We start from the raw sequence: 112,016 nt of genomic DNA on the forward strand, positions 1-112,016 counted from the left end.
GCCGTCAGAGGGATCGGCATTGGCTTCGTCGACGGTGAGCTATTGCTGCTCAAATCCTGATGCGTTTGTAGCAACCGCTAACCACCAGTTATCACCGCTCCGCGGTTTCCAGACCACGCTTACTATCGAAACGCACAAACTCCATCTGGAGCAGGGCTAAACTGCGCTCAGCAGCACGTTGAGCCTTCAGACTGGTCACCGCTGTGCGATGCAGAAGCTCGGAGCGTTCAGCCTTGGGAAGTGCGCCGACTACCTCAATCGACTTGTCATCAACGCGACGGGACTCACTACGCTGATCTGCGGCAGCGCGCGGTCGTCGCCACCGGTACCGTATGCGGTCCCAACGTCTAAATTGCTGCCGCTGCTCAAGATAACGGAACGATACTGGATAGAGCCTGACCCAGCACCCGTTTCTGTCAATTGCGGCGCAGCAGACCGTCGCGCCGTACTGCTGGCTGACTCGCGGCGCAGCCTTGACGATTACGAAAGCCTCATCCTCAACATGCTCCAGCGCGCCGCTCGGCCCCATCGCTATGTGCTCCCCTCCGGCCAGCGTCCGGCTGGACGCCGATGTGCTTGACCTGGAAAGAACCTAATCGCTGCAGATCATCGCACAAGAGCTGGCGGTGGCAGTGCCGATGGTCCCGCTCGTAGCAAAGCAGGACACAGCATTCGGTCTCCAGTACCTTGCGCAGCGCTGCGAGTTCGTCGCGTGCAGCGCTCGTTTCCATGTGAGCTTTGAAGATTTGCCTGAACTCATCGTGCCTGCCCGCCCGAGCAGCTTCCCGCCCCGCCTTCGGATCACCAAGGGGCTTGCGATGCTCATAGGCGATACCATGCGCTTCTAGCGCAGTTCGCAGGACGTTTTTCGAGAACCCCGGCCGTCGCGATTGGGGAAGCTCCCGGACGTCGACAACCCGCCGAACTCCCGCGACCTGTAGCGTGGCGATAAAATCCGAGAGCGTGGCGCTCTCGTATCCGATGGTGAAGACAGTCTGCATAGGAGGCGTTGTATGGACCAATCGAGTCGGAAATGTGAAATGCGTCCTTCAAGTGGCAAGCTGCGCCTGGACCTGCGGCGAGCCGGGATATTCACCGCTCGTATGGTAACGCGATAGTCGTCCAGTACGGGGTTCAGGTCAACAAAGGCTCGCAACACGCCGTGTTGATCTTCGCCGATGCTCTGAGGCTGCTCGCCGCCTAGGTCATTGAGCCCGCGAACTCATCGGCCGCAGCGGCACCTACTGCCTCCCGCGCCCCGTTTTCGGACGAAGGCCCGGCCGTCACGCGACGGATCGACGGGCTTCACCTGCTCCATCCGTTTGTCGACAGCCGGACGCTGCGCGATCTGCTCCGGCAGGGGGCGTCGCGCAGGCGCAACTCAAAGATAGGCCATGATCATGCTGCCGGCCCAGCGGCAAAGAAACACCGCCATAGCAAACGCCGCGGCGTAGGAGAACAGCCATGACGTTTCCGCTTCGAGGAGCAGCGTCTCGTCTGGCCGGAGCAGCCCCGCATCGCGTCGCCGCATCTGGCGCCAGGTCAGGAGCATCGCCAGCATGCCGAGCGCGACCATCGGCAGATAGCCGAACAGCAGCACGCCGAGGCTCCCCGCCGAGGACCGGCCGGCGCTGTGCGCGGTCACGAACCGCAGGATCGCCAGCTGATTCTGATAGGGCGCGAAGGCGTAGAGCAGGGTCAGGATGCCGACGGCATACAGCACCGCGTGACGCAGCCGCAGCATCCAGGGCCAGTCGATGCGGGGCAGCGGACCGTTCGGCTCCAATCCGAAGGCCGGGCCGGACTCTCCCGACGGCACCGTGCCGGCGGCGCGCCTGCGATCGACGTGCAGGAACCGGCGATACAGTCCGCGGTGCATTGCGATCAGGCCGATGGTGCCGATGAAGCAGGTCAGGACGAGGTTGAGCGCGACCGCGCCGGCATCCCGATCGGTCGACCCGCGCAGGAAGGCCACGCCGATCCATGCGGCAAACAGGATGATCCATGACGCCAGCCCGATCCCGCCAAGGACCAGCCATCGCCGCCAGTTGCGCGCACGCCTCGACGGGACCGGGCGATCGAAGCGGCCGGCGGGAGCGGATGGCGGGATGCTGCTGTTCATCGAGGCCGAGCATGGCGCAACACATGCCCGTTCGCGAAGCGCTTTCGGTCCGGCCGAGGCAGAGGGTCCGCACATCGCGTATCGGCGGACCGCGACACCCGGGTCGACACAGGGCGCGAGCGGTGCATGATGGCGTTCGACGGTCCTGTCCTGATCGCTGTCGGAGTTCGCACCATGATGGCCCTCACCCTTCTCGCCGCGGCCCTGCCCGCTCCCCTTGCGCCGCCCGCGCCCCCGCCCGCCCCCGGCATCTGCTGGGTCCGCGATGTCGTTGCGATCGAGGGCGGGGTGCGGATCTATTTCTCGCGCAAGGGCGGGCCGGGGTTCGTCTCTACGGCGACCGGGTTCTTCCGGCCGGGCGATGCGCCGGTCGATCCGGCGCGGCCGGACGAGGCGGGGGTGGATGCAAAGCTGGGGGACCGGCTGGGGCCGCAGAACTCGCCGGAGGACGGATGTTCGCTGGAAGTGGTGACGCGCGACGGGAAGATCGGGGTCGAGGCGAAGGCGTATTTGCATCCGATCGAGTTGCCGTCGGAGGAGCGGGTTGAGTTTATCGTGGCTCGGTGAGGGGTTGGGTTGGGAGTGGGGTTTTCGCGTGCGTTGAGGTCGGGCTGGAGCCGCGGCCGACCCACCCCTAGCCCATCAACGGGTGAACAGCGCCCCGCGCTGTTCAGGTCATGCCGGGGGGCATGACCGACCCGGTGATCTTTTTAAGGGAGGGGAATCTGTTGCGGCTGGGGGATGGCGCGGTCTGGCTTTTGGGCCCTCGCCTGGGGATACCCCCTCTCCACCGCTTTGCGGTCCCCTTCTCCCTCCGGGAGAGGATCTTTGGGGTTGGTTGGGGTGGTTGTTTCATTGGGGGGATTTGGGGGACAGGCCCTCCCCTGGCCCCTCCCGCACAGCGGGAGGGGGATGGTTGCGCTTGGGTCGGGCGGATGCTCCTTGCCGTGGGGTGGCGCATGTCCTTCACGGGAACAGTCGCTGGGGACGGGGGTTGGCGCTGTTCTACAGGGAGCGCGATCATGTTGAGCGATGGGACTGCCACGGTGCTGGCGCGGCTGGGGTTTGCGTGTCGCGGGCTCGTCTATGTGCTGGTCGGGTGGCTGGCGGTGCAGACCGCTTTCTCCGGCGGCGATGCGGCGGACAATCAGGGGGCGCTGGCGAGCCTGGGCGGCGGGCCGGCGGCGTCGGTGGTGCTGGGGATCGTGGCGGCGGGGCTGATCGGCTATGCGCTGTGGCGCGCGACCGAGGCGGTAGCGGGCGCGCGGGTCGGCATGGATGCGAAGGACACGCTGAAGCGCGTGGGCCACGGGGTCAGCGCGGTGACGCACCTGCTGCTGGCGTCGAGCGCGATCGGGCTGGCGCTGCATCCCGGGCGCGGCGGCACGACGTCGCCTGGGGACGAGTCGGCGCGCGACTGGACCGCGTGGCTGCTGGAACAGCCGTTCGGGCCGTGGCTGGTGGGCGCGGTGGCGCTGTGCCTGCTGGTCGGATCGGGGTTGCAGGCGAAGAAGGCGTGGACCGGTTCGTTCGCCGAGGACCTGGGCGGCGACGTGCCGGCGCCCGACTTTGCCCGGACGATCGGGCGGATCGGCTATGGCGCGCGGGCGATGGTGTTCGCGGTGATGAGCCTGTTCTTCTTCATGGCGGCGTGGCGAGCGCGGGCGGCGGAGGCCGGCGGCGTGTCCGACGCGCTGGGCGCGATGCGCGACCAGCCGGGCGGGGTCGTGATCCTGGTGGCGATCGGGATCGGGCTGGCGCTGTTCGGCGTGTTCGGATTCGTCGAGGCGCGGTATCGGCGGATCCGGGTGACGCTGCCGGCGGTAGCGCGCGCCTGACCGCTCGCCCTGCCCGCTAGCGCTTGCCCGAGGCGAGGCGCCAGACGGCCTGGACGCGGTCGTTGAGCCCGGTCATCGCATTGCCGCCGATCAGGCGCAGGCGCGGTTCGGGCATGTCGCTGAGCTCCATCCCCTGGGCCTGGAGCAGCCAGAGGCGGCGGAACTCGCCATCCTCGCGCGCGAGCAGCGCCTGGGGGGCGCCATCCTCGACGATGCGGCCGCGTTCGACCACCAGCACCCGATCGAAGTCGGCGATGGTCGAGAGGCGGTGGGCGACCGCGAGCACGGTGCGGCCGACCATCAGCCGCTCGAGCCCCGCCTGGACCGCGAGTTCGGATTCGGTGTCGAGCGCCGAGGTCGCCTCGTCGAGCAGGACGATGCGGGCATCCTTGAGGAAGGCGCGGGCGATGCCGATGCGCTGGCGCTGGCCGCCCGACAGCGAGGTGCCGCGTTCGCCGACGATGCTGTCATAGCCCTCGGGAAGCTCGGCGATGAAGTCGGCGCAGCCCGCCGCCTCGGCCGCGCGGCGGACCTCTTCGTCGGTGGCGTCGGGGCGGGCGAAGCGGATATTCTCCATGACGCTGCGGTGGAACAGCAGCACCTCCTGCGGCACCATCGCGATCGCCTGTTTCAGGCTTTCCTGGGTGACGGCGTCGGTCGGCTGGCCGTCGATCAGGATGCGGCCGGAATCGGGATCGTAGAAGCGCTGGACCAGCTGGAGGATCGAGGACTTGCCCGCGCCCGAGGGGCCGACGATGCCGACCTTCTGGCCGGCCGGCACCTCGAAGCCGAGGCCGTGGAGGATCGGGCGGGCGGGGTCGTAGCCGAAGACGACCGAGTCGAAGCGCACGGTGCCGGCGCCGGGGACGAAGGCGGGGGCGTCGGGCGCGTCGGTGAGCGTGTGGGGGACGCCGACGATCTCGAGCGTCTCGTCGAGATAGCTGAACTGCTGGCTGGTATCGATCAGGGCCATGGCGAGGTCGCGCGCGCCGTGGAGCATGCGGAAGGTGAGCGTGACGATGATGACGACGTCGCCGGTGGTGACCGCGCCCGCCGACCAGCGGCCGATTGCCCAGACGAGCGTGCCGGCGACCATCACCGCCATGGCGATGTCATAGAGGCCGCGGACTCGCTCGACGAAGAACCAGCCCTTGCGCTGGGCGGTGGCCTCTTCCTTGAGGATGCCGCGCAGGCGGTCGAGCTCGCGCTGGCGGGCGGCAAAGGCCTTGAGCACCCAGATGTTGCCGATCAGATCGACCAGCTCGCCGCCGACCACGCCCGCCTTCTGCGCGAAGGCGCGGTGGTGGACATGGCCGCGCAGGCCGTGGCGCACCAGGATGGCGGTGACGATGACGAAGATCGCGGCGAGGACGCCGGCCATGCGCTGGTCGATGGCGATGAAGATGACGAGCGCGCCGACGAAGGTGACGAGCGGCGGGGTGACCTCCATCAGCAGCCGGTGGACCAGCGCGCCGAAATTGCCGGCGAGCGAGCCGATGCGGTGGCCGAGCGAGCCGGCGCGCTGCTGCTGGAAGAAGGGCATCTGGTGGCCGGTCAGATAGTCGAACATGTCGAGCCGGATCTGGATGCCCGAGGTCACCGTCATGTGGCCGAGGAGGAAGGCGCCGCAGCGCTGGAGCAGGCTTTCGGCGACGACCAGGGAGATGAACAGGGCGAGCGCGACATAGACAGCGTTGACGGCGCCGGCCGCGCCGCCGCCCTGGGTCATCGCGTCGACCAGCAGCTTCATCGCGTACTGGACGCCGATCGCGCTGGCGCTGGCGGTGATGACGATCGCGCCGAGCAGCAGGAAGCCCAGCGGCCGCGCGGCGACATAATGGATCAGAAACCGGACCGGGCTTTCCAGAAAACGCACTCTACCTGCTCCAACACCGAACGGCATCGTGCTGCGATGCAGCAGAACCGAACCGATGAAAGCGCAAATGGATGCATCGTTTCGCAGGCGGGTTGAAACGAGCGGGAGTCGGGCGGGTCCGGCGGCGCGACGGCGGCGCGACGGCGGCAGCGCAGAAAATAATCGGCGGGCCGTGTCCGGTCCCGCCGCGGGCTCCCGTTTCCAGATCGACAGCGGGGATGGCGGCCGGAAAGGGGTCAGCAGTTCATCATCGGGCCGGGCGCATCGCGTCGCCGGTAAGCCGACCAGTTCCCGAAAGTCGAAGAATCGAACTCAGAGGAGAACTCGTCATGTCCGTCACTCGCACCACCCGAACCGCGCTGCGCGGCTTCGCAACCGTATCGCTGGGCACGCTCGCGCTGATGCTCGCCGCCGGCCAGGCGCAGGCGCAGAATGTCCAGTGCCCCGACGCCGCCAACACGCCCGTGGGCACGCTCGCCCCCGGATCGGACGACAATGTCGTGTGCGGCGACGCGACCGTGAACGGCGATTCCAACGTCGCGATCGGCGAGGCGTCGACCGTCGGCGGCCCGAACAACACCGCGGTGTTCGGATCGGTCGCGATCGGATATTCGGCGGATGCGACGGCGGGCACGTCGGTGGCGATCGGCGCGGTGACCGAGGCGACGGGCAGCAGCTCGACCGCGATCGGATTCGGCGCACGCGCGGTCGGCACGGAAAGCCTCTCGCTCGGCCTGGTCGCCCAGGCCATGGGCAACCAGTCGATCGCGATCGGGCAGACCAGCATCGCCAGCGGCGAGGCGTCGATCGCGATGGGCCGCGCGGCAAGCGCGCAGGGCAGTTCCTCGATCGTGATGGGCGACGGCGCCAGCTCGCTGGTGGCCGACAGCATCATCCTGGGGCGCGATGCCACGGGGCTGGACTACGGCTCGATCGCGATGGGCTATCTCGCCACCGCGGGCGACCAGTCGATCGCGCTGGGCTTCGGTGCGGACGCGACCGGGCGCAACGGGTCGGCATTCGGCCTGCTGGCGGCGGCGACCGGCGACTATACCACGGCAATGGGTTCGGGCGCGCAGGCGACCGGGCTTGCCGCGACCGCGGTGGGCTATGGCACGACCAGCAGCGGCGACGGCGCGGTGGCGCTGGGCGGCGCGATCAGCGGGGTGCCGACGCTGACCAGCGCGAGCGGGCAGAACAGCGTGGCGGTGGGGTCGGCCAGCGTCTCGGCCGGCACCGGTTCGATCGCGGTGGGCGCGAACGCCAGCACGGTCGATGTCGACTCGGTCGCGGTGGGCTATAACGCCGCGGCGACCGGCTTCAACGCGACGACGATCGGATCGGGATCGCGCGCCAGCCAGTCGGGAACGGCGGTCGGCCAGAATGCGATCGCCAATGCGTTCGGCAGCGTCTCGCTGGGCGTCGCGGCGACCAGTGGCAGCCAGTATGACGTGTCGCTGGGCTTCCTGGCGTCCGCATCGGGCGGGCGCGCGATCGCGCTGGGCAACAATTCGGTCGCCAGCGGCCTCCAGTCGGTCGCGATCGGCGGACAGGGCGGCGGCGGCGGCGCGACCGTCGCGACGGGCGCGCGCGCCTTTGCCGGCGGGTCGGGCGCAGGAGCGCAGGCCGATGACAGCGTGGCGCTGGGCGCCGGTGCGCAGGTCAACGCCGGGGCGACCAATGCAGTGGCGCTGGGCGCCAATTCGGTGGCGGATCGCGCGAACAGCGTGTCGGTCGGCGCGGCGGGTGCCGAGCGCCAGCTGACCAATGTCGCGGCGGGCACGCAGGCGACCGATGCGGTCAACGTCGCCCAGCTGAACGCGGTGGCGGCGACGGCCAATACCGCGCTGGCCAATGCCGCGACGGCGCAGACCACCGCCGACAATGCGCTGGCGGCGGCGACCGCGGGCGGCGCGACGGCCAACCAGGCGCTGGTCGCGGCCAATGCGGCGCAGGGCACCGCGAACACCGCGATCGCCAACGCAGCGACGGCGCAGACCGCCGCCAATGCCGCACAGGGAACCGCCAACACCGCACTGGCGAACGCAGCCACCGCGCAGACGACCGCCAACACGGCCCAGGCAAGCGCCGACGCCGCCCAGGCGACCGCCGACGCCGCCGCGGCCAATGGCGCCTATTTCCGCAGCAACATGACCGGGCCGGGCCCGCAGGCGACCGGGGCCAACTCGATCGCGGTGGGCAGCAACTCGGTTGCGGGGGGCGAATCCTCGGTCGCGATCGGCAACGGCGCGCGCGCGGTGAGCGGCCAGGCGGTCTCGATCGGCGCGGGCAACGTCGCCACCGGCAACGGCGCGGTGGCGATCGGCGATCCCAATGTCGCGACCGGTGCCGGGGCGGTGGCGATGGGCCGCAACAACAGCGCGGTCGGACAGGGCGCGGTGGCGCTGGGCAACCAGAGCACCGCCAACGGCGCATCCGCGGTGGCGCTGGGCGACGGCGCCAATGCCGGCGCGGCGGGCAGCGTCGCGATCGGCCAGGGTGCGGTGGCGACGCGGGTCAACCAGGTCGCGCTGGGATCGGGCGCCTCGACCTATACCATGGCGGGGATCAACTCGTCCGCCAGCCGGGCGGCGCAGCAGGGGGCGCTCAGCCTGGTCACCAGCGATGCCGCGGGCAACCTGGCCACCGCCACGATCGACGTGACCGAGCTGGCGACGTTGGGCTCGCGGATGAGCGCGGCGGAGTCGCGGATCGACCTGGGCGCACGCCGCGCAAATGGCGGCATCGCCGCGGCGATGGCGCTGGGCGGCACCACCATCCCCGGCGACATGAACGTCGCGATCTCGTTCAACCTGGCGACCTATCGCGGCGAGCAGGGCTTTTCGGGCGCGGCCGTCGCCCGGGTGAGCGAGCATGTCTGGGTCAGCGGCGGCTTTGCCGGATCGACCGTCAAGGGATCGACCGGCGGCCGGGTCGGCATGACCTTCGGCTGGTAACGCCCCCTTCCCCGGCTGCGCGCGGGCCTATTGCGCGCGGCCGGGACTTTTCGAGGGATCGCCGGGCGGAAGCGGTGCGAGCGTGAAGCTGTCGATATCGAGCCGCCCCCCGTCCGCGCCGGGATTGTAGCAGGACAAGGCAAGCTGGACCCCCTGGAAGGTGCCGGTGCGCCAGTCGAACATCAGCGGGAAGTCGTCGCCCACTTCGGTCCAGCGCCTGCCGTCGAGGCTGTAGGCGACGCGGCCGAGGCTGGTGGTGAAGTCGGTGTCGGTGCGCAGCCATAGTCGGGTGCCGCGGATCGGCAGCGCGGCTTGGCGCACGGTGACCTTCGGGCCTTCGACGGTCGAGTCGGTCACCCGCATGGTCAGCGCGCGGGCGCCGCCGGGCTGGCCCAGGACCGAGAGCTGGGCACTGATCTTGCCGAAGGTGCCGAAGCCGCAGACGTCGCCGGGGCGGATGCCCGCCAGGTCGAGGCGGACGACCGCGCGCGAGGCGGGCCCCTGGGCCTTTTGCGTCAGGGTATTGCGGGCAAGCCAGATAGTCTCGGCGCGGGTGGCGTGGAGGCGGAGCCAGCCGGGACGCTCCCTGAGCGACCAGCGGCTGTCGTCGGGATTGTGGTTCCAGCGCCATTGCAGGCCGAGCCTGGTCGAGGCGAAGTCGTCCGAACTGGCGGGCTCGGCAAAGGGGTGGCCGGAAATCGGCTTGGCCGCGCGATCGGGGACGCGGCCGGGGGCGTCGGGGGTGCCCCAGATCGGCCAGTCGTCGACCCAGTGGACCGGGCTGATATTGGTCATCCGCCCGATCGCGCCGGCATCGACCATGACGAAGCCGAACCAGCGGCCGTCGGCCAGGTCGACCAGCGCGCCCTGGTGCCCGCCGGTGCGGTCGCGGGTGCTGATCGAGGGGCGCGTCTCCCACGGGCCGGTCAGGCTGCGCGCGCGCGAGATCGTCATCGACAGCCGGCGCGGCACCGCGTTGAAGAGATAATAATAGCCGCCGCGCTTCAGCAGGTGCGACCCCTCGGCCCCCTCGACATAATGGATCGTGCGGGCGGACTTCACCGCAGTGTAGTCGTCGGTGAGCGTCAGCAGCGTGATCGTGCCGTTCGACCCTTCGGCAGTCGCGATATAGCCGGTGCCGTCGTCGTCGAAGAACAGCCCCGGGTCGAACGCCTCGCGGTCGAGCACGGTGTAGGTCCAGGGGCCGGTGATCGCGGGCGCTCGGTACAGGCGGGTCTTCTGTCCCACCGGGGTGATCGCCAGGAAGAACTGGCCGCGATGGTGGCGCAGGCTGGCGGCGTAGAAGCCGTGGCGATAGTCGCCGCCGCCGGTCAGGTCGTAGCGCGGATCGCCGTCGAGTCGCGGCTGGACATGGGTGAGCAGCCGCCAGTTCACCAGGTCGCGCGAGTGGAGGATGACGATGCCCGGCGCGTTCACGAAGGTGGTCGAGACGAAATAGAAATCGTCGCCGACGCGGATGATGTCGGGATCGGGATAGTCGGCGAACAGCACCGGATTGCGATAGGTGCCGTCGCCTTGGTCCGATCGCCAGACCTGGGCCGCGGCGGGCGCCGCGAGGGTTGCGGCGAGCGCGAGCGCCCCGATTCTCGACGCGGATCCCGCCCTGCCCTGCCCCATGACATCACTCCCCTGGCGTTTACGTTAGCGCTATCAAAGCAGGTCCGGACGCATTGCGCCAGCGGGTCGGGCGCCGGCGATCAGGGCGTGTTCATCGGCCGATTCCTACGTGATCCACACAGCTTGCTTTATTCGGATCACCGCAAGTTCCTCTCGTATCGTAGGCGGAATCACCCCTTTCGCCGCGATCGTTCATCTGCGCGAAAGCTTGGGCTGAACACCCAAGGCACGCTTTATGGTGAGGTGCAGCGACGGTTGGACATCCTGGTGATGATGGAGGGGCTTCTCGCCGGCCGGATACGGCGGCTCCGCGACGTCGACCGGACGGCTTGCTGCGATCCCATGAGGACTGGTGTTTATGCGTAAGGAGCAACGCAATGCGTTTCACATCCAATAGCCCGAAGACCCTGTTGATGCTTGCCATGCTGACCGCCCCGGTGGCGGCGATGGCACAGGCGCAGGAGATGCCCCAAGACCAGGCGGCCCCCGCCGCGGCCGAGGCCGATCCCTCGATCATCGTCAACGGCACGCCGCCGGCCGACCTGACCGGCATGCCCTCCGGCCCCGAGGTGGAGGGCATGATTTCCGCGCGCAAGGACGGCAAGCTGCAGGTGACGACCGCCGACGGCACCCGCACCGCGGTGTTCCTGAGCGAGGCGACCCGGATCAAGTCGAAGGGCGGCTTTCTGGGCCTGAGCAGCAACAAGCTGGCGTCGAACCAGCTGCTCAACGGCCTGCCGGTGAGCATCAAGACGGTGCAATGGGCCGACGGCCTGGTGGCCAGCCAGATCGAGCTGAAGAACAAGGACCTGCGCACCGCGTCGATGATCCGCACCGGCACCGAGCAGGGCTTCTCCGAGCAGACCGCGGCGACCGAGGCGCTGCGCGGGCGCGTGGCGAATATCGACCAGTATAACGTCAAGGGCACGACCAACGTGAACTTCGACGTGGGCAAGGCGGTGCTGTCGCCGCAGGCCAAGTCCGACCTGTGCGCCGCCGCGCATCAGGCCGAGGGCATCGACAACGCGCTGCTGCTGGTCGTCGGTTATACCGACTCCACCGGCGGCGAGGACCTGAACCAGGCGCTGAGCGAGAAGCGCGCGGCGAAGGTGGTCAACTATATGCAGCAGCAGTGCGGGTGGAAGCCGTACCGCATGCTGACTCCGACGGGCATGGCCGAAGCCGACCCGGCCGCGGACAACAGCACCCCCGAGGGCAAGGCCCAGAACCGCCGCGTCGCGGTGAACATCATGGTCAGCAAGGCCGTGGACGGGATGTAAGAGACGCCAGGGGGCGGGTGATGGCCCGCCCCCTGGGTTTTTGGGGTTGAGTCTAAAGTCGGCCGAACTCGCACTCAGCTAGTCTAAGTGTAGCTTACTCCATACCACGCTTCGCGCTCCATTTTCCCATTGGGCCGCAAGCCCAAAGGGCCGAACGCGGATGTCGTGACTGAGCGTTTTTTTCTCCTGCTCAACCCGAGCAGCCGGCGCCTTGATCGCGACAAAGACGAGGCGCGCCTATGGTTGAGAAGAGGCCTCAATCTTTACCTGCCAAAACTGATCACGTCATTAATTGCGCATGACGGACGTCACGCTGACATCCATCGCTCTTGATCAATGCAGTGCGGCCGTCACGATTAGCGGCCTATTTATTTCGCGCGATATTTGTCCGTTCGACGGTTCGCCGCCGCCCTTTTCGTATCGCGCGGGTCTGATATATAGCAATGTCGAAAAGGGGGGCCGGGTCTGCGGCGCCAGTGAACGGTGGACCCGGAGTAGTGCATGCACGGTAATCAGCCAACCGTAGCCAGCTTGTTCGCCGGATGCGGCGGATTCGACATAGGCTTCAAGTCAGAAGGCTTCCGCCCCGTCGCGGCCTTCGACATCGATCCGGTCGCCGTTGACACGTTCAACGCTAATATCGTCGATGTCGCAAGGATCTGCGACCTCTCAAATACTACACCACAAATTTCGGCGGACGTTCTTCTCGCCGGATCGCCCTGTCAGGGATTTTCGACCGCAGGCAAGCGCGCGCTGGAGGATCCGCGCAACGATCTCCTAATTCGTGCGGGTGAAATCGCTTTGGCAGTTCGACCCAAGGTCTTCGTGCTGGAGAATGTGCCAGCGGCGATTTCGGGCCGGCATGGCAGCCGCTGGGAACAGGTCGAGGCAATGCTCCGCGCCGGTGGATATATGGTAGAGAGGATCGTCGCCGAAGGGCCAGGTAGCGGCGTTCCCCAGTTGCGCAAACGCTTGTTTCTGTTGGCGTGGCGGGGGGATGTTCCCGTACGGTGCGATCTGGCACCGCGGGCGAGCCCTCCGCTCATGGAGACACTCGCCGGGATTGGCGACGCCTCGGGCCATGATCCGCTACCGTTCAGACCATGCTCCCGAGAGGCGCATATTGCGGCGCGGATAGGACCGGGTCAGAAGTTGTGCAATGTCCGCATTAGCCCGGCGGCAGTTCACACTTGGGATATTCCAGAGGTTTTCGGCCCTACGACGGAAAGCGAGAAAATCGTACTCACGGCGATCGTGCGGTTGCGGCGGCGCGACCGGCGACGTGATTTTGGCGATGCCGACCCAGTCGAGATCGATCGCGTCTGTTCACATCTGGGACGCTGCTGCCATGCTGAGGTGGAGCGACTCATCTCGCTCAACTATCTCCGTCGGGTCGACGACTACATCGACCTAAAACATACCTATAATGGCAAATTTCGACGTCTGCCGCTCGATGGTCCTTCGCCTACCGTCGACACCCATTTCGGCGACCCAGCGCTCTTCCTGCATCCGCGCGAACATCGAGGACTGACCCCCCGCGAGGCAGCCCGGATACAGGGATTCCATGACAAGTTCGACTTTGGTGACGTCAAGGCGCGCGCGTTCCGCTTGATCGGCAACGCCGTACCTCCCCCGATGGCGGGTCGGCTCGCCCATTTCGTGCGCGACGTGCTCCTGCCGGTGGCAGCATGAGCGACCGACTCCGGACGCTCCTCATCCGTTGGGGGCTACGTGATTGGGCCGAGGGCGAAGAGGCCCTGCTGGACCTGGATACCGTGCAATATCTCGGTCGTCGGGTGTGGGACGATTATGAGCCCGCGCAATTCGACCGCTTCGAGAACCGGCTAGACCGCTGGTTGCACAATGTTGACGACGAGCGCGACCAGCTTACCCTATTTCGACTGCTCGAAAGACTGTTCTTCGTTGGCAGGCCCGAATTTGAATCGCTATGCCGGGCGGCCTTTCATGGTCCCGTAACGCGTTGGCTAGTAGAACAATGCAATATTGATATAGCGGACGCAGCAGCGGGTCATCAGATCGAGACAGCGGTTGAACAAACATGGTTCTGTCCTGCGACCGATAGCATGCGAATTAATGCCTTTTTGAAGGTCAATGGACTCACTGGAAAGTCTCATCGGCCCGAATGGCGGTCCTTGCGCAAATTCGGCGACGTCGAAAAGATAAAGACCTACCTCGAAGCCGAAAATGTGCGGCGTCTCGTTCTGCTTGAGGATTTCGTAGGAAGCGGCACCCAGATCGGGAGCGTCGTGCGCTTCGCTGCTAACAATTTTTTTGATCTTCCGGTCCTCGCCTGCCCCCTCGTCGTCTGCCCTAAGGGCGACGAGGTCTGCAATGGGATTGCGAACGACCATGCCATGGTTAGTTATGAACCGGCGCTTAGGATCGCCGCCGATGCTCTCTTCGCAGCCGATCCAGTCGCCAATGAGGCGCCGCTTCATCAAAAGGTGCGCGACCTGACGCTCCGCGTAAAAGCCCGTCTTGGCCCGACCGAACCCGATGCAGCGTCACAACGCCACCACGGCTTCAAGGGAACAGGCGCTGTCGTGGCGCTCTATTCCAACTGTCCAAACAACTCGCTGCCAATCCTCTGGGATGCCACCGACGATTGGAAACCGCTATTCCCTCGGCTGAAGCGCGCATAACGATGCAGATCAATCCCTTTTTCGAAGTCTACGTCGGCGACCGCCTGACGAGCGGCGAGTTCGTCGGAATTTTTAGCCCTTTTCTGGTGGAACATGCACAAGCGCTGTTCCTGCCCGGAAATGTCGTAGTGAAGGGCATACAGGGCAGCGGCAAGAGCATGCTCCTGACTTTACTAAAAGCCGATGTGCGTTGCGAATATGCACGCGCAATGGCCCAATTCCCCGTTCAGGGCGTCACAGGCGACTTCATAGGCGCCGGGATCAATCTTGCGCACTGCAACGCCATGGATTTTGGCTACCGGCGGCTCACCGATGATCCAGAGGAGAATGCGCTCCTTTTCGCGGATTTCGTCAATCACCAAATCCTGCTCGATCTATTTGAGTCGCTCCGCAAGCTTGCCAATCCAGATCGCGCGATAAAGCACTATCCGGCCGTGTTGCTCGACCGCGAGCGCACGGAGGACTTCACTCAGAACATCCGAGACCATCCCGTTTTCCAAGGCTCTCTCGCCGGCTGCCAGACGATCGAGGAAGTCGAGACGAGCATGCGGCGCCGGATCAACACTTTTGTTCGCTATCTACACCGGAACGATCGCCACTTGGATGAGGGCATCCGCGGTACTAAAACCGACATGGGAACGCCTATCTCTACCGTCGTTGCCGAGCTCAAACGGTCCGGTATCATTACGGATAAGGTGCCTGTTTTCATCCATGTCGATCAATACGAAGAACTAGCTAACATCTCTGCCCCCGACGAACGGACGCCCGATTATCGCGCGGTCATAAATCGTGCCTTGGCCCGGCGTGATCCAGCCGTATCATACCGGATCGGCACACGCGGCCACGCTTGGAGGGACCATGGGCGTATTCTCGGATCGACCGCGCAGCTTGAGGAGGAACGGGACTATAAGTTTGTCGATCTCGACTTACTGCTCAAGCGCCCGGAGAATCCGAAGACCTATATTTTCCCACGATTCGTCGCCGATGTCTTTGCGCGGAGGCTGCGGCATGTCGGGTTGGCGTCGGACGACATGCAGGGCGACAAGCTCCTGGGCAGCATCTTTGGGGACGGTATCGCGCCGCAGGAAAAGGCCCGTCGGTATGGTGGGACAAATCCGGCGCGCGCGGTAAAAGTCGATCCGGACTGGCCCGAACCCTTTTCAACCGCGCTCAGGGATATGGTCGATCGTGATCCACTAGACGCGCGTCTGTTGGAGGCAAGGGCGCTGCAACGAACCGACCGGACAGCGTCACGGGCAACCCGCCTACTGCCCGGCGAACTGACAATAGCCATCCGCGCCGACGTTGAGCGCGAATGGTGGCGCAAGGAGCGAGTAGAACTAGCGCTAGTGCAGATCGCAGGACGTTGCCAGGAACGCCCAATCTGGTCCGGAAAATCGGAGGTAATAGAGCTGAGCGGTGGTAATATCCTTACTTTCCTCAACATCTGCCAGAATATTTGGGACACCAAAAACCAGCTGGGTCGCCGAAGCCGCGACACGGGGCTAACCCGTATCGATGACGATCTGCAGGCCATTGGTATATTGAAAGCGAGCGAGTACTGGCTACGCAAGATCCTGCGCGAAACCGGGAGGAGCGGCGATAGAAGCCGTTTCGTCCAGTTACTAGGGACGTTTCTCGCCCGAAGGCTTCATTCCGACCGGCGAATGAGCAATCCCGGTCACAATGGCTTTTCGTTGCCGGACGACGAACTCGCCGCTCCGGCATTCGCCTTCGTCCAAGATCTTCTGTGGGAGATGGTGGATTATGGCAGCTTGATAGCTTCGAGTCACACTACCAAAGAGAAGGACCGGGTACCGCGAACAAAATTCTATTTGAACCCCGTACTCTGTCCGCATTTCCGCATCCACTATAAGCGGCTGAAGGAGCCGATCTACGTCCATGTCGCCGAAGTAGCTGGCTGGATGGCCGAGGCGAAACTGCCAGTGCCCGAGGGCGTTCGGCGCAGCCGGCCGAATAGCGACCCCGCCCCGCTGCCGCTGTTTGAGGATTAACGATGCAGCCTTTTCGACCTTGGGGGCAGATCGACTGGTTACTCCGCCGCGTCGAGGGGAAAGCTTGGTCAATGATCGGCTGTTGCGGGACAGAAAAGCGAAGCATCAGCCTAGCCAGACACTTAGGACGCGCTTCCCTCGAGCATGTCACCATGATCGAAATTCACGATCCCCAGCCGCTCGATCTCGGAGCGGTCGTAGAGCGTTTGGCTGAGCACCGGGCGGCGCTCGTCGCCGCCGGCTATACCCCGGGAGAGATCGTGCCGGCACCGCTCGTGGCCGACCTAGACATGATTACGGGAATTGTGACCGATCTAGTCGAGGCGGGTAGCACCAGCCTCCTCATTGATCTGACGTCCTTACCGAAGCATTGGTTTTTCCCGCTCATCCGCGCGGCGCTCGCCGAGGCCGCGATTGAGGACGTCATCGCTTGCTACACAGCAGGAGTCGGATATGCCACCACCTTGTCAGAGAATATCTCCCCTCTCCGCGTCCTACCAAGCTTTGCGGGCGATGCCGCGCGAGACCGTCACGGATCGCTGATCATCGGTATTGGCTTTGAACCCACCGGGCTCGATACCTTGCTCGATGATCAGCAATCAGATGCTATCCGTCTAATATTTCCGTTCCCTCCCGGCCCACCCGGACATCAAAGGAACTGGATGTTTGTGAAACATATCGAAGAGCTAACGTCAAAAAATCAGATCGACCCCCCGGACAGAGTCCACATACACATGTATGATTGCCCTCAAATATTCGACGCGTTGTGCGAGATGACTGAAGACGGTGCGATCAGTTCGGCGATCGCCCCTTATGGTCCGAAGACGATGTCGCTTGCCATGTGCTTGTTTGCGCTGGCGACCGAAGCAGCGAAACGGCCGGCGGTACCTGTCTATTATGCCCAGCCTTTGCGGTACGCCCTGAATTATACAAAGGACGCCGCTATGCGTGGAGACGCGCCCGACGCAATCGGCTATTGTCTGCGCCTTGGCGGTCGAGACCTCTATCGCATTGCATGACTCTTTTTAGTTCCTTATATGTTCCAATTCCTGAGACCCGCATTCTTGCCAATCCATGATGGGGAAAGCAGTTGCGGCAGGATGTGAAGGATTAATAATGACCAGCGGAACGCCAGATGCCGAGATCATGGTGGCGCGCGCGCAGATGAGTGAAACCCGGCGTCCTACTGTCGCCGCACTCGAGGCAATTCTCCAGATAGAGCACCGGGTGCTCGATCACGGCTTCGTCAGAGTCATTGATTACATGGGTGATGATGGCGCTATCGTGCAGGCCGCGAGGGTGTCCTATGGGCGCGGCACCAAGAAGGTTAGCGAGGATCGTGCGCTGATTCGCTATTTGATGCGTCATTGGCACTCAACCCCTTTCGAGATGTGCGAAATCAAGCTGCATGTGAAGTTGCCTATCTTTGTTGCGCGACAATGGGTCCGGCATCGTACGGCAAACATCAACGAGTACTCGGCGCGCTACTCGATCCTTGATAGAGAGTTTTATACCCCGTCGAGGGAGCATCTGGCAGCGCAGACGACAATCAACCGTCAAGGACGGGGTGCAGTGCTGGAAGAAGAGCAGGCCGCGCGTGTCCTCCACTTGCTTCGGGAAGATGCCGAGCGCTCCTACGCCACCTATCGCCAGCTGCTTAATGACCCCGACGATCCGGACCATGATGCCGACCGAACAGGGCTGGCGCGTGAACTAGCGCGGATTGGCCTCGGCCTGTCCACCTACACACAGTGGTATTGGAAGACAGACCTTCATAATCTATTCGGATTTTTACGTCTCCGCGCAGACCCACATGCACAGTTCGAAATTCGCATTTACGCCGAGCTCATACGAGATATCGTTCGGCAGTGGGTACCGGTCAGTTGCGAAGCGTTTGAGGATTATCGCATGAATGCAGTTTCTCTGTCCGCCGCCGAGGCGGATGTTGTTCGGAAGGTTCTAGCGGGTACGACATTGTCACGCCCGCAGAATATTTCAACGCGCGAATGGTCGGAGTTTGCTACGCGATTTGGCATAATAGGAGCCTAAACAGCAGTAACTGAGGACTGTCCTTGGGCGACAGTGGTCCACTCTTATACGTCCGCTCGAACGCAGCGCCTCCTTTAATTAAAGACGCAGGGAGCGGGCATGGGCTCGCCCCCCTAGTTTGTGTGGTTTTTTGGATCCGCGCTCTCATCAGCAGTTCGCTCGGGCGTGGTCGCTGCTATCTGACCGCCATGCGCCCCCAGTCAGCCATTGCAGCGGGCTCCCCGATCATCAGAAAGCGGGCCAGCTTCACCCATGGGCTCGAATAACTGGATCTGGGCATCAGGCTCATTCTCAACCGTCCAACCAATCCGCAGCGATCTCCCCCCGATGCCCCTCCGGCGCCAGCGCGGCGCGCAGCGCTTCGAGCAGGGGCGGCAGCGCCTGGGTGAAGGCGTAGGGCGGATTGACGATGAACAGGCCCGCGCCGTTGTAGATGCCGGGCTGATCGGCGTCATACAGCCAATGCTCGACCGACAGGAATTTCAGGATGGCGAGCCTGCGCAGCTGGCCCTTCCACCGCTCATGCGTGGCGCGGTCCTTCAGCGGGTACCAGATCACCGTCACGCCATGCGCCCATTTGCGGTGCGCCGCGGCGAGCGTGGTCGTGATGCGGGCGCGTTCGTCGGTCTGTTCGTAGGGCGGGTCGACCACCACCACGCCGCGTGCCGTACGGGTCGGGAGCAGCGCCAGCCAGAGCTCGTACGCGTCGCGCTCGTGCACGGCGGCGGGCGTGCCGCGCATCGCGCGGCGCAGGGCGGCGGCGTCCTCGGGATGCTTTTCGTTCAGAATCAGCGCGTCCTGCGGACGCAGCATCTGCGCCAGGATCTGGGGCGAACCGGGGTAGAGGTGCGGTTCCGCCCCGGCATTCACCGCGCGTACGGCGGCGCGATAGTCGTCCAGCAAGGGGTTCGCGTCGGCAAAGGCGCGCAGCACGCCGTGTGCGGCTTCGCCGGTGCGCTGGGCCTGGTCGCCGGCAAGGTCGTAGATCCCGCAGCCGGCATGGGTGTCGATGAGGGTCAGCGCGCCCTCCTTGTGCTGCAGGGCCCGGACAAGGGCGATCAGCAGGCTGTGCTTCACGACATCGGCGCTGTTGCCGGCATGGAAGGAATGGCGGTAGTTCATCGGGATCCAGAAAGCGGGCGGAAGGGGTCAGAGCCCCTCTGAGCGAAGCCTCAAATCAGCTTTCGCGGTCGGCGGCAACCGGCAGCAGCCATGGCCGTGATCCGCGATCCAGCCAGAGTGCGTCATCGGCCATGGGTGCCGCCGGTCCCCTCCCCCGGGCCGGAGCGCTCCTCGAACCGGCCCGGCGCGATCCCGGCGACGGACCAGTCGCCGATCGACCAGCGGACCAGCCTGAGGGTGGGCAAGCCGACCGCCGCCGTCATCCGGCGCACCTGCCGGTTGCGCCCTTCGCGGATGGTGAGTTTCAGCCAGCTGTCGGGGATGAGCTTGCGCTGGCGGATGGGCGGATCGCGCGGCCACAGGTCCGGCGCGTCGATCCGCTCGACTTCGGCCGGCAGGGTCATGCCATCGTTGAGCCGGACGCCCTGGCGCAGGCGCTCCAGTTCGGGCGCCTGCGGATCGCCTTCGACCTGGACGAGATAGGTCTTGGGCATCTTGAAGCGCGGATCGGCAATGCGCGCCTGCAGCCGCCCGTCGTCGCACAGCAGCAGCAGGCCCTCGCTGTCGCGATCGAGCCGGCCGGCCGGATAGACGCCCTTCACCGCGATGAAGTCCGACAGGGTCGAGCGAGTCGTCGGCGATCCGCGATCGGTGAATTGCGACAGGACGCCGAAGGGTTTGTTGAACAGGAGCAGCCGGGCCATGCCCGGGTCATATCGTTCGGCTGCGGCTGTGTCTCCAGCCGCCGACGAGACCCTGCCCCCTCAGATCCGCCGGATGATCGCCCGGTTCAGCGTCGCATCGGCCAGCGAGTAATAGAGCCAGATCGCATCGTCCACGATCACCACCGATGCGGCGAAGGCGATGTCGGCGGCGCTGCGGTCCGGGGCCGGTGGCGGGGTGATGAGCGGTTCGATGCAGCGGTCGACGACCCGGCCATAGTCCGCGTCGAACGCCACCCAGCCGATCCGCCAGCGCGCGTCGCGGGTCGCGCCGTTGTAGAACATGACGGGGAAGTTCTTGTCGGTGGTCAGCAGCGGGCCGGTCGACAGGTGCCAGCTGTCCCAGCCGTCGGGGCGCGGGGCGAAGGGCGGCGGCTGGCGATCCCAGGGCCCTGCCACGCTCTTGCCGATGGCGAGGCCGACCCGCGAGGCTTCGGCATGGGCATATTCGTAGAACAGGCGCCACTCCCCGGCCCTGGTGCGATCGACCGTCGCCTCCTTGATGTTGCCCTCGCTGTCGGAGTTCAGCATCGCCACGCCGCGCTTCACCAGCGCGTCGAGCGACGGGCCGGTCGCGTAGAGAAGTTCGGCATGGGCGCGGGTGGCGTCGACGCCGGTGTAATAGACGACCAGGCTGCCGTCGGGCAGGACGACCGGGGTCGGGTCCTCGCACCCGCCGATATCGTCCGGGCCCGGCCCGGGCCCGAGCACCGGCCCGCCCTCGACCGCGAAGCTTAAGCCGTCATCGGACAGGGCGTGCCAGATCGAGCCGGTGTCGCCGGCGGCGCCGTGGTCATAGTCGGCATGCGGAACGGCGCGCACCAGCATCGCCAGCTTTCCGTCGGGGCGTCGCCAGACATAGGGGCTCATCAGGTCGCGCCGGGCGAAGGCTGCCGGGCCGGTGACCGTAACGGCGTCGATCTGCTCGACGTCGAAGTCGATCATCGGGGTCGCGGCACTCATGCGCCCAGCGCCACGGCAAGCGACAGCGCGCCGTCGATGGTGACGGTCGTGCCAGTGATATAGTCGGCGGCGGGCGACAGGAGGAACAGGACCAGCGCCGCGACCTCGTCGGGCCGGCCGGCGCGGCCCCAGGGGATCGCCGCCTGCTTGGCCTTCAGCTCCTCGGGATGGTCGAGCGCGGACTGGTTCATCGGGGTGAGGATCATGCCCGGCGCGACGCCGTTCACCGCGATGCCCCTGGGCGCGAGTTCGAGCGCGAGCGTCGCGGTCAGCTGCGCCAGTCCGCCCTTCGCCGCGTCATAGTCGACGCCGCCCGCGCGCGGCGCGCGTTCGTGGATCGACGAGATGTTGACGATCCGCCCCCCGGCGCTCGCCGCCTCCAGCGCGCGCACCATGCGGCGGCAGGTCAGGAAGGGGCCGTAGAGATCCGAGCGGATCACGCGATCGAACTGAGCCAGCGCCATGTCGGCGATCATCACCCCGCTCATGTTGAGCCCGGCGGAATTGACCAGCAGGTCGACGGTGCCGAACGCCGCCTCGGCCGCGGCGAACAGTCGCTCGACCGCGGCCTCGTCACCGACATCGGCCTGGATCGCGATCGCCCGGTCCGGGCCGCCGATGGCGGCGCACAGCGCGGTCGCGGCGGCTTCGTCCCGGAAATAGGTGATGGCGACGCGCGCGCCGGCATCGCCCAGCGCCCTGGCGCAGGCGGCCCCGATGCCGGATTCGCCGCCGGTGACGATCGCCACATGGTTGTCGAACATGCCTGCTCCTTTCCTGCGCGACATCCCGTCACCATGGTGCTGGTCGCCATGGCAGGTCTGCCACCTCCTGCGCCAAACCTCCCGTTACAAATGAGTCACGCGGGCGTGGGCGTGGCTGGCCGAGCGCAGCACGGCATCTTGCCTCGCGCGCATCGGCGGCCTAAGGCGCTCGCATTCGCAAGGACCGGGTGAAATTCCGGGTGGCTATTCCGGCCGCCGATCCGCCGGACAACAACATGCACCGATCCTCATGCGCCCGCGCGGCGCCTCGTGCCCTGTTGTGGAAATCCAATGACATTCGATCTTTCCGCCTATCGCCGTCAGTGGTTCACTGACGCTGCCGCCGCCCGCCGGGACGTTCTTGCGGGCATCGTCGTCGCGCTGGCGCTGATTCCCGAGGCGATCGGGTTTTCGATCATCGCCGGCGTGGATCCGCGCGTCGGCCTGTATGCCTCGGTCGCGATCGCGATGACGATCGCGCTGATCGGGGGGCGGCCGGGGATGATCTCGGCCGCGACCGCGGCGGTGGCGGTGCTGGTCGGGCCGCTGGTGCGCGATCACGGGGTCGAGTATCTGTTCGCGGCGACGATCCTGATGGGGCTGATCCAGTTCGTCGCGGGCCTCGCGCGGCTGGACCTGGTGATGCAGTTCGTCTCGCGGTCGGTGATCACCGGATTCGTCAACGCGCTGGCGATCCTGATCTTCCTGGCGCAGCTGCCGCAGCTGGTCGGCCAGGGGTGGGAGACCTACGCGATGGTCGCCGGGGGGCTGGCGATCCTCTATGGCTTTCCGCGGCTGACGCGCGCCGTCCCCTCGCCTCTGGTCGCGATCCTGGTGCTGAGCGCGATCAGCATCGCGCTGGGGCTGTCGGTCAATACGGTCGGCGACATGGGTCGCTTGCCCGAAGGGCTGCCGAGCCTGGCGCTGCCGCAGGTGCCGCTGACGATCGAGACGCTGCGGTTCATCCTGCCCTATGCGCTGACGATGGCAGCCGTGGGCCTGCTGGAGTCGCTGCTGACCGCGCAGATCGTCGACGACATGACCGACAGCGACAGCGACAAGCGGCGCGAATGCGCGGGCCAGGGCGGCGCGAACATCGTCGCGGCGCTGTTCGGCGGAATGGGCGGATGCGCGATGATCGGCCAGTCGGTGATCAACGTGACGTCGGGCGGGCGCAGCCGGCTGTCGACCTTCGTCGCGGGCGCGTTCCTGCTGTTCCTGCTGGCGGTATTGGGGCCGTGGGTCGGGCAGGTACCGATGCCGGCGCTGGTGGCGGTGATGATCATGGTGTCGATCGGGACGTTCAGCTGGAACTCGATCCCGAACCTGCGCCGCCATCCGCCGACATCGTCGGTGGTGATGGTGACGACGGTGGTGGTCGTGGTGGCGACGCGCGACCTGTCGCTGGGCGTGCTGGCGGGGGTGCTGCTGTCGGGCATCTTCTTCGCCGGCAAGGTGCAGCGGATGTTCGCGGTCGAGCGCGAGGCCGCGGAGGACGGGGCGAGCGCGACCTATGTCGTGTCAGGCGAGATCTTCTTCGCATCGGTCGACCGGTTCACCCGGGCCTTCCAGGCCGAGGACAGCGCGCAGCAGGTGCGGATCGACGTGAGCACCGCGCATTTCTGGGACATCTCCGCCGTGGCGGCGCTCGACAGGATCGTCGCCCGGCTGCGCCGCGAGGGCCGCGTGGTCGAGGTGGTGGGCTATAACCGCGCCAGCGCCGATATCGTCGACCGCTTTGCGCGGCACGACAAGACGGGGGTCGAGTTGGGCGCGGTGCCGCACTGACTCGCGGCGGGCGGGCGGCCCCTGCCCGGCTCCCTATTTCCCCCGAGCCACGCACTTCCCGCCATCGGGACCCACCGCGCCGGTGCAGAAGCGTTCGGCGATCTTCGGCTCGGCGATCTCGTTCAGGCGGTTGCGGCCGTCGGCGCCGCGCTCGAGATCGAAGCCGTCATAGAGTCTGCCCGAGGCGGTGAAGGTACGGAAGCGGAGCGTGCCGCCGTCGACATCGACGACCTGGTAGAGTTCGGTCGCCTCGGCGGTGCGATCGGGCTGGGCGCGGGCGCGGTCGTTGAGGCCGTACATCTTCGATCCGGTGACCGAGACGAGATAGACCGGGCCCTGGACGGCGCCGTCGGCCCGTGCCTTTGCGCTGACCGCGCGGCCGCCTTCCGAGGTCAGGCGGCTGTAGCAATGGTCGTGGCCCTGAAGCACGAGATCGACCTTGCGCGCATCGAAGATCGGCTTCCAGACCGACTTGATTTCGGCCGTATCGCGAGGGCGGGCGCAGGTGAAGACGGGCTGGTGGAACAGGACGACGTTCCATTTCGCCTTGCTGGAGGCGAGCGTCGCGTCGAGCCACCTGGTCTGGGCATCCATCGCGCCGAGATCGATCGCCGCGGTGCCGTCGAGGACGATGAAGCGGACGCCCTGATAGTCGACGAAATAGGTGGTCGCCTTGACCGGATCGGTGCCGTTGGCGGGCAGCGCGAACTGGAGCGGCCAATAGGGGCCGAGCTTGCGGCTTTCCGCGCCGGTCGGCAGCGTCACGTCGACATATTCATGGTTGCCGGTGGCCGGCAGTTGCGGAACGATCGACCAGTTATAGCCGCCCGCCTGGTTCCATTCGCCCCATTCGTCGTCATGGTCGAGATCGTCGCGCTGCGCCGCGAGATCGCCGGCGTGCAGCACCAGCTCGATATTGCCGTTGGCGTGGAAGGCCTGGCGGATCACGCGGCTGGCATAGGTGAGGATGCCGTTCTGGATGTCGCCGAGATAGAGGAAGCGGAACGGGCGTGCTTCTGCCGCGGCGGTGCGGAACTGGAGCCATTCGGTCCAGCCGGCGCTGCCCTTCAGCCGATAGGCATAGACGGTGTCGGGAGCGAGGCCGGTGAAGCGGACCTGGTGATAGCGGGCGGCGCCGTTGGCGCTGTCGATCGTCCGGCTGGATCCGGTGCGACCCTGAGCCTTTTCGTCGAGCGTCGGGCCGTCGACGGCGACCGCGATCTGCGCCTCGCTGGCGGCCTGGGCCATGTCGGTGCGATAGGCCACGGCCATCTCGCGCGTGGGGTCGGCGCCGGGGGTCAGGACGATGCGGTCGGGCAGGTTGCGCGGCGCATAGGGCTGCCCCGCCGAGCGCGGGATCGGACCCGCCGCCTCCTGTGCGCCGGCTGGCAGCGTGCCCAATTGGGCGGCTGCGGCCAAGGCCAGGGCGAGCGAGAGGCGGCGGGTCCGATTCTTCATCGACATGCTTTCACGTGAGGCGGGATCAGAAGCTGGCGCTGACGCCGAACTTCGCGGTCCAGCTGTACTTTTCATACTGGAGCAAGCGCTTGCGGCCCTCGAAGTTCTGATAGGCGAAATAGGGCGCGTCGGTGACGTTCACCCAGTCGGCGAACAGGCGGACGCCCTTGGCCACCCGGTACTTGGCCGACAGGTCGAGCTGGAAATGCTGATCGACATAGCGGTCCTGGTCGGCCGAGCCGCCCAGCTCGTCGAGATACTTGTCGCGGTAGGTGCCGGCCGCGCGGAACGAGACGCGGCCCTTTTCATAGCCGAGCACGACGTTGAAGGTGTTGCGCGAGGTCGAGGGCAGCGAGATGCGGCGCGGATCGGTCAGGTCGTCGCCCGCGAACACCGTGCCGGTGGCATCGGTGAGCGTGTAGTTGGCGTTGAGCAGCAGCCCGTCCAGCGGCGCCGGCAGGAAGGTGAAGCGCTGGGCATAGGACAGTTCGAGCCCCTTGACCTTGGCGGTCTCGCCGTTGCGGAAGGTGGTCGCCTGGATATAGTCGATGCCGAGGATCTCGCCCGCGCCAGTCTCGGTCACGTTGACGATGAAGCCGTCGATCGACTTCCAGAACAGACCGGCGGTCAGTGCCGAGCCGTTGGCGAAATACCATTCGGCCGAGGCGTCGGCGTTCCAGGCGCGATAGGGCCGCAGGTTCGGGTTGCCGAATTCGGCCTCCGCATCCTCGTTGACCAGCACGCGCGGGGCGAGGTTCGACAGCTTGGGGCGGACCAGGTTCTTGTAGCCCGCCAGGCGCAGCACGACGTTGCGCACCGGTTCGTAGCGGAAGGTGAGGCTGGGCAGCCAGTCGGTATAGCTGCGGGTCGCGCGGTTGGGGATGACGTCCAGCGTGTCCTCGTTCACCGAGAAGGCGCGGATGTCGTTATAGGTCCGCTCCATGCGAACGCCGCCGACGACGCGCAGCGTGTCGGTGTCGTAGCGGCCGAGGAGATAGCCGGCCAGCACGTCCTCGGTGATCGCATAGTCGGACGACGCCGAGTTGATCGTCGTGTCGTCCTCGTTGAGGGTGAAGCCGTTCTTGTTGCTGTTGTAGAAGTCGGTCGGGGCGGTGTGGCTGGGCACCGGGCCAAGATCCGCGATGCGATAGGTCTGGGCACCCAGCACATTGGCGAGGGTGTAGCCGCCGGTGCCGGTATAGCCGTCATAGACCAGGGCATCGAGGTCGTAGGACTTGTCGCGCCAGCGCGACTTGATGCCGCCCTGGACGGTGAAGGTGCCGTTGGCGAGCGCGAATTCGCGGGCGAGGTCGGCGCGGACCGCCCATTCCTCGTCCTTCGAGTCCGACAGGTCGGTATATTCGAGCTCGTTGAAGCCATAGCTGGCCGGGTTGTTGACCAGCGCGGTGTTGCCGGTGAGGCTGAAGAGCGGGCGGCGGATGTCCGAATAGTCGAAGTTGACGCCGACCTGGTTCGCGCCCGAGCCGTTGAAGCGCGCCTGGAAGCGCGTCGGATCGACCGAGCCGTCCTCCTTCTCGCTCGCGCGCGAATAGGAGGCCGAATAGGTGAGCTTCCACGGGCCGGTCTCGGTCTCGCCGCCGACGACGAGCGAACCGATCCGCTGCCGCTCGAACCGGTCCTTCATGCGGCGGCGGATCTCGATCCGCGCGCCGTCGGTGCCGGCAGGCGGGTTCAGGCCGCGATTGTTGCTGAGGAAATTGGCCGAGGTCGCGGTGCCCGAGACCGGGTTGATGCGCGATTCGTTCATCACGAAGGTGAGGTCGGCGCGATATTCCTGGTCGGAGAAGATGCTGTACAGGCCGCGCGCATAGAGCTTGGTCGTGTCGCTGGGCCGCCAGTCGAGGTTGAGCGAGGCGCCGAGGCGCTCACGCTCGACGTCATAGTCGCGATACTGGAGCTGGCGGGCAAAGACGATGTCGCCGGCCTTGTCCCAGTCGCTGGCCTCGATATTGTCGGTCTCGAACTTGCGCTTGTAGTAGCTGATGCCGCCGGCGATGCCGAAATTGTCGCCGAGCTTGGTCGAGAAATCGAACGACGCCTTGGGCGTCAGCGCGTCGGCATAATCGTTATAGCTGCCCTCGACCTTGACCGAGAACAGGTCCTTCTTGCGATCGAACGCGCTGACCGTGTTGATCTCGATCGAGGCGCCGATCGTGTCGCCGTCCATGTCCGGGGTCAGCGACTTCTTGACCTCGATCGATTCGATCAGTTCGGCCGGGACCACGTCGAGCGCGACCGAGCGGACGTCGCTCTCCGGCGCGGGCAGGCGGGCGCCGTTGATCGAGGCCGAGTTGAGTTCGGGATCGAGGCCGCGGACCGAGACGAAGCGGCCCTCGCCCTGGTCGTTGAGGATGTTCACGCCGGGCAGGCGGCGCATCGATTCGGCGACATTCTGGTCGGGGAACTGGCCGATCGAGTCGCGGGTCAGGACGCTCTCGACGCCGTCGGCGGCGCGCTGGCGCGACAGGCTGCTCGACAGGCTGGCCGCCTGGCCGACGACGATGATCTGGTTGTCGCCGCCCAGCACCAGATCGATGCGGACATTGCCGCTGTCGGAAACGGTGATCGTGCTGGTGGTCGGCTCCGTACCGACATAGCGCGCGACAACCGTGTAGGTGCCAGCGGGAACGTCGCCGAAGCGGAAGCCGCCGTCGCGCCCGGCCTCGACCACGCGGCCCAGTTCGACGATCCGGACCTCGGCACCCTGGAGCGTGCGGGTGCCCGAGCCGTCGGTCACCGTGCCGACGACGTCGCTGGCAAGGGCAAGTGCGGGCGTGAACAACAGGGCGGCACCGGCGAGCAGCCCGGCCTGGAACCGGCGAGAGTTCAGCATTGAAGAGTTCCCTTTTCGCTAATCTGGCGCGCAACCCGGATGGCTGCGCTCTGGTCGGGGATCTCTTCGGACAGCCGCCATCGCCCGCGAGTTGCGGCTGAATGGCATGGTCTCGATGTCCCCTTCCGGGCGGCGCATGTGCTGCGTCGCCTCGCTGGTCGGCCGGTTGGCCGCATCGCGTGACGCCCGTGTTACGATTGTGCGTCCAAGCCGTGAAAGCCGGATGGTATTTTTCTGACATGCATCTAAGCATCTGATTCAACGACACAAAATCAGCCACACTGCCGCAGAAAATTGTCGCCCCGTTGCGGACGGCGGGGGGAAGCGGTCTCCCTGGCGCGCTTTTCCTTGGGGAGCAGGCCGGTCGGGTCTAGTGGGCATCCTCCACAGAGGAGCTGCCGTCATGACCGATCCCGAGCCGCCGGGCATCCGCTTTCGCTGGGACAAGTCGGACGCGACGGCCCGCGCGGCGGCCGCGTTCGCGGGGCGGGTGATCGGGTCGGATGCGCGCTATATCAGCCATGGCGAAATCCAGACCGGGCTCAGTCCGGATGGACGGCATTGGGCGGACGGTCTTGCCGGCCTGTACGCCGAGGACTTCGCAACCCTGGGCGAAGCGCGCGACCTCCTGGTCGCCGAAACGGATGCGGGCGACCTCGTCGGGATGGTCATCCTCGCCTGGGAAGCGAGCAGCCGGCGGCAATTCGCGGTGCTGGAGGACATGGCGGTCGAGCCGTCGCTGCGATCGTTTCGCATCGGCGAGCGACTGCTCGGCGAGGTCGAAGCGCGGGTTCGGGCGCGCGGGATCGAATGGCTGTTCCTGGAAAGCGGGGTCGGGAACGAAGGTGCGCACCGGTTTTTCGACCGTCACGGCTTCGGGACGATCTCGCATGTGTTCGCCAAGCGACTTAACGACTGAACATCCCTCTGGTCGCGGCGGCGCGGTCCGGTTAGCGTGACCGTCTTTCCGGGGGGAGAAAGACGACATGCCGATCGGAGAAGCGCAGGCGTTTGTCTGCGACTCGTCACTCACGCTGTGGTGTACCGTCAGGTGGATCATGACCGATCGCGGGGCGGCGGCATCGCTGATCGGCGCTTGCGTGACCGCGGCCGGCCTGGTCTTCGCCGGGTCGCAAATCTATTTCTCGCGACGCCAGCACGAGGACGAGCGGCAGTGGAAGCGCTCGGAATTCGTCCGCACCTTGTTGTCGGAGATGGTGAGCAATCCGAACATCGCGCTGATCTCCCGCATTCTCGACTGGCGCGAGGGACCGGCGCCGATCCCGCCGTCGTTCCAGTCGCTGTTCGACGCGCGGCGTGCCGCGACACCCGCGCCCGCCTGGGACGCGCCGCGGATCGGCCACGACTATTTCGAGATCAACTGGGACCGGTTCGTCCGATCGCTGAAGGTTGATCGCGACGCCGAATGGCGCGAGCCCGACATGTACGCCTATCGCACCTGCTTCGATTCCTTCTGCACCTTCATCCAGGGCGTGGCCGAGGATGTCCGGACGCTGGGCGTGGCAGCCTCGGAATATGCCGATCTCAGCTTCTACTGTTATCGGATCATCTTTCCCCTGAATGCGGCGCGCGACCGGGACTATGATGCCGATGAGCGGCTTCGGGACTATATCGAGGCCTATTACAACGCCAAGACGTACAATGTGCTGCTGAAGCAGGCGCAGGTCTATGCGCTGTCGCATCCGGGGCTGGATTGCCCATCCGACAAGTTCCCCGATCGCATCGTCGATTATCCTACCGAAAAGTCGCTGCGCGGGCGGCAGCGGCGGTCCATCCGCGACAACATGATGCGGGCGTTGAGGCGCTTCCGCGCCTAGCGGCAACGCGTCTCGGCGACCCCCGCTCCAGCCTCAGAACAGGATCGCGCCGCCCAGGGCGATGCGGATGTCCGGGGTGGTGCGGGTGAGGCCGGCGGCGGCGAGCAGGTCGAGCTGGGTGCGCTTGGTCGGCTGCCACGCGATCGACTGGGCCGCGAGAACATGGGTTTCGCCGCCCGCAGGATCGTCGTCGCGCTCGAGCGAGACTTCGCTGACCCATGTGACCTGGTCGGACAGCGCATAGCCCAGGCCGATGATGCCGCTATAGTTGAGGTGGCGGCCGCGACCGTCCTCGTCGGCGAGCGCGGCGACCTGGCCGGTCAAGGCGAGGTTGACCGATTTCGAGAGGTCGTAGGTGACCGGGATCACCGCCCCCGCCTCCCAGTCGCCGTCACCGATCGGCTGGGGCTCGAGGGGCAGGATCACGAAAGGTTCGATGCCGAAGGAAAGGCCGTCGCCGCCCGGATTGCGCAGATTCTGGCGCACCGCCAGGCGGACGTCGCCGACCCCGCTGACGCGGCTGATTCCGCCGGCGCCCTTGCGCCGGTCGCGGTCGGTGCCGAAGGCGGTCCAGCCGAGCGACAGCTCGGTCCGGGGGCCGACGCCGATGCGGGCGAGCAGGTCGGCGACCAGGATCTGGTCGTCGCGATCGGTGCGGTTGTCGTCGCGCTGCCAGTCGAAGGCAGATGCCTCGACCTGCACATGGCCGGGCTCCGTGGTGCAGGCCGAGGCGCCGAGGCTGGGCCGGTTGGGACAGAAGCGCGGATCATCGCCACCCTGGGCGAGCGCGGGCGATGCCGCGGCAAGGCCTGCCGCCAGGGCAAGGCCGGTCAGAACTGCGCGTGTGATCATGTCCGTTCCCTGTTCGCCGGCGCATCCTGGCACAGCTTCATGCCATAGGCCGAGAGTTTCTCGGGTCCCGGGGCCGGTCGAGGCACGCCGCACCTAGAAGCGGGCGGCCAGGCCGAGGGTGAGCGAGTCCGCGCCCTTGCCCGCCAGCCCGTGGCCATAGACCAGCTCCAGATCGACATGCCCGTGCAGCACCATGGGCCGGATGCCGAACTGGGCAGCGGGGCCGCTGGTTCCCGTGTCGAACAGCTCGGCATGCGCGGAGAGCCGTTCGGGGAGGATCGCGGCCTCGGCGCGGACGCCCCAAAGCGCGGCGGCGGGCGCCGCGGCGCCGCGCTCATGGCCGACGCCGGCGTTGCAATGGACCAATATCCGATCGCCGATCGGCAGGGTCAGCGCGCCATAGACCGTTCCGCCCGCCGGCCGTCCCGATCGTGCATCGAGCGAAAGGCCGGCGGCGAGCGCGAAGCTTGGCCGGCCGGCATCGCCGTGGCGAAGCGCAAGCTTGGCCTGGGCGGAGAGCCGGTCGTCCCCGACGCCGCGCCCGCGCACCCCTGCCCAGCCGAGCGACCATTCGACATCGGGCAGCCCCGGCAGCGTGACTGCCGGGATGACGGTGGCGAGGGTCGCGCCGCGGCTGCGCGTCGTCCATGCCTCGACCTGGGCATGGCCCGCCGGGGTGATACCGGCATCGTCCACGGCATAGGGTCCGCTGGCATGGGCGACCGGGGGCAGCATCAGCGCGGCGGCCGCGGCGAGCATCGCCGGCCCGACCCGGCGGATCACAACAGGGTGCCCGACAGGATGACCAGCGCGATCGAGAAATAGACCACCAGTCCCGTCACATCGACCAGGGTCGCGACGAACGGCGCCGAGGCGCTTGCGGGATCGAACCCCAGCCGCTGGAGCGCGAAGGGCAGCATCGATCCGGCGAGCGAGCCGAAGGTGACGATGCCGACCAGCCCGACCGCGACGGTCGCCGCGACCAGCTGCCAATGGACGCCGTAATCGTAGAAGCCGGCGACCTGCCACAGGGCGATGCGCCCCGCCCCGACCAGGCCGAGGATCGCGCCGAGCGTCAGCCCGGTCGGCAGTTCGCGCAGCGCGACGCGCCACCAGTCGCGCAGCTTGAGCTGGCCCATGGCGAGCGCGCGGATGATCAGCGAGGTCGCCTGGCTGCCGCTGTTGCCGCCCGAGCTCATGATCAGCGGGATGAACAGGGTGAGGACGACCGCACGCTCCAGCTCGGTCTCGAAATGCTGCATCGCGCTGGCGGTGAGCATCTCCGACAGGAACAGGACGCTGAGCCAACCGGCGCGCTTGCGGATCATCGCGAGGAAGCCGGTGTCGAGATAGGGGCGGTCGAGCGCCTCGACCCCGCCGAACTTCTGCGCATCCTCGGTATGCGCGGCGACGAGCGCGTCGAGCACATCGTCGACGGTGACGATGCCGAGCGGATGGCCGCCGGCATCGACGACCGGCAGCGCCAGCAGATCGTGGCGGCGGATCAGCTCGGCGACCGCCTCCCGGTCGGTCTCGGGCGCGACGGTCACCGGCGGATGTTCGGCGACCGCGTCGATCGCGGCGGAGTCAGGGTCGGCGGCGATCAGGCGGCGCAGCGAGACGGTCGCGACGAGGCAGCCGGCACGATCGAGCAGCAGCACCGAATAGACCGTCTCGCGCGTTCGCTCGACCTGGCGGATATGGGCGATCACCTCGCCGACGCGCATGCCGCCGGGCACCGCGACATATTCGGTGGTCATCATCCCGCCCGCGCTGTCGGCCGGCCAGGCCAGCAGCGCCTCGATCGCCGATCGCGTGACCGGATCGAGCGCGCGGAGCAGCCCGGCGCCGTCGGGCGTCGCCGCGATGACGTCGGCGGCGCGATCGGCCGCCATCGCCGTGACGAGCTGCGCCGCCCGGTCGAGCGGCAGGCAGGCCAGCACCTCGTCGGCATGGGAGAATTCGGGCCGGTCGAGCAGCGCGGCAGCCTGTTCGACGGGCAACCGGGCAATCCGGTGCGCCGCATCGAGCGGCACGAGCGCACGCAGCGCCTCGACCGTATCGGCCACGGGGAGCCCGCGCCGTGCGCGGAAACCGGCGACGACGCCGGCAATCAGATCGTTCATCGTAACACCTCTCGCCCGCACGACCCGGCGGCGAGAGGCAAAGCGCGAGCCTAGCCTTCGACCCCCGGACGTGCGGTCCTACTGGAACTGTCGCTGGACATGTTCTCGCTTCCTGAAAAACGACTCTGCGCACCCCCGCAGAGTCGGGCGGGCCAATGCGCCCGCGGGGTGCGGCTGTCAATCCGTCCGGCCGGCCGCCTATCGGGCGGGGCGGAAGGGGCGAAGGATGCGGATGCCGTCCTCGATCGACCCCTGCATCAGCTCCAGCAGCCGGGGCACCAGCGCCTGCATCCGCGGCGCGCCCAGGTGACCGTCCAGCGCCTCGCGGCTGACCCAGCGTTCGTAGATGACGAAGCTGCCCGGCGCGCCGTCGACCTCGTGCGCCTCATAGTCGATGCAGCCGGGATCGTGGCGCGACGCGGTGACCGCAGCGGCCAGGAAGGCCTTCATCTCGGCCTCGCGCCCCGGCCGGGCCTTCGCTTCCCACAGGACGGCGGTGAAGCCGGGTTCGGGGTCGGACATGGGTGGCTCCTTGCTGAAGAGGGCGGCGGTCATCGGGAGGGGTGAAGCAGGTCGGGAACGCCGATCCGGTCGAGAAACTGCTCGCGCACCCGGTCCATCACCGCGAAGGTGACGGCGGCCCCGTCGCTGGCGGGGTCGATCATGGTGCGGAGCGGGCGGCTGCCCCTGGGCCGGGCGACGATGTCGACCACCGCGCGGCCGACCGCGTCGGGATCGGCATCCTCGGGCACCGTCCCGGCCAGCTTCTCGCGGATCCGGTCGAAGAAGCCGTCGGGATAGCCGGCGACATAGGCATCGGTCACACCCTTGTCGTCAGGCTCGCCGGCATGCTGGAAATGGTTGGTCCCCTTGGTGAAGGCGCCGGGGACGACGATCGCCGTCTCGATCCCGAACGGCGCCAGTTCCTTGGCATAGCAGACGGCGAGCGCGTCCATTCCGGCCTTGGCCGCGAAATAGGGGCCGAGCAGCGGGGGCACGCCGCCGGCGACGCTGCTGCTGGACACCCAGACGAGCAGGCCGTCGCGCGCCTGACGCATGTGCGGCAGCACCGCCCGGTTGACCCGCTGGGTCCCGAGCACGTTCACGTCATATTGCCGGGCGAGCTGATCGGGCGAAAAGGCCTCGGCCGGGCCATAGACCATGTGGCCGGCATTATGGACCAGCACGTCGATGCGCCCATGATCGGCGATGATCGCATCGACCGCGGCGGCGATCGATCCCTCGTCCTGCACGTCGAGCTCGATCGTGCGCAGGTCGATGCCTTCCTTGGCCGCCTGTCCGGCGATGTCGGTGACGGTGCCGGCATTCTTGCCCCGGGTCTCGCGCATCGAGGCATAGGCGGTGTGCCCCGCCCGGGCGAGGCCGGTGGCGATCATGCGGCCGAAGCCGCTGGACGCGCCGGTCACGAGGATGATCTGTCGCATGAATTGCTCCTGTCGGTTCGCGTGCGGACGCACGGCTTCGATCCGCCGCGCGGGCGGTTTGCGGATGGCGGGTGGCGGGTTGCCCTAGCCCTTGTTCAGCGTGGCGAAGGTCTCGTCGAACCGGCCCTCGCGCTCGGCATTGCGCAGGAAGCCGACGCGCTCGACCAGGATCTCGGGCGGCGTGGGGACGGTGAGGAACAGCCGCATCACTTCGTCGATGAAGGGCTCGAGCGGGAGATAGCCTTCGCGGGTTTCCTGGCCGGGGGTCAGCCCGGTCTGCACCGCCGGCGGCACCAGCTCGATCACCTCGACCTTGCCCTTCAGCGCGTGGCGCAGCGACAGGGTGTAGGAATGGATCGCCGCCTTGGTCGCGTTATAGGTCGGAGAGCCGACCTGCGGCACGAAGGCGAGGCCCGAGCTGACATTGACGATCGCGGCATCGCCCTGCGCCGCGAGATGCTCGACCAGCGCGTCGATCAGCCGGATCGGGCCGAGCAGGTTGGTGGCGATCGTCGCCTCCGCATCGCCCAGGTCGCGCTTCCGGTCGAGCGCCTCGGACCGCATGATGCCGGCATTGTTGACCAGCACGTTCACCTCGGGATGCGCCTCGACCAGCCGGCTGGCGAAGTCGGCGATGCCCTCGGCGCTGGTCACGTCGAGTTCGATCGCGTGCATCTTTTCGCGACCCGCGATCGTGCCCTGAAGCGCGTCGAGCCGGCGGCCCGCGACGATGACGGTGTTGCCGGCATCGTGGAACCGATGGGCCAGCGCCTCTCCGATCCCCGAACCGCCGCCGGTGATCAGCATGGTGTTGCCGCTCGTCTTCATCTCGTCTCCTTCGGATCATGGTCGGGGCGGGCCCGATCGGACGGCAGCAGAATCGCATGGCGCAGCGCCCCGTTCCGCGACCTTTTGTCGCGTCAGCATGGACGGGAAGGCACCGGACCGCGGCGCGCCAGTCCCCGCCAATCCGCAGTGCCGGCGCGGCGAAACCAGGGACATTGCCCGATGCGGCAGGCGGGCCTAGGCTGGGCCGATGCCACGCCGTCGGCGCCTCCTTTCCGTTGCGATCGCAGCGCTCTGCATCGCCCTGCCCGCCGCTGCGCAGGAGCGTGACCCGGACGCGTTTCGCGCGACGCTCGCCCGGCTGGAGGCGTTCCGAAAGGCCGAGTTCGTCAAGGCGGGGGCACCCTCGATCGACGTGGTCGCCGCGAGCGGACGGAGCGTGCGCCGGGTGCTGATCCGCGGGGTCGTGCCGGTGCGGCCGCCGGTGATGGAACTGGAGCGGACGGCATCGGGCGAGGTGCTTCTCTCGCTAATTAGCAACTCCGGTCCCGTGCAGCGGATGGCGGTCGATCGATCGGCATGGGCCGAGGTGGTCGCGCAGGACGACGCGGTGTTCGCCGAGCCCCGCCCTGCCCCGCCGAAGCCGGGACCCGCGCCGACGACCGCCTGCCATGGCGACTCCGTCTATTTCGAGGCGGCGGACCATGGGAAGGTGCGGTCGGCCGGCGGAATCGACTGCCCGCGCGCCTTCACCCCGCTCACGCCGGCGCAGCGCGCAGCGATGACCATGTTTGGCGAGCTGGCGCTGAAGGCGCTGGGATGCCAGCCGGCCACCGGCGACATCGGAAGGGCGCTGAGTGCCTGCCTGGGCAAAGCGCCCGCGCGCCCGGTCCCGAACGACGCCCGCTAACTACCGCGAACGCCCGGCCGTGCATCAACTGGTCCCGTAAAGCTCGCCATCGCCGTCGAGCACGAACAGCCGGCCGGCAAAGTCGCGAAGGATGGCCACGGGTCGCTCGATTGCACCTGACGCAGGGGCGAAATCGGCAGTCCGGTTTTCCATTTCGCTGGCCTGATGAACCGCGCCGTCGCCAAGCAGCGTCGCGGGAAAAGCGAAGATTCGTCCCGCCTCATCCGTCAGCAACACGCGACCGTCGATACTGGCGATCGAGCCCCCATATAGCATGCCACCCGTCAGCCCGCTTCCAGCGAAGAAGCCAGTTCCGTGAGGATAGATCAGTGAAGGGACGATGCCGACTGCCGGCGGGTTGGCGACACGCTCGATCGTTCCTTCACGAAACGGCCAGCCAAAGTCGGGTTCGGCCCGCTGGTCGAAAAAGTTGACCTCTTCCTGCTTGTCGGTACCGCGGTCGAGCAGGAAGCTCTTGCCCGCGTAGCCGCCGCCGCCAGCGGGGGCGTGCACTCCGTCGCCGGATTGCTCGGCGTACATGCAATAGGTGAGAAACGACGCACCGCAATAGGGGTCGATCTCTACACGATAGAACTTGCCGTGGCCCGCCTCCGAATCCTTGGCGAAGTTGCCGGACGGGTCACCCAGGGCGCCGTAGAGAAAGCCATCGCCCCCCACGAATAAGGTTCCCCGGGGCTTCATCGTCGAGGGGCCGGCAACATCGTCCTCGAGTACAAATTGCGCGCGCGAGTCAGACAGCAGGATGGTTCGCAAAATCACACCGACGCCATCGATGTCGAGCATTGCGACGCCAAAGGTGTTGAACTCGGCGACGGCGAGCACACGGCCGTTTTCGCCCGGCTTGAAGACATTGGTGATCGTCGTGAGCGCGCCGCTGGCGGCGTCGACCAGCCGTGCCGTGCCGTCCTGCGAAATCGCGATCAACCCGGTTTTCCTGGAAAGCGGCGCGATGACAGCGTCCGCGCCAAACCCGGCCGCGACCCGAACCAGGTTGACCCCTTCGTGATCATTGGTGATCTGGACATTGAGCGCAAGTGCAGTCGACCCGCCCTTCGCATCCGCCGCAGTCAGCGTGACATTGTAGACATTATCCGCATTGGCGTCTGTCGGCCGGTCGAAATTTGCAGCGGAAACCAGGGTGAGTACGCCACTGGCGAGTGTGAAGGCGCCGGCATCGGTTCCGCCGGAGATGGAAAAGGTGACCGGATCGCCATCAGCATCGGTAGCGGTTGCGGTATAAACCGCGCCGGCCTTATTCTCCGAAACCGATACGGTGGCGGCGGAGGTGAAGGCAGGCGCGCGGTTGGTCGGTGTAGGGGTTGGCGCAGGCGTGGGCCCATCGCCGCCCGAGCATCCTCCCGTCATCGCGAGCAGGCCCAAGCCCAGTGCGAACGCCCCGTTCCTTCGCAACATCGCCTTTCGAACCATTTATTTTACTCCCCTTGCATGCCGCGCCTCACACGCGGGGTGATAACAGGCAACTGGAGTTGTATCCGTAATGGTCGGCGGACGCGCGCCTCAGCGCTGCTTCTTCGTGATCGTCGCGGTGAAGTCCGGGTCCTTCTTCGCGACCCAGTCGACGAACTTTCGGACATTGGGATTCGCCAGCAGCAGGTCGACGTCCATGCCGTAGCGCTGGAGTTCGGAATTGGTGAAGTTGGCGGTCAGCGTCTGCTGGCAGATGCCGTGCATCGGCACGACGTCTCGGCCGCCGCGGCTCTTGGGTACCGGGTGGTGCCAGACGATCGTCGTGCCGGTGGGACGACCGCACAGCCAGCACGGCACCGGCGGGGGCGCGGCCTCGTCCTCGTCGCGGGTCAGGCCGGCATAGGGGTCGTGGTTTCTGCGGGGCATGGTGCTGGATCCGATGGGGCGGTCGTGACGCCGGCAGGTCAGGCCGGCGGTGCGAAGGACAGGGCGGAAAGGCTGGCGGCGAGTTCGCCGCTGCGGAACGGCTTGGTCAGGCGAGGCAGGTCGGGGTCGATCCCCTCCTCCTCGGCATAGCCCGAGACGATCAGCACGGGAAGCGCCGGGCGCACCGTCCTGAGCCGGCGGGCCAGCTGGGCGCCGGTCATGCCGGGCATGAGGTGATCGGTGACGACCAGATCGGGCGCCAGCCCGTTCTGGATGAGGTGGAGCCCCTCCTCCGCCGAGGCGCCCTCGATGACGTCATAGCCGAGGTCGATCAGCATGTGCGCGGTGCTCATCCGCACCAGTTCCTCGTCCTCGAGCAGCAGTGCGGTGCCCACGCGCTTGCGATCGGGCACGAGAATGGCGGGCGCGCGATCCTCCTCGACCGCGGCATCGCTGATCGGGAGCCACAGGGTTACGGTGGTGCCGAGGCCGGGTGCGCTGTCGATGGTGAGCTGGCCCCCCAGCTGCGCCGCAAGGCCATGGACCATCGACAGGCCCAGGCCGGTGCCCTTGCCGACGCCCTTGGTCGAGAAAAAGGGTTCGGCGGCACGCTTGAGCGTGTCGGCATCCATGCCGATGCCGGTGTCCCCGACGCCCAGACGGATATAGTGACCGGCCGGCAGTCCGCTGTCATGCCCCTGCTCGATCCGCTCGCGACGCGCCGAGAGCGTCAGGGCGCCGCCGTCGGGCATCGCGTCTCGCGCGTTGACCGCTAGGTTGAGCAACGCCATTTCGAGCTGGTTCATGTCGGCCTTTGCCGGGGGCATGTCCCCGTCGAGCTCGACCCGCAGATCGATCGCGGGACCCAGCGTGGAGTCCAGCAGGCCGGTCAGGCTGTCGATCAGCTGGCCGACATCGACCGCAGTCGCCTGGAGCGGCTGGCGGCGGGCGAAGGCGAGCAGGCGCTGCACGAGCGTCTTGGCGCGTTCGGCGGATTGCAGCGCGCCCTCGATCAGGCGGCGCTCGCGATCGCTCCCCAGTTCCTTGCGCACCAGCAGGTCGAGCGAACCGATGATCGGGGTGAGCAGGTTGTTGAAGTCGTGCGCGACACCGCCGGTCAGGCTGCCCATCGCCTCCATCTTCTGGCTCTGGCGCAGCGCGTCCTGGGCCAGCCGCAGTTCGGCCTCGCGCGTCTTGGCATCGCTGAGGTCGCGGCCGACGGCGACGAAGTTGATCCCGTCGGGCTCGGGCGCGACGGTCCATTCGATATGCTTCCAGCCGCCGTCGCGGGTGGCGATGCGGTTCTCGAACCGGGTCGGGCGGCGCGTCTCCGCCATCCGCTCGATCGCCGCCAGCGTGGGCGGCATGTCCTCGGGATGCATGAAGGTGGCGTAGCCGCGGGTCAGGAGCTCGGTCTCGCTCCACCCCAGGATGGTGGTCCAGGCGGGGCTGACCGCCGACATCATGCCGCTGAAATCGGCGCGGGCGAGCATGTCCTGCGACAGCGTCCAGAGCCGGTCGCGCTCCGCCCGGGCACGCTCGACCGCGACCTTCACCCGCTCGCCGACTTCCTGGATCAGGTTCTGCTCGGCGGCGGTCCAGTGGCGCGGCGTCGCGCTCTGCACCGCCAGCAGGCCGACCCAGCGCTCTTCCTCGAACAGCACCACGTCGACGAATGCGCCGACCTCGCGCGAGGCCAGGCCGGCGCGCGCGACGTCGCCCAGCCGCGGGTCGGTCGTCACGTCGCTGGCGACCACCGGCTTGCCGATGCGATAGGCGCCGAGCAGGTCGGGGCCGAAGCCGTCGAGGACATGTTCGCCGACGATCGAGCCGACCCCTTGCGAGAAGTCGCGCTCCACCGTCATCCGGCCATCGGCGATCGCGGCATAGAAGACGCGACTGGCGCCGAGATACGCACCCAGCCGGTCGGCGGCCAGGCTGGTGATCTCGGTCGGGGTGCCGATCGGGCGAAGCGCGTCGGACAGCGTCAGGAGGAACGCCGACCGCCGCTCGGCGGCGACGCGCTCGGTCGTCTCGGCCAGGAAGCAGATCACGCCGGCCGGATCGCCGCGCGCGTCCAGCACGGGCGAATAGTCGAGGTCCATCCAGACCTGTTCGGGCTGGCCGTGGCGATACAGGGTCAGTTCCTGATCGCGGTAGTTGAGCGTGCCGCCGGCCAGGCCGACCTTCATCACATTGTCGTTGAAATCGGCGACCTCGGGCCAGCCCTCGCGCACATTGGAGCCGAGCAGGTCAGGGTGACGACCGCCGGCGAAGCCCGAATAGGCGTCGTTGTAGAGCATCACCCCGTCCTCGCCCCACAGCATCACGATCGGCACGGGCGAGCGCAGCAGGATCGCGGTCGCCGTACGGAGCGCGCTGCTCCATCCCTCGATCGGGCCGAGCGGCGTGGCCGACCAGTCCTTCGCCGCGATCAGATCGGCGCAGGCGCCGCCGCCATTGAGAAAGGTCGGCCTCGCGATCCCGGATCGAAGCGGCGAGGAGAGCTGGGACATCGGATCGGGCAAACCCTGTGAACTGGAAGCGGGGCCAGGCACCCCGCAGACTGCGACAAAACAGCGATTTAGCCGACCGGAGTGCGGCTGAACATCGGGATTTTTGCAAGGTGCCGCGGCCTGGAAAAGCGGCTCGACCCCCGCCGCCGAGATGCGGGTCGGGCGCGAGCCCGGCGCAACGAACACCCGTTTCCCTAGCGGAACAATATCGGCGGTCGTGCCGTTTGAGCGGGGCATTTCTCAGGATCATTACGGGGCACGTCATGTTGAAATCCAAGCCGGTCATCATCCTCCTGGCGATCGTGGGCGCCGTTGTGGGCGCCTATGTCGGCGTGAACATCCTGACCTCGGGCCTGGCGCAGGTCGCGGCGATCGCGCTGTTCGGGTTCATCGGTTACCTGATCTACAATGGTCTGCGTCGTAATCGCAGCGTCGAGAAGCTGAGCGATGCCGAGCGGGCACGGGTGCTGGGCGACACGCCCGCGACCGGCGGTCGCGTGATCGTCTATCGCGAAGGCTTCGTCGCGAAACTGTCCGGCTTCGACATCCTGATCGACGGCGTTCCCCATGCCCAGCTCAAGAGCCCGCAATCGGTCGTGGTGCCGGTGGTGCCGGGTGAGCACCAGCTGGTCGCCAAGGTCGCGGGCAAGGGCCAGCCGCCGTTCGGCTTCACGGTCGGCAATGCCGAGACCGTGGTCATCCGGATCGGCATGGGCATTGCCGGTTGCGAGATCTCGCGCGACGACAATCCGCGCATCAAGTCGAAGCTGGGCACGATCCCGATGGTTCGCGCCGATACCGCCGCGACGGAACCCTCGGGCATCGGCACGGCTGCATAATCCATCGAGCGGGCATCGCGACTGATCGATTGCAGCGTGGTCCGAGGTGGGGAATAACCGCGTGCATGAGCATCGTGTTCGCCCTCGCGCTTGCCGCGGCTCTACCGGCCGCCCCCTCCGATCCGTCGCCCGACGCCCTGACGACCGAGATCGCCGCGCTCGATACCAGGGTGTTCGACGCCTATAATCGTTGCGACCTTCCGGTCTTTGCCGGCTATTTCGATCCGAAGGTCGCCTTTTATCACGATACCGGGGGTGCCACCTTCGATCGCGACGCGATGGTCGACGGGGTGCGCGCCTATATCTGCGGCAAGGTGCGGCGCGAGCTGATCACCGCCAGCCTGCGCATCTATCCGATCAGGGATTATGGCGCGATCGAGGAAGGCGAGCATCGCTTCTGCGAACTGGCGACAGGCCGTTGCGACGGGATCGCCAAATTCGTGATGGTGTGGGCGAAGCAGGATGGTCGCTGGCGCGTCACCAGCGTGCTCAGCTATGGCCACCGCGCCGCGACGCCAGAGGAACAACGGCCGGCGGGAACCGACGCACCCGCCCCCTAGCCCATCTAATCCGGCCGGCTAGAAGAAGTGCATTGACCGGCTGCGCGCTGCGATGCAGCAAATGGCCATGGCAAGTCAGCGACCCGCGAACAATCCCGACATCCGCTTCCTCGGACGCCTGCTGGGCGACGTGATCCGTGCCTATGGCGGGGACGAACTGTTCCGGCGGATCGAATATATACGCGCGGCCTCGGTCGATCGGCATCGCGGCGTCGTCGGCGCCGATGCGGTCGATCCCGGGCTGGACCGGCTGACGCTGGACGAGACTCTGGATTTCACGCGCGGCTTCATGCTGTTCTCGCTGCTCGCCAACCTGGCCGAGGACCGGCAGGGCGTCGAGAGCGAGAAGGATGCCGACCTGGCGAGCGCGCTGGCGCGGCTGAAGGCGGACGGCATCGCGCGCAAGACGGTGATCGACCTGCTCGACCATGCGCTGATCGTGCCGGTGCTGACCGCGCATCCCACCGAGGTGCGGCGCAAGTCGATGATCGACCACAAGAACCGCATCGCCGAGCTGATGGCGCTGCGCGACGGCGGCCGGGAAGAGACGAGCGATGGCGACCGGATCGACGACGCGATCCTGCGCCAGATCGCGCTGCTGTGGCAGACCCGGGTGCTGCGCCGCGAGAAGCTGGGCGTGGCGGACGAGGTCGAGACTGCCCTGTCCTATCTGCGCGACGTGTTCCTGCCGGTGCTCCCCGCGCTGTATGCGCGCTGGGACCGCGCGCTGGGCGAGCGGGCGCCAAGCTTCCTGAAGGCGGGCAGCTGGATCGGTGGCGACCGCGACGGCAATCCGTTCGTGACCGCGGAGTCGATGCAGCTGGCGCTGTCGCGCGCGGCGGAGACCGTGCTGGCGCATTATCTGGAGCAGGTCCACGCGCTGGGCGCCGAGCTGTCGATCTCGACCGAGCATGCCAAGGTGGCGGGCGAGGTGCTGGCGCTGGCCGAGGCGAGCCACGACACCGCCGCGAGCCGATCGGACGAACCCTATCGCCGGGCGCTGTCGGGCATCTATGCGCGGCTGTCGGCGACGCATGTCGCGCTGACCGGCAAACAGCCGCCGCGCCCCGCGCCGATCGCGGCGGACCCCTATGCCAATCCGGCGGAACTGCGCGTCGAGCTGGCGGCGGTGGCCCACGGCCTGGCCAATGGCGGCAGCGGCCCGCTGGCCAGCGGCGGGGCGCTGGGACGGCTGATCCGAGCGGTCGAGACGTTCGGCTTCCACCTGGCGACGCTGGACATGCGCCAGAACAGCGCGGTGCACGAGCGGGTCATCGCCGAGCTGCTGAAGGCGGCGGGCGTGTGCGACGATTATGCCGCGCTGGACGAGGACGCGCGCGTCGCGCTGCTGCGCGGCGAGCTAGCCGGCCCGCGGCTGCTGACCAGCCCCTATGCCGATTATTCGGAAGAGACCGCGTCCGAACTGGCGATCGTGCGCGCCGCGGCAGGTGCGCATGCGAAATACGGCAAGGGGTGCATCACCCATTATATCGTGTCGATGGCGCAGTCGGTGTCCGACCTGCTGGAGGTTCATGTCCTGCTGAAGGAAGCGGGGCTGTACGTCCCGGGCGAGCCGCCGCGCGCCGAGATCATGGCGATCCCGCTGTTCGAGACGATCGGCGACCTGGAAAGCGCGCCGGGGATCATGGAGGCGTGGCTGGCGCTGCCCGAGGTGGCGGCGATCGCCGGCAAGCGCGGCCATCAGGAAGTGATGATCGGATATTCCGATTCCAACAAGGACGGCGGCTACCTGACCTCGACCTGGCAGCTGAGCCGCGGATCGACCGCGCTGGCGCCGGTGTTCGAGAAGGCAGGCGTGGCGATGCAGCTGTTCCACGGGCGCGGCGGTTCGGTGGGCCGCGGCGGCGGATCGTCGTTCGCGGCAATCCTGGCCCAGCCCAAGGGGACGGTGCAGGGGCGCATCCGCATCACCGAGCAGGGCGAGGTGATCGCGGCGAAATACGGCACGCGCGCGGGCGCGATGACGAACCTGGAGGCGGTGACCTCCGCGACCCTGCTCGCCAGCCTGGAGCCGGAGAAGCTGGCGCCGGCGGATGCCGCGCGCTTCGCCGCGGCGATGGACAGCCTGTCGGAGGCGGCGTTCAAGGCCTATCGCGGGCTGGTCTACGAGACCGAGGGCTTCCGCCAGTTCTTCCGCCAGATGACGCCGATCGCCGAGATCAGCGGGCTGAAGATCGGATCGCGCCCGGCCAGCCGCAAGAAATCGGACGCGATCGAGGATCTGCGCGCGATTCCGTGGGTGTTCAGCTGGGCGCAGGCGCGGGTGATGCTGCCGGGCTGGTACGGCGTCGGCGCGGCGTTCCAGCAGTTCGAGGACAAGGGACTGCTGCGCGAGATGGCCGAGGGCTGGCCGTTCTTCGCGTCGATGCTGGCGAACATGGAAATGGTGCTGGCCAAGTCGGACATGGCGATCGCGGCCAAATATGCCGCGCTGGTCGAGGACGAGGGGCTGCGCGACACGGTGTTCGGGCGGATCCGCGACGGGTGGCAGGCGACGCATGACGGGTTGTTGCAGGTGACGCGCCAGACGCGGCTGCTGGAGAAGAACCCGGCGCTGGAATCGTCGATCCTGCTGCGCCTGCCCTATATCGAGCCGCTGAACCTGCTGCAGATCGAGCTGCTGAAGCGGCACCGCGCGGGCGAGGAGGATGCGCGGATCGGCGAGGGCATCCTGTTGTCGATCAACGCGATCGCGACGGCTCTGCGCAACAGCGGCTGAGACGCCGCGCCCGGCGCGTTCAGCGTTCGATGAAAATCTCGGCCAGGTCGGCCGGCACACGCATCAGCCGGCCGCTGGCGCGGTCGATCACCGCCCAGGTCGAGCGCGCCTCGACCTTCACCTTGCCGTCGGCGCCGGTGAAGCGCACGCGGCGATCGAAGCGGGCACCGCGCGGCGGATCGGGCACCCAGGTCTCGCCGGTCACGGTCTCGCCCTCGACGACGTTGCCGCGATAGTCGATCTCGTGCCGGGTCACGACCCAGACGGTCGCCTCGCGATACTGTTCGGGCGCAAGCGAGTCCCAGTGCGCGACCGCAATGTCCTGAATCCACTTCACCCAGACGGCATTGTTGACGTGACCGAGGATGTCGATGTCGTCGGCGACGGCGGTGATCTGGCGCGAGAAGCGGGTCATGCGGACGCTTGTGGCCGATCAGCGGATCGCCTTGCAAGCCAGCGGCGGCAGGTTCGGCTGGGTCCAGGTGAAGGACTCGCCCTTGCCGCGCCAGTCATAGCCGTTGCCCGAATAGCGAATGCCCGATGCCCCCGGCTGGAAGGCGAGCGTGGCAACGCGCTTCCCCGCGCTGCTGACGGTGGCGCGGCGATTGTCGGGATCATAGGCGACCGACACGCGCGAGCCGTCCATGCAGCGATAGCGCGCGGTGCCGCGATTGTCCTCGACCGCGCGCGTCGGGCCGGGCGAGGGCTGCGGCGTGGGCCGGACGTCGTCGGGACGCGGCTGGAGGTCGCTTGCGCGAATCCGCCAGCGGCGCTGGGCATCGGACGCGCCGTCGGCGACGGTGCGGTGGAGCACCACGCTGCCCTGCATCCGGAACGGGCGGTTGTCGCGCAGGCGGCCATAGACCTCGACCGGCACGGTGACCGATCGCTGGCCGGCACCGGCATCGATGCGACCGGGAGCGCCGACCCTGGCGCGATAGTCGAGATAGTTGCGAAAGCTCTCCTCGAACGCGCCGATCGACAGGTCGGGATTCTCCCACATCGCCCAGGCGCGTTCGTAATTGCGGGCGCCCAGCAGGGCGTAATAGGTCTGCACGACCCTGGCAGCCCCCTCGGCCCTTTCGTCGACGCCGGGCGGGTCGGACGAAGGGACGTCGACCGGGACCGCCGGCACCGCGCCGGGCGCTGGCGAGTCGGGTGCCGCCGGACGCGGCGCCGGACGGTCATTGGCATCATCGATCGCATCGACATTGACGCCGGTGGCCTCGTCATCGCTGCGGACGTCGTTGCCGCCGGGCGAACAGGCGGCCAGCGCGCCGGGAAACAGCAGCAGGGAAAGACGCATCCGAACCTCACCGATCGAGCCACCGCTCGAACGCAGGGATCGGATGCGTCGTTCCGCGGCGCGTCAGTCCGCCAACGGCTGGTTGCCGACAAAGCCGAGCCGGGTGACGCCGCCGCGCTTCACCAGCGCCAGCACCTGATCGAATCGTTCGTAGCGGGTTTCGGGATCGGTCTGGAAATGAAGCACCGCGACCTCGCTCTTCGCCATCGGCGCCAGCAGCGCGGGAAGTTCGGAGTCGCGGACCGCGCGGCCATCCCAATGGACGGTGCCGGATGCGTCGAGCATCAGCTTGTGCGCAGTCTCGTCGCGTTGCACCGGCGGGCTGCCATTGGGGAGATCGACCGACACTTTGTGCGTGGCGATCGGGATGGTGAGGATCAGCATCACCAGCAGGACAAGCAGGACGTCGATGAACGGGGTCACGTTCATCTCGCTCATCGGTTCGGGATGCGGGGAACGCACGGCACGGGACATGGCACCTCTCCTCACTGTTGATGATGTAACGTAACATCGATCAGCGGGCGAGGGAAGCGGGGTCGATGCCCGCTGCGACGGTCGATCAGCGCGTCTCGAATTTCCAGTTGCGGCGCTTCCCGTCGTGCAGCCAGGATATGGCGTCGCCCACCCGCCGCGCCCGCGTTTCGGCCCGCTTCGCCTCGTCGATCCATTCGCAATAGTCGCGGCGGGCGCTAGGCGGAAAGGCGGCGAAGGTCGCTGCCGCCGCCGGGTCGCCGGCAAGCGCGGCTGCCAGATCGGCCGGCACCTGCGCCTCCGGCCGTTGCGGGCGGGCGGCGCGACTTGGCGCCTGTCCCGCGTCGCGCAACGCAGCTGCGGCTGCGATGCGCGCCTCCATTTCCGCCGGGTCAGGCAGGTCGTCGAACGCCGAGATCCGTCGCTCGTCCAGCGCCGCCCCACCCTCGCCCGCCGCTCGATCCCAGAAGCCGAAGCTGACATGGGCGGTGAACGCGGCCATGTTGGCGAAGGGCCGGCCACGAAGCGTGAAGAAGGGGCGCGACCATTTGATCGTCTCCTCCACCTGCGGGCAGGCAGTATGGACCCGGTCGCGAAGCCAGACGAGGATCGGCTGCGCGAACCCCGCCCGGCTTTCGATATAGGCGTCGACACGCGAATCGCGGGCCATGACGGTCCTCCTGGCAGGCTGGACCGTCATGTTCGGACCGGATCAGATGCGGGTCAAGGTTCGAGCGCGTCCTCGTCGGCGTCGTCGAGATCCTCGTCATCGTCGAGATTGTCCTCGTCGAAATCCTTCTGGACCTCGTCTTCGGCCTTGCTCTCGTCGTCGAGATCGGCGTCGTCATCCTCTTCGCCGAGATCGTCGTCGACCATCTTCAGATCGTCTTCCGAATCGTCGTCGCCGAGATCGGGCGTGAGATCGGTCAGGATCGTCCCGTCGGTCGGGCCGTCGCGCGTCGCCTCGAGTATCTCGGCGCGCTGGCTTTCGTCATAGCCGTCCTCGTCATACCCATCATCGCCGGTGCCGCCGCCGGGGACCTGATAACCACCCATCGCTTCGCTCCAATCCTGCAGGTTTCGTTCTGCGCGAACGGTGCCGGGGCGGACTCGTTCCGTCCCCCTGCGATGAATCGCGACGCGTCAGGTTGCGCGGAACATGCGACCGCGCTCGGCCCAGAAAATCGCGATGAACGCGAGGACCCCGCCGATGAGGAAGCCGATATAGAGCGGCACCGTGGTCCCGTCGAACGCCTGTCCGATCACCGCCCCGCCCAGCGCGCCCCCCAGCGTCGTCACGAACCCCTGGAGACTCGACGCGGTGCCGGCGATCTCGCCCATCCGCTCCATCGCCATCGCCGAGAAATTGGCGTTGGACAGGGCGATGAACAGCATCAGCAGCCCCTGGAGGATGCCGAAGGTCCAGAGCGATTCAGCCCCGCTCCACGCCACCGCCAAGTGCACCGCAGCGATCAGGATCACGCCGGCGAGCGCGGTGTGCGAGATGCGTCGCATCCCCAGCTTCATGACCAGGCGAGAATTGAGGAAGGCGCCGACCGCCATCATCCCCGCGACGGCGGCGAACATGATCGTCAGCAGCTTCGGACGGTGGAAGACATCGGCCATGACCTGCTGGATCGAGCCGATGAAGCCGAACATGCCGCCCGACAACAGGGTGATGGCCAGCGTGTAGCCGACGGCGGCGCGGTCGCGCACCACCAGTCCATAGTCGCGCAGGATGCGGCCGGCGCGCAGCGGCTGGCGCGCGGCGGGGTCCATCGTCTCCGGCATGCGCAGGTAGAACCAGACCAGCACCGCGCCCGCGCACAGCGCGACGCCCCAGAAGATCCAGCGCCACGAGGCGATCATCAGGATCAGCTCGCCGAAATTGGGGGCGATGATCGGCGCGGCCATGAAGACGATGAACGCCAGGCTCATCACCCGCGCCATCGCCCGGCCCGAATAACAGTCGCGCACCAGCGCGACGGTGACGACGCGCGCCCCCGCCGCCGCGGTGCCCATCGCCGCGCGCGAGATCAGCAACAGCTCGAAGCTGCCCGACACTGCCGCGACGGCGGAGGTGATGACATAGGCGCCCAGCGCAACCAGCAGCACCGGACGCCGCCCGAACCGGTCCGACAACGGCCCGTAGACGAGTTGCGCGAAGGCGAAGCCGAGCAGGAACGAGGTGATGACATATTGACGGTGATTGGGCTCGATCACGTCGAGGGTGGCACCGATCGCGGGCAGCGCCGGCAGCATCGAATCGATGCCGAGCGCGGTGAGCGCCATCATGCCCGCCACCAGCGACACGAATTCGGCGAAGCCGAGCGGTGCCCGGTTCGCGCGATCCGCGGAGAGAGTCGTCTGCTGGTCCATGGCGAGGCCAATGGCGGATCGGGGCGCCGACGTCACCCCCCTGATCGGTGAGATCCGACGTATCCGCGCCACAGCCAACTCGTCACCCCGGCCGCGGTGCCGGGATCGGCCGGGCGGCAGGTCCAGCGGATGATCAGGGATTTAGGATGGGGTGGACTCCGGCCCTGCGGCGGAGTGACGGGGAGGAAGTTGACGCGTTGCTGCCGCAGGTTTAGTGTATTGCCGTATCAACACACTAGCGCGAGATGCCCCCATGCGTCGTTCCCCGGTCGTCCTGCTCCCGCTCCTGCTGGCCGCGTGCGGAGGTTCGGGAAGCAACATCACCATCTCGGACAGCGAGGGCAATGTCGCGATCGTCACCGATGCCGAGGGGCGGACGCGGGTGAAGGCGCCCGGCGTCGGGATCAGCGCGAAGCTGCCGCAGTTCAAGATCGATGCGAAGGATTTCGACGTCAGCGGGATGAAGCTCTATCCCGGCACCACGATCCGCGACATCAACATCACCGCCGACACCGCCCGCAACGTGACCGGAAGCGACCGGGACCATGTCCAGCTGAGCTTCGACGCACCCGCCCCGCTGGCGACGGTCCAGGCCTGGTATCGCGACGCGATGGCGAAGCGCGGGTTCAAGGTCACGGCATCGGGCAACGGGCTGGCCGGAACGACCGACGAGGGCGAGCCGATCACGCTTCAGCTGGATGCGAACGGCGCGGACAAGTCGCGGGGGTCGCTCCGCATCGGGGCATGAGCGCCGCCGTGCTTGTCGCCGCGGGGCATCCGGCGCTATCTGCGGTGGCATAGCGACTCCCCCGGAGATAGATGTTGTCCGATACCATATTTGCCGAAGTCCCGCTGGTCTCGATGAAGGACCAGGATGCGGATCCCGACGGCTTCGCCCAGGCGTTCGGCGCCTCGTTCCAGCGCTTCGGCTTCGCAATGGTCAGCGATCACGGCGTGCCGCACGACCTGATCGAGCGCGCCTGGAAGGTGACCGCCGAATTCTTCGCGCTGCCCGAGGAGGAGAAGCGGCGCTATCATCTCGCGGGCGGCGGCGGCGCGCGCGGCTATACGCCGTACAAGACCGAGATCGCGAAGGGCGCCGAGCATGTCGACCTGAAGGAATTCTGGCATATCGGCCGCCCGCTGCCCGAGGGGCATCGCTTTGCCGACCTGATGGCGGCCAATATCTGGCCCGACCGGCCCGCCGACTTCCGCGACACCTTCATCGAGCTGTTCGAGGCGTTCGACCGGGCCGGCGACCGGCTGCTGTCGGCGATCGCGCGCTATCTGGAGCTGGCGCCCGACTGGTTTGACCCGGCGGTGAAGGACGGCAATTCGGTGCTGCGCCTGCTGCACTATCCGCCGGTGCCGGCGGACGCGCCGGAAGTGCGCGCCGGGGCGCATGAGGACATCAACCTGATCACCCTGTTGCTGGGGGCCGAGGAATCGGGGCTTCAGCTGCTGGACCGCAGCGGCGAGTGGCTGCCGGTCAAGCCGCCCGAGGGGGCGATGGTGGTCAATGTCGGCGACATGCTGCAGCGGCTGACCAACAATGTCCTGCCCTCGACCACGCACCGGGTCGTCAACCCGCCGGTCGAGCGCCGCGGCGTGCCGCGCTATTCGATGCCGTTCTTCCTGCATCCCGCGCCCGATTTCATGATCGAGACGCTGCCCGGCTGCATGGGCGCGGACCGGCCGAACCTGTATCCCCAGCCGATCAGCGCGCACGACTATCTGCACGAACGGCTGGTCGAGATCGGGCTGGTCAAGAAGTAAAGCTATCTTCCGTTCGCGCGGGCGGACGGGCTAGACACTCCGGCGGCGGGACGGGCACGGGGCCCGGGCCCGCCGCTTTTCACGACAGGATTGGGAACGACATGACCGAACCGCTTCGCGTTGCATTGGCTGGCCTTGGGACCGTGGGCGCGGGTGTCATCCGCCTCATCGACACCAATGGCGCGCTGATTGCGCGGCGTGCCGGTCGTCCGATCGAGGTCATCGCCGTCTCCGCACGCGACCGCAGCAAGGATCGCGGCATCGACATGAACCGCTTCGCCTGGGTCGACGATCCCACCGAGCTGGCGCGGCAGGCAGGCGCCGACGTCGTCGTCGAACTGATCGGCGGGTCCGACGGCCCTGCCCTGGCCCTGGCGCGCGCCACGTTGGGCGCGGGCAAGAGCTTCGTGACCGCGAACAAGGCGATGATCGCGCATCACGGGCTGGAGCTGGCGCGGGCGGCGGAAGGCGCGAACCTGGCGCTGAAGTTCGAGGCGGCGGTGGCCGGCGGCGTGCCGGTGATCAAGGGACTGCGCGAGGGCGCTGCGGCCAACGAGATCAGCCGGGTCTATGGCATCCTGAACGGGACGTGCAATTTCATCCTGTCGAAGATGGAGGCCGAGGGCCGCGACTTCGCCGACATCTTGAGCGAGGCGCAGCGGCTGGGCTTTGCCGAGGCCGATCCCAGCTTCGACATCGACGGCGTCGATGCGGCGCACAAGCTGTCGATCCTCGCCAGCCTGGCGTTCGGCACCCGGCCGGCGTTCGACGACGTGACGATCACCGGCATCCGCCACGTGATCGCGGCGGACATCGCGGAGGCAGCGTCGCTGGGCTATCGCGTCCGGCTGCTGGGCATCGCCGATGCCGGTGCAGGCGGCCTGTTCCAGCGCGTCCATCCGCACCTGGTGCCCGAAAGCCATCCGCTGGCGCATGTGACCGGGTCGACCAACGCGGTGGTGGCGGAAGGCAATTTCGTCGGCCGGCTGCTGTTCCAGGGTGCCGGTGCCGGTGACGGCCCGACCGCCAGCGCAGTCGTTGCAGACCTGATCGACATCGCGCGCGGCGAATTCGGCCCGCCCTATGCCATGCCGGCCGATGCACTGGCGGCGCAGCCGGCCTCGGACAGCGGCGAGCGCCGCGGCCGCGCCTATGTCCGCTTCACCGTGGCAGACCGGGTCGGCGTGCTGGCGGAGATCGCGGCGGCGATGCGCGATGCTGGCGTTTCGATCGAGAGCCTGATGCAGCGCGGCGCCAACCCCGACGGCAGCGTGCTGGTGGCGATCGTCACCCATGAAGGCCCGGAACGCGCCGTCGCCCATGCGCTGGAAAAGCTGCGCGGATCGTCGAGCCTGACCGGCGAGCCGATGTGGATGCATATCCTGGGGTGAGCCCCGACAGCGCGGCAGCGAGTCGGCGATACTGAAATCCTCTCCCCTCGCGGGAAAGGATTTCAGAGGACCTTGCGCGGATCCTAAGGTGCCAGGTCGCGCTGGACCATCTTGATGTTCTGGCCATTGGTGCTGACGGACACGCCGACCATGCCGCCGCACTGGGCGGTGAAGGCGCTCTGGCCGCAGGGGATGCGGCCATAATCCTTGGTCAGTTCGGCGGTCTGCAGCGGCACCGAATTTTCCGGGCGGGCGGAGAGGACCAGCGGCACGCGGTAGCGGTCGGCCTCCCGCCGCGCGCACACCACGATCTCGCCATCGTCACGGGTGGTCCGGCAAGGCGGATCGACTCCGATCACCTCGCGCGCGCGGGCGATGCCGGCGGCAAGATCGACGGGGCGATCGGGCGGACCCGCATCCTGCATCGCCAACAGAAGAATCATCGTCCACGACATGGCACGCCCTCCTTCCGTTACCGGAACGACTCGGGCGTGACATTCTCATGTGGCCGAAATGCGGACGGCCCCGCCCCGTCAGTCGACGCTGCTGCGCAACAGCGGCACGCCGCTGCTGGGGCAAACCGGAGCGCCGGTGGTGCCGCAGGCCATTTTCTGGCTGCTTTCGACCACGCGCTGCTTGAAGTCCGGCCGCGCGGCATCGTCATTCTCGATGCGATAGCGTGAATTGGGATCGGTGGATGCGCAGGTCAGGCCGACGCCGCAGGTCGCGGTGACCCGCAGCAGCGGCGCACGGCGGACCTGCGCCGTGCGGCCACGGACCCGCGGACGGGCCGAGCGGCGGGTGTTGATGGTGACGGGCCGGACACGCGGCGCATCCTGGACGATGGCGACCGGGGAAGCGACGCTTAGGGCAATGCCGAGCAGGAACATGGTCATATCTCTTTCTGTCGCCCCCCACTTTTGCCGTTCCAACGCCGCGTGACGGGGATGGTTGCCGACCGCGCTCGCCTCCCCTATCGCCGCGGACAACCAGAGCTGAGGGGTGTTCGATTCCATGACCGGTGACAGCAAGAATCTCGATCGCGTCCTCGTGCTCGAAATGGTCCGCGTGACCGAAGCCGCGGCGATCGCCGCATCGACGCTGATCGGGCGCGGCGACGAGAAGGCCGCCGATGCCGCGGCGGTCGAGGCGATGCGCGATGCGCTGAACAAGCTCTATCTCGACGGCACGGTCGTGATCGGCGAGGGCGAGCGCGACGAGGCGCCGATGCTGTTCATCGGCGAAAAGGTCGGCGCCGCCCAGGATGGCGGCCCCAAGATCGACATCGCACTCGATCCGCTGGAAGGCACGACGATCACCGCCAAGGCCGGCCCCAATGCGCTGGCGGTGCTGGCCGTCGCGGAGGAAGGCGGCCTGCTCAACGCGCCCGACGTCTATATGGAAAAGCTGGCGGTCGGCCCCGGCTACCCCGACGGCGTGATCGACCTGAACAAGACCCCGACCGAGAATATCCACGCGATCGCCAAGGCGAAGGGCGTGGCGCCGCACGAGATCATCGCCTGCGTGCTCGACCGCCCGCGTCACGAGAAGCTGATCGCCGAGCTGCGCCAGGTCGGTTGCGGCATCATGCTGATCCCCGACGGCGACGTCGCCGGCGTGATCGCCACGACCGATCCCGACACGACGATCGACGTCTATATGGGATCGGGCGGCGCGCCCGAGGGCGTGCTGGCCTGCGCGGCGCTGCGCTGCGTCGGCGGCCAGTTCAAGGGCCGGCTGGTGTTCCGCAACGACGACGAGCGCGCCCGCGCGCGCAAATGGGGGATCGAGGATCTCGACAAGGTCTATGACCTGACCGACCTGGCCAAGGGCGACTGCATCTTCGCGGCCACCGGCGTGACCGACGGATCGCTGCTGGAAGGCGTGAAGCGCCGCCCGGGCAAGATGACCACCGAGAGCGTCGTGATGCGCGCCAGCTCGGGCACGGTGCGCTGGGTCAAGGGCGAGCACCGGCTGTAACGGTATCGCACGGCAAGGGTTCGAAGAGGCCGCTCCCGCGGGGGCGGCCTTTTTCATGCGCGCTGCGGGCGGAGCGACGCCTTCGCGATGCTTGCCCGCGGGATCGCGCGCTCCTAACCCTGTGCGATCATCGATGCGGAGGATCGGATGCGTCACCTGTTGCTGGCCGGAGCTGCACTGTTCGCGAGTCCGATGTCGCCGATGGCCCCGCCCGCCGCCGCGCAGCAGACGGTGTCGCCGTTTGTCGCCGAAGAGGTGATGATCCCGATGCGCGACGGGGTGAAGCTGCGCACCGTCATCCTGCGCCCGCGCGACGCGACCGGCCCGCTGCCGATCCTGTTGAGCCGGACGCCGTATGGCGCCTCGAACGAGCCGCAGGGCGACTGGGCGGCGCTGGCGAAGGACGGCTATATCTTCGTCGACCAGGACATGCGCGGCCGCTTCGGGTCCGAGGGCGAGGGGTTCAGCCTGTCCACCGAGGTCAAGACGGGGAAGCAGGCGGTCGATGAAACCACGGACGCCTGGGACACGATCGACTGGCTGGTGAAGAATGTGAAGCCGAACAATGGCAAGGTCGGGATGTGGGGCGTATCCTATCCCGGCCTGACCGCCGCGATCGCGCTCGCCCGCCCGCACCCGGCACTGAAGGCGGCCAGCCCGCAGGCGGCATGGACCGACTACTGGATGAACGACGACCTGCATCGCTACGGCGCGATGCGGTTGACCTATGCGATCGACTGGCTGACCATCTTGCAATGGGACAAGACCGAGAATGCCGGCTTCCCGGGCTATGCCGGTGCGATCGACACCTATAGCTGGTTCCTGAAGGCCGGATCGCCCGACGAGATCGAGAAACGCTATTTCCAGGGGCGCGTCCCCCGGCTGCGCGAGATGATCGAGCATCCCGACTATGACGAGTTCTGGAAGAAGCAACGCTGGGCCGAGACGCTGAAGCGCACCGGCGTGCCGACGCTGAACGTCGCCGGAAGCTATGACCAGGAGGACCCCTGGGGCAGCTGGCAGATTTATTACCGCCAGCAGAAGGACGACCCCGACAATCTGGCGCAGATGGTGCTGGGGCCGTGGAATCACGGCGGGTGGCGCGGTCCGATCAGCCGGCTGGGCCGCATCCCCTATCCCGGCGACAGCGGCACGTCGTTCATGACCGAGATCGAGGCGCCGTTCTTCGCCTACTGGCTGCACGGCAAGGGCACGAAGCCCGATTACGAGGTGAAGAGTTTCCAGAGCGGCAGCTGGCAGTGGCGGACCTATCCGGCGTGGCCGGTGCCGCAGGCGCAGGCGACGCCGCTCTATCTGCATGCCGACGGCAGCGCATCGTTCACCGCGCCCGCACAGGGCGAGGCGTGTCGCGACTATGTGTCCGATCCCGCCAACCCGGTGCCCAACCGGGCGCGCCCGGTGTCGGTCACCTATCCGCGCCCCGAATGGCAATGGTGGGAGTCGGAGGACCAGCGGTTCGTCGACGGTCGGCCCGACGTGCTGAGCTGGACGACCGCGCCGCTGGACGCGGACATGACGGTCACCGGCGCGATCGCCGCCAAGCTGATGGCGTCGACCAGCGGCACCGACAGCGATTTCATCGTCAAGCTGATCGACGTGTTTCCCGACGATTATACGCGCAGCGTGCCGTCCGATCTGGGCGGCTATACGCGGCAGCTGAACGGCTATCAGCTGCCAATCGCGATGGAGGTTCGCCGCGGCCGCTATCTGAAGAGCTTCGAGACGCCGCAGCCGCTGGTGCCGGACCAGGTCGTCGCCTGGGACGTGCCGCTGCGCGACCATGACCATGTGTTCCGCAAGGGGCACCGGATCATGGTGCAGGTCCAGTCGAGCTGGTTCCCGGTGATCGACCGCAACCCGCAGCGCTTCGTGCCGAACATCTACAAGGCGGCGCCCGCCGATTATGTGAAGGCGACGCAGCGGGTATGCGCGGGCAGCGCGGTGACGCTGCCCGTGATACGCTGAAGATCGCTCAGTTCTTCAGACGATAGCCGGTGCGGAAGATCACCGCGATCACCGCGGTGCACAGGATCAGGAAGGCGGCGGTGAAGCCGAGGCTCAGCGCCGGGCTGACGTCGCCGACGCCGAAGAAGCTCCAGCGAAAGCCGCTGACCAGATAGACGACCGGGTTGAACAGGCTGACCGTATGCCAGGGCTCGGGCAGCATATCGATCGAGTAGAAGGCACCGCCCAGGAATGTGAGCGGCGTGACCAGCAGCGCGGGCACGAAGTTGAGCTGTTCGAAGCCCTTGGCCCAGACGCCGATGATGAATCCCAGCATCGAGAAGGTGATCGAGGTCAGCAGCAGGAAGGCGACCATCGCGAGCGGATGATCGATCCTGAGATCGACGAAATAGGTCGAGGTCAGCAGGATGATGATCCCGATCACCACCGACTTGGTCGCAGCCGCGCCGACATAGCCGACCACCAGCTCGAACGCCGAGATCGGCGCCGACAGCAGCTCGAACACCGTGCCGGTGAATTTCGGGAAGTAGATGCCGATCGACGCATTCGAGATGCTCTGGGTCAGCAGCGTCAGCATGATCAGGCCGGGGACCAGGAAGGCACCATATTCGACGCCGCCGATCGTCTCCATCCGGCTGCCGATCGCGCCGCCGAAGACGATGAAATAGAGCGAGGTGGTGATGACCGGGGTCGCGACGCTCTGCCACAGGGTGCGCAGCGTGCGCGCCATTTCGAAGCGGTAGATTGCCCAGATGCCGCGCAGATTGATGCCGTTCATGCTGCGGCTCCTTCCTCGCGATGCGCGACGATGTCGACGAAGATGTCCTCCAGGCTCGACTTGGACGTGTCGAGATCCTTGAAGCCGATATCGAGCTCGGCAAGCTTGCGCAGCAGCGACGGGATGCCGGTGCGTTCGGCCTGCGCATCGAAGGTGTAGCGGAGCCGGTGGCCCTCATCCTCGAGCGAGAGGTGCCATTCGGCGAGTTCCGGCGGGATCGCGCGCATCGGCTCGACCAGCGACAGGTCGAGCTCGCGCTTGCCCAGCTTCTTCATCAGGTCGGCCTTTTCCTCGACCAGCAGCAGCTTGCCCCGGTTGATGACCCCCACCCGGTCGGCCATCTCCTCGGCCTCCTCGATATAATGGGTCGTCAGGATGATCGTGGTGCCGCGGTCGCGCAGGCCCAGCACCAGCTTCCACATGTCGCGGCGCAGCGACACGTCGACGCCCGCAGTGGGCTCGTCGAGGAACAGGATGTCGGGTTCGTGGCTGAGCGCCTTGGCGATCAGCACGCGGCGCTTCATGCCGCCCGACAGCTCCATGATCTTGGCATCGCGCTTGTCCCACAGCGACAGGTCCTTGAGCAGCTGGTCGGTATAGGCGCGGTCGGGTGCCTTGCCGAACAGGCCGCGGCTGAAGCGCGTCGTCGCGTTCACCGTCTCGAACATGTCGACCGCAAGTTCCTGGGGCACCAGGCCGATCTTGCTGCGCGCCGGACGCGCCTCGCGAATGGCATCATGGCCATCGACCAGGATCGTGCCGGTACTGGGGCGCACGATCCCGCAGATGATGTTGATCAGCGTCGTCTTGCCGGCGCCGTTGGGGCCCAGCAGCGCGAAAATCTCGCCCCGCCGGATATCGAGATCGACATGGTCGAGCGCCTTGTGCCCGGACGCATAGGTCTTGGACACCTGACGGAGGGAGAGAATGGAATCCATGGAAGCACCCGGAAGGAGAGGTGCCTTAACTAGGGAGCAGACGCGTAACGAACAAGCGGCGAGTTAGGAAAACTAACCCAAATAACCATGGTCCGCCCGACCGGTCAGGCCTTTTTGTCGCGCGCCTTCTTCACCGCGTCCGCCAGGACCGAATATTCGACATAGCCTGGGATGACCGTGTCCCCGATCACCCACACCGGCGTGCCGCGCCCGCCGATGCTGGCGGCAAGCTTGTGGTTGTTCGCAATCTCGGCGTCGACGGCGGGTGTCGCCATCACCCGGGCCGCACGCGCCTTGTCGAGGCCGACGCCGGTGGCGGCAGAGGCGATGGACGCCTCGTCGAGCTGGCCATTGGCGTAGAGCGCCTCGTGAAAGGCGCGGAACTTGCCCTGTTCGGCCGCAGCCAGCGCCCAGCGCGCGGCCGACACGCTGGCGTCGCCCAGCACCGGATATTCGCGGTAGACGATCCGCACCTTGGGATCGTTGGCGACCAGCTTCGCCAGCGATGGCAGGCTGGCGCGGCAATAGCCGCAGGCATAGTCGAGAAAGGCGACCACGGTCACGTCGCCGTTCGGATTGCCCCATTCGGCGCCGGCGAACGGCGTCTCGAACGCCTTGCGGTTCGGCGAGATCGCCTTGGCATATTCGCGCTCCTGGAGCTTCTCCATCGCCTCGGGAAGCACCTCGGGATGTTCGAGCAGATAGGCGCGGATCGCCTCGCCCCCACCGTCGGCATGCTCACCGGTGGCGAGATGCTGCGCCCCGAAGGAAACGAGGCCGCCCAGGATGGCGGCGAGAAAGAAGCTCCCGGACAGGAGCCAGGGATTGCGCAGGATCGGATTTGTCATTGGGGGGCGGTACTCATGGTCAGGCGGCGCTTGCCGTTCTTCGCTTCTTCCATCGCGGTCTGCGACACCATCATGATGTCCTGGGCGCGAACCCAGTCGGGCGAGCCGGTAGGCAGCCCGCCCATTGCGCGGCGGGCGCTCATGAAGGCGACGCCGGGGTCACCGGTCAGGCTGGCGCGCTCGGCAGTGGCGAGCGCGACGCGCGGCTCGTCGCCCTTGCGCTCGAACACCATGCCCAGCTGGAACCAGGCATAGGGATTTTCGCGGTCGCGAGCGAGCGCCTGGCGCAGCACGCGCTCGGCCTCGGCCAGGTTGGCGCTGTTATCGGTCGCGACCAGGGCATGGCCGAAGGTCGAGGCGATCAGCGGCTGGAACCCGGTCTTCTCGGTCGCCTTGCGCAGCGGCACCAGCGCGCCGGCCGGATCGCCCGACTCAAGCAATATCTGCCCCTCCAGCTCGAGGAAGAAGGGATCCTCGGGCTGTGCCGCGACCAGTGCCATCGTCTCGGCCCGGGCCTGATCGGGATAGCCCGACCGGTGATAGGCATAGGCGCGGGCATAATGGGCGTAGATCGACGTGTCGGTCGTCGGATAGCGCTGCAGCGTCGTCTTGGGCTCGTTGACATAGCCGCGCAGCTTGGCCTGGACGCGCTTGAAGCGGATGTCGAGCTGCGGGTCGGTCGGCTTGCCCCAGGCAGGCGATTTCTGGAGATCGTCGGTCAGCGTGCGCAGGCGCTCCCCCGACATCGGGTGGCTGCGGGCAAAGGGATCGACCTCGGGATTGTTGCTGTAATAGCCGTAGCTGAACTCCATGTTCTGGAGCTTCTTGAAGAATTCCAGCATCCCCTGGCCGTTGATCCCGGCGGTGGTGAGGAAGCGCGCCCCGGCGGCGTCGGCCGAGCTTTCCTGGCTGCGCGAAAAGGCGAGATAGCGGCCGATCGCGGCGCGCTGGCCTGCCATCAGGATGCCCATGCCCGCATCGGGCGCGCCCGCCGCGACGGCGGCAAGGCCCAGGGCAAGGCTGAGCAGCGACACCGTGCCATAGCCGCCGTCCCGCTGAAGCACGGCGTGACCGCCGACGACGTGCCCGAGCTCGTGTGCGATGACGCCAAGGACTTCGTTGATGTTGTCGGCCTTGTCGAGCAGGCCGGTGTGAATATAGACCGCCTGGCCACCCGCGACGAAGGCGTTGATCGAATTGTCCTGGATCAGGACGAACCGGACGTCGCTGGGCCGGAGCCCGGCCGCCCTGACGATCGGGGCGGCGGCCTCGTTCAGCATCATTTCCGTCTCGGCATCGCGCAGCATGATCTGCGCCGAGGCCGAACGGATCGACATGCCGAACAGGCAGAGGGCGGCGAACGCCACTGCCACGGCATGGAGGAGATTGCGGTTCATGCGGGGCATCATCGTCCCAATTTCCCTTGCCCGCAACGGTTGCGCGTCAGGGCGCGCTGTGCGGCGGGGCGAATGAACCCGCGGTGACTGGCCCCGCCCGGGCGATCGCTCGCCGGGCGGGGCCGATCATCGGTCAGGCCCCGAAGGTGCGCTGCCACCAGCCACGGCGCGGCGTGGCTTCGTCGCCCTCGGGCGCGGCGTCGCCTTCGCCCGAAGCCTGGTCGGCGGCGGGTGCCGCAGGTGCCGTCTGGGCGGGCGCTTCCGCTGCTGCCTCAGCAACCACGGGGGCTTCCTCCGCAGCCGCCTCGGCTGCCGGCGCCTTCTTGCGGGTCCGCGGCTTCTTCGGCTTCACCGGTGCCTCTTCGGCCGCGGGTGCGGCCTCGGCGGCGGGCGCCTCGACGGCAGGCGCTTCCACTGCGGGAGCGTCGGCGGCAACCGCCTTCTTCCGGCTGCGGGTCCGCTTCGGCTTCTCCTCGGCGACCGGCTCGGGCGCAGGGGCCTCGACGGCCTCCGCCGCGGGCGCTTCCTCGGCAACCGGCTCGGCCTTCTTGCGGCTGCGGGTCCGCTTCGGCTTGGGCGCCTCGGCTTCCGGCGCAGGTGCTTCCTCGACGGCCTCGGCAACGGGCTCGGCCTCGGCCGGAACCGCTGCGACCGGGGCATCGGCTTCCGCCTCGCCCTGATCTTCACCCTCGGTCACCGAATCGGCGCCGTTGCGACGGCCACCGCGGCGGCCGCGACGACGGCGCTTGCGACCATTTTCGCCCTCGCCTTCCTCGGCCGCAGCCTGTGCCTCGACCTCGGTCTCGACCGCATCGACGATCTCGGTCTCGGCATCCGCCTCGCCTTCGCCGGACTCGGCATCGCCGTCCGCGGACTCTTCGCCCTCGGCGACGTCCTGGCCGTCCTCGTCACGTCCCCGACCGCGGCGGCCGCGACGGCGGCGGCGGCGCTTGCGGCCGGCCTCGTCGCCCTCGCCACGCTCGCTGCGATCGCGCTGCTCGCGGCGTGGACGCTCCTCGGCCTCGGCCTCTGCCTCGACTTCCTCGTCCTCGACTTCCTCTTCCTCGATCTCGTCGAAATCGTCCTCGGGATCCTCGATCAGGACGACGGGGCGCGGCGCGCGGATCGGCGGCGGGCCCGATGCCTCGACCATCATGCGCGCCCCCTCGAGCTCGCCGTCCGGCGCGACTTCGACGGTGACGCCGTAGCGCTCCTCGATCTCGGCCAGTTCGGCGCGCTTGCGGTTCAGCACATAGAAGGCGGCCTCCTGGCTGGCGCGCAGCAACAGCTGCGAGCCGCGGCCGCGGGCGGCCTCGTCCTCGATCATGCGCAGTGCCGAAAGCCCGGCCGACGATGCGGTGCGCACCAGGCCGGTGCCCTCGCAATGCGGGCACTGGCGGGTCGATGCCTCGAGCACGCCGGTGCGCAGGCGCTGGCGGCTCATCTCCATCAGGCCGAAGGCGCTGATCCGGCCGACCTGGATGCGGGCGCGATCATTCTTCAGCGCCTCCTTCATCGCCTTCTCGACCTTACGGACATTGGATCCGTGATCCATGTCGATGAAGTCGATGACGACGAGGCCGGCCATGTCGCGCAGGCGCAGCTGGCGGGCGATCTCGTGCGCGGCCTCGAGATTGGTCGCGGTCGCGGTCTGCTCGATCGAATGCTCGCGCGTCGACCGGCCCGAGTTGATGTCGATCGACACCAGCGCCTCGGTCGGGTTGATGACCAGATAGCCGCCCGACTTCAGCTGGACGACGGGGTTGTACATCGCGGCGAGCTGGTCCTCGACCCCGGCGCGCTGGAACAGCGGCACCGTGTCGGCATAGTGCTTCACCCGGCGCGCATGGCTGGGCATCAGCAGCCGCATGAAGTCCTTGGCCTGGCGATAGCCGTCCTCGCCCTCGACGATGACCTCGTCGATGTCCTTGTTGTAGATGTCGCGGATCGCCCGCTTCATCAGGTCGCTGTCGCCATAGACGAGCGCGGGCGCAGCCGATTGCAGCGTCTTCTCGCGGATCTCGTCCCACAGGCGGGCGAGATAGTCGAAGTCGCGCTTGATCTCGGTCTTGGTGCGCTGAAGCCCTGCGGTGCGGACGATGCAGCCCATCGACGGCGGCAGCTTCAGGTCGGTCATGATCGACTTCAGCCGCTTGCGATCCGCGGACGAACTGATCTTGCGGCTGATCCCGCCGCCATGGGCGGTGTTGGGCATCAGCACGCAATAGCGGCCGGCGAGCGACAGATAGGTGGTCAGCGCCGCGCCCTTGTTGCCGCGCTCTTCCTTGACGACCTGGACCAGCAGCACCTGGCGACGGCGGATGACGTCTTGGATCTTGTAGCGGCGACGCAGCGCCATGCGGCGCGCGCGCATCGCGTCGGCCGGGCTCTCGCCGCGATCGCCCTTGCGTCCGCGACGACGGCCACGGCCACGGCCGTTCTCGGTCCCTTCCTCGCCGCCGGTCTCCCCCTCGTCGGATGCATCGGCATCGCCGTCGGCGTCGCCTTCGTCGCCATCCTCATGATCATGATCGTGATCGTCGTCGTCGACCGGACGCTCGAGCACCTCGACGGCGCCGTCCTCGTCATGATCGTCGTCTTCCTCGGCGCGCAGCGCGGCTTCCTCGGCGGCGTGCTCGGCTTCCTCGCGCAGCAGGGCTTCGCGATCTTCCTTCGGAATCTGGTAATAGTCGGGATGGATTTCGCTGAAGGCCAGGAACCCGTGGCGGTTGCCGCCATAATCGACGAACGCCGCCTGGAGCGACGGTTCGACCCGGGTCACCTTGGCCAGATAGATATTGCCCTTGAGCTGCTTTCGCTCGGCGGACTCGAAATCAAACTCCTCGATTCGGTTCCCTTTGACGACGGCCACGCGGGTTTCCTCCCGGTGGCGCGCGTCGATCAGCATACGCATTGTCATTGAATAGTCTCCGGGCGCGCCAGGCCTCGGCTCCTCGAAGACGGAGAGCGGGCGCGCGACATGCAAAACGGACGCATCCGGCAGAACGGCCGGGACGCGTCACGCGGTTTTCGAAAATTGCCTCTGCTGCCGTGGCACGTCCGGGCTCCTGGCCCGGAAACTCCGCCGCCGTCGCGCTGCCGAGGGCGAGGCCCTGGGGGTGCGAACGGTGGGGAAAGTGCCTCATTACAGCGTCAACCTGAATTTCACGACCATGTGGTCGTGGACATAGGCCGGAACAAGCCCGGCGTTCGATCGGACTAGCAGCCCTTGTCAGATGCAGCAACCGAAACACCTGCGTCACGACAATTTGTTACGCGCGCGCCGACGACTCCGCCCGCGAAGATGCGATCCTCGACAGTTGCGCCGGGATTAACCCTGTCGATTTACCAGCATTTGAGAGGCCCTGGTCCAGTCCATCCGCAACACGGGGCTTTCGGGAAGAGCGGACGACATGGATTTGGACTGGACCCTTCGCCCGTGCACGCGGCATATCGCGCGGGTGTTCGTGTTCCTTGCCCTCCTCGCCAGCTGGCTGACCGGCGCGCCGAGCTGGGCGGGCGCGGTCCAGGATGTCCGGATCCGCGGGGACCAGGTCGTCATCCGCTTCAACGAGCCGGTCCGCCAGGCAAGCGCCTTCATGCTGGCAGGCCCGAATCGCATCGCGGTGGATGTGGCCGGGGCGACGCCTGGGCACAGCCAGGCGGCGGGGGGCGCGGTCTCCTCGATCCGCCAGGGCTCCCCCGACGGCAGCACCGCGCGCATCGTGCTCGACCTGGCGCAGCCGGCGATCGTGTCGGAGGGCAGTTTCGGCCAGAACGGCCGGACGCTGACGCTCGCGCTGCGCACCGTCGACGAGGTGCGCTTCGCCCGCGCCGCGGCGGAAGGCCGGATGCAGTTCCTGCCGCCGTTCAGCTATTTCCAGCCTCCGGTCGCGCGCGATGCGAGCTATCGCACGCGGGTCGCCGCCCCGCCCCGCGCGGTACCGATGCGCCTGCCGCGAGTGGAGGGTGCAGACCGGAGCCGGCCGCTGGTGGTGATCGACGCCGGCCATGGCGGGCACGATCCCGGGGCAATCTCGCCCGACGGCGCACTTCGCGAGAAGGACGTCACGCTGAAGATCGCGCTGGCGATCCGCGACGCGCTGATCGCGTCGGGCAAGTTCCGGGTCGCGCTGACCCGCAGCGACGACCGCTACCTGGTCCATCGCGAGCGGTTCGGCATAGCCCGCAGCCTGGGCGCCGACCTGTTCATCTCGGTCCATTGCGACAGCGCCGGCAACCCCCAGGCATCGGGCGCCACCGTCTATACCCTGTCGGAAACCGCGTCGGACAAGGAAGCGGCACGGCTCGCCGCGCGCGAGAACAAATCGGACATCCTGGCCGGAGTCGATCTGGGCAGCACCAATTCGGACATCTCGTCGATCCTGATCGACCTCACCCAGCGCGAGACGATGAACGCGTCGGCCGGCTTCGCCCGCCTGCTGGGCCGCGAGGCCGGTCCGCTGATCCCGGTGCGCGACAATTATCATCGCTTCGCATCGCTGCTGGTGCTGAAGGCGCCCGACCTGCCCTCGGTCCTGTTCGAGACCGGCTATATCTCGAACGAGGCCGATGCGCGCTTCCTCGCCTCCCCCGAGGGACAAAAGAAAGTGGCGCAGGCGGTGACGCGCGCGCTGAGCATTCATTTCGCCACGCGCAACGCCGCCCGGATCGCAGCGCGCTGAGCCCGGGCCGGCGCGGACGCCTTGGCGACGGGATCGCGACTTCCGCCGCAACGCGGCTGGAAACATGCGCAAATCCTGCTAGACCCCGCATCCCATGGCTGACGCGGACCGCACCAAAGTCAATTTCCGTATCAAGCGCGAGATCGGCGGGATCAAGGGCTGGTACCTGAGCGTGCATAATCGCTGGTGGTTTCGCACCATCGCGATCCTGGCGCTGCTTGCCGGCATCTTCTGGTTCCTGGTGTGGCTGCTGATCGCCCGGCACCTGCCCTCGGTCGAGACGCTGAAAAGCTATGAGCCGCCGCTGCCGACCTATGTCCGCTCGGTCCAGGGCACGCCGATCCACAGCTATGCGCGCGAACGCCGCGTCCAGCTGAGCTATGCCGAATATCCCAAGCCGCTGGTGAACGCTTTCCTGGCGGCCGAGGACCGGACCTTCTTCCAGCATCACGGCGTCGACTATCCCGGCATCGCCTCGGCGATCTTTCGCAACCTGACCAGCAACGGCCGCCAGGTCGGTGCGTCGACGATCACCCAGCAGGTCGCCAAGAACCTGCTGGTCGGCAACGAGGTGAGCTATGCGCGCAAGGTGCGCGAGGCGATCCTGGCGTGGCGGATCGAGGACACGCTGAGCAAGGAACAGATTCTCGAGCTGTACCTCAACTCGATCGAGCTGGGCCGCAATGCGGGCGGCGTCGATGCGGCGAGCCATGCCTATTTCGGCAAGGAACTGAAGCAGCTGAGCCTGGCGCAGATGGCCTATCTGGCGATCCTGCCCAAGGGGCCGGCCAATTACGATCCGGACCGCAATACCCAGCGGGCGCTGGACCGGCGCAACTGGGTACTGGGCGGGATGCTGCGCAACGGCTTCATCACTCAGGCGCAGCATGACGAGGCCGTCCGCGAGCCCCTGGGGACCATCCCGCGCCAGACCCCGAAATTCGAGCGCGTCGGCGGCTATTTCGTCGAGGAAGTGCGCCGCCAGCTGATCGACAAGTTCGGCGAGACGGCGGAGAACGGCCCGAACAGCGTGTATGCAGGCGGGCTGTGGGTGCGCACGTCGCTGGACCCGAAGCTCCAGGAATATGCGCAGAAGGCGCTGCGCGACGGCCTGCTGAAATATGATCGCGGACGCGGCTGGTCCGGTCCGATCGGCAAGGCGGAGATCCGCGGCGACAATTGGCGTCAGGCGCTGCTGAACACCAATATCGGCGTCGATTACGAGGACTGGCGCGCCGCGATCGCGATCGCCCGGTCGGACGACGGCTGGCAGATCGGGTTCGACGACGGCAGCACCGGGACGATGCCGCGCAGCGCGGCGACGATGCCGGTGCGCGGCAAGGGCGGCGAGGCCTATGGTGCGATCCAGCCCGGCGACATCGTCGCGGTGGCGCCGCAGGGCGGCAGCTTCGCGCTGCGCAGCGTTCCCAAGGTTTCGGGCGGCATGGTCGTCGAGGATCCGCGTACCGGCCGCGTTCTGGCGATGCAGGGCGGATTCGATTCGCGCCTCCAGTCGTTCAACCGCGCCACCCAGGCGCAGCGCCAGCCGGGATCGACGATCAAGCCGCTGGTCTATGCCGCCGCGCTGGAACAGGGGATGACGCCCGCCTCGATCGTGGTCGATGGGCCGTTCTGCGTGTGGCAGAGCGCGGCACTGGGCAACAAGTGCTTCCGCAATTTCGGCGGCTCGGCAGGCGCAGGCCCCAAGACGATGCGCTGGGGCCTGGAACAGTCGCGCAATCTGATGACGGTGCAGATCGCCAACCAGGTCGGGATGGACCATGTCGTCGACCTGATCCAGCGCATCGGCGTCAGCAAGAAGAAGACCGCCCCCTATCTCAGCTATGCGCTGGGCGCCGGCGAGACGACCGTGCTGCGCATGGTCAACGCCTATTCGATCCTGGTGAACAATGGCCGCGCGCTCAATCCGTCGCTGATCGACTTCGTCCAGAACCGCCGGGGCCAGGTGGTGTGGCCGGACAATTGGCGCGCCTGTGACGGGTGCAACATGCCCGACTGGGACGGCAAGCCGATGCCGCGCCCGGTCAGCCGCGCCCGCCAGGTCGTCGACCCGATCAGCGCCTATCAGATGGTGCACATCGCGGAGGGCGTGATCCAGCGCGGCACCGCAACTGTGCTGCGCGATCTCAACCGGCCGCTGATGGGCAAGACCGGCACGACGTCCGGCCCGACCGACGTGTGGTTCGTCGGCGGATCGCCGCAGATGATCGCCGGCCTCTATATCGGCTACGACACACCGACCAACCTGGGCGGCTATGCCCAGGGCGGGTCGATCGCCGCGCCGATCTACAAGCAGTTCGCGATTCCCGCCTTCGAGGGTGTCGAGCCCCTGCCCTTCATCGCGCCCAAGGGCGTCCGGATGGTTCGGATCGACCGGGCGAGCGGGAAGCGGGTCTATGCCGGCTGGCCGACCAGCGACCCCAAGGCCAGCATCATCTGGGAAGCGTTCAAGCCGCAGAATGACGACGAGTTGCGCCGCAACCGGCGTGAGGAAGGCGAGAAGGACGCGCCCAAGGCGGTGAAGAAGACCGAGCGGCGCGAGCGGCGACAGGACGACAGCGACTTCTTGCAACGCCAGGGCGGAATCTACTAGCCGCCCGACTTCGTCCCTATATCTACCGTTTGCGGTGCCGCCGGACCCCGGCGCGGCCCCGGACAAGTTTCTGGAGTGAACTGAATGCGTGCCGAAGCGCAGGCAAATGTCGACAAGATCAACGCCGCGCTCGCCCTGCTGCGCCGCTTCCTCGACTGGGACCGCGCGCTGCGCCGGCTGGACGAGCTGAACGCGCGCGTCGAGGACCCGACGCTGTGGAACGACGCCAAGGCGGCACAGGACGTGATGCGCGAGCGCCGTCGGCTGGACGAGGCGATCACCGCGACGCGGGCGATCGAGAGCGAGCTGAACGACACGGTCGAGCTGATCGAGCTGGCCGAAGCCGAGGGCGACGAGGCGCTGGCGATCGAGGGCACGACGGCGCTGGTCGAGCTGGCCGAACGCGCCGAGGCCGACAAGGTCAAGGCGCTGCTGTCGGGCGAGGCCGATGCCAACGACACCTATATCGAGATCAATTCGGGCGCGGGCGGGACCGAGAGCCAGGATTGGGCGGAAATGCTGCAGCGGATGTATTCGCGCTGGGCGGAGCGTCACGGCTACAAGGTCGAGCTGGTCGACTATCATGCCGGCGAGCAGGCCGGGATCAAGTCGGCGACGCTGCTGATCAAGGGCGAGAACGCCTATGGCTATGCCAAGACCGAGAGCGGCGTCCACCGCCTGGTCCGCATCAGCCCCTATGACAGCTCGGCCCGGCGCCACACCAGCTTCTCGTCGGTATGGGTCTATCCGGTGATCGACGACAACATCAACATCGAGATCAACGAGAGCGAGCTGCGCATCGACACCTACCGCGCATCGGGTGCGGGCGGACAGCACATCAACACGACCGACTCGGCGGTGCGCATCACCCACTTGCCGACCAACATCGTCGTGCAGTGCCAGAACCAGCGATCGCAGCACAAGAATCGCGCCGAGGCGTTCAACCAGCTGCGCGCGCGCCTGTACGAACGCGAGCTTGCCGAGCGCGAGGCCGCGGCGAACGCACAGAATGCGACCAAGACCGATATCGGCTGGGGCCACCAGATCCGCTCCTATGTCCTGCAACCCTATCAGCTGGTGAAGGACCTGCGCACCGGGGTGACCTCCACCGCACCGTCGGACGTGCTCGACGGCGCGGTCGACCCGTTCATGGCGGCCGCGCTGTCGCAGCGCGTGACCGGCGAGACGGTCGATGTGGAGGATGTCGATTGATCGTCCGTGCGGCCGTCCTGTCGCTGGCGATGTTCGCGCTGGCCGGCTGTGACGGCCGGTCGCGCGCGCCCAAAAAGGCGGACGAGCCCAAGTACGGCTTCCCCGCCGCGGACCGCCCGGTGGCATCGATCATCTCGTCGCGCTGGTCGACCGAGGAGGCCCGCGACCGGCTGAACGAGGCCGAGACGGTGATGGACCGCGCGGGGATCAAGAAGGGCATGACCGTCGCCGATATCGGCGCTGGCGAAGGCTATTACACCGTTCGCCTTGCCAGCCGGGTCGGCGACGACGGGCGCGTGCTGGCCGAGGATATCGTGCCGGAGGTTCGCGACGCGCTGGCCACCCGCGTGGCGCGCGAGCGGCTGGACAATGTCAGCGTGCGGCTGGGCCTGCCCGCCGACCCGCGGTTGCCCGAGGCGAGCTTCGACCGCGTGTTCATGGTTCACATGTATCACGAGATCGCGTCGCCCTATGAGTTCCTGTGGCGGATGCGGCCGTCGCTGCGCCCCGGGGGACAGGTAATCGTGGTCGATGGCGACCGTCCGACCCAGGACCACGGCACCCCGGCAGAGCTGCTGAAATGCGAGTTCGCCGCGGTCGGATATGTCCAAGTGTCGCTCCAGCGCATGCCGTCGGCCGGCGGCTATCTGGCGATCTTCGAGGCGCAGGGCGAGCGCCCCGAGCCGCAGACGATCAAGGCCTGCCGTAACCCGGCAACCCCGACGCCCAAGAGCTGATCGCGGCGACGCCCGAGACGTCGACAGCCGCATGGACATGCGCGCTTGGCGGGTGTGTCCCGCGCGGCTAGGCTGACGCGATGCGTCAATATCTCGACCTGATGGCCCGCGCGCTGAACGACGGCGCCGAGCAGATGGACCGCACCGGTACCGGCACCCGATCGGTGTTCGGGCACCAGATGCGGTTCGACCTTCGCGAAGGCTTCCCGCTGGTCACGACCAAGAAGCTGCACCTGCGATCGATCATCGTCGAACTGCTGTGGTTCCTGCGCGGCGATACCAACGTCCAGTGGCTGCGCGACCGCAAATGCTCGATCTGGGACGAATGGGCCGACGAGAATGGCGATCTGGGCCCCGTCTATGGCAAGCAGTGGCGTGACTGGGAGACGGCCGACGGGCGCCATATCGACCAGATCGCCGAGCTGCTCGACACGATCCGGACCAATCCGGGATCGCGCCGGATGGTCGTGTCCGCCTGGAATCCGGGCGACCTGCACGCGATGGCGCTGGCCCCTTGCCACTGCCTGTTCCAGACCCATGTCGCCAATGGCCGGCTGAGCCTGCAGCTGTATCAGCGCTCCGCCGACATCTTCCTGGGCGTGCCGTTCAATATCGCCAGCTATGCGCTGCTGACCCATTTGCTGGCGCAGCAGGCCGGGCTGGACGTGGGCGACTTCATCTGGACCGGCGGCGACTGCCACCTCTATTCCAATCATCTGGACCAGGCGCGCGAGCAATTGTCGCGCGAGCCGGGCCCGCTGCCGCGGCTCGAGATCCTGCGCAAGCCGGCGTCGATCGACGCCTATGACTATGAGGATTTCGCGATCCACGACTATGTCGCGCAGGCGCATATCAAGGCGCCGGTGGCGGTATAGGCTGACAGATTCCCCTCCCTGGAAGGGAGGGGTCAGGGGTGGGTCGCTCTCGGTTTGTCGATACGGTCGACGTTGCGAGTCCCTCGGGCCTACCCACCCCCAGCCCCTCCCTTCCAGGGCGGGGAGCAGGTTGCGCAATTGGTTGAACGGGTGATCCCGGCACGAGGATTTGAATGCAGACCATCACCTTCCACCTCGCGCGCGCGGCCAATGGCGTGATCGGCCGCGACGGCCAGCTGCCGTGGCGGCTGCCGGCCGACCTCAAGCGGTTCAAGGCGCAGACCATGGGGAAGCCGATGGTGATGGGGCGCAAGACGTTCGAGAGCTTCCCCAGCCCACTGCCCGGCCGACGCCATATCGTGCTGACGCGCGACGCCTGCTGGTCGGCGGAAGGGGCGGAAGTGGCGCACGACGTCGACGGCGCGCTTGCCCTGGCCGGGCCGGGCGAGATCGCGGTGATCGGCGGGGCCGAGATCTTCGACCTGTTCCTGTCGCGCGCGGCTGCGGTCGAGCTGACCGAGGTCCATCTCGATGCCGAGGGCGACGCGACCGTTGCCGGATTCGAGTCGCTTGCCTGGCGCGAAGTCTCGCGCGAGGATCATGCAAGCGAAGAGGGCCGACCGGCCTACAGCTTCGTGAGGCTGGAACGCCGGAGGGGATAGTCGTGCGCAAATGGCCGTGGATCGCGGGCGGGGTGATCGCGCTGGGGGCGATCGGATTCTTCGGTGTCGCGCCCGCCTATGTGGAATCGACGATGAACATCGTCACCCCTTCGCCCTTGCCCAGGATCGACGATGCGACGCGCAGGCTTCACGCCAGCCTGCAGATCGCGGACATGCATGCCGACACGCTGATGTGGCGGCGCGACCTGCTGTCGCGCAGCGGGCGCGGCCAGGTCGATCTGCCGCGGCTGATCGAGGGCAATGTCGCGCTGCAGGTCTTCTCCTCGGTGACCAAGACGCCCAAGGGCCAGAATTACGACGCCAACACCGGTGACACCGACAACATCACGCTGCTGACCGTCGCCCAGCTTCAGCCGGTGCGGACCTGGTCGTCGCTGCTCGAACGATCGCTGTGGCATGCGCAGAAGCTCGACCGTGCCGCGGCGAATTCCGACGGCAGGTTGCGCGTGCTCCGGACGCCGGCCGATCTCGACCACCTGCTGGCCGCGCGCGGCACGGGCGCCAGGATCGTCGGCGGGATGCTGTCGATCGAAGGGCTGCAGGATCTGGAGGGCCGGATCGACAATCTCGACCGGCTGCATGCGGCGGGGTTCCGCATGGCGGGGCTTGCGCATTTCTTCGACAACGACGTCGCGGGATCGATGCACGGGGTCGCCAAGGGCGGGCTGACGCCGCTGGGCTTCCAGATACTGGCCCGGATGGAACGGATCGGCATGATCGTCGATGTGGCGCATTCGAGTCACGCGGCGCTCGCGGACATCCTGCGCGTGGCGAAACGGCCGGTGGTATCCAGCCATGGCGGCGTCCAGGCGACCTGCAAGGTCAACCGCAACCTGACCGACGACGAGATTCGCGGGATCGCGCGCACCGGTGGCGTGATCGGCATCGGCTATTGGGATGCGGCGGTGTGCGGCACCCGGCCGGAGGACGTCGTGCGGGCGATCCTGCACGTCCGCGCCGTGGTGGGCATCGACCATGTCGGGCTCGGCTCCGACTATGACGGCGCGGTGACCACCGGCTGGGACTCGTCGCAGCTGGTCGCGATCACCCAGGCGCTGGTGAATGCCGGGATGGGTCCCGACGAGATCCGCAAGGTGATGGGCGGCAATGTGCTGCGCGTGATCCGCGCGGGAATCGCGCCGGCGTCCTGAGACGCCGTCTGAGCATGCGCCTATCGGCGCATGCTGCGGCACCGGCCCGCTCCCCCACCCGACCACCCATAGAATACTGCCGTTGGGTGGTCGGGTGGGGAAGCGGACCGGTGCCGCCTTGAAATTCACCCTTTCGCGATTTTTCAACGGCCTCTGAGACGCCCAAGAGGTTTGATTGCACGGTACACCGCCGCTATGGCGCGCGGCATGGAGCGGCTGGACGGAAGCTCGATGGTTCCGGCGCATCTGCGCGGCGGAGTGGTCGCGCTGGGCAATTTCGACGGATTTCACCTCGGGCACCAGGCCGTGGTGGCGCGTGCGGTATCGCGCGCGCGCGAACGTGGCGTGCCCGCGATCGTCGCCACCTTCGACCCGCATCCGCGCCGCTATTTCCAGCCCGACACCCCGCCCTTCCGCCTGACGACGCTCGACCAGCGCCAGCGGCTGTTCGCGGCGGCGGGCGCGCAGGCGATGCTGGTGTTCGCGTTCGACTCGGCGCTGGCCAGCCTGTCCGCCGAGGCGTTCGCGCGCGAGCGGCTGGTCGAGCTGGCAGGCGCCAGCGGGGTGGTGACGGGCGAGGACTTCACCTTCGGCAAGGGGCGCGGCGGCAATCCCGACATCCTCACCGCGCTGGGCGCGACGATGGGCTTCACCGCCGAGACGGTGCCTGCGGTCGGCGCAGGCGGCCATGCCTTTTCGTCGAGCCGGATCCGCGACTATCTTCGCGAGGGGCGTCCGCGCGATGCCGCCTATCTGCTCACCCGCCCCTTCGCGGTCGAGGGCGAGGTGGTCCACGGCGCGAAGCTGGGCCGCGAACTGGGCTATCCGACCGCCAACATGCTGCTCGGCAGCTATCTGCGCCCGGCCTATGGCATCTATGCGGTCCATGGCCGGCTGCCCGACGGGCGCGTGCTGAACGGCGTCGCGAATCTGGGCATCCGCCCCAGCATCGAGCCGCCGGAGGAACTGCTGGAAAGCTATTTCTTCGACTTTTCGGGCGACCTCTACGGGCAGACGATCGAGGTGCAGCTGATCGAATTCCTGCGCCCCGAGGCGAAGTTCGACAGCCTCGATGCGCTGAAGGTCCAGATGGACGCCGATGCCGCGCGGGCGCGCGAACTGCTCGACTGATCAGGCGAGATAATAAACGCACGCGACGTAACTGCCCCAGATCGCCAGCGGCACCAGCGCCCAGGCGGCCGCGCCGGAACGGCGCCCGAGGGTCAGCATGACCGCCAGCGTCGCGACGAGCGTGCCCAGCGTCCCGATGGCGCCCGCCGCCGGGCTGTCGAGCCCGCCGGTATAGACCGGAAACGCCAGGCAGATCGCCGCCAGCGCAACCGGCAGCCAGGCACGCCAGCCATGATCGTGCGTATCGCGCAGCCAGAGCCAGCGCGCCGCGCCCATCAGCGCGAACTGCACGACCCAGATCGCGCCGACGAGCGGGCCCGGCGGCACCCAGCGCGCCTGTTCGGGCGGCAGCGCCCCGCCATCGGCGCCGAGGCCGAAGATCAACGCGTTGCCGACCAGCACCAGCGCGACCAGCGCCGCGATGTTGAGCCAGAGCCCCGTGCTATCGGTGCGATTCAGGCTGGCGGCGGTCATTGCGGGCTCCCGATAGTGTCGATGCTGCGCAAAAACGCACGAAAGCGTGAAGGTTGCGCAGAACAAGCGCTTTGAAGTTGACCGCGCACCCGCTAATCCGCGCGCACCCATGACTGACGCAACAGATTTCCGCGACACCGTCTTCCTGCCGAAGACCGAGTTCCCGATGAAGGCCGGCCTTGCTGCCAAGGAACCGGCCATCCTCGAGCGCTGGGCACGCATTCGCCTGTACCAGCAGCTGCGCGAGGCCCGTGCCGGGCGCGAGCGCTTCATCCTGCACGACGGCCCGCCCTATGCGAATGGCAACATTCACATGGGCCATGCGATGAACAAGATCCTGAAGGACATCGTCGTCCGCTCGCAGAGCCTGCTGGGCAAGGATGCGCCCTATGTTCCCGGCTGGGACTGCCACGGCCTGCCGATCGAATGGCAGATCGAGAAGCAGTACAAGGAAAAGAAGCTCAACAAGGACGAGGTGCCGGCCGCCGAGTTCCGCGCCGAGTGCCGCGCCTATGCCGCCAAATGGGTCGGCGTGCAGCGCGGACAGTTCGAGCGGCTTGGCGTGATGGGCGACTGGGACGATCCCTATCTGACGATGAACTTCGACAGCGAGGCGATCATCGCAGGCGAGCTGCTGAAGTTCGCCGAGAGCGGCCAGCTGTATCGCGGCGCGAAGCCGGTGATGTGGTCGCCGGTCGAGAAGACTGCGCTGGCCGATGCCGAGGTCGAATATGACGACATCGTCTCGACCCAGATCGATGTCGCGTTCGAGATCGTCGAGGCGCCGGGCGCGCCCGAATTGGTCGGTGCGCATGCGGTGATCTGGACGACGACGCCGTGGACGATTCCCGTGAACCAGGCGCTCGCCTATGGCCCGGGGGTCGATTATGAGCTGATCGAATGGAACGGCCGCCGCTTCCTGCTCGCTGCCGATCTGAAGGCGGCCGTGCTGAAGCGCTGGGGCGTCGATGCCGATAGCGGCGACGTGCGCTCGCTCGGCATCCTTGCCGGCACCCGCCTCGACGGAGCCGTGGCGCGCCATCCGATGCATGCGCGCGGAGCGTTCTTCGCGAAGCCGCGCCCGCTGCTGGCCGGCGACTTCGTCACCACCGATGCCGGTACCGGGCTGGTGCACATGTCGCCCGATCATGGCGAGGACGACTTCCTGCTGTGCAAGGCCAACGGGATCGATCCGGTGTTCGCGGTGCTGGACGACGGCCGCTACCGCGACGACTGGGCGTGGATGGGCGGCAACGAGTTGTCGGTCATCAACAAGAAGCTGAACGCCGCCGAAGGCCCGATCTGTTCGGACCTGCGCGAGGCGGGCGCGCTGCTGGCCGGGTCGGACGATTTCTCGCACAGCTATCCGCACAGCTGGCGGTCGAAGGCGAAGGTCATCTTCCGCTGCACCCCGCAATGGTTCATCCCGATGGACCGGGCGATCCAGTCTCCCTCTCCCCTTGTGGGAGAGGGAAGGGGCCCGTCCGCGCAAGCGGATGGGAAGGGTGAGGGGGACGCGAGTCTCACGCCCCCTCACCCTTCCGCGGCTTCGCCGCTCCCTCCCTCTCCCACAGGGGGAGAGGGAAATAAGGCCACGCTGCGCGAGCTGGCGCTCGATGCGATCGAGCGGACGCGGTGGGTGCCCGAAAAGGGCCGCAACCGGATCAGCGCGATGGTCGAAGGACGCCCCGACTGGGTGATCAGCCGCCAGCGCGCCTGGGGCGTGCCGATCGCACTGTATGTCCACCGCCAGAGCGGCGAGTATCTGCGCGATCCGGCTGTCAACGCCCGCATTCTCGACGCCTTCCGCGCCGGCGGTGCCGATGCCTGGTTCGCGGCCGATCACCAGCAACTGCTGGGCGCCGACCATGACCTGGCCGACTATGAGGTCGTCACCGACATCCTCGATGTCTGGTTCGACTCGGGCTCGACCCACAGCTTCGTCGTCGAGAAGCGTTACGGCGAAGGCGTGCGCGCCGACCTGTATCTCGAAGGGTCGGACCAGCATCGCGGCTGGTTCCAGTCGTCGCTGCTCGAAAGCTGCGGCACGCGCGGCCATGCGCCCTATGGCACCGTGCTGACCCACGGCTTCGCGCTGGACGGCAAGGGCCTGAAGATGTCCAAGTCGATCGGCAATATCGTCGATCCGCTGAAGGTCATCGGCGAGAGCGGTGCCGATATCCTGCGCCTGTGGGTCGCCCAGACCGATTATTTCGAGGATGTCCGCATCGGCAAGGAAGTGCTGGCGGGGACGGGGGACGCCTATCGCAAGCTGCGCAACACCTTCCGCTATCTGCTGGGTGCGCTCGACGGCTTCAGCGATGCCGAGAAGCTGCCGGTCGCCGAGATGCCGGAGCTCGAGCGCTATATCGTTCACAAGCTCGTCGCGCTCGACGCCGAGCTGAAGGATGCGGTCGGCGCCTATGAATTCAACCGCTATGCCCGCGCGCTGACCGACTTCGCCAACGAGGACCTGTCGGCCTTCTTCTTCGATATCCGCAAGGACTCGCTCTATTGCGATGCGCCGGGCGACCCGAAGCGCCGCGCCTATCGAACCGTGCTGGATCTGCTGTTCCACGCGCTGGTCCGCTATGCCGCGCCGATTCTCAGCTTCACCGCCGAGGAAGTGTGGCAGGCGCGCTATCCCAGCGAGGACGGGTCGGTCCATCTGCTCGAGTGGCCGGAAATGCCGCAGGTCGTCGGCGACCTCCGTGCCGACTGGAACGCGGTGCGGGCGCTGCGCGAAAAGGTGACCGAGGCGATCGAGCCCTATCGCCGCGAAAAGACGATCCGGTCCAGCCTGGAAGCCGAAGTGGCGGTTCCCTCGCTGCCGCTGGACGAGGACCTGCTCGCCGAGCTGTTCATCGTGTCGCGGGTGACCGGCGGCAGCGATGCGGTCACGGTCGCGCCCACGCAGCGCCTTAAATGCGGCCGATGCTGGCGGCATCTTCCCGAAGTTGCGAACGACGGCGCGCTGTGCGACCGCTGTTCCGAGGTAGCGGGCGCATGACCAAGACGCGTGGAATCGGATTGCTGGTGGCGCTGATGGTGTTCCTGGTCGACCAGGGCACCAAATATTTCGTCACCCAGAGCCTGGGCATCTCGTACGACGGCGCGTCGACGGAAATCTTCAGCTTCTTCGACCTGCGCTATGTCGAGAATATCGGCGTGTCGCTGGGGCTGTTCCGCGCGAGCACCGAGACCTGGCGCTGGGCATTGGTGGCGCTGACCAGCCTGATCGCGATCGGCGTGGTCGTGTGGATGCTGCGCGAACGCAAGCTGGGCGATGTCGCGGCGCTGGGCCTCGTCCTGGGCGGCGCGCTGGGCAATATTCTCGATCGCAGCCGCCTCGGCTTCGTCGTCGACTTCGCGGACCTGCACTTCGGCACATGGCGGCCGTTTTTGGTCTTCAATGTCGCCGATGCTGCGATTACCATCGGCGTGCTGATCCTGCTGGTCCGCGCGCTTTTCGTGCGTGACAAGCCTCGGGCCACGCAGCAGGATTCTGTGGAGACTATCAATGCGTAAGACTGTCCTGATCGCCGGCGCGCTCGCGCTGGTCGCTTCGCTGTCGGCCTGCGGGCGCAGCGGCTATGACCGTGCCCGTCCCGACGAGTTCGCGGTCGCGCGTGCCGCCCCCCTGGTGATCCCGCCCGACTTCGCATTGGTCCCGCCGCGTCCGGGCGCGCCACGCGCACAGGATTCGCAGCCGCAGAACCAGGCGCTCGACGCGCTGTTCGGCGGATCGGCCGTGCGCAGCGGCAGCGAGAATGCGACGCTGGACGCCGCCGGACGCACCGGTGCGGACCAAGGTGCGCGCAGCACTGTAGGCGATCCCAACACGACCGTGGTCGACAAGGGCAGCACGACCCGCGACATCATCGCCGCGCCCGAGGGTACCGGCCGCGACGCGTCGGCCGCGACTCCGCAGTAACGTCCCCGGACGATCGAAAAGGGCCGCGCCTCGACCGAGGCGTGGCCCTTTTTCGTGCGTCCGCCGGACAGCGAAAGGGGCCGCGGAACAAGTCCGCGGCCCCCTTGGCACCGGTTGTGAACGGGATCAGAAGCTGACGCTGACCGATCCGACGACGCCACCCTTGCTGGCATTCTTGCCGCTGGGGGTGATGTAGTCGCCATCGGTATCGACATACTGGACGCCGAAGGTCAGCGACTTCCAGGTCGCCGAGGCGCCCAGGCTCCAGTCGGTATATTCGTTGCCGATGCCCAGCCAGCTGGGCCCCCAGGTGTGGCCGAGATGCGCCGTCAGCGAGATCGGCGTGTTGGGGATCGAGGTCGACAGGTCGCCGGCGAGATAGGCATTGTCCTGCTTCGGCCCGCCGAGCTGCCCCTGGTCGAGCGCGAGCGAGGTCTGCTTCGGCGCATAGGCGAAGGTCGCCTTCGCGGTCACCGGGCCGATCCCGTACGACACCGCCGCATAAGGCTCGAAGATGCTCGACTTGCTGACGTCGCCGGTGAAGCCCGGCTTGGTACCGGGATAGAGGTAATAGACCGCGCCGATGTCGAAGGTGACGCCGCCGGAAGTGGTCTTGAACCCGGCGATCAGGTCGATCTCCTGGTTGGCCGAGCCGTGGACGGTGACATAGTCGTCGACCGACGACCCCCAGACCGACGCATAGAAGCCCGAGGCGTGGCTGACGGTGATGCCCGCCTGGACGGCGAAATTGCCGTCGGTCTGGGAAATGCCGCGAAAGCGGTAGTCGCTGACGACGGCGGCGCTGCCGCTGACGGTGATTTCGGGGGCCGGCTCGGTTTCGTCCTGAGCGAAGGCCGGGGTCGCACCGGCGAGTGCGCACACGCCGATCATGAGTTTCGAGAAACGCATCTTCATCCCTTTCGGTTAGATTCGATGGTTCCCGCCTGCTGTCGACGGTGCGAGCTGTCTGAGGCCCCGAAGAGCCCGCGCCGCTATCGCCGACGTTGTAACAATGCAGAAACACGCTGCACCGCACAACAAAATAAGCCCGCGAGGTCACGTAACCTCGCAGGTGTTGCGACATCGCAACAGAAAAGACGTATCGGCGGGGGTTTCCCCGCCGATCGGATCAGGCGTCGCGGAGCGCGACGATGGCGTCGATCTCGACCACCGCGCCCAGCGGGAGCACGGCGACACCGACCGCGCTGCGGGCATGCTTGCCCGAATCGCCGAAGATCGCAGCCATCAGTTCGGACGCGCCGTTCGCCACCTTCGCCTGATCGGTGAAGTCGGCGGCCGAATTGACGAACACGCCCAGCTTCACGATGCGCTCGACCCGCTGGAAGTCGCCGCCCAGCGCCTTGCGGATCTGCGCCAGCAGCATCACCGCGCAGCGCCGCGCCGCCTCGGCACCGTAATCGAGGTCTCGATCCTCGCCGACGCGGCCGGTCATCAGCTGACCGTCCTGGAACGGCAACTGGCCCGAGATGTGAAGCAGCCCGCCGACTTCCACAGCGGGGAGATAGGCGGCGACAGGTGCCGCTGCCTCGGGAAGGGTCAGGCCGAGCTCGGCCAGCTTCGCGTCGATCTGCATGGTCATGCCAGGGTCTCAACCATTGGCCGCGACGCCGGTCAAGCCTTGGGCGAACCGATTCACGATCCACGCCTCCGCCTCCTGCCAGTCGTCGATCCGGGCATGGGCATGCGGTGCCGCGGGAATGTGCGGCGCGAGCGTGGGTTCGGAGACCATGTGCAGCCGGAACACCTCGGGCGCATGGGTGGCGACCGATTCGTGATGGATCGCCAGATCGTCGATGAAGACCGTCACGCTGGGGCGGAACTCTTCGACCAGCCGGGCGACCGGCTCGCCCTTGCCGCCCTGGTTGCACTCGACGCGGTGACGGATCCCGTGCGCCGCCAGCTGTTCGATGCGCGGTTCGCGGCACTGGTCGCGCAAATTGGTCAGCACGACGATGTCGGCGGTCTCGGCCAGCGTCGCCAGCGCCTCTCGCGCATGCGGGACCAACGTCTGCCGGCCCATCTCGGCCGGAAAGAAGCTGTTGAGCAGGGCCCACATTTCCTCTCGCGCGACCCGACCGCCATCGGCACGCCGCGTCAGCGCCTCGTCGAAATGTCCGCGCGACAGGTCGAAGTCGATCTCATGGGCTTCGTCCAGCCAGCTCCCGAAATGGCGGACCATATGGAGCAGCACTTCATCGCAATCGGTGATCAGCAGCGGTTTCATCACTTCTCCAGTGCAGCGCGCGCTGCGACGAGGTCGGACGGCGCGATGCCCAGCGAGTCGGCGCAGGCGACCAGGTCCGGCTCATGCGCTTCGAGAAAGCCGATCGTCGCCGCCAGCAGCGCCGGCTCCCCTGCCCGTTCGCGCAATTCGGCGGGATCGAGGCCGGTCAGGTCGAGCAGCCGGTTTGCCCGGGCGGAGTCGCCCAGCGTCCATACGAGCGCGGAAAGTGCAACCTCGACTGCCCCAGATTTGGACGCAGATCGGGTGCGATCGGACGAGTCGGCGTTTGTCTCGCGGGCGGCCATGGCCTAAAGCTTGTCCTTAAATAATAAGGGTCTGCGCGTGGCAAAAAGGGTGCTCGTTGTCGAGGACAACGAACTCAATCTGAAGCTTTTCTGCGACTTGTTGCGGGCCCATGAACTCGCGGTCGAACCCGTACGTGACGGCCGCGAAGCAGTGACCCTGGCCAGGGAGTTCCGGCCCGACCTGGTGGTGATGGACATCCAGATGCCGCATGTCACCGGGCTGGAACTGATCCAGCAGATGAAGCTCGACATCAGCCTGCGCGCGATCCCGATCATGGCGGTGACCGCCTATTCCGGCCGTGAGGACGAGGAGCGCATCCGCGCCGCCGGCGCCAATGCCTATGTGTCCAAGCCGATCTCGCTTGCGCGCTTCATGGACGAGGTCCGGGCCCTGCTGGCCGCCTGATCCGGGCGACGGGGCACATAGCGAAAAGCCCCCTTCCTGGCGGAAGAGGGCGTCGCAGGCGCGGACGATGAAGGCACCGGCCGAATCGCGCAAACCGCGGCGCCGAAGCGCCGAATCGGCTTACTTGATCTTCGCTTCCTTGAACTCGACATGCTTGCGCACGACCGGGTCATACTTGCGGAAGGTCAGCTTCTCGGTCTGGTTGCGCGGATTCTTCTTGGTGACGTAGAAGAAGCCCGTATCCGCCGAGCTGACGAGCTTGATCTTGACAGTGGTCGGCTTGGCCATGGCCCGAAAACCCTTAGATTCTGCGAAAAGGAAAAAGCGGCACGCGCTAGCGCACCGCCATCAGGGGCGGCAGTTGCGCCAGCGCGCGGCAAAAGTCAAGACATGCCTGTCGTCACGCCGTCTTAACCCGCCAGCTGCTACCGGCGGCGCTTCTCGACAAGGCAGCGCATGGAAGCCCTGGTACCCGCATTCATCGTCACCGTGCTTGCCCAGCTGGGCGAGAAACCGGCGCTGCTGACCGCGATTCTCGCCGACCGGTTCAACCAGCCGCTGCGCGTCGCACTCGCCGCGATCGTGGCGCATGCCGGGTTGAATGCCATGGCCGCGATGGGCGCGATTCTGATCGGGCCGACCCTGAGCCCGAACGCCCAGGCGCTGTTCCTCGCCATTGCCTTTCTGTTCGGCGGATTGGGTGCCCTGCTGCCCGCGCGGGCGCCGGACCGACTGGACGGCTGGCGGCTCGGCGCGATGGCGACGACTGCGCTCGGCACCTTCAGTGTGGCGCTGGGGTCCCAGACGCAATTCTTCGCGCTGGCATTCGGGGTTTTCGGCCTGCCCTGGTTCGCCTTTGCCGGCACGCTGGCCGGGACGGCGTGCGTCGCCATCGCCGCGGCACTGACCGGCGAGACGCTCTGGGTTCGCATGCCGCTGCGCGCATTGCGCGCCGTTTCGGCCGTCCTGTTCCTCGGGGCTGCGGCGGTCATCGGATCCGGGGCGTTGCGCCTGACCTAGCCGGAACGGGCCGCACCGGCGACGACCGGTCCGATCGATTGCTGTCATCGGGATTTCACCTATGCGGAACGGGACCCGAACGCCTATGTCTACGTTATCGTTACGAAACCGAATCGCCGGAGGACATGATGGCAGACACCAAGGCGCTGCAGACGCCGACCGACCTCAATCGCAACGAGACCAAGAGCGTCGCCGATGCGCTGAACAGCGCGCTGGCGGACAGCTATGCGCTGTATTTCAAGACGAAGAATTTCCACTGGCACGTGTCGGGTCCGCATTTCCGCGACTATCATCTGCTGCTCGACGACCAGGCCGCGCAGATCCTCGGGATCACCGACGCGATCGCGGAGCGGGTGCGCAAGACCGGCAACATGACCCTGCGCTCGATCGGCGACATCGCCCGTCGCCAGACGCTGAAGGACAATGACGCCGATTTCGTCGGCCCCGGCGACATGCTGTCCGAATTGCGCGACGATAATCTGAAGCTGGTCGAGAGCTTCCGCGCGGTGAAGGAAGCTGCCGAAAATGCGAACGACAACGCAACCTCGGGCATCGTCGACGAATGGACCGACCAGGCCGAGGAACGTGCCTGGTTCCTGTTCGAGGCGTCGCGCAAGGGCTGATCGCCCTCACGAGCAACAAGAAAGGGCCGGGAGCGATCCCGGCCCTTTCCCTTTACCCCCGGACGATCACTTGATCGCGGCGAGTTCCTTCTCGATCTTGCCCAGCGTCTCTTCGGTGATCGCGCCACCCGACATGGGCTGGACCTGGCGCAGGCTCATCGTCTTGAACATCTCGTAATGCTCGTGCTTGGAGACGTCCCCGCCGAGATTGGCGGTCAGGACCGCATTGGCCTTCGCGTCGGCGACCAGCGTTTCGATCGGGGTGTCGAGGTTGAACTTGGCAGCCGAGACAGGTGCTGCCTGGGCCGCGGGCGCGCTCGGGGCAGCCGGTGCGGTCTGCGCCGACGCGGCGGCGGGAATCAGGAAGGCTGCGGCGGCCGCAGCGGCGATCACGAACTTCATGGGCAGTGCTCTCCATCGAATGTGGAGCCCCGCTCCACACGCGCATGGCTAATCGCGATTCGTGGCTTTGGCGAGGCGCTCAGCGCGAGTCTGCAGCGCCGAGCGTCACCAGCCACCAGTCGGGCGGGGCGCCGAAACGGAACGGCAGCACGCTGGTGCCCAGCCCGCCGCTAACCACGACCGCGCGGCCCTGATCACGGATCGCCCCGCAACGAAATCGGTCGCCATAGTTCGAGCCGGTTTCCAGCGCGCCATAGAGCGGCAGGACGATCTGACCGCAATGCGTGTGCCCGGCCATGACGATCGCAAAATGACGGCCGAGCTTCGGCACCACGTCGGGGCTATGGGTGAAGGCGAGCGTCGGCCCGGGCAGCGCATCGGCGGCGCGGATCGACGCGGGCACGTCGGCATGGCGCGAATGATAATCGTCGATCCCGACAAGCGTGAGCACGCCGACGCGGCGCGCCGCATTCGACAGGACGGGGATTCCCGCCCCCTCCAGCGCCTTTCGCATCGCTGGCCCGCCATGCCAGTGATCATGGTTGCCCAGCACCGCATAGACGCCGAGCGGCGCCTTCAGCTTCGCCAGCGGCGCGGCGATCTCGGCCTGCGAATAATAGCGGGTGGCGAGTTTTCGATCGCCGATGAAATCGCCGGCCAGAAGGACGAGGTCGGGCTTCTGCGCATTCACGCTCTCGACGATTCGGGCGACGCGCTCGGGCGGCATGTCGGGGCCCTGGACATGGATATCGCTGATCAGCGCGACCCGTACTGGCGGCGCCCCGCGCGGCCAGTCGGTCATGCCGATCCGGATGCCGTGCACCGTTGGATCGGCGAGGATATTGGCGTAGCTCCACCCGATCAGAGCGACGATGACGAGGAGGACCAGGCCGAGCAAACGGAACATCCGCCGGCCCCTAGCGTAATCCCGGAATGACGGCCATCTCCTGCTGATGCGCGCCTTTGCCGACCTTCTCGACGGGTTGATCTACACGCGCTCGCGCAATGCGAAGCTGCGGCGCATCGGCGACTATCTGAAGGCGACGCCCGATCCCGACCGCGGCTGGGCGATGGCCGCCCTGACCGGCGGGCTCGACCTGCCGGCGGTCAAGCCGGCCCTGATCCGCGCCATGGTCGAGGAGCGGGTCGATCCCGTCCTCTATGCGATGAGCCGCGATTTCGTCGGCGATTCGGCCGAGACGATCGCATTGCTGTGGCCCGAACCGATGGTTGCGCCGGAAGAAAGCGGCCCGTTGCTGCTGTCGGAAGTGGTCGATCGGCTGGCGACGCTTTCGCGATCGGACGCTCCCGGGGTGCTCGCGTCGATGCTCGACCGGCTGGACGCCGATGAGCGTTTCGCCCTGTTGAAACTCGCGATGGGCGCGCTTCGCGTCGGCGTGTCCGCGCGCCTGGCCAAGACCGCGCTCGCCCAGGCCTTCGGCCTCGACGTCGAGGCGGTGGAGGAAGTCTGGCACGGGCTTCAACCGCCCTATCCGGAGCTGTTCGACTGGGCCGAGGGCCGCGGCGTCCAGCCGAGCGCGCAGAACGTGCCCGTCTTCCGTCCGTTCATGCTGGCCCATCCGCTGGAGGAAACGCGGGTCGATCTCGACGAGTATGCCGCGGAATGGAAATGGGACGGGATCCGGGTCCAGCTGGTCCATGTCGCCGGCCAGACGCGGCTCTACAGCCGGGCCGGCGACGACATCACCCACAGCTTCCCCGAAATCGCCGAGGCGTTCGCCCAGGCCGGCGCCCTCGACGGCGAGCTGCTGGTCAAGGGCGAGGCGCAAGGCGGCGCGATCGGTGAAGGCGGCGGGGCGGGCAGCTTCAACGCGCTTCAGCAGCGACTGGGACGCAAGCTGGTCAGCGCGAAGACGCTGGCGGAGTATCCCGCCTTCGTCCGGCTCTACGACATCCTGTTCGATGGTGCGGAGGATCTGCGCGAACTGCCATGGCACGAGCGCCGCCGGCGGCTCGAGGCGTTCGCGACGCGGCTCGACCCCGAGCGGTTCGACGTCTCCGCGCTGATCGAAGCCGGCGATTTCGAGCAGCTGGAGGAAATCCGGGCCGGCGCGCGCGACGCGGCGATCGAGGGCGTCATGCTCAAGCGGCGCGAGTCGCCCTATGTCACCGGCCGCCGCGTCGGACTGTGGTACAAGTGGAAGCGCGATCCGCTGACCGCGGACTGCGTGCTGATGTATGCCCAGCGCGGCAGCGGCAAGCGAAGCTCCTTCTATTCCGACTTCACCTTCGGCGCCTGGACCGAGGAAGGCGAGCTGCTGCCGGTCGGCAAGGCCTATTTCGGCTTCACCGACGAAGAGCTCAAATGGCTCGACCGGTTCGTCCGGACCAACACGCTCAACCGGTTCGGCCCGGTACGCGAGGTGGAGAAGACGCTGGTGCTGGAGGTCGCGTTCGATTCGATCCACGAATCGAAACGCCACAAGTCCGGCCTGGCGATGCGATTCCCCCGGATCGCCCGCATCCGCAACGACAAGCCGGCCGCCGAGGCCGACCGGATCGAGACGCTGCGACGCATGGCGACCTGAACGAGGGGCGGCTCTTCCCAGATCCGTGCAGCCGAGATAGCAACGCGGCGAAGGGGAACGTCATGGGGGAGATTGCCAGGCATCCGCCGCCATGGCTTCATCGCCCGTCGAGGCGGGGCGGGTGAGCGCGGAGCTTCTCGCTCCGGCGATGATGATCGCCTCGGGGTCGATCCATGCCGTGGTCAACGCGATCCTGAAGAGCGGCAGGGACAAGATGACGGCGCGCAGCGTCATCGACGGGTCGAGCGCGATCCTGTTGCTGCCCGCATTGTTCTTCGTCCCCCTGCCCCACGGCGCCTGGCACTGGCTGGGGGCGAGTGCGCTCATCCACTGCATCTATCTTTACGCGCTGGTCCGGGCGTTCGAGGCGAGCGACATGTCGGCCGCCTATCCGATCCTGCGCGGCGTGGCTCCGCTGATCACGGCGGCCGTTACTGTTGGCGTGCTGGGAGAGTCCGCCAGCATCGGCGATCTTCTCGGCACGGCGCTGATCGGCTTCGCCGTGCTGATGATGGTTGCAGGAAAGCATATTCAAGCCGCCGGGCTCGGCTGGTCGCTGGCCACCGCGGCGATGATTGCGGCCTACACCATCGTCGATGCTGCCGGGGTACGCGCCGCTCCCACGCCGACCAGCTATATCGTGTGGCTTTTCGTGATCGCGGGTATTGCCGTCGTCAGCTTCTTCGCAGTCATTTCCAGGGGCGCGATCCTGCAAACGGCACGCGGCCAGTGGCGAGCCGGTGTCATCGCCGGCGCCTTATCGATCGTTACCTATGGGCTCGCGATGCATGCCTATGCCCTCGGCCCGACCGCGCCGCTGGCGGCCCTGCGCGAGACGGGAATGATCACTGCGCTGCTGATCTCGCTGTTCGTACTGAAGGAGCGGGTAGGCTGGCTGCGCGCCGCCAGCGTGCTTGGCGTGATGGCCGGAGCCACATTGATCCTGACGCGCTGACAGCAAGCTGAAACGAAAAGGGCCGGACGTTTCCGCCCGGCCCCTTCCTTTGTCTGGCGTGAGCCTGCGCTCAGCTGCCCGGCGTCAGGTTCACCGCGGCATACTTGCCGCGACGGTCCACCTCGAGTTCGAACTCGAGACGGTCGCCCTCGTTGAGCGTCGGCATGCCGGCACGCTCGACGGCCGAGATGTGGACGAACGCGTCCGGCTGGCCATCGTCGCGCTGAATGAAGCCGAAGCCCTTCATCGCGTTGAAGAACTTGACCGTACCGGTCGCCTTCTCACCGGTCAGCTGACGCTGCGGGCCACCCCGGGGTGCGCCGCCGGGGCCGGCATCGCGATCGCGCGGCGGACCGCGGTCCTCGACCGGCATCGGCTCGCCGTCGATCTTCAGCTCGGTCGCCGAGATGCGGCCGCCGCGATCGACGAGCGTGAAGCCAAGCGGCTGGCCTTCGGCGAGGCCAACAAGACCGGCCTGCTCGACCGCGGAGATGTGCACGAACACGTCTTCGCCGCCATCGTCACGAACGACGAAGCCGAAACCCTTCTGCGCGTTGAAGAACTTCACGACGCCGGTGCCTTCGCCGATCACCTGCGGGGGCATGCCGCCACCGCCGCCGCCGCCGCCGCGGAAACCACCGCCACCGCCGCCGCCGCGGAAACCACCGCCGCCACCGCCGCCGCCGAAGCCGCCACCACCGCCGCCGCCGAAGCGATCACCGCCGCCGGAAAAACCGCCGCCGAAGCCACCGCCACGACCACGGTCCTCAAAACCGCCGCCGCCGCCGTAGAAATTGTCGTCGCCGCCGAAACCGTCGCGCTTGTCCCTGCCGCGCCCGCCGCGATCCCCACGGCGCCCTCTATCGAAACTCATGCCCTGTTCGTCTTCCCGGTTCGCCCGAAATCACCATCGAAACCCAAGCGCCGGACGAGCGCGCAAGTCTTCGGACACCCGAAACGGGGTGCCTCTAGAATCAGTCATAGCCCAAAAGCACACAGGGCGCGAACGAAATTCGAACCGGGTTCAGGTGAATTTCATCCCGCTTCTTGCCCAGATCGCCGCTGCGGGGCAGATCGGGGCATGGACTCGATCATGGACCTCCTCGCCAGCCCCTCCGTGTGGGCAGCCCTCGTCACGCTGATCGTGATGGAGGTGGTGCTGGGAATCGACAACCTGATCTTCATCTCGATCCTGTCGAACAAGCTGCCGCCGCACCAGCGCCAGAAGGCACGGCGAATCGGCATCAGCCTGGCGCTGGTCATGCGCCTCGCGCTGCTGACGATGATCGCGTGGATCGTCGGCCTGGTGCACCCGGTGATCGACCTGGGCATCACCGGCCCGCTCGATTCGCACGGCGTCCCCGCGTTCGAGACCGCCTTTTCGTGGCGCGACCTGATCCTGATCGCCGGCGGGCTGTTCCTGGTGTGGAAGGCGACCAAGGAAATCCATCATTCGGTCGACACGCATGAAAGCGACGACCTGCTCGACAAGGACAGCGCATCGCAGGCCGGGATCAACTTCACCTCGGCGATCGTCCAGATCCTGCTGCTCGACATCGTCTTCTCGGTCGATTCGATCCTGACCGCGGTCGGGATGACCGAACATGTCGAGGTGATGTATGTCGCGGTGATCGTGGCGGTGATCGTCATGCTGGTCGCAGCCGACCCGCTGGCCAACTTCATCAACGGCAACCCGACCGTCGTCATGCTGGCGCTCGGTTTCCTGCTGATGATCGGCACGGTGCTGATCGCCGAAGGCTTCGGCGCGCATATCCCCAAGGGCTATATCTACACCGCCATGGCATTCTCGGCCGGCGTCGAGATGCTCAACATCTGGTCGCGTCGCTCGCGCGAGAAGCGACTGGCCGCAAAGGGCGACACGCCTCACTGAGGGCGCCGGGTGGGGGAGCGGGCCGGACCGCATTGAAATTCACCCTTTGGCAATCCCTCAAACGCGCTTGTGCAGGTCCGCGCCATTGAACCCGGAGCGGCCGGACCCCATTGAGCCAAGGGACGAAGGGGTCTAGGCGGCGGCGATGACTGTTCATTTCTACGAAGAAGACATTCCCGAGGGGCTGTTCGCGCCCGGCGCATCGATTGCGGTCGATACCGAAACCATGGGCCTCGTCACGCTGCGCGACCGGCTGTGCGTGGTGCAGCTGTCGGACGGATCGGGCGACGAGCATCTCGTGCGCTTCGGGCCGCGCTCGACCTATGACGCGCCGAACCTTCGCGACGTGCTCGCCGATCCCGAACGCCTGAAGCTCTATCATTTCGCCCGCTTCGACCTGGCGGCGATCCGCTTCTATCTCGGGGTCATGCCCGCGCCCTGCTATTGTACCAAGATCGCATCGCGGCTGGTGCGCACCTATACCGATCGCCACGGCCTGAAGGACCTGGTGCGCGACCTGCTGGGACAGGAGATCTCGAAGCAGCAGCAATCGTCCGACTGGGGCGGCCCCGACCTGTCCGATGCGCAGCGCGACTATGCCGCGTCCGACGTGCGGCACCTGCACGCGATGAAGGCCGAGCTGGACCGCCGGCTCGAACGCGAGGGCCGGATGGAACTTGCACAGGCCTGTTTCGATTTCCTCCCTGCCCGCGCGGAACTGGATCTCGCGGGATGGCCGGAAGTGGACATCTTCGCGCATGCATGAAGGCTCGCGCCTTTCCCGTGAGACCCTGAATGTCTGAAGTCGCCGCCCGGCTTCAGTCCCAGCGTCGTGCCTGGGCCCATCCGGGGTCCAGCCATGACCGGCTGGTGCGCCTGTTGCTGATCGTCCTGCCGATCGGCATCGCGGTGCTGGGCGTCGGGCTGGTCGTGGCGCCGCTGATGACCGGCGCGGAAGTCAGCTTCGTGCTCGACAAGAACAAGGTGGACGTCGCGTCCGAGCGGCTCCGCGTGCAGAGCGCCGAATATCGCGGCGAGGATGCCAAGGGCCAGGCGTTCAAGCTGAACGCCGGCAGCGCGGTGCAGAAGAGCTCGACCGACGCCGAGGTGCAGCTGAGCGACCTGAACGCCCAGCTCGGCCTGCCCGAGGGTCCGGCGACCGTCCGCGCCGACAAGGGCCGCTACAATCTTCAGAACGACCAGGTGGCGATCGACGGCCCGATCGCGTTCCGCACCGCCGACGGCTATACGCTCGACACGCATGACGCGACGCTGGATCTGAAGACCCGGCAGCTGCGCAGCGGCGGCGCCGTTACCGGCCGCACGCCGACCGGCACCTTTTCCGGCGACAAGCTGACCGCCGACCTCGAACAACGAACCGTCCGCGTCGATGGGAATGCGCGCTTGCGCATCTATCCCAAGCGCGCAAATAGGCAATAATGATGCGCGCTCTCGCCCTGCTTCCGCTCGGCCTCTTCATGGCGCTGGGTGCCTCCGCCCCGGCCACGGCGCAGACGCGCCACAATACCAACGCACCGATCGACTTCGCCTCGGATCATTTCGAGATCCAGGACAAGGCGAACCGCGTCATCCTGACCGGCAATGTCCGCATCACCCAGGCCGAGATGACGATGACCGCCGCCCGGACGACGCTGACCTATACCGGCCAGATCACCGACGGGTCACCGCAGGTTTCCCGCCTCGACGCATCGGGCGGCGTGACCGTGACCCGCCCCGACCAGAGCGCGCGCGGCCAATATGCGGTATACGACATCAATCGCCGGGTGATCACCATGGTCGGCGCCGTGACGCTGCGCCAGGGTCCCAATGTGATCAACGGCGGACGGCTGGCGATCAACCTCGATACCGGTCGCGCCACGATCGACGGGTCGGGCGTGGGCGGCAGCACGACCCCGGGCGGGGTGCAGAGCCAGGGCGGCCGCGTGACCGGCCGCTTCTCGGTTCCGAAGCGCGACGAGGCCCCGGCGTCGCCACCATCGCCCTGACCGATCGCGCCAATTTCACGATCGGGCGCTTGAACCCTTTCCTCGTCCATGATTCTCATGCACGAATCCTGCCAATGAGCGTTGCCTGAGGGCGCGGAAGCGCGACCGAATCCATTCGAGGGCCAACATGACCGACACTGCCGAAATGGAGACACCGATCGCGGACGTCGTCCCGCCGCCCGAAAAGGGACTGGCCGTCGTCTCGATCGCCAAGGCCTATGACAAGCGGGTCGTGCTGACCGACGTCTCCATGTCGGTCTCACGCGGCGAAGTGATCGGCCTGCTGGGCCCCAACGGCGCCGGCAAGACGACCAGCTTCTATTCGGTGATGGGTCTGGTGAAGCCCGATTCGGGCCGCATCATGCTGGACGGCGAGGATATCACCGCCCTTCCCATGTATCGCCGGTCGATCCTGGGCCTGGGCTATCTTCCGCAGGAAACCTCGATCTTCCGCGGCCTGTCGGTCGAGAAGAACATCCTTGCGGTGCTCGAACTGTCCGAACCCGACAAGGAGGCGCGCCGCCACCGGCTCGACCAGCTGCTCGACGAATTCGGCCTGGCCCGATTGCGCGACGCGCCCGCAATGGCGCTGTCGGGCGGCGAGCGGCGGCGGGCGGAGATCGCGCGCGCGCTGGCTGCCGACCCGACGATCATGCTGCTCGACGAACCCTTTGCCGGCATCGATCCGCTGTCGATCAGCGATATTCGCGACCTGATCCGCCAGCTCAAGACGCGCGGCATCGGCGTGCTGATCACCGACCACAATGTCCGCGAGACGCTCGACATCGTCGACCGCGGGTACATCATCTATGACGGCCGGGTGCTGTTCGCCGGGTCGCCCGACGACCTGGTTCGCGACGAGAATGTCCGCCGTCTGTATCTCGGCGAGAGCTTCGAACTCTAAGTGCGATGAGTCTGGCGCCTCGCCTCGACCTGCGGCAGTCGCAATCGCTGGTGATGACGCCGCAGCTCCAGCAGGCGATCAAGCTGCTGGCGCTGTCGAACCTCGAGATCGAGGCGTTCATCGCCGAGGAAATCGAGAAGAACCCGCTGCTCGAGTCGCAGGACCGCGACGAAGACGGCGGGCGCGATCGCGACGGCGATGCGGGGACCGAGTCCGGGCCGATCGGCGACCCCGATCTTCCGGACGGCGACTTCGCCGCGGGCGATGCGATGCCCGATGCCAGCCAGCTGCTGTCCGGCGGCGGCGAGGCGCATGGCGAGGCGGCGCTGGACGTCGATTTCACTGCCGAGACGTTTCACCATGACAGCGCGATCGATTCGCCCGGCGGCATGGACGGCAGCCTGGGCATGGCCGGAACGGGCGGCGGCGGGTCCGAGGACGGGCCCGATTTCGACAATTTCAGCGATACCAGCCTCTCGCTGGCCGATCATCTGCTGACCCAGGCGGGGCAGGTGATCTCGGGCGCGGACCAGTTCATCGCCGCCCATCTGATCGATCAGATCGACGAGACCGGCTATCTGACCGTGCCGCTGCTCGACATCGCCGAGCGGCTGGGCGTGCCGCTGGTGCGGGTGGAGGCGGTGCTTGCGACCGTCCAGACCTTCGACCCCACCGGCGTCGGCGCGCGCAACCTGGCCGAATGCCTGGCGCTCCAGGCGAAGGAAGCCGACCGCTACGATCCGTGCATGGCGCGGCTGATCGACAATCTCGACCTGGTGGCGCGCGGCGACATCGCCCGGCTGAAGCGCATCTGCAATGTCGATGACGAAGACATGGCGGACATGATCCGCGAGCTGCGCGACTATGATCCCAAGCCCGGCCTGCGCTATGGCGGCGAGCCCATGCTTGCGGTCACGCCTGACATCTTCGTCGCGCGGCGCGGTGCCGGATGGGCGATCGAGATCAACGCCGCCACCCTGCCCCGGGTGCTCGTCAACCGCGCCTATTATGCCGAGGTGTCGACCGGTCCGCAGGACAAGTCGAGCAAGGCGTGGCTGTCCGACATGCTCGCCAGCGCCAACTGGCTGGTCAAGGCGCTCGACCAGCGCCAGCGCACCATCATCAAGGTCGCCAGCGAGATCGTGAAGCAGCAGGAGGCGTTTTTCCTGCACGGCGTCGCGCATCTGAAGCCGATGACGCTGCGCCAGGTCGCCGATGTGATCGAGATGCACGAATCGACGGTCAGCCGGGTGACCAGCAACAAATATCTCAGCTGCGCGCGCGGGCTGTTCGAGCTAAAATATTTCTTCACGAGCGCGATCCAGTCGGCCGATGGCGGCGATGCGGTCTCGGCCGAGGCGGTGAAGAGCGCCATCCGCGCGCTGATCCAGGCCGAGGATCCCAGGAAGATCCTGTCCGACGACACGCTGGTCGACCTGCTGAATGCCAAGGGCTTCGACATTGCGCGGCGCACGGTCGCCAAATATCGCGAGGCGATGGGCATCGGCAGCTCGGTCCAGCGCCGCCGGCAAAAGGCGCTCGCCGGGGCGGGCTGACGCCGCGCCCCGCCCCTCAGTCGTCCTCGTCCTCATAGCCTGACAGGTCGAGTGCGCGCGCCTTGATCTGGCGCTGGCGGCACCAGTGGACCAGCGCGTCCTCGCGCCCGTGCGTGACCCAGACTTCGCGCGGTGCCACGTCGCGGATCGTATCGATCAGCTCGTCCCAGTCGGCATGGTCCGACAGGATCAGCGGCAGCTCGACATTGCGCTGCCGCGCGCGCTGGCGGACGCGCATCCAGCCCGAGGCCATCGCCGTGATCGGATCGGGCAGCCGCCGCGACCAGCGATCGTTGAGCGCGCCGGGCGGGCACAGGATGATGCGTCCCTGAAGCTCGGCCTTGGCGACCCCCGTCGCCGGGCGGAGTTCGCCCAGGTCGACGCCATGTTCGACATAGAGATCGCACAGCCGCTGTAGCGCGCCATGGATGTAGATCGGATCGTCGAACCCCATCACGCGCAGCTCGCGGATCACGCGCTGCGCCTTGCCCAGCGCATAGGCGCCGACCAGCACGCAGCGATCGGGATTGGCGCGCAGCGCTTCCAGCAGCTTGTCGAGCTCGTCATGGGTCGCGGGGTGGCGGAATACCGGCAGGCCGAACGTCGCCTCGGTGATGAACACGTCGCACGGCGTCACCTTGAAGGGGGCGCAGGTCGGATCCTCCCGCCGCTTGTAATCGCCCGAGACGATGACCCGCTCGCCGCGATGCTCGAGCACGATCTGCGCGGATCCCAGGACATGGCCGGCAGGCACGAAGTGAAAATCGATCCCGCCCAGCGACAGCGCTTCGCCATAGGCCACCGGCCTGGCGTTCTGGGCGCCGTAGCGCACATCCATGATCGCCAGCGTCTCGGGCGTCGCCCAGACTTCGCCATGCCCGCCGCGCGCATGGTCGGCATGGCCATGCGTCACCAGCGCGCGCGCGACCGACTGCGAGGGATCGACCCAGGCATCGGCGGCGGGAAGATAGATTCCCGAAGGTTGTGGGTCGATCCAGTCGCCGAGCTTGCTCATCATGCCTATATGGTTGCGATGCCAACAGGTTCCCAGCTTCCGCAGCCGCTGACCGACTGGTTCGCCGCGCGTGGCTGGACGCCGCGGCGGCATCAGCTCGACATGCTCGCCGCCGGCCGGGCGGGGCAGCATGCGCTGCTGGTCGCGCCCACGGGGGCGGGCAAGACGCTGGCCGGCTTCCTGCCGACCCTGGCGGAGCTGATCGAAGCGCCGGTCGACGGGCTGCACACGCTCTACATCTCGCCGCTCAAGGCGCTGGCGGTCGATGTGCAGCGCAATTTGCTGACGCCGATCGAGGAAATGGACGTGCCGATCCGGGTGGAGACGCGCACCGGCGACACGCCCAGCGACCGCAAGGCGCGCCAGCGTGCGCGCCCCCCCCAGGTCCTGATGACCACGCCGGAGAGTCTCAGCCTCCTCCTGTCCTACCCCGACAGCCTGACGATGTTCGACACGTTGAAGACGGTCGTGATCGACGAGGTCCATGCCTTTGCCTCGGGCAAGCGCGGCGACTTGTTGTCGCTGTGCCTCGCCCGGCTCCATGCGCTGGTGCCCGGCTTTCGCCGCGTCGCCCTGTCCGCCACCGTCGCCGATCCCGATGCCTATCGCGCCTGGCTGGCCCCCTATGGCGATATCGACACGGTGACGCTGGTCCAGGGCGAGAAGGGTGCCGATCCGGACATCGCGATCCTGCTGCCGGAGGTTCGCGTCCCCTGGTCGGGCCATTCGGGCATCTACGCGATCGAACAGGTCATGGCCGAGATCGAGACGCACCGCACCACGATCGTGTTCTGCAATACCCGCGGGCTGGCCGAACTGGTGTTCCAGCAATTGTGGAAGGCGAACCGGCTGAGCCTGCCGATCGGCGTGCATCACGGCAGCCTGAGCCTGGAGGCGCGGCAGCGCGCCGAAGGGGCGATGGCCGAGGGCAGGCTGCGCGCCCTCGTCGCCACGGCCAGCCTCGACCTCGGGGTCGACTGGGGCGATGTCGACTGCGTGATCCAGATGGGCGCGCCCAAGGGGTCGTCGCGCCTGCTCCAGCGGATCGGACGGGCGAATCACCGGCTCGACGAGCCGAGCGAGGCGGTCCTCGTCCCCGGCAACCGCATGGAATATCTCGAGGCGCGCGCGGCGCTCGACGCAGTCGAGGCGGGCGAGCTGGACGAGGATGTGTTTCGCGCCGGCACGCTCGACGTGCTTGCCCAGCATGTCATGGCCTGCGCCTGTGCCGCGCCCTTCGGCGAAGCGGAAATGCTGCAGGAAGTTCGCGCAGCATTGCCCTATTCGGCGCTCGACCAGGAGGTGTTTCATCGCGTCCTGAACTTCATCGCCGACGGGGGATACAGCCTGCGCGCCTATGATCGGTTCAAGCGGCTGACGCTGGGCAAGGACGGGATGTGGCGGATCAGCCATCCCAGTTTTGTTGCGCAGCATAGACTGAATGCGGGCATCATCGTGGAGGCGCCGATGCTGGAGGTGCGCTTCAAGAACGGCCGCCGGCTGGGCAAGGTGGAGGAAGGATTCGGGTCGTCGCTGGCGCCCGGCGACACCTTCTTCTTCGCCGGCATGGCGCTGGAGGTCGAGAAGGTCGAGTTGACCGACCTGATCGTCCGCGCCACCGCCAAACAGGCGCGGATCCCCAGCTATATGGGCGCGCGGCTCGCCATCACCTCGAACCTGGCGCACCGCGTCCGGCAATATCTCCATGACCGCAGCCAGTGGGCGCGCTTTCCGGACGACGTCCGCGAATGGCTGGAGGCGCAGGCGCGGCGATCGGCGATGCCGACGCCCGAACAGCTGCTGGTCGAGACCTTTCCCCATGAGGGGCGGCACCACATGATCTGCTACAGCTTCGAAGGCTGGAACGCGCACCAGTCGCTGGGCATGCTGATCACGCGGCGGATGGAGGCGATGGGGCTGAAACCGATCGGGTTCGTCGCGAACGACTATGCGCTGGCAGTATATGGCCTGGAGAAGATCGAGGACCCCCGCGCGCTGTTCTCCCCCGATATCCTCGAACATGAGTTTGTCGAATGGGTCCAGCAATCGGCGCTGCTGAAGCGCGCCTTTCGCGAAGTCGCGATCATCGGCGGGCTGGTGGAGCGCCAGCATCCCGGCAAGCGCAAGAGCGGCCGCCAGGTCACGTTCTCGACGGACCTGATCTACGATGTGCTGCGCAAGTACGAGCCCGACCATCTGCTGCTGCGCGCGGCCTGGGCCGACGCGCGCGCGCGCATGACCGATGTCGGGCGCCTGGCTCACCTGCTCGACACCGCGGGCGAGCGCATGCTCCATGTCGATCTCGACCGCGTCACCCCGCTTGCCGTGCCGGTCCTGATCATGATCGGCCGCGAGACGGTGGCGCAGGGCGTGACCGAGGACGAGCTGCTGATCGAGGCGGAAGCGATCGCGACCGAGGCGATGCGCCTCGACGGATAGAGGCCGCCAAACTTGGCGATTGCTGCGCAGCATTGAGAGGTATAGCTTCATTTCCATGAATGGTCTGAGCATCCTGGCCCTGCTTGCCCTGCCGATCGGAGCGGTCGCGAGCGCGTCTTCCCAGGATCCGGCGACGATCGAGCAGGCGGCAGCGGAAACGGTGCTGGTTCAGCTCGGGCAGCTCGACCGCCGGCTGTCTGTCCCGGTGGGGATCGGGAATTCCAAACCCTATAATTTCGTGATCGATACCGGTGCCGAGCGCACCGTCGTCTCGCGCCAGCTTGCCAGCGTGCTGGGTCTCGCGTCGTCGGGGCGGATCCAGGTCACCTCGATGACCGAGCGCAGCCTGGTCGATACGGTGATCGTCCCCGAACTGTTCATCCGGTCGATAGGCCAACGCCACACGATTCGCGCGCCTGCTCTGGAGGCGAGCAATATCGGTGCGCCGGGCCTGCTGGGGATCGACACGCTGCAGAATCACCGCGTGGTGATCGATTTCGAGCGCAACGAGATGGCGGTGATGCCGTCACAACCCCGGCGCCGGGCCAAGCCGACCGACCCGGACGAGATCGTCGTCGTGGCGCGCAGCAAGTTCGGTCAGCTGATCGTCACCGACGCCTATTACGGCAACATGCCGATCAAGGTCGTGCTCGACACCGGCAGCCAGGTCAGCGTCGGCAATTCGGCGCTGCGCAAACGGGTGCGGGCACGCAAGGGGCAGGTCCAGATCACCGAGATCACCAGCGTGACCGGGGGCAGGGCAAATGTCGACTATATGATGGTGCCCGACATCAAGCTGGGCAACATCCGCTTCGGCGCGATGCCGGTCGCCTTCACCGATGCCGCGCCCTTCACCTATTTCGGCCTGGCGGACAAACCGGCGATGCTGCTGGGGATGGATTCGCTGCGCGAATTCCGCCGCGTCGAGATCGATTTCCCCAATCGGCAGGTCCGCTTCCTGCTGCCCAAGGGTGCCGAGCGGCGTGCCCGCGACGGTTTCGGATCGACGGCAGCGCTGGGGCCGCACGACCGCCGGGCTTGACTTGGCCCCCTTCGCCCTGTTGTGCGCAGGGCGATGACACCGCTCTCCCCCGCTTCGCTCGCCTCGCTGCCCGCCGCGGTCCGCCGCCCGGGGCACGACATCGCCTCGGTCACCACCGGCATCGTCCATTTCGGTCCGGGCGCCTTCCACCGCGCACATCAGGCAGCCTATGTCGACGCGCTGCTGGACAGCGATCCCAGCTGGGGAATCGCCGCGGTCTCGCTGCGCACGCCGGGCACGGTCGATGCGCTGAAGGCGCAGGGCGGGCTCTACACGCTGGCGGTGCTCGACCGTGAGCCGGAGAACCGGATCATTGCGGCGCACAGCGATGCGATCGGCCCCGGCGAGGGCGCCCGGTTGAGGACGGTGCTGGCCGATCCGCGCATCCGGATCGCCTCGAGCACCGTGACCGAGAAGGGCTATTGCCTGGGCGGCGACGGGGCGCTCGACCTGGGTCATCCCGACATCGTCCACGATCTGGCTCGTCCGGCCGAGCCGCGCAGCGTGATCGGCTGGATCGTCGCCGGTCTCGACGATCGCCGTGCCGCCGGCACCGCACCCTTCGCGATGCTGTGCTGCGACAACATGACCGGCAATGGCGGGAAGCTGCGCGCAGCGTGCGCGACCCTTGCCCGCCATTATGATCCCGGCCTGGCCGACTGGATCGAGGGCGAGGTCGCCTTCCCCGATTCGATGGTCGATTCGATCACTCCGGCAAGCGACGAGGCCTTCCTCGCCAAGGTCGCCGCGGATATCGGCGTGGCCGATCGCGCCGCGGTTCAGCGCGAGCGATTCAGCCAATGGGTGCTCCAGCCCTTCGCGGGTGCGCCGGACCTGGCATCGGTCGGCGTGACGCTGACCAGCGACGTTCGCGGCTATGAGCGGGCCAAGCTGCGCGTGCTCAACGGCACCCACAGTTCGCTTGCCTATATCGGCCTCGCGCTGGGGCATGAGACCGTCTTCGAAGGCATGTCCGACCCCGCACTCGCCGCGTTCATCACCCGGCTGGCGCATGACGACATCCTGCCGTCGCTCCCCGCCATCCAGGGGTTCGATGCGCCCGGTTATGCCGATGCGGTGCTGAACCGCTATCGCAACCCGGCGATCCGCCACCTGCTGTCGCAGATCGCCTGGGACGGGTCGCAGAAGCTGCCCTATCGCCTGCTCGACACGATCGGCGAGGCGCTCGAGGCCGGCCGGCCGGTCGATCGGCTGGCGGCACCGATCGCCGCCTGGATCGCGTTCCTGCGCCGCAAGACGGCCGCGGGCGAGACGATCACCGATCCGCTGGCCGATACGCTGTCGGCGGCGAGTGGCAACCTCGACGCGATGCTGGCGCTTCGCCAGGTCTTCCCCGCCCGCGTGGCCGAGGATCCGCGCTTCCGCGACGCGCTGAGCCGCGCGCTGGCGGCGTTCGAGTCGGGCGACCTGCAGGCCGTGCTGGTGATCTGAACAGGGTGCGCCGGTGCGGATCTCCGCCCGGCGCCCTCCTCAGACCGGCTGCGGTCCAGCGCGGCCCAGGACGTGGCTGCACAATTGCGCCCGGGGGGTGTCCGCCGCCTCCAGCGCGGCGACCGTGACCCAGCCCTCGCGCCGCAGATCGGCACCCCGTGCGGGGTCGGTGCCGAAGGGCAGGAACAGCCTGCGCCGGTCGCCCGCACCGATCCCGGCATCGAGAATCGGATCGGCATAGAGCGAGAAGCCGACCGCCGGTTCCTCCCGTCCGTCTTCATGGACGATGACATAGGTGCCGCCGCGGCCGATCTCCTCGCGAACGCCGCGCGCGAAGATCGAGAAGCCCAGCCAGCTCTGATATTCGAAGCCGTGCCGCTCGGTCGGATCGAGCGTCAGCGCGACGCCGTCGGGCAGGCTCGCCGCCACCTGTGCCAGCCCGTCGAGTCGCGACTGCAGCGCCTCGATCCCGCGCAGCCTGGCCATCGCCGCATCGAACGGACCGGCCGCCTCGATCAGCGGCAGATAGTCGGGCGCGATCGCGGCGACGCCGCCGGCGTCCTTGCCATCCAGCCGCTCGCGCAGATCGGCGAGTTTTGCGGGCGGCAGCGACTCGCCGGCCAGCGTGTCGATCAGGTCGGGAAGGGTGAAGTCGATCGCGACGCCCTCGACCCCGGCCTGTCCCAGCGCCTCGACCGCGACGCGGACGATCTCGCTGGCGGCGGCAACCGAATCGAGGCCGATCAGCTCGCAGCCGATCTGGCGCATGGCGCGCTCGGGCCGCAGCTGCGACGCGCGAAGCTTGAGCACCGGGCCGGCATAGCTGAGGCGCACCGGACGCGGATGGTGCGCCATCCGAGTCGCCGCGATCCGGCCGACCTGCGCGGTGATGTCGGGCCGGATCGCCAACGTCTGCTGCGACGCCGGGTCGACGAACCGAACGGCATCGCGCATCCCGCCGGCCTTCAGCCGCGATGCCAGCGCCTCGGCGAATTCGGCCAGCGGCGGATCGACCTGCTCATAGCCATAGCCATGCGCCACCCCGAGCACCCGCGCCTCGACCCGCGCCGCCGCATCGGCGGCGGGCGGCAGTCGATCGTGGAATCCCTCGGGAAGCAATCCGGTCATCACATGGTCCTTTCGCCCCGCCCCTTATCCGTTCCGGCACGGGCTGTCGAAGGCCGGTTGCCAGAGCGCGGGACGGGGCGAAAGGGGCAGGTCAGAAGCGAAGCGCCATGGCCGTCTTCACGCCCGGGAGCGCACGGACGGTGGCGATCAGATCCGGGGTCACCGCTTCGTCGACCGAGAGCAGCAGCACCGCCTCGCCGCCGGCATCGCGCCGGCCGAGGTGGAAGGTGCCGATGTTGACGCCCGCCTCACCCAGCGTGGTGCCCAGACGGCCGATAAAGCCCGGCGCATCCTCGTTCACGACATAGAGCATGTGGCCGATCAGATCGGCCTCGACCTTGATGCCGAACAGTTCGACCAGGCGCGGCGCCTTGTTGCCGAACAGGGTGCCCGCGACCGAGCGCTCGCCGGCATCGGTCTTCACCGAGACGCGGACCAGCGTGTGATAATCGCCTTCCTTCTCGGTGCGGACCTCGCGCACCTCGATCCCGCGCTCCTTGGCCAGGAACGGCGCATTGACCATGTTCACCGTGTCCGAATGGACGCGCAGGAAACCCGACAGCACCGCGCTGACGATCGGCTTCTGGTTCAGTTCGGCGGCAGCGCCCTCGCTGTGGATCGAGACCCGCGGAATGGTGCCGTGCTGCAGCTGGCCGACCAGGCTGCCCAGCTTCTCGGCCAGCTCCATATAGGGCTTCACCCGCGGCGCTTCCTCGGCCGACAGGCTCGGCATGTTGAGCGCGTTGGTGACGCCGCCCGAGACGAGGAAATCGGCCATCTGCTCGGCGACCTGGATCGCGACATTGACCTGCGCCTCGCTGGTCGACGCGCCCAGATGCGGGGTCGCGACGAAGTTGGGCGTGCCGAACAGCGCATGCTCCTTGGCAGGCTCGGTCACGAACACATCCAGCGCGGCACCGGCGACATGGCCCGAATCGAGCAGTTCCTTCAGCGCCGCCTCGTCGATCAGGCCGCCGCGCGCGCAGTTGATGATGCGAACGCCCTTCTTGGTCTTCAGCAGGTTCTCGCGGCTGAGGATGTTGCGGGTCTGGTCGGTCAGCGGCGTGTGCAGCGTGATGAAGTCCGCGCGTGCCAGCAGCTGCTCGATCTCGACCTTTTCGACACCCATCTCGACCGCGCGCTCCGGGCTCAGGAACGGATCGAACGCGATCACCTTCATGCGCAGGCCCTGCGCCCGGTCGGCGACGATCGATCCGATATTGCCGGCGCCGATCAGGCCCAGCGTCTTGCCGGTCAGCTCGACGCCCATGAAGCGGTTCTTCTCCCACTTGCCGGCCTGGGTCGAGGCATCGGCCTCGGGCAGCTGGCGGGCGAGCGCGAACATCAGCGCGACGGCATGCTCGGCGGTGGTGATCGAATTGCCGAACGGAGTGTTCATCACCACCACGCCCTTGGACGAGGCGGCGGGAATATCGACATTGTCGACGCCGATGCCGGCACGGCCGACGACCTTGAGGTTGGTCGCGGCGTCGAGTATCGCCTTGGTCACCTTGGTCGAGCTGCGGATCGCGAGGCCGTCATAATTGCCGATGATCGCGGCCAGTTCCTCGGGAGTCTTGCCGGTGATCTCGTCCACCTCGACCCCGCGCTCGCGGAAGATCTCGGCGGCCTTGGGGTCCATCTTGTCGCTGATCAGTACCTTGGGCATGGTCATATCCTGTCGATAGGGCGCGCCGCTGCCGCGGCTGCGCATGAAGTCCTGTGGGGAGAAAGGGTCCGCGCGCCGCACGAACCCGGATGCGGGGTCAGCCCGCCTTGACGGTCGCGTAGGCCCAGTCGAGCCAGGGGCCGAGCGCCTCGATATCGGCGGTATCGACGGTCGCGCCGCACCAGATGCGCAGGCCCGCCGGAGCGTCGCGATACCCGGCGACGTCATAGGCGGCGCCCTCGGCCTCCAGCAGCGCGGCGAACTTCTTGATGAAGGCCTCGTCCGCGCCCTCGACCGTCAGGCAGACGCTGGTCTTCGACCGCGATGCCTCGTCGGCGGCAAGATGGCCCAGCCAGTCGCGCTCGGCGACGATCCGGTCCAGCGCCGCCGCATTGGCGTCGGAGCGCGCGATCAGGCCGGCGGCACCGCCCAGACCCTTGGCCCATTCCAGCGCGAAGATCGCATCCTCGACCGCCAGCATCGACGGGGTGTTGATCGTCTCGCCCTTGAACACCCCCTCGGCGAGCGCACCCTTGGACACGAGGCGGAACACCTTCGGCAGCGGCCAGACCGGGGTGTAGTCGGTGAGCCGCTCGACCGCGCGCGGGCCGAGGATCAGGACGCCGTGGCCGCCCTCGCCGCCCAGAACCTTCTGCCACGAGAAGGTCGCGACATCGATCTTGTCCCAGGGCAGGTCATAGGCGAACACCGCGCTGGTGGCGTCTGCGAAGCTCAGGCCCTCGCGGTCGTCCGGGATCCAGTCGCCGTTCGGCACGCGCACGCCGGAGGTGGTGCCGTTCCAGGTGAACAGCACGTCGGTCGACCAGTCGATCGCGGCCAGATCGGGCAGCTGGCCGTAATCGGCGCGCACCACGGTCGGATCGAGCTTCAGCTGCTTGACGGCATCGGTGACCCAACCTTCACCGAAGCTCTCCCAGGCGAGCGTCGTCACGCCGCGCGCGCCGAGCATCGTCCACATCGCCATCTCGAAGGCGCCGGTGTCGGAGCCGGGAACGATGCCGATGCGGTGCGTATCGGGCAGCTGCAGCATCTCGCGCATCAGGTCGATGCAATAGGCGATACGGGACTTGCCGAGCTTGGAGCGGTGCGAGCGGCCGAGGACCTCGGTGGCGAGCTTCTCGGGCGACCAGCCGGGCGGCTTGGCGCAGGGACCGGAGGAAAAATGGGGGCGTGCCGGCCGGGTGGCGGGCTTCGCGGACGTGGCGGTGACGTCGGTAACGATCGTATCAGTCATGTAATCTCTCCTTACAGAGAGCTGCGCGGCGTTGGGACCGCGTGGCCCGCCGACGGCCCTAAAGCCGCGTCGGGGAAAGTCAATTGCGCAGTTCGGCCACTACGCGCAATTTTGATGCGTCTCGCGGTAAACCCAGATGAAGCGCGTGAGATTGACGACCATTTGTGTATCCTGTCCCGATGCACGTGCGTTGGTTCTGCGTCGCCCTGTTGCCGCTCGTCCTGTCTGCCTGCCTGTTCGGAGGAGACGGCGATCGCGATCCGCGCCCCGCTCAGCGGCCGTCACACCCGCCCGTCAGGGAGCGGGGATCGGGCCCGGTCACGCTGAACCTGCCGACCTCGCGCGAGACCCAGCAATGTTTCACCGACCTGTCGCGCGCCGATGTGCGCTACAGCCCGCTGCCGGACCGCGACTATGGCGGCGGCTGCATCGTCACGGGCGCGGTCCAGCTGCTCGACATCGGCGTGCCGGTCACCAACTTGAAGGCGATCACCTGCCCGGCGGCACGGGCGCTGACCGGCTGGGTGCGCCACGCGGTCGCCCCGGCGGCGGCGCAGATTCTCAAGAGCGAACTGGTCAAGGTCGAGACCTATGGCACCTATTCGTGCCGCGGCATCGTCGGCCGCGGCGCGGCCGGGGCGGCCAAACTGTCCGAGCACGCCTATGCCAATGCGGTGGACATCTCGGGCTTCGTCCTGCGCGACGGGCGGCGCATCACGATCGAGCGCGACTGGAAATCGTCCGACCCGGACACACAGCGCTTCCTGGAGGCGGTCCACAAATCCGCCTGCCGCCGCTTCAAGACCGTGCTGAGCCCGGAATATAATGCGGCGCACTACAATCATCTGCACTTCGACATGGGCAAGGGCCCTTTCTGCCGCTGACCCTTTCCGCTAAGCGGATATAAATGACCGATACCAAAGTACCGTCGCGGGTCTTCCGGCCCGCGAAGCAGGACGCCGAGACCGCCAAGGATCACGGCACCACCCCCCAGACCGAACATCCCGCCTATCGGCTCGCGTTCCAGGACATGGATTTCCTGCTGCGCGACGACCTGCGCCCCGTCCGATTCCAGCTCGAGCTGTTGAAGCCGCAATTGCTGCTCGACGAGGCGAACATCGCATCGACCTTCGTCGTCTATGGCTCGGCCCGCATCCCCGAGCCGTCCAAGGCGACCGCGCTGCTCGACCTGGCGACCACGCCCGAGGGCCGGAAGATCGCCGAGAAGCTGGTCGAGAAGTCGAGATATTACGACGTCGCGCGCGAACTGGCGCGGCTGGCGAGCAATTTCCCCCGCGACGAGGCGGGCAAGCAGCATTTCGTCGTCACCTCGGGCGGCGGCCCTTCGATCATGGAAGCCGCCAATCGCGGCGCACGTGACGTCGGCGCGGACACGATCGGCCTGAACATCGTGCTGCCGCACGAACAGGCGCCCAACCCCTATGTCACGCCCGGCCTGAGCATGCAGTTCCACTATTTCGCGCTCAGGAAGATGCACTTCCTGCTGCATGCGCGCGCCGTGGCGGTGTTCCCCGGCGGATTCGGCACGTTCGACGAATCGTTCGAGCTGCTGACGCTGATCCAGACTGGCAAGATCGCGCCGATTCCGGTGATCTTCTACGGCAGGGATTTCTGGAACCGCGTCGTCAATTTCGAGGCGCTGTGCGAGGAAGGCGTGATCTCCGCCAAGGACCTGGACCTGTTCCACTTCTGCGAAACCGCCGAGGAAGGCTGGGAGATCGTGCAGGAATTCTGGCGCGACAAGGACCATACCCGCATCGAGCGCCCCCGCGCGCGGATCAACGGACACGAGTGAGACGGCGGCGGACCGATCGCGAGCCCATGAAAAAGAGCCGCGGAGGAGATCCTCCGCGGCTCTTTTTTGCGAATGCCCTCGCGAAAGGGCTCAGTCTGCCTTCTTCTCCGCCTGAACCGCCGCCGCCTTGTCGACCGACGGCGCGCCCGATGCCGGGGTCGCTTCGTTCGAAAGGTTGCCGCCCGGTGCGGCATCGGTCTCGTTGCCGGCTGCGGCCGGCTCCTCGGTCACTGCGGGCGCTGCCGGCAGCGGCAGGTTCGACCCCTGCTGGTTCATGTAGACGATCAGGTTCGCGCGGTCCTGCTGGTTGGGCAGGCCGGCGAAGGTCATCTTCGTGCCGGGCGCGAACTTGCGCGGATTCTTCAGCCACGCGTCCATCTTGTCGAAGTCCCAGCTGCCGCCGACACCCTTCAGCGCATCGGAGAAGGCGAAGCCCGCCTTGCCCTGGCCGATCGCCTCACCCATGGTTCCCCACAGGTTCGGGCCGATACCGTTCGCGCCGCCCTGATTGATCGTATGGCACGCCGCGCACTTCTTGAAGACGTCGGCACCCTTGGCGGGATCGGCGGTGCCGAGCAGCGCCGCGATCGGCTTGTCGGCCTCGGCGCCGCCTGCAGCCTCGACTTCGCCCTCGATCGCATAGCCGGCCTTGGCGGGTTCATGTGCCTTGAACACCATGCCGCTGACGATCGACAGGCCAAGCGCGGCAATACCGCCGGCCAGAGCCCACCCCATAAACGTATTCGCGCGATCGTCCATCGTGTCGCCCCTGAGATTTCGAGCTTTCCTCTAGAGTGCAGATTCCCGCATCGCAAGCCAACCCTTTCACCACGCTGCACGATCAAGACCCGTCACCGGGCTTGTCGCCTGCGCGCAGGCCAGCTAGCGCGCGCGGCCAATGGATAATTTCGCCGCCCCCGCCCGTCCGATCGTCGCGCGCATGATCGAAGCCGCCGCTGCCGAGCCCGGACGCGCGGTCGCGTTCCAAGGCGCACCGGGCGCGAACTCGCACATCGCGGCGATGCAGGCGTTCCCCGAGGGCGCGCCCTTGCCCTGCTTCAGCTTCGAGGACGCGATCGATGCGGTTCGCGAAGGCAGGGCCGACCGCGCGATCATCCCGATCGAGAATTCACTGCACGGCCGCGTCGCCGACATCCATTTCCTGCTGCCCGAATCGGGTCTGGCGATCACCGGCGAGCATTTCCTGCCGATCCGCTACGATCTGGTCGCGACCGGCGAGATCGGCCAGGTCCGCGAGGCGATGAGCCACCCGCAGGCGCTGGGCCAGTGCCGCTTCTGGTTGAAACAGCAGGGCATCACCCCGGTCGCCTATCCCGATACAGCCGGCGCCGGTGCGGTCGTGGCCGAGCTGGCGGACCCCGCGGTCGCTGCGCTGGTGCCGCCGGGGGCGGGCGAGCTGTATGGCCTGAACATCCTCGCCAAGAACCTCGCCGACGCCGATCACAACATGACCCGATTCGTCATCCTCGCGCGCGAGGCGCAGGAGCCGGCGGGCGATGGCCCGTGGATGACGACCTTCATCTTCGAGGTGAAGAACGTCCCCGCCGCGCTCTACAAGGCGCTGGGCGGCTTCGCGACCAACGGCGTGAACATGACCAAGCTGGAAAGCTACCAGCGCGGCGGCAGCTTCGCCGCCACCGAATTCTATACCGACGTCACCGGCCGCCCCGGCGAGCCCCCGCTGGACCGCGCGCTGGAGGAACTGAAGTTCCACACCAAGTCGATGCGCGTGCTCGGCAGCTACGCCCAGGCGCGCCAGCGCGGCTGACCCGGGCGCGGCGTCAGTCGCCCTCGACCCAGGCGGTCAGCAGCGTGTGGGCGATCGCATAGGGCGGCGGCGCGATAAATCGGGCATCGGGATCACCGGCCAGCGCGGCGCGAACCTCGTCCCGGGTGAACCACAGCGCGTCCTCGAGTTCGTTCCGGTCGAGGACGATCTCGTCGCCGTCGGCCCGGGCGATGCACGCGATCATCAGCGACGAGGGGAACGGCCAGGGCTGGCTGGCGATGTAGCGGATATCGCGGACGCGAATACCGGTCTCCTCGAGCGTTTCGCGCGCGACCGCTTCCTCGATCGATTCGCCGGGCTCGAGGAATCCCGCCAGCGCCGAATATCGCCCGCGCGGCCAGACCGGCTGGCGACCGAGCAGGGCACGGCCGTCATGCTCGGCGATCATGATGACCACCGGGTCGGTTCGCGGGAAATGCTCGGCATTGCACACCGGGCATTTGCGGCCCCAGCCGGCACGGAACAGCTGCGTGCGGGTGCCGCACACCGCGCAGAAGCGATGACGCAGATGCCAGTCGACCACGCTGCGCGCCGCTGCATAATTGGCGGCCTCGTCGGCCGGCAGGATTTCCAGCGCCCGGAAGACCGCGGGCGACCGGCCGACCACCGGGGGTGCCTGGGGATCGACCGCCACGAAATGCGGCACCCCGTCGATGAAGCCGAGAAAGACCAGGTCGTCCTCGTCCCCCACCTCCGCCAGCGACCCCCAGACCAGCCGACCCTCGGCCGTCAGTTCAGGATCGAGCGCCTGCATCCGCAGCAGCCGTGCCCGCGGATCGGCAACCGCCGCCGCCAGCCGCTGCGCATCGCTGCGCAGCGGATCGGCGCGGTCGAACGTGCCGCCCGTAAAGCCGGTGGGACGCGTCACCGGCGGAAATCGGCCGCGATCGCCTGGTTGATGTCGGCACGCAGCGGCCATTTCTCGCCCGGCATATAGTTCACCATGACGACCCCGCGAATGCTGCGCTCGGGATCGACCCAGGCGAGCGTACCGGCGGCGCCGGCCCAGCCATAGGTCCCCTTGCCCACCCCGCCGGGAACATCCACGAGATAGACCGAGCCGCCCGCGCCGAAGCCGAGCTTTCCCGAAAGGCCGCTGATCGCGCCGAGCGCGCTGGTATCGGTGCCCGCCGGCAGCAGGTTCGACATCGCCAGCTTCGCGGTTTCCGGCTTCATGATCCGCACCCCGTCCAGCGTGCCGCCATTTTGCAGCATGTGGAGGAACCGGTCATAATCGCGCGCCGAAGACACCAGGCCGGCACCGCCATAGGGGAAGCTGGGCGGCTTCAGCCAGATCGAGGTCGGGCCGCCATCCACCGGCACCCGATTCTCGCCCATGTAGAAATAATTGGTCGCCAGCCGCGACGCATTCTCCGGCGCCACCACGAACCCGGTCGAATTCATCTTGAGCGGATCGAAGATGCGCGCCTTCAGGAAATCGTCGAACTTCTGTCCCGACGCGACCTCGATCACCCGGCCCAGCAGGTCGAGCCCGATCGAATAGCTCCACTTCGTCCCCGGCTCGGCGATCAGCGGTGCTTGAGCGACGCGGTTGGCGAACTCCTCCAGCGTCGGCGCGCGCGCGGCGCGCATCTGGGGTTCCATCGCCGGGCCCACCGCGGCGGGGTTGAGGCCCAGCCGGTTATATTCGTCGAGCAGCGGCCCCTTGGTGATGATCGAATAGCCGAGCCCCGCTGTGTGGGTCAGCAGGTGCCGTACCGTGATCTGGGTCTTTGCCGGATGGCTGGCCAGCGTGGTGCCGTTCGGATCGTCGAGCACCCGCATGTTGCGAAACGCCGGGATGAAGTCCGAGATCGGCTGGTCGAGCTTGAGCTTGCCCTCCTCGACCAGGATCATCGCCGCCATTCCGGTCACCGGCTTCGTCATCGAATAGATGCGCCACAGACTGTCGGGACCCGCGGCAGGTGCCTGCGGCTCGTCAGCGATCCGGCCGGCCGAGACGAACTCGGTCGGACGATCGCCGCGGCCGACGCCGACGACGATTCCCGGTACCTTCCGCTCGGCGACATAGCGATCCGCCATCGCACGCACGGCGGGCATCGCCTCCGCCGCCCGGGTCGGCGCCGGCGCCGCCTGCTGGGCCGAGGTCGACTGCGCCGCGACCATCGCGACCATCGCGCCGCCCAATGCCAGCTTCAGGAACCGTGATTTCATCTCGCTCTCCGTATCGCCTCGACCGCCTTCGCGAACACCGTCGGCAGCCCCGCCGACTCGATTTCAGCGACCGGCCACCAGATGCCCTGGACGGCTTCCTGCGCCCCGATTGTGGCAACCGCAAGCGCACAGTCGAGACGGAAATGGGTGAAGACATGGGTGATGCCGGAACCCAGTATCCGCCACTCGACCGCGACCGGCGCGCCTTCGATTCCCGGCGGCGACTCGACCCATGGCCCGGTCGGCAGGGCGCGCATCCCGCCGAGCAGCCCCTTGTCCGGCCGCTGCACCAGCAGCACCTGTCCATCGCGTTCGAACCAGAACAGGGTGCCGTAACGCTGCGGCTTGGCCGCCTTCTTCGTCTTGACCGGGAACGTCTCCGGCGCGCCGCCGGCGAAGGCGGCGCACGCGCTTCGCAGCGGGCACAACAGGCAGCGCGGCGACCGCGCGGTGCAGATCGTCGCGCCCAGGTCCATCATCGCCTGCGCAAAATCGCCGGCGCGGGCATCGGGCGTGATCGAATCGGTCAGCGCCCGGATCTGCGGCTTCGCCCCCGGCAGCGGATCGGACAGCGCGAACAGTCGCGAGACGACCCGTTCGACATTCCCGTCCACCACGACTGCGCGCCGTCCGAAGGCGATCGCGGCAACCGCCGCCGCAGTATAGCCGCCCACGCCGGGCAGCCGAAGCAGCTCGGCCTCGGTGTCGGGAATCGCGCCCAGACGCGCGACCTCGCGGGCGCAGGCGAGCATGTTGCGCGCCCGGGCGTAATAGCCGAGCCCCGCCCAGGCGCTCATCACCTCGGCATCCTCTTCCGCCGCCAGCGCCGCGAAATCGGGCCAGCGCGCGGTGAATTTCTCGAAATAGGGAATCACCGTCGCGACCTGGGTCTGCTGAAGCATCACCTCGCTCAGCCAGACGCGATAGGGGTCGGTCGCATTCGCGCCGGGCCGCGCCCGCCAGGGCAGGTCGCGGGCGTTCAGGTCATACCAGTCGAGCAGAGTCGCAGCGATGTTGTCGGGCACGCCCCGCCTATGGCATGGGTGATCGCGAATGACGAAGCCCCCGCGCATCACGACCCGCCAGCCCAAGCTCGAGCCCAAGCGCAGCAACCGCGCCCGCCCGGTCAGCGATCTGCTGCCCGATGTCGGTCGCGCCGCGTTCCGCAAGTTCGGCTTCGTCCAGCACGCCGTGGTCAGCCGCTGGGCCGAGATCGTCGGCGAACGCTATGCCCGCGTTTCCTCCCCCGAATCGATCCGCTTCCCCAAGGGAGAGCGGAGCGAAGGCGTGCTCCACCTGGTCGTCACCGGGGCCTATGCGCCGATGATGCAGCATATCTCTCCCGAGATCATCGACCGGGTGAACCGGTTCTTCGGCTATACCGCGGTCGGCAAGCTCCAGATCCGCCACGGCGAGGTCCGCCGCCGCGCGGTCACCCCGCCGCTGCCCGAGCTCAAGCCGATCTCGGAGGAAATGGGCGAAAGCCTGCGCGGCATCGCCGACCCCGAACTCAAGGCGGTTCTCGAGGCGCTTGCCTCGGGCGTCGCCTCCGCCATCCCCAAACTCGGCAGAATCGACTGATGCGTTTCCTTCTCCTGGCTTTCCTTGCCCTGTTCGTCGCCTCGCCTGCCGCACTGGCCCAGGCGCACAAGGGGCGCCCCGCGGCCGCGAAGAAGGCAGCGCCGCGACCGGCGGCCAGGCCGAACTGGCTGACGACGATCGTCAAGACGCCCGAGGCAGGCTATCGCATCGGCAACCCCAACGCCTCGCTCAAGCTGGTCGAATATGGCTCGCGCAGCTGTCCGACCTGCGCCCGCTTCGCCGCCGAGTCGAAGCCGCTGTTCAGCAGCTATGTCGCCAGCGGCAAGGTCAGCTACGAGTTTCGCGACTTTCTGATCCATCCGCAGGACATCGCGATCTCGCTGCTCGGCCGCTGCGTGCCGACCGCCCGCTATTTCTCGACGCTCGATGCGATGTTCGCCGGCCAGCCGGGGTTCAACGCCCGCGGACAGGCGCTGACCGACGCCGATTTCAAGGCGCTCGAGGACATGGAGGTCGTTCCCCAGGCCAGGGCCCTGTCCGACAAGCTGGGCTACACCGCCTTCTTCAAGCAGCGTGGCATGACCGAGGCGCGAGTCACCCAGTGCCTGGCCGACCGGCCTGCGTTGATCGAACTGGGCAAGATCACCGGCGATGCGCAGAAGCTGGGCGTCAACGGCACCCCCAGCTTCTTCCTCAACGGTCGCAAGCTCGACAATGTCTACAGCTGGGCTCAGCTCGAACCCCTGCTCAAGTGATTCCGGCCCGATCTGCGCGCCTGTGATTTACCAACGGAGACCTGAAATGCGTGTTACCCTTGCCCTGATCGCATCGCTCGCCCTGGCCGGCTGCGGCGGCGGTTCGACCGACGGAAACGTCGCCACTGCCCAGGGCCCCGCCGCGCCCAAGGTCGCCGCACCCGCCGGCAAGAAATGGGTCGACGTCGTCGAGAAGACGCCCGAGGGCGGCATGCGCCAGGGCAATCCCAACGCGCCGGTCAAGCTGGTCGAGTTCGGCTCGCGCAGCTGCCCCGGATGCGGCTATTTCGCGACCACCGCGGTCGAGCCGCTGCGCGAGAAATATGTCTCGACCGGTCAGGTCAGCTATGAATTCCGCGACTTCCCGCTCCATCCGCAGGATCTCGGTCTCATTCTGATCGGCCACTGCGTGCCTGCCGAGAGCTTCTTCCCGATCCTCGACGGCATGTATGCCGACCAGAAGAGCTTCAACGACCGGGCGGCGCAGATCCCCGAGGACACCTTCCGGAAGATGCAGTCGATGGCCCCCGGCGACCAGGCGAAGCAGTTCGTCAACCTGCTCGGCTATGCGGAGTTCATGAAGCAGCGCGGCGTATCGCAGGCGCAGCTCGACAAGTGCCTCAGCGACCAGAGCGCGATCGACGCGGTCGCCAAGAATGCGCAGGCGGGCGTCGAGAAGGGCGTCACCGGCACGCCCAGCTTCTTCATCAACGACGTCAAGTTCGAAGGTGGATGGGAGCAGATGGAGCCCGCGCTGCGCGCCGCCGGCGCCCGCTGACCTCCGGCAAGGGGGCGGGACGATGCAGATCAAGCGGCTCCGGCTTTCGGGGTTCAAGAGCTTCGTCGATCCCGCCGACCTGCGCATCGAACCCGGGCTGACCGGCATCGTCGGCCCCAATGGCTGCGGCAAGTCCAACCTGCTCGAGGCGCTGCGCTGGGCGATGGGCGAGAACAGCCCGAAGTCGATGCGCGGTGCCGGCATGGAGGACGTGATCTTCGCGGGCACCGCCACCCGCCCCCAGCGCGACTTTGCCGAAGTCTCGATCCTCACCGACGAGATGGGCGACGAGGGCGAGGTCGAGATCGTCCGCCGGATCGAGCGCGGCGCCGGTTCGGCCTATCGCATCAACGGCCGCGACGTCCGCGCCAAGGACGTGTCGCTCGCCTTTGCCGATGCCGCGACCGGCGCGCACAGCCCCGCGCTGGTCAGCCAGGGACGGATCGGCGCGATCATCTCCGCCAAGCCCGCCGAGCGCCGCGCCATGCTCGAGGAGGCGGCCGGCATCGCCGGGCTGCATGTGCGCCGCAAGGATGCCGAGCAGAAGCTGCGCGCGACCGAGACCAATCTCGCCCGGCTCGACGAGGTCATCACCGACCAGGAAACACGCGCCCAGGCGTTGCGCCGACAGGCGCGCCAGGCCGAACGCTATCGCGAGTTGTCCGACCGGATCCGCGTCGCCGAGGCGCGGCTGATCTTCGCCCGGTGGCGCGAAGCGGCCACCGCCGCCGATATCGCCAAGAAGGAAGCGCAGACCGCCGACGCGCTGGTGACCGAGCGCAGCGCGACCCATGACCGGGCGGTGGCGGCGCAGCAGGAAGCGGCGACCGCGCTGGCCACGTTGCGCGCCGATGCCCTGATGGTGCGCGACCGCGCCAGCGAGGCGATGCACGCGCTCGCGACGCTGCGCAGCGAGCGCCATGCCGTCGAGCGTCG

The 112,016-nt window shown here is 67.3% G+C and carries 102 protein-coding genes and 1 other annotated feature (1 of these 103 running past the window's edge); of the genes, 53 read left to right on the forward strand and 49 right to left on the reverse strand.

The genetic code is table 11. The annotated features are described in order from the left end of the window. Window positions 1-497: 497 nt before the first annotated feature. Window positions 498-1,001 (reverse strand): DUF488 domain-containing protein, encoded by a 504-nt coding sequence (locus tag TPR58_RS00005; protein ID WP_346244540.1) that lies wholly within the window; start codon window positions 999-1,001, stop codon window positions 498-500. A 380-nt stretch (window positions 1,002-1,381) separates the two neighbouring features. Continuing rightward, window positions 1,382-2,122, reverse strand: coding sequence for a hypothetical protein (locus tag TPR58_RS00010; protein ID WP_346244541.1), 741 nt, complete (start codon window positions 2,120-2,122; stop codon window positions 1,382-1,384). A 126-nt stretch (window positions 2,123-2,248) separates the two neighbouring features. On the opposite strand from TPR58_RS00010, the gene TPR58_RS00015 reads away from it, so the two are divergent. Together TPR58_RS00015 and TPR58_RS00020 are read left to right on the forward strand one after the other, a co-directional pair. After that, window positions 2,249-2,689: a hypothetical protein gene (locus TPR58_RS00015; protein ID WP_346244542.1), complete on the forward strand. Its 441-nt coding sequence runs from the start codon at window positions 2,249-2,251 to the stop codon at window positions 2,687-2,689. Between the two features lie 455 nt (window positions 2,690-3,144). Then, a complete protein-coding gene (locus TPR58_RS00020; RefSeq protein ID WP_346244543.1) occupies window positions 3,145-3,960 on the forward strand; it encodes a DUF1206 domain-containing protein in 816 nt (271 codons plus the stop codon). Window positions 3,961-3,976: 16 nt separating this feature from the next. Here TPR58_RS00020 and TPR58_RS00025 read toward each other — a convergent pair whose 3' ends face one another. After that, window positions 3,977-5,836 carry an ABC transporter ATP-binding protein gene (locus TPR58_RS00025; protein ID WP_346244544.1) on the reverse strand — a complete coding sequence of 620 codons (1,860 nt, stop codon included), beginning with the start codon at window positions 5,834-5,836 and terminating at the stop codon, window positions 3,977-3,979. Between the two features lie 329 nt (window positions 5,837-6,165). Between TPR58_RS00025 and TPR58_RS00030 the strand changes: the two genes are divergently transcribed. Further along, window positions 6,166-8,793 carry a YadA family autotransporter adhesin gene (locus tag TPR58_RS00030; protein WP_346244545.1) on the forward strand — a complete coding sequence of 876 codons (2,628 nt, stop codon included), beginning with the start codon at window positions 6,166-6,168 and terminating at the stop codon, window positions 8,791-8,793. A 27-nt stretch (window positions 8,794-8,820) separates the two neighbouring features. On the opposite strand, the gene TPR58_RS00035 is transcribed toward TPR58_RS00030, so the two are convergent. Continuing rightward, window positions 8,821-10,431, reverse strand: coding sequence for a glycoside hydrolase family 43 protein (locus TPR58_RS00035; protein ID WP_346244546.1), 1,611 nt, complete (start codon window positions 10,429-10,431; stop codon window positions 8,821-8,823). Between the two features lie 377 nt (window positions 10,432-10,808). On the opposite strand from TPR58_RS00035, the gene TPR58_RS00040 reads away from it, so the two are divergent. From TPR58_RS00040 to thyX, 6 genes are all read left to right on the forward strand, one after another. After that, the gene (locus TPR58_RS00040) at window positions 10,809-11,711 is read left to right on the forward strand and encodes an OmpA family protein (RefSeq protein ID WP_346244547.1); all 903 of its coding nucleotides are present in this window, start codon (window positions 10,809-10,811) and stop codon (window positions 11,709-11,711) included. 501 nt (window positions 11,712-12,212) lie between these two features. Further along, window positions 12,213-13,403 carry a DNA cytosine methyltransferase gene (locus tag TPR58_RS00045; RefSeq protein ID WP_346244548.1) on the forward strand — a complete coding sequence of 397 codons (1,191 nt, stop codon included), beginning with the start codon at window positions 12,213-12,215 and terminating at the stop codon, window positions 13,401-13,403. Beyond that, complete coding sequence (locus TPR58_RS00050) at window positions 13,400-14,374, forward strand: phosphoribosyltransferase-like protein (RefSeq protein ID WP_346244549.1); 975 nt, start codon at window positions 13,400-13,402, stop codon at window positions 14,372-14,374. Before TPR58_RS00045 ends, TPR58_RS00050 begins: the two co-directional genes overlap by 4 nt. Window positions 14,375-14,376: 2 nt before the next feature. Continuing rightward, window positions 14,377-16,389, forward strand: a complete 2,013-nt coding sequence (locus tag TPR58_RS00055; protein ID WP_346244550.1) for an ORC-CDC6 family AAA ATPase — start codon at window positions 14,377-14,379, stop codon at window positions 16,387-16,389. 152 nt (window positions 16,390-16,541) lie between these two features. Then, window positions 16,542-17,408 carry a hypothetical protein gene (locus TPR58_RS00060; protein ID WP_346244551.1) on the forward strand — a complete coding sequence of 289 codons (867 nt, stop codon included), beginning with the start codon at window positions 16,542-16,544 and terminating at the stop codon, window positions 17,406-17,408. Window positions 17,409-17,505: 97 nt separating this feature from the next. Continuing rightward, window positions 17,506-18,438, forward strand: a complete 933-nt coding sequence (thyX, locus tag TPR58_RS00065) for an FAD-dependent thymidylate synthase (protein ID WP_346244552.1) — start codon at window positions 17,506-17,508, stop codon at window positions 18,436-18,438. A gap of 291 nt (window positions 18,439-18,729) precedes the next feature. Here the strand turns inward: thyX and TPR58_RS00070 are convergent, their stop codons facing one another. The 4 genes from TPR58_RS00070 to TPR58_RS00085 form a co-directional block, all read right to left on the reverse strand. Then, on the reverse strand, window positions 18,730-19,560 hold the full coding sequence (locus TPR58_RS00070) for a 23S rRNA (adenine(2030)-N(6))-methyltransferase RlmJ (protein ID WP_346244553.1): 831 nt from the start codon (window positions 19,558-19,560) through the stop codon (window positions 18,730-18,732). A 122-nt stretch (window positions 19,561-19,682) separates the two neighbouring features. Continuing rightward, window positions 19,683-20,264 (reverse strand): pseudouridine synthase, encoded by a 582-nt coding sequence (locus tag TPR58_RS00075; protein WP_346244554.1) that lies wholly within the window; start codon window positions 20,262-20,264, stop codon window positions 19,683-19,685. A gap of 60 nt (window positions 20,265-20,324) precedes the next feature. After that, entirely contained in the window at window positions 20,325-21,245 is a 921-nt protein-coding gene (locus tag TPR58_RS00080) for a glycoside hydrolase family protein (protein WP_346244555.1), read from the reverse strand. After that, window positions 21,242-22,009 carry an SDR family NAD(P)-dependent oxidoreductase gene (locus TPR58_RS00085; RefSeq protein WP_346244556.1) on the reverse strand — a complete coding sequence of 256 codons (768 nt, stop codon included), beginning with the start codon at window positions 22,007-22,009 and terminating at the stop codon, window positions 21,242-21,244. The genes TPR58_RS00080 and TPR58_RS00085 overlap by 4 nt, the downstream gene beginning before the upstream one ends. 178 nt (window positions 22,010-22,187) lie before the next feature. After that, window positions 22,188-22,243, forward strand: a sequence feature (sul1 is cis-regulatory element that is thought to sense ions involved in sulfur or methionine metabolism; They are found in Alphaproteobacteria). A gap of 57 nt (window positions 22,244-22,300) precedes the next feature. Here TPR58_RS00085 and TPR58_RS00090 point away from each other — a divergent pair. Further along, the gene (locus tag TPR58_RS00090; protein WP_346244557.1) at window positions 22,301-23,797 is read left to right on the forward strand and encodes a SulP family inorganic anion transporter; all 1,497 of its coding nucleotides are present in this window, start codon (window positions 22,301-22,303) and stop codon (window positions 23,795-23,797) included. Window positions 23,798-23,830: 33 nt separating this feature from the next. On the opposite strand, the gene TPR58_RS00095 is transcribed toward TPR58_RS00090, so the two are convergent. Both TPR58_RS00095 and TPR58_RS00100 read right to left on the reverse strand, forming a co-directional pair. Continuing rightward, window positions 23,831-25,255, reverse strand: coding sequence for a purple acid phosphatase family protein (locus TPR58_RS00095; protein WP_346244558.1), 1,425 nt, complete (start codon window positions 25,253-25,255; stop codon window positions 23,831-23,833). Window positions 25,256-25,280: 25 nt separating this feature from the next. After that, window positions 25,281-28,109: a TonB-dependent receptor gene (locus TPR58_RS00100; protein ID WP_346244559.1), complete on the reverse strand. Its 2,829-nt coding sequence runs from the start codon at window positions 28,107-28,109 to the stop codon at window positions 25,281-25,283. 403 nt (window positions 28,110-28,512) lie between these two features. Here TPR58_RS00100 and TPR58_RS00105 point away from each other — a divergent pair, with 403 nt between their 5' ends. Both TPR58_RS00105 and TPR58_RS00110 read left to right on the forward strand, forming a co-directional pair. Next, window positions 28,513-29,028 carry a GNAT family N-acetyltransferase gene (locus TPR58_RS00105; protein WP_346244560.1) on the forward strand — a complete coding sequence of 172 codons (516 nt, stop codon included), beginning with the start codon at window positions 28,513-28,515 and terminating at the stop codon, window positions 29,026-29,028. A gap of 67 nt (window positions 29,029-29,095) precedes the next feature. Next, window positions 29,096-29,947 carry a hypothetical protein gene (locus TPR58_RS00110; RefSeq protein WP_346244561.1) on the forward strand — a complete coding sequence of 284 codons (852 nt, stop codon included), beginning with the start codon at window positions 29,096-29,098 and terminating at the stop codon, window positions 29,945-29,947. A gap of 33 nt (window positions 29,948-29,980) precedes the next feature. Here the strand turns inward: TPR58_RS00110 and TPR58_RS00115 are convergent, their stop codons facing one another. The 6 genes from TPR58_RS00115 to TPR58_RS00140 all read right to left on the reverse strand — a co-directional run bounded on the left by TPR58_RS00115 (window position 29,981) and on the right by TPR58_RS00140 (window position 35,198). Further along, entirely contained in the window at window positions 29,981-30,799 is an 819-nt protein-coding gene (locus tag TPR58_RS00115) for a transporter (RefSeq protein ID WP_346244562.1), read from the reverse strand. 93 nt (window positions 30,800-30,892) lie between these two features. Then, a complete protein-coding gene (locus TPR58_RS00120; protein ID WP_346244563.1) occupies window positions 30,893-31,582 on the reverse strand; it encodes a hypothetical protein in 690 nt (229 codons plus the stop codon). After that, window positions 31,579-32,925 (reverse strand): magnesium transporter, encoded by a 1,347-nt coding sequence (mgtE, locus tag TPR58_RS00125; RefSeq protein ID WP_346244564.1) that lies wholly within the window; start codon window positions 32,923-32,925, stop codon window positions 31,579-31,581. The genes TPR58_RS00120 and mgtE overlap by 4 nt, the downstream gene beginning before the upstream one ends. A 198-nt stretch (window positions 32,926-33,123) precedes the next feature. Further along, window positions 33,124-33,447 carry a putative quinol monooxygenase gene (locus TPR58_RS00130; RefSeq protein WP_346244565.1) on the reverse strand — a complete coding sequence of 108 codons (324 nt, stop codon included), beginning with the start codon at window positions 33,445-33,447 and terminating at the stop codon, window positions 33,124-33,126. Window positions 33,448-33,476: 29 nt separating this feature from the next. Continuing rightward, a complete protein-coding gene (locus tag TPR58_RS00135; RefSeq protein ID WP_346244566.1) occupies window positions 33,477-34,370 on the reverse strand; it encodes an SDR family oxidoreductase in 894 nt (297 codons plus the stop codon). An 84-nt stretch (window positions 34,371-34,454) separates the two neighbouring features. Continuing rightward, window positions 34,455-35,198 (reverse strand): SDR family oxidoreductase, encoded by a 744-nt coding sequence (locus tag TPR58_RS00140; RefSeq protein WP_346244567.1) that lies wholly within the window; start codon window positions 35,196-35,198, stop codon window positions 34,455-34,457. Between the two features lie 208 nt (window positions 35,199-35,406). Between TPR58_RS00140 and TPR58_RS00145 the strand changes: the two genes are divergently transcribed. Then, entirely contained in the window at window positions 35,407-36,066 is a 660-nt protein-coding gene (locus TPR58_RS00145; protein ID WP_346244568.1) for a hypothetical protein, read from the forward strand. A 24-nt stretch (window positions 36,067-36,090) separates the two neighbouring features. Here the strand turns inward: TPR58_RS00145 and TPR58_RS00150 are convergent, their stop codons facing one another. From TPR58_RS00150 to TPR58_RS00160, 3 genes are all read right to left on the reverse strand, one after another. Further along, the gene (locus tag TPR58_RS00150) at window positions 36,091-37,515 is read right to left on the reverse strand and encodes a cadherin repeat domain-containing protein (protein ID WP_346244569.1); all 1,425 of its coding nucleotides are present in this window, start codon (window positions 37,513-37,515) and stop codon (window positions 36,091-36,093) included. A gap of 90 nt (window positions 37,516-37,605) precedes the next feature. Then, a complete protein-coding gene (locus TPR58_RS00155) occupies window positions 37,606-37,941 on the reverse strand; it encodes a hypothetical protein (RefSeq protein WP_346244570.1) in 336 nt (111 codons plus the stop codon). A gap of 38 nt (window positions 37,942-37,979) precedes the next feature. Further along, window positions 37,980-40,457, reverse strand: coding sequence for a PAS domain S-box protein (locus tag TPR58_RS00160; RefSeq protein WP_346244571.1), 2,478 nt, complete (start codon window positions 40,455-40,457; stop codon window positions 37,980-37,982). 263 nt (window positions 40,458-40,720) lie between these two features. On the opposite strand from TPR58_RS00160, the gene TPR58_RS00165 reads away from it, so the two are divergent. From TPR58_RS00165 to ppc, 3 genes are all read left to right on the forward strand, one after another. Beyond that, window positions 40,721-41,296, forward strand: coding sequence for a hypothetical protein (locus tag TPR58_RS00165; protein WP_346244572.1), 576 nt, complete (start codon window positions 40,721-40,723; stop codon window positions 41,294-41,296). A 65-nt stretch (window positions 41,297-41,361) separates the two neighbouring features. Next, a complete protein-coding gene (locus TPR58_RS00170; protein ID WP_346244573.1) occupies window positions 41,362-41,856 on the forward strand; it encodes a nuclear transport factor 2 family protein in 495 nt (164 codons plus the stop codon). Window positions 41,857-41,923: 67 nt separating this feature from the next. Beyond that, window positions 41,924-44,596, forward strand: coding sequence for a phosphoenolpyruvate carboxylase (gene ppc / locus TPR58_RS00175; protein ID WP_346244574.1), 2,673 nt, complete (start codon window positions 41,924-41,926; stop codon window positions 44,594-44,596). Between the two features lie 19 nt (window positions 44,597-44,615). Here ppc and TPR58_RS00180 read toward each other — a convergent pair whose 3' ends face one another. The 6 genes from TPR58_RS00180 to TPR58_RS00205 all read right to left on the reverse strand — a co-directional run bounded on the left by TPR58_RS00180 (window position 44,616) and on the right by TPR58_RS00205 (window position 48,752). Then, window positions 44,616-45,011 (reverse strand): acyl-CoA thioesterase, encoded by a 396-nt coding sequence (locus TPR58_RS00180; protein ID WP_346244575.1) that lies wholly within the window; start codon window positions 45,009-45,011, stop codon window positions 44,616-44,618. 18 nt (window positions 45,012-45,029) lie between these two features. Beyond that, window positions 45,030-45,902: an MliC family protein gene (locus TPR58_RS00185; protein WP_346244576.1), complete on the reverse strand. Its 873-nt coding sequence runs from the start codon at window positions 45,900-45,902 to the stop codon at window positions 45,030-45,032. A gap of 63 nt (window positions 45,903-45,965) precedes the next feature. Then, a complete protein-coding gene (locus TPR58_RS00190) occupies window positions 45,966-46,376 on the reverse strand; it encodes an ExbD/TolR family protein (RefSeq protein ID WP_346244577.1) in 411 nt (136 codons plus the stop codon). Window positions 46,377-46,461: 85 nt separating this feature from the next. Next, complete coding sequence (locus TPR58_RS00195) at window positions 46,462-47,043, reverse strand: YdeI/OmpD-associated family protein (RefSeq protein WP_346244579.1); 582 nt, start codon at window positions 47,041-47,043, stop codon at window positions 46,462-46,464. A gap of 53 nt (window positions 47,044-47,096) precedes the next feature. After that, window positions 47,097-47,429, reverse strand: coding sequence for a DNA primase (locus tag TPR58_RS00200; RefSeq protein WP_346244580.1), 333 nt, complete (start codon window positions 47,427-47,429; stop codon window positions 47,097-47,099). 87 nt (window positions 47,430-47,516) lie between these two features. Next, window positions 47,517-48,752, reverse strand: a complete 1,236-nt coding sequence (locus tag TPR58_RS00205; protein ID WP_346244581.1) for a multidrug effflux MFS transporter — start codon at window positions 48,750-48,752, stop codon at window positions 47,517-47,519. Between the two features lie 253 nt (window positions 48,753-49,005). Between TPR58_RS00205 and TPR58_RS00210 the strand changes: the two genes are divergently transcribed. The 3 genes from TPR58_RS00210 (at window position 49,006) to TPR58_RS00220 (ending at window position 51,919) form a co-directional block, all read left to right on the forward strand. Continuing rightward, complete coding sequence (locus TPR58_RS00210; protein ID WP_346244582.1) at window positions 49,006-49,500, forward strand: hypothetical protein; 495 nt, start codon at window positions 49,006-49,008, stop codon at window positions 49,498-49,500. Between the two features lie 71 nt (window positions 49,501-49,571). Next, entirely contained in the window at window positions 49,572-50,528 is a 957-nt protein-coding gene (locus TPR58_RS00215) for an isopenicillin N synthase family dioxygenase (protein WP_428835674.1), read from the forward strand. Between the two features lie 101 nt (window positions 50,529-50,629). Beyond that, a complete protein-coding gene (locus TPR58_RS00220; RefSeq protein WP_346244584.1) occupies window positions 50,630-51,919 on the forward strand; it encodes a homoserine dehydrogenase in 1,290 nt (429 codons plus the stop codon). Window positions 51,920-52,002: 83 nt separating this feature from the next. On the opposite strand, the gene TPR58_RS00225 is transcribed toward TPR58_RS00220, so the two are convergent. Further along, window positions 52,003-52,374 (reverse strand): hypothetical protein, encoded by a 372-nt coding sequence (locus TPR58_RS00225; protein ID WP_346244585.1) that lies wholly within the window; start codon window positions 52,372-52,374, stop codon window positions 52,003-52,005. Between the two features lie 78 nt (window positions 52,375-52,452). Continuing rightward, on the reverse strand, window positions 52,453-52,815 hold the full coding sequence (locus TPR58_RS00230; RefSeq protein ID WP_346244586.1) for a hypothetical protein: 363 nt from the start codon (window positions 52,813-52,815) through the stop codon (window positions 52,453-52,455). A gap of 118 nt (window positions 52,816-52,933) precedes the next feature. On the opposite strand from TPR58_RS00230, the gene glpX reads away from it, so the two are divergent. Together glpX and TPR58_RS00240 are read left to right on the forward strand one after the other, a co-directional pair. Beyond that, complete coding sequence (gene glpX, locus TPR58_RS00235) at window positions 52,934-53,899, forward strand: class II fructose-bisphosphatase (protein WP_346244587.1); 966 nt, start codon at window positions 52,934-52,936, stop codon at window positions 53,897-53,899. 147 nt (window positions 53,900-54,046) lie between these two features. Continuing rightward, window positions 54,047-55,885: a CocE/NonD family hydrolase gene (locus tag TPR58_RS00240; RefSeq protein WP_346244588.1), complete on the forward strand. Its 1,839-nt coding sequence runs from the start codon at window positions 54,047-54,049 to the stop codon at window positions 55,883-55,885. A 7-nt stretch (window positions 55,886-55,892) separates the two neighbouring features. Here the strand turns inward: TPR58_RS00240 and TPR58_RS00245 are convergent, their stop codons facing one another. From TPR58_RS00245 to TPR58_RS00265, 5 genes are all read right to left on the reverse strand, one after another. Then, window positions 55,893-56,663 (reverse strand): ABC transporter permease, encoded by a 771-nt coding sequence (locus tag TPR58_RS00245; protein WP_346244589.1) that lies wholly within the window; start codon window positions 56,661-56,663, stop codon window positions 55,893-55,895. Beyond that, the gene (locus TPR58_RS00250) at window positions 56,660-57,601 is read right to left on the reverse strand and encodes an ABC transporter ATP-binding protein (protein WP_346244590.1); all 942 of its coding nucleotides are present in this window, start codon (window positions 57,599-57,601) and stop codon (window positions 56,660-56,662) included. Before TPR58_RS00250 ends, TPR58_RS00245 begins: the two co-directional genes overlap by 4 nt. 104 nt (window positions 57,602-57,705) lie before the next feature. Beyond that, on the reverse strand, window positions 57,706-58,449 hold the full coding sequence (locus tag TPR58_RS00255) for a DsbA family protein (protein WP_346244592.1): 744 nt from the start codon (window positions 58,447-58,449) through the stop codon (window positions 57,706-57,708). Further along, window positions 58,446-59,846: a M48 family metalloprotease gene (locus TPR58_RS00260; RefSeq protein WP_346244593.1), complete on the reverse strand. Its 1,401-nt coding sequence runs from the start codon at window positions 59,844-59,846 to the stop codon at window positions 58,446-58,448. The genes TPR58_RS00255 and TPR58_RS00260 overlap by 4 nt, the downstream gene beginning before the upstream one ends. A gap of 133 nt (window positions 59,847-59,979) precedes the next feature. After that, window positions 59,980-62,766 (reverse strand): Rne/Rng family ribonuclease, encoded by a 2,787-nt coding sequence (locus tag TPR58_RS00265; RefSeq protein ID WP_346244594.1) that lies wholly within the window; start codon window positions 62,764-62,766, stop codon window positions 59,980-59,982. A gap of 493 nt (window positions 62,767-63,259) precedes the next feature. Between TPR58_RS00265 and TPR58_RS00270 the strand changes: the two genes are divergently transcribed. The 8 genes from TPR58_RS00270 (at window position 63,260) to TPR58_RS00305 (ending at window position 72,934) form a co-directional block, all read left to right on the forward strand. Continuing rightward, window positions 63,260-64,531: an N-acetylmuramoyl-L-alanine amidase gene (locus TPR58_RS00270; RefSeq protein WP_346244595.1), complete on the forward strand. Its 1,272-nt coding sequence runs from the start codon at window positions 63,260-63,262 to the stop codon at window positions 64,529-64,531. A gap of 94 nt (window positions 64,532-64,625) precedes the next feature. Then, entirely contained in the window at window positions 64,626-67,145 is a 2,520-nt protein-coding gene (locus TPR58_RS00275) for a penicillin-binding protein 1A (RefSeq protein ID WP_346244596.1), read from the forward strand. 84 nt (window positions 67,146-67,229) lie between these two features. Further along, window positions 67,230-68,357 (forward strand): peptide chain release factor 2, encoded by a 1,128-nt coding sequence (gene prfB, locus TPR58_RS00280; protein ID WP_346244597.1) that lies wholly within the window; start codon window positions 67,230-67,232, stop codon window positions 68,355-68,357. 29 nt (window positions 68,358-68,386) lie between these two features. Then, a complete protein-coding gene (locus TPR58_RS00285) occupies window positions 68,387-69,094 on the forward strand; it encodes a class I SAM-dependent methyltransferase (RefSeq protein WP_346245104.1) in 708 nt (235 codons plus the stop codon). A gap of 80 nt (window positions 69,095-69,174) precedes the next feature. After that, window positions 69,175-69,969: a thymidylate synthase gene (locus TPR58_RS00290; RefSeq protein ID WP_346244598.1), complete on the forward strand. Its 795-nt coding sequence runs from the start codon at window positions 69,175-69,177 to the stop codon at window positions 69,967-69,969. A 173-nt stretch (window positions 69,970-70,142) separates the two neighbouring features. Continuing rightward, window positions 70,143-70,631, forward strand: a complete 489-nt coding sequence (locus tag TPR58_RS00295; protein WP_346244599.1) for a dihydrofolate reductase — start codon at window positions 70,143-70,145, stop codon at window positions 70,629-70,631. 2 nt (window positions 70,632-70,633) lie between these two features. After that, window positions 70,634-71,803, forward strand: coding sequence for a dipeptidase (locus TPR58_RS00300; protein ID WP_346244600.1), 1,170 nt, complete (start codon window positions 70,634-70,636; stop codon window positions 71,801-71,803). Between the two features lie 207 nt (window positions 71,804-72,010). Continuing rightward, complete coding sequence (locus tag TPR58_RS00305) at window positions 72,011-72,934, forward strand: bifunctional riboflavin kinase/FAD synthetase (protein WP_346244601.1); 924 nt, start codon at window positions 72,011-72,013, stop codon at window positions 72,932-72,934. On the opposite strand, the gene TPR58_RS00310 is transcribed toward TPR58_RS00305, so the two are convergent. Beyond that, window positions 72,935-73,408 carry a tryptophan-rich sensory protein gene (locus TPR58_RS00310; RefSeq protein WP_346244603.1) on the reverse strand — a complete coding sequence of 158 codons (474 nt, stop codon included), beginning with the start codon at window positions 73,406-73,408 and terminating at the stop codon, window positions 72,935-72,937. 109 nt (window positions 73,409-73,517) lie between these two features. On the opposite strand from TPR58_RS00310, the gene ileS reads away from it, so the two are divergent. The 3 genes from ileS to TPR58_RS00325 are packed head-to-tail and all read left to right on the forward strand — an operon-like array spanning window position 73,518 to window position 77,342. Beyond that, window positions 73,518-76,418: an isoleucine--tRNA ligase gene (gene ileS, locus TPR58_RS00315; protein WP_346244604.1), complete on the forward strand. Its 2,901-nt coding sequence runs from the start codon at window positions 73,518-73,520 to the stop codon at window positions 76,416-76,418. Beyond that, the gene (gene lspA, locus TPR58_RS00320; protein WP_346244605.1) at window positions 76,415-76,936 is read left to right on the forward strand and encodes a signal peptidase II; all 522 of its coding nucleotides are present in this window, start codon (window positions 76,415-76,417) and stop codon (window positions 76,934-76,936) included. Before ileS ends, lspA begins: the two co-directional genes overlap by 4 nt. Further along, window positions 76,929-77,342: a DUF3035 domain-containing protein gene (locus TPR58_RS00325; protein ID WP_346244606.1), complete on the forward strand. Its 414-nt coding sequence runs from the start codon at window positions 76,929-76,931 to the stop codon at window positions 77,340-77,342. The genes lspA and TPR58_RS00325 overlap by 8 nt, the downstream gene beginning before the upstream one ends. Before the next feature lie 126 nt (window positions 77,343-77,468). Here TPR58_RS00325 and TPR58_RS00330 read toward each other — a convergent pair whose 3' ends face one another. The 4 genes from TPR58_RS00330 to TPR58_RS00345 form a co-directional block, all read right to left on the reverse strand. Further along, window positions 77,469-78,251, reverse strand: coding sequence for a TorF family putative porin (locus tag TPR58_RS00330; RefSeq protein ID WP_346244607.1), 783 nt, complete (start codon window positions 78,249-78,251; stop codon window positions 77,469-77,471). A 220-nt stretch (window positions 78,252-78,471) separates the two neighbouring features. Further along, the gene (locus TPR58_RS00335; RefSeq protein WP_346245105.1) at window positions 78,472-78,936 is read right to left on the reverse strand and encodes a RidA family protein; all 465 of its coding nucleotides are present in this window, start codon (window positions 78,934-78,936) and stop codon (window positions 78,472-78,474) included. A gap of 15 nt (window positions 78,937-78,951) precedes the next feature. Beyond that, complete coding sequence (locus TPR58_RS00340; RefSeq protein WP_346244608.1) at window positions 78,952-79,587, reverse strand: HAD family hydrolase; 636 nt, start codon at window positions 79,585-79,587, stop codon at window positions 78,952-78,954. Then, window positions 79,587-79,892: a DUF3572 domain-containing protein gene (locus TPR58_RS00345; RefSeq protein ID WP_346244609.1), complete on the reverse strand. Its 306-nt coding sequence runs from the start codon at window positions 79,890-79,892 to the stop codon at window positions 79,587-79,589. Before TPR58_RS00345 ends, TPR58_RS00340 begins: the two co-directional genes overlap by 1 nt. A 37-nt stretch (window positions 79,893-79,929) precedes the next feature. Here TPR58_RS00345 and TPR58_RS00350 point away from each other — a divergent pair, with 37 nt between their 5' ends. Further along, entirely contained in the window at window positions 79,930-80,298 is a 369-nt protein-coding gene (locus TPR58_RS00350; protein WP_346244610.1) for a response regulator, read from the forward strand. A 120-nt stretch (window positions 80,299-80,418) separates the two neighbouring features. Here TPR58_RS00350 and rpmG read toward each other — a convergent pair whose 3' ends face one another. Continuing rightward, on the reverse strand, window positions 80,419-80,586 hold the full coding sequence (gene rpmG / locus TPR58_RS00355) for a 50S ribosomal protein L33 (RefSeq protein WP_055757016.1): 168 nt from the start codon (window positions 80,584-80,586) through the stop codon (window positions 80,419-80,421). A 168-nt stretch (window positions 80,587-80,754) separates the two neighbouring features. Here rpmG and TPR58_RS00360 point away from each other — a divergent pair, with 168 nt between their 5' ends. Both TPR58_RS00360 and TPR58_RS00365 read left to right on the forward strand, forming a co-directional pair. Then, on the forward strand, window positions 80,755-81,318 hold the full coding sequence (locus TPR58_RS00360) for a TMEM165/GDT1 family protein (RefSeq protein WP_346244611.1): 564 nt from the start codon (window positions 80,755-80,757) through the stop codon (window positions 81,316-81,318). 128 nt (window positions 81,319-81,446) lie between these two features. Beyond that, a complete protein-coding gene (locus tag TPR58_RS00365; RefSeq protein WP_346244612.1) occupies window positions 81,447-81,941 on the forward strand; it encodes a Dps family protein in 495 nt (164 codons plus the stop codon). A gap of 66 nt (window positions 81,942-82,007) precedes the next feature. Here the strand turns inward: TPR58_RS00365 and TPR58_RS00370 are convergent, their stop codons facing one another. Beyond that, window positions 82,008-82,343, reverse strand: coding sequence for a hypothetical protein (locus TPR58_RS00370; RefSeq protein ID WP_346244613.1), 336 nt, complete (start codon window positions 82,341-82,343; stop codon window positions 82,008-82,010). A gap of 79 nt (window positions 82,344-82,422) precedes the next feature. Further along, window positions 82,423-83,250, reverse strand: a complete 828-nt coding sequence (locus TPR58_RS00375) for a metallophosphoesterase (protein WP_346244615.1) — start codon at window positions 83,248-83,250, stop codon at window positions 82,423-82,425. A gap of 46 nt (window positions 83,251-83,296) precedes the next feature. Here TPR58_RS00375 and TPR58_RS00380 point away from each other — a divergent pair, with 46 nt between their 5' ends. Beyond that, complete coding sequence (locus TPR58_RS00380) at window positions 83,297-84,892, forward strand: cisplatin damage response ATP-dependent DNA ligase (RefSeq protein ID WP_346244616.1); 1,596 nt, start codon at window positions 83,297-83,299, stop codon at window positions 84,890-84,892. A gap of 91 nt (window positions 84,893-84,983) precedes the next feature. Next, on the forward strand, window positions 84,984-85,847 hold the full coding sequence (locus TPR58_RS00385) for an EamA family transporter (RefSeq protein ID WP_346244617.1): 864 nt from the start codon (window positions 84,984-84,986) through the stop codon (window positions 85,845-85,847). 70 nt (window positions 85,848-85,917) lie between these two features. Here TPR58_RS00385 and TPR58_RS00390 read toward each other — a convergent pair whose 3' ends face one another. Then, entirely contained in the window at window positions 85,918-86,721 is an 804-nt protein-coding gene (locus tag TPR58_RS00390; RefSeq protein ID WP_346244618.1) for a cold-shock protein, read from the reverse strand. 207 nt (window positions 86,722-86,928) lie between these two features. Here TPR58_RS00390 and TPR58_RS00395 point away from each other — a divergent pair, with 207 nt between their 5' ends. From TPR58_RS00395 to rpoN, 6 genes are all read left to right on the forward strand, one after another. Beyond that, a complete protein-coding gene (locus TPR58_RS00395; protein ID WP_346244619.1) occupies window positions 86,929-87,738 on the forward strand; it encodes a TerC family protein in 810 nt (269 codons plus the stop codon). Between the two features lie 145 nt (window positions 87,739-87,883). Next, entirely contained in the window at window positions 87,884-88,504 is a 621-nt protein-coding gene (locus tag TPR58_RS00400; RefSeq protein WP_346244620.1) for a ribonuclease D, read from the forward strand. 29 nt (window positions 88,505-88,533) lie between these two features. Then, complete coding sequence (gene lptC / locus TPR58_RS00405; protein ID WP_346244621.1) at window positions 88,534-89,178, forward strand: LPS export ABC transporter periplasmic protein LptC; 645 nt, start codon at window positions 88,534-88,536, stop codon at window positions 89,176-89,178. Next, the gene (locus TPR58_RS00410) at window positions 89,178-89,744 is read left to right on the forward strand and encodes an LptA/OstA family protein (protein WP_346244622.1); all 567 of its coding nucleotides are present in this window, start codon (window positions 89,178-89,180) and stop codon (window positions 89,742-89,744) included. Before lptC ends, TPR58_RS00410 begins: the two co-directional genes overlap by 1 nt. Window positions 89,745-89,871: 127 nt before the next feature. Next, window positions 89,872-90,648: an LPS export ABC transporter ATP-binding protein gene (gene lptB / locus TPR58_RS00415; RefSeq protein WP_346244623.1), complete on the forward strand. Its 777-nt coding sequence runs from the start codon at window positions 89,872-89,874 to the stop codon at window positions 90,646-90,648. A 5-nt stretch (window positions 90,649-90,653) separates the two neighbouring features. Then, window positions 90,654-92,204, forward strand: a complete 1,551-nt coding sequence (rpoN, locus tag TPR58_RS00420) for an RNA polymerase factor sigma-54 (protein WP_346244624.1) — start codon at window positions 90,654-90,656, stop codon at window positions 92,202-92,204. Window positions 92,205-92,220: 16 nt separating this feature from the next. Here rpoN and TPR58_RS00425 read toward each other — a convergent pair whose 3' ends face one another. Beyond that, entirely contained in the window at window positions 92,221-93,219 is a 999-nt protein-coding gene (locus TPR58_RS00425) for a ligase-associated DNA damage response exonuclease (RefSeq protein WP_346245106.1), read from the reverse strand. Window positions 93,220-93,237: 18 nt separating this feature from the next. Between TPR58_RS00425 and TPR58_RS00430 the strand changes: the two genes are divergently transcribed. From TPR58_RS00430 to TPR58_RS00440, 3 genes are read left to right on the forward strand one after another with little or no spacing between them, the layout of a single operon-like run. Beyond that, window positions 93,238-95,658: a ligase-associated DNA damage response DEXH box helicase gene (locus TPR58_RS00430; protein WP_346244625.1), complete on the forward strand. Its 2,421-nt coding sequence runs from the start codon at window positions 93,238-93,240 to the stop codon at window positions 95,656-95,658. A gap of 55 nt (window positions 95,659-95,713) precedes the next feature. Then, complete coding sequence (locus TPR58_RS00435; protein WP_346244626.1) at window positions 95,714-96,700, forward strand: retroviral-like aspartic protease family protein; 987 nt, start codon at window positions 95,714-95,716, stop codon at window positions 96,698-96,700. Window positions 96,701-96,733: 33 nt separating this feature from the next. After that, complete coding sequence (locus TPR58_RS00440) at window positions 96,734-98,152, forward strand: mannitol dehydrogenase family protein (protein WP_346244627.1); 1,419 nt, start codon at window positions 96,734-96,736, stop codon at window positions 98,150-98,152. Window positions 98,153-98,191: 39 nt separating this feature from the next. On the opposite strand, the gene TPR58_RS00445 is transcribed toward TPR58_RS00440, so the two are convergent. From TPR58_RS00445 to TPR58_RS00455, 3 genes are all read right to left on the reverse strand, one after another. Beyond that, a complete protein-coding gene (locus TPR58_RS00445) occupies window positions 98,192-99,280 on the reverse strand; it encodes an ATP phosphoribosyltransferase regulatory subunit (RefSeq protein ID WP_346244628.1) in 1,089 nt (362 codons plus the stop codon). A 91-nt stretch (window positions 99,281-99,371) separates the two neighbouring features. Next, on the reverse strand, window positions 99,372-100,949 hold the full coding sequence (gene serA, locus TPR58_RS00450) for a phosphoglycerate dehydrogenase (protein ID WP_346244629.1): 1,578 nt from the start codon (window positions 100,947-100,949) through the stop codon (window positions 99,372-99,374). Between the two features lie 97 nt (window positions 100,950-101,046). Beyond that, complete coding sequence (locus TPR58_RS00455) at window positions 101,047-102,204, reverse strand: phosphoserine transaminase (protein ID WP_346244630.1); 1,158 nt, start codon at window positions 102,202-102,204, stop codon at window positions 101,047-101,049. Between the two features lie 179 nt (window positions 102,205-102,383). Here TPR58_RS00455 and TPR58_RS00460 point away from each other — a divergent pair, with 179 nt between their 5' ends. Then, window positions 102,384-103,088, forward strand: coding sequence for an extensin-like domain-containing protein (locus TPR58_RS00460; protein ID WP_346244631.1), 705 nt, complete (start codon window positions 102,384-102,386; stop codon window positions 103,086-103,088). 23 nt (window positions 103,089-103,111) lie between these two features. After that, window positions 103,112-104,020 (forward strand): LOG family protein, encoded by a 909-nt coding sequence (locus TPR58_RS00465; protein WP_346244632.1) that lies wholly within the window; start codon window positions 103,112-103,114, stop codon window positions 104,018-104,020. Window positions 104,021-104,110: 90 nt separating this feature from the next. On the opposite strand, the gene TPR58_RS00470 is transcribed toward TPR58_RS00465, so the two are convergent. Further along, window positions 104,111-104,779 carry a c-type cytochrome gene (locus TPR58_RS00470; protein ID WP_346244633.1) on the reverse strand — a complete coding sequence of 223 codons (669 nt, stop codon included), beginning with the start codon at window positions 104,777-104,779 and terminating at the stop codon, window positions 104,111-104,113. A gap of 139 nt (window positions 104,780-104,918) precedes the next feature. Here TPR58_RS00470 and TPR58_RS00475 point away from each other — a divergent pair, with 139 nt between their 5' ends. Then, window positions 104,919-105,809: a prephenate dehydratase gene (locus TPR58_RS00475; protein WP_346244634.1), complete on the forward strand. Its 891-nt coding sequence runs from the start codon at window positions 104,919-104,921 to the stop codon at window positions 105,807-105,809. Between the two features lie 13 nt (window positions 105,810-105,822). On the opposite strand, the gene nudC is transcribed toward TPR58_RS00475, so the two are convergent. The 3 genes from nudC to mutY are packed head-to-tail and all read right to left on the reverse strand — an operon-like array spanning window position 105,823 to window position 109,078. Next, window positions 105,823-106,698: an NAD(+) diphosphatase gene (gene nudC / locus TPR58_RS00480; RefSeq protein ID WP_346244635.1), complete on the reverse strand. Its 876-nt coding sequence runs from the start codon at window positions 106,696-106,698 to the stop codon at window positions 105,823-105,825. After that, a complete protein-coding gene (locus TPR58_RS00485; RefSeq protein ID WP_346244636.1) occupies window positions 106,695-108,005 on the reverse strand; it encodes a serine hydrolase domain-containing protein in 1,311 nt (436 codons plus the stop codon). The genes nudC and TPR58_RS00485 overlap by 4 nt, the downstream gene beginning before the upstream one ends. After that, window positions 108,002-109,078 carry an A/G-specific adenine glycosylase gene (mutY, locus tag TPR58_RS00490; RefSeq protein ID WP_428835675.1) on the reverse strand — a complete coding sequence of 359 codons (1,077 nt, stop codon included), beginning with the start codon at window positions 109,076-109,078 and terminating at the stop codon, window positions 108,002-108,004. Before mutY ends, TPR58_RS00485 begins: the two co-directional genes overlap by 4 nt. Between mutY and TPR58_RS00495 the strand changes: the two genes are divergently transcribed. The 4 genes in view from TPR58_RS00495 to smc are tightly spaced (at most 46 nt apart) and all read left to right on the forward strand, a layout consistent with a single transcriptional unit that may run on beyond the window. Beyond that, window positions 109,059-109,586, forward strand: coding sequence for a DUF721 domain-containing protein (locus TPR58_RS00495; protein WP_346244638.1), 528 nt, complete (start codon window positions 109,059-109,061; stop codon window positions 109,584-109,586). The genes mutY and TPR58_RS00495 overlap by 20 nt on opposite strands. Then, on the forward strand, window positions 109,586-110,302 hold the full coding sequence (locus TPR58_RS00500) for a thioredoxin domain-containing protein (protein WP_346244639.1): 717 nt from the start codon (window positions 109,586-109,588) through the stop codon (window positions 110,300-110,302). Before TPR58_RS00495 ends, TPR58_RS00500 begins: the two co-directional genes overlap by 1 nt. A gap of 46 nt (window positions 110,303-110,348) precedes the next feature. After that, window positions 110,349-111,080, forward strand: a complete 732-nt coding sequence (locus tag TPR58_RS00505) for a thioredoxin domain-containing protein (RefSeq protein WP_346244640.1) — start codon at window positions 110,349-110,351, stop codon at window positions 111,078-111,080. Window positions 111,081-111,102: 22 nt separating this feature from the next. Continuing rightward, window positions 111,103-112,016, forward strand: partial view of a chromosome segregation protein SMC gene (smc, locus tag TPR58_RS00510; protein ID WP_346244641.1) — the 5' portion only. 2,494 nt of this gene lie beyond the right edge of the window; 914 of the gene's 3,408 nt are visible here — the first part of the coding sequence; its start codon is at window positions 111,103-111,105; its stop codon lies off the right edge, out of view.

The organism is Sphingomonas rustica (genome assembly GCF_039652585.1).
Classification (GTDB): domain Bacteria; phylum Pseudomonadota; class Alphaproteobacteria; order Sphingomonadales; family Sphingomonadaceae; genus Sphingomonas; species Sphingomonas rustica.

What these genes read in the sequence shown, in the direction of transcription:
- TPR58_RS00360 (WP_346244611.1), top strand. Translation starts at nt 80,755, where the DNA reads ATGGAAGCCCTGGTACCCGCATTCATCGTCACCGTGCTTGCCCAGCTG.
- serA (WP_346244629.1), bottom strand. Translation starts at nt 100,949, where the DNA reads ATGCCCAAGGTACTGATCAGCGACAAGATGGACCCCAAGGCCGCCGAG.
- TPR58_RS00305 (WP_346244601.1), top strand. Translation starts at nt 72,011, where the DNA reads ATGGAGCGGCTGGACGGAAGCTCGATGGTTCCGGCGCATCTGCGCGGC.
- TPR58_RS00095 (WP_346244558.1), bottom strand. Translation starts at nt 25,255, where the DNA reads ATGAAGAATCGGACCCGCCGCCTCTCGCTCGCCCTGGCCTTGGCCGCA.
- TPR58_RS00425 (WP_346245106.1), bottom strand. Translation starts at nt 93,219, where the DNA reads ATGAGCAAGCTCGGCGACTGGATCGACCCACAACCTTCGGGAATCTAT.
- TPR58_RS00335 (WP_346245105.1), bottom strand. Translation starts at nt 78,936, where the DNA reads ATGCAGATCGACGCGAAGCTGGCCGAGCTCGGCCTGACCCTTCCCGAG.
- glpX (WP_346244587.1), top strand. Translation starts at nt 52,934, where the DNA reads ATGACCGGTGACAGCAAGAATCTCGATCGCGTCCTCGTGCTCGAAATG.
- TPR58_RS00500 (WP_346244639.1), top strand. Translation starts at nt 109,586, where the DNA reads ATGCGTTTCCTTCTCCTGGCTTTCCTTGCCCTGTTCGTCGCCTCGCCT.
- ileS (WP_346244604.1), top strand. Translation starts at nt 73,518, where the DNA reads ATGACTGACGCAACAGATTTCCGCGACACCGTCTTCCTGCCGAAGACC.
- TPR58_RS00155 (WP_346244570.1), bottom strand. Translation starts at nt 37,941, where the DNA reads ATGCCCCGCAGAAACCACGACCCCTATGCCGGCCTGACCCGCGACGAG.
- TPR58_RS00180 (WP_346244575.1), bottom strand. Translation starts at nt 45,011, where the DNA reads ATGACCCGCTTCTCGCGCCAGATCACCGCCGTCGCCGACGACATCGAC.
- TPR58_RS00205 (WP_346244581.1), bottom strand. Translation starts at nt 48,752, where the DNA reads ATGGACCAGCAGACGACTCTCTCCGCGGATCGCGCGAACCGGGCACCG.
- TPR58_RS00135 (WP_346244566.1), bottom strand. Translation starts at nt 34,370, where the DNA reads ATGCGACAGATCATCCTCGTGACCGGCGCGTCCAGCGGCTTCGGCCGC.
- mutY (WP_428835675.1), bottom strand. Translation starts at nt 109,078, where the DNA reads ATGCGCGGGGGCTTCGTCATTCGCGATCACCCATGCCATAGGCGGGGC.
- TPR58_RS00040 (WP_346244547.1), top strand. Translation starts at nt 10,809, where the DNA reads ATGCGTTTCACATCCAATAGCCCGAAGACCCTGTTGATGCTTGCCATG.
- TPR58_RS00045 (WP_346244548.1), top strand. Translation starts at nt 12,213, where the DNA reads ATGCACGGTAATCAGCCAACCGTAGCCAGCTTGTTCGCCGGATGCGGC.
- TPR58_RS00035 (WP_346244546.1), bottom strand. Translation starts at nt 10,431, where the DNA reads ATGGGGCAGGGCAGGGCGGGATCCGCGTCGAGAATCGGGGCGCTCGCG.
- TPR58_RS00475 (WP_346244634.1), top strand. Translation starts at nt 104,919, where the DNA reads ATGGATAATTTCGCCGCCCCCGCCCGTCCGATCGTCGCGCGCATGATC.
- TPR58_RS00130 (WP_346244565.1), bottom strand. Translation starts at nt 33,447, where the DNA reads ATGTCCGACCCCGAACCCGGCTTCACCGCCGTCCTGTGGGAAGCGAAG.
- TPR58_RS00495 (WP_346244638.1), top strand. Translation starts at nt 109,059, where the DNA reads ATGACGAAGCCCCCGCGCATCACGACCCGCCAGCCCAAGCTCGAGCCC.
- TPR58_RS00375 (WP_346244615.1), bottom strand. Translation starts at nt 83,250, where the DNA reads ATGTTCCGTTTGCTCGGCCTGGTCCTCCTCGTCATCGTCGCTCTGATC.
- TPR58_RS00465 (WP_346244632.1), top strand. Translation starts at nt 103,112, where the DNA reads ATGACCGATACCAAAGTACCGTCGCGGGTCTTCCGGCCCGCGAAGCAG.
- mgtE (WP_346244564.1), bottom strand. Translation starts at nt 32,925, where the DNA reads ATGAACGATCTGATTGCCGGCGTCGTCGCCGGTTTCCGCGCACGGCGC.
- lptC (WP_346244621.1), top strand. Translation starts at nt 88,534, where the DNA reads ATGTCTGAAGTCGCCGCCCGGCTTCAGTCCCAGCGTCGTGCCTGGGCC.
- TPR58_RS00265 (WP_346244594.1), bottom strand. Translation starts at nt 62,766, where the DNA reads ATGACAATGCGTATGCTGATCGACGCGCGCCACCGGGAGGAAACCCGC.
- thyX (WP_346244552.1), top strand. Translation starts at nt 17,506, where the DNA reads ATGACCAGCGGAACGCCAGATGCCGAGATCATGGTGGCGCGCGCGCAG.
- lspA (WP_346244605.1), top strand. Translation starts at nt 76,415, where the DNA reads ATGACCAAGACGCGTGGAATCGGATTGCTGGTGGCGCTGATGGTGTTC.
- TPR58_RS00240 (WP_346244588.1), top strand. Translation starts at nt 54,047, where the DNA reads ATGCGTCACCTGTTGCTGGCCGGAGCTGCACTGTTCGCGAGTCCGATG.
- TPR58_RS00005 (WP_346244540.1), bottom strand. Translation starts at nt 1,001, where the DNA reads ATGCAGACTGTCTTCACCATCGGATACGAGAGCGCCACGCTCTCGGAT.
- TPR58_RS00275 (WP_346244596.1), top strand. Translation starts at nt 64,626, where the DNA reads ATGGCTGACGCGGACCGCACCAAAGTCAATTTCCGTATCAAGCGCGAG.
- TPR58_RS00195 (WP_346244579.1), bottom strand. Translation starts at nt 47,043, where the DNA reads ATGGCCCGCGATTCGCGTGTCGACGCCTATATCGAAAGCCGGGCGGGG.
- lptB (WP_346244623.1), top strand. Translation starts at nt 89,872, where the DNA reads ATGACCGACACTGCCGAAATGGAGACACCGATCGCGGACGTCGTCCCG.
- TPR58_RS00260 (WP_346244593.1), bottom strand. Translation starts at nt 59,846, where the DNA reads ATGAACCGCAATCTCCTCCATGCCGTGGCAGTGGCGTTCGCCGCCCTC.
- TPR58_RS00020 (WP_346244543.1), top strand. Translation starts at nt 3,145, where the DNA reads ATGTTGAGCGATGGGACTGCCACGGTGCTGGCGCGGCTGGGGTTTGCG.
- TPR58_RS00435 (WP_346244626.1), top strand. Translation starts at nt 95,714, where the DNA reads ATGAATGGTCTGAGCATCCTGGCCCTGCTTGCCCTGCCGATCGGAGCG.
- TPR58_RS00310 (WP_346244603.1), bottom strand. Translation starts at nt 73,408, where the DNA reads ATGACCGCCGCCAGCCTGAATCGCACCGATAGCACGGGGCTCTGGCTC.
- TPR58_RS00010 (WP_346244541.1), bottom strand. Translation starts at nt 2,122, where the DNA reads ATGAACAGCAGCATCCCGCCATCCGCTCCCGCCGGCCGCTTCGATCGC.
- TPR58_RS00365 (WP_346244612.1), top strand. Translation starts at nt 81,447, where the DNA reads ATGGCAGACACCAAGGCGCTGCAGACGCCGACCGACCTCAATCGCAAC.
- TPR58_RS00050 (WP_346244549.1), top strand. Translation starts at nt 13,400, where the DNA reads ATGAGCGACCGACTCCGGACGCTCCTCATCCGTTGGGGGCTACGTGAT.
- TPR58_RS00430 (WP_346244625.1), top strand. Translation starts at nt 93,238, where the DNA reads ATGCCAACAGGTTCCCAGCTTCCGCAGCCGCTGACCGACTGGTTCGCC.
- TPR58_RS00145 (WP_346244568.1), top strand. Translation starts at nt 35,407, where the DNA reads ATGCCACGCCGTCGGCGCCTCCTTTCCGTTGCGATCGCAGCGCTCTGC.
- TPR58_RS00290 (WP_346244598.1), top strand. Translation starts at nt 69,175, where the DNA reads ATGCGTCAATATCTCGACCTGATGGCCCGCGCGCTGAACGACGGCGCC.
- TPR58_RS00110 (WP_346244561.1), top strand. Translation starts at nt 29,096, where the DNA reads ATGCCGATCGGAGAAGCGCAGGCGTTTGTCTGCGACTCGTCACTCACG.
- TPR58_RS00370 (WP_346244613.1), bottom strand. Translation starts at nt 82,343, where the DNA reads ATGAAGTTCGTGATCGCCGCTGCGGCCGCCGCAGCCTTCCTGATTCCC.
- TPR58_RS00285 (WP_346245104.1), top strand. Translation starts at nt 68,387, where the DNA reads ATGTTCGCGCTGGCCGGCTGTGACGGCCGGTCGCGCGCGCCCAAAAAG.
- TPR58_RS00270 (WP_346244595.1), top strand. Translation starts at nt 63,260, where the DNA reads ATGGATTTGGACTGGACCCTTCGCCCGTGCACGCGGCATATCGCGCGG.
- TPR58_RS00410 (WP_346244622.1), top strand. Translation starts at nt 89,178, where the DNA reads ATGATGCGCGCTCTCGCCCTGCTTCCGCTCGGCCTCTTCATGGCGCTG.
- TPR58_RS00460 (WP_346244631.1), top strand. Translation starts at nt 102,384, where the DNA reads ATGCACGTGCGTTGGTTCTGCGTCGCCCTGTTGCCGCTCGTCCTGTCT.
- TPR58_RS00250 (WP_346244590.1), bottom strand. Translation starts at nt 57,601, where the DNA reads ATGGATTCCATTCTCTCCCTCCGTCAGGTGTCCAAGACCTATGCGTCC.
- TPR58_RS00385 (WP_346244617.1), top strand. Translation starts at nt 84,984, where the DNA reads ATGGCTTCATCGCCCGTCGAGGCGGGGCGGGTGAGCGCGGAGCTTCTC.
- TPR58_RS00150 (WP_346244569.1), bottom strand. Translation starts at nt 37,515, where the DNA reads ATGGTTCGAAAGGCGATGTTGCGAAGGAACGGGGCGTTCGCACTGGGC.
- TPR58_RS00345 (WP_346244609.1), bottom strand. Translation starts at nt 79,892, where the DNA reads ATGGCCGCCCGCGAGACAAACGCCGACTCGTCCGATCGCACCCGATCT.
- TPR58_RS00470 (WP_346244633.1), bottom strand. Translation starts at nt 104,779, where the DNA reads ATGGACGATCGCGCGAATACGTTTATGGGGTGGGCTCTGGCCGGCGGT.
- TPR58_RS00140 (WP_346244567.1), bottom strand. Translation starts at nt 35,198, where the DNA reads ATGAAGACGAGCGGCAACACCATGCTGATCACCGGCGGCGGTTCGGGG.
- TPR58_RS00230 (WP_346244586.1), bottom strand. Translation starts at nt 52,815, where the DNA reads ATGACCATGTTCCTGCTCGGCATTGCCCTAAGCGTCGCTTCCCCGGTC.
- TPR58_RS00085 (WP_346244556.1), bottom strand. Translation starts at nt 22,009, where the DNA reads ATGTTCGACAACCATGTGGCGATCGTCACCGGCGGCGAATCCGGCATC.
- TPR58_RS00080 (WP_346244555.1), bottom strand. Translation starts at nt 21,245, where the DNA reads ATGAGTGCCGCGACCCCGATGATCGACTTCGACGTCGAGCAGATCGAC.
- TPR58_RS00070 (WP_346244553.1), bottom strand. Translation starts at nt 19,560, where the DNA reads ATGAACTACCGCCATTCCTTCCATGCCGGCAACAGCGCCGATGTCGTG.
- TPR58_RS00030 (WP_346244545.1), top strand. Translation starts at nt 6,166, where the DNA reads ATGTCCGTCACTCGCACCACCCGAACCGCGCTGCGCGGCTTCGCAACC.
- TPR58_RS00220 (WP_346244584.1), top strand. Translation starts at nt 50,630, where the DNA reads ATGACCGAACCGCTTCGCGTTGCATTGGCTGGCCTTGGGACCGTGGGC.
- TPR58_RS00340 (WP_346244608.1), bottom strand. Translation starts at nt 79,587, where the DNA reads ATGAAACCGCTGCTGATCACCGATTGCGATGAAGTGCTGCTCCATATG.
- TPR58_RS00055 (WP_346244550.1), top strand. Translation starts at nt 14,377, where the DNA reads ATGCAGATCAATCCCTTTTTCGAAGTCTACGTCGGCGACCGCCTGACG.
- ppc (WP_346244574.1), top strand. Translation starts at nt 41,924, where the DNA reads ATGGCAAGTCAGCGACCCGCGAACAATCCCGACATCCGCTTCCTCGGA.
- TPR58_RS00160 (WP_346244571.1), bottom strand. Translation starts at nt 40,457, where the DNA reads ATGTCCCAGCTCTCCTCGCCGCTTCGATCCGGGATCGCGAGGCCGACC.
- TPR58_RS00210 (WP_346244582.1), top strand. Translation starts at nt 49,006, where the DNA reads ATGCGTCGTTCCCCGGTCGTCCTGCTCCCGCTCCTGCTGGCCGCGTGC.
- TPR58_RS00170 (WP_346244573.1), top strand. Translation starts at nt 41,362, where the DNA reads ATGAGCATCGTGTTCGCCCTCGCGCTTGCCGCGGCTCTACCGGCCGCC.
- TPR58_RS00330 (WP_346244607.1), bottom strand. Translation starts at nt 78,251, where the DNA reads ATGCGTTTCTCGAAACTCATGATCGGCGTGTGCGCACTCGCCGGTGCG.
- rpmG (WP_055757016.1), bottom strand. Translation starts at nt 80,586, where the DNA reads ATGGCCAAGCCGACCACTGTCAAGATCAAGCTCGTCAGCTCGGCGGAT.
- TPR58_RS00255 (WP_346244592.1), bottom strand. Translation starts at nt 58,449, where the DNA reads ATGACAAATCCGATCCTGCGCAATCCCTGGCTCCTGTCCGGGAGCTTC.
- TPR58_RS00100 (WP_346244559.1), bottom strand. Translation starts at nt 28,109, where the DNA reads ATGCTGAACTCTCGCCGGTTCCAGGCCGGGCTGCTCGCCGGTGCCGCC.
- TPR58_RS00380 (WP_346244616.1), top strand. Translation starts at nt 83,297, where the DNA reads ATGCGCGCCTTTGCCGACCTTCTCGACGGGTTGATCTACACGCGCTCG.
- TPR58_RS00445 (WP_346244628.1), bottom strand. Translation starts at nt 99,280, where the DNA reads ATGACCGGATTGCTTCCCGAGGGATTCCACGATCGACTGCCGCCCGCC.
- TPR58_RS00075 (WP_346244554.1), bottom strand. Translation starts at nt 20,264, where the DNA reads ATGGCCCGGCTGCTCCTGTTCAACAAACCCTTCGGCGTCCTGTCGCAA.
- TPR58_RS00215 (WP_428835674.1), top strand. Translation starts at nt 49,572, where the DNA reads ATGTTGTCCGATACCATATTTGCCGAAGTCCCGCTGGTCTCGATGAAG.
- TPR58_RS00105 (WP_346244560.1), top strand. Translation starts at nt 28,513, where the DNA reads ATGACCGATCCCGAGCCGCCGGGCATCCGCTTTCGCTGGGACAAGTCG.
- TPR58_RS00200 (WP_346244580.1), bottom strand. Translation starts at nt 47,429, where the DNA reads ATGGGTGGTTATCAGGTCCCCGGCGGCGGCACCGGCGATGATGGGTAT.
- TPR58_RS00455 (WP_346244630.1), bottom strand. Translation starts at nt 102,204, where the DNA reads ATGACTGATACGATCGTTACCGACGTCACCGCCACGTCCGCGAAGCCC.
- TPR58_RS00245 (WP_346244589.1), bottom strand. Translation starts at nt 56,663, where the DNA reads ATGAACGGCATCAATCTGCGCGGCATCTGGGCAATCTACCGCTTCGAA.
- TPR58_RS00225 (WP_346244585.1), bottom strand. Translation starts at nt 52,374, where the DNA reads ATGTCGTGGACGATGATTCTTCTGTTGGCGATGCAGGATGCGGGTCCG.
- TPR58_RS00115 (WP_346244562.1), bottom strand. Translation starts at nt 30,799, where the DNA reads ATGATCACACGCGCAGTTCTGACCGGCCTTGCCCTGGCGGCAGGCCTT.
- TPR58_RS00390 (WP_346244618.1), bottom strand. Translation starts at nt 86,721, where the DNA reads ATGAGTTTCGATAGAGGGCGCCGTGGGGATCGCGGCGGGCGCGGCAGG.
- prfB (WP_346244597.1), top strand. Translation starts at nt 67,230, where the DNA reads ATGCGTGCCGAAGCGCAGGCAAATGTCGACAAGATCAACGCCGCGCTC.
- TPR58_RS00185 (WP_346244576.1), bottom strand. Translation starts at nt 45,902, where the DNA reads ATGCGTCTTTCCCTGCTGCTGTTTCCCGGCGCGCTGGCCGCCTGTTCG.
- TPR58_RS00400 (WP_346244620.1), top strand. Translation starts at nt 87,884, where the DNA reads ATGACTGTTCATTTCTACGAAGAAGACATTCCCGAGGGGCTGTTCGCG.
- TPR58_RS00395 (WP_346244619.1), top strand. Translation starts at nt 86,929, where the DNA reads ATGGACTCGATCATGGACCTCCTCGCCAGCCCCTCCGTGTGGGCAGCC.
- rpoN (WP_346244624.1), top strand. Translation starts at nt 90,654, where the DNA reads ATGAGTCTGGCGCCTCGCCTCGACCTGCGGCAGTCGCAATCGCTGGTG.
- TPR58_RS00165 (WP_346244572.1), top strand. Translation starts at nt 40,721, where the DNA reads ATGTTGAAATCCAAGCCGGTCATCATCCTCCTGGCGATCGTGGGCGCC.
- TPR58_RS00060 (WP_346244551.1), top strand. Translation starts at nt 16,542, where the DNA reads ATGATCGAAATTCACGATCCCCAGCCGCTCGATCTCGGAGCGGTCGTA.
- TPR58_RS00295 (WP_346244599.1), top strand. Translation starts at nt 70,143, where the DNA reads ATGCAGACCATCACCTTCCACCTCGCGCGCGCGGCCAATGGCGTGATC.
- TPR58_RS00090 (WP_346244557.1), top strand. Translation starts at nt 22,301, where the DNA reads ATGACATTCGATCTTTCCGCCTATCGCCGTCAGTGGTTCACTGACGCT.
- TPR58_RS00015 (WP_346244542.1), top strand. Translation starts at nt 2,249, where the DNA reads ATGATGGCGTTCGACGGTCCTGTCCTGATCGCTGTCGGAGTTCGCACC.
- TPR58_RS00325 (WP_346244606.1), top strand. Translation starts at nt 76,929, where the DNA reads ATGCGTAAGACTGTCCTGATCGCCGGCGCGCTCGCGCTGGTCGCTTCG.
- TPR58_RS00485 (WP_346244636.1), bottom strand. Translation starts at nt 108,005, where the DNA reads ATGAAATCACGGTTCCTGAAGCTGGCATTGGGCGGCGCGATGGTCGCG.
- TPR58_RS00505 (WP_346244640.1), top strand. Translation starts at nt 110,349, where the DNA reads ATGCGTGTTACCCTTGCCCTGATCGCATCGCTCGCCCTGGCCGGCTGC.
- TPR58_RS00190 (WP_346244577.1), bottom strand. Translation starts at nt 46,376, where the DNA reads ATGTCCCGTGCCGTGCGTTCCCCGCATCCCGAACCGATGAGCGAGATG.
- TPR58_RS00440 (WP_346244627.1), top strand. Translation starts at nt 96,734, where the DNA reads ATGACACCGCTCTCCCCCGCTTCGCTCGCCTCGCTGCCCGCCGCGGTC.